The sequence below is a fragment of the Cellulomonas sp. P5_C5 genome (genome assembly GCF_054049655.1).
In genome coordinates, this window is sequence record NZ_JBFULY010000003.1 from 57,143 (window position 1) to 172,007 (window position 114,865).

At 73.2% G+C, this 114,865-nt stretch carries 100 protein-coding genes (2 of these 100 cut by a window edge); 32 read left to right on the forward strand and 68 right to left on the reverse strand.

Translation table 11 applies throughout. The features are described from left to right. The 12 genes from ACXJKF_RS03705 to mraZ all read right to left on the reverse strand — a co-directional run. Window positions 1-205: the 5' portion of a cell division protein FtsQ/DivIB gene (locus tag ACXJKF_RS03705; RefSeq protein ID WP_456786394.1), read on the reverse strand. It extends 794 nt beyond the left edge of the window; only the first 205 of its 999 coding nucleotides appear in the window; it begins with the start codon at window positions 203-205; its stop codon lies beyond the left edge, outside the window. After that, window positions 202-1,623 carry a UDP-N-acetylmuramate--L-alanine ligase gene (gene murC, locus ACXJKF_RS03710; protein ID WP_456786395.1) on the reverse strand — a complete coding sequence of 474 codons (1,422 nt, stop codon included), beginning with the start codon at window positions 1,621-1,623 and terminating at the stop codon, window positions 202-204. The genes ACXJKF_RS03705 and murC overlap by 4 nt, the downstream gene beginning before the upstream one ends. Beyond that, on the reverse strand, window positions 1,620-2,756 hold the full coding sequence (murG, locus tag ACXJKF_RS03715) for an undecaprenyldiphospho-muramoylpentapeptide beta-N-acetylglucosaminyltransferase (protein ID WP_456786396.1): 1,137 nt from the start codon (window positions 2,754-2,756) through the stop codon (window positions 1,620-1,622). The genes murC and murG overlap by 4 nt, the downstream gene beginning before the upstream one ends. Next, window positions 2,749-3,993: a putative lipid II flippase FtsW gene (gene ftsW / locus ACXJKF_RS03720; RefSeq protein WP_456786397.1), complete on the reverse strand. Its 1,245-nt coding sequence runs from the start codon at window positions 3,991-3,993 to the stop codon at window positions 2,749-2,751. Before ftsW ends, murG begins: the two co-directional genes overlap by 8 nt. Window positions 3,994-4,012: 19 nt before the next feature. Further along, window positions 4,013-5,446, reverse strand: a complete 1,434-nt coding sequence (gene murD, locus ACXJKF_RS03725; protein ID WP_456786398.1) for a UDP-N-acetylmuramoyl-L-alanine--D-glutamate ligase — start codon at window positions 5,444-5,446, stop codon at window positions 4,013-4,015. Continuing rightward, the gene (mraY, locus tag ACXJKF_RS03730) at window positions 5,447-6,529 is read right to left on the reverse strand and encodes a phospho-N-acetylmuramoyl-pentapeptide-transferase (protein ID WP_456786399.1); all 1,083 of its coding nucleotides are present in this window, start codon (window positions 6,527-6,529) and stop codon (window positions 5,447-5,449) included. Continuing rightward, entirely contained in the window at window positions 6,526-7,977 is a 1,452-nt protein-coding gene (locus ACXJKF_RS03735) for a UDP-N-acetylmuramoyl-tripeptide--D-alanyl-D-alanine ligase (protein WP_456786400.1), read from the reverse strand. Before ACXJKF_RS03735 ends, mraY begins: the two co-directional genes overlap by 4 nt. Further along, window positions 7,974-9,551, reverse strand: a complete 1,578-nt coding sequence (locus ACXJKF_RS03740; protein ID WP_456786401.1) for a UDP-N-acetylmuramoyl-L-alanyl-D-glutamate--2,6-diaminopimelate ligase — start codon at window positions 9,549-9,551, stop codon at window positions 7,974-7,976. Before ACXJKF_RS03740 ends, ACXJKF_RS03735 begins: the two co-directional genes overlap by 4 nt. 49 nt (window positions 9,552-9,600) lie before the next feature. Continuing rightward, window positions 9,601-11,499, reverse strand: a complete 1,899-nt coding sequence (locus ACXJKF_RS03745; protein WP_456786402.1) for a peptidoglycan D,D-transpeptidase FtsI family protein — start codon at window positions 11,497-11,499, stop codon at window positions 9,601-9,603. Then, window positions 11,496-11,771, reverse strand: coding sequence for a hypothetical protein (locus ACXJKF_RS03750; RefSeq protein ID WP_235520881.1), 276 nt, complete (start codon window positions 11,769-11,771; stop codon window positions 11,496-11,498). The genes ACXJKF_RS03745 and ACXJKF_RS03750 overlap by 4 nt, the downstream gene beginning before the upstream one ends. Window positions 11,772-11,917: 146 nt before the next feature. After that, entirely contained in the window at window positions 11,918-12,940 is a 1,023-nt protein-coding gene (rsmH, locus tag ACXJKF_RS03755) for a 16S rRNA (cytosine(1402)-N(4))-methyltransferase RsmH (protein WP_456786403.1), read from the reverse strand. A gap of 154 nt (window positions 12,941-13,094) precedes the next feature. Continuing rightward, window positions 13,095-13,571, reverse strand: a complete 477-nt coding sequence (gene mraZ, locus ACXJKF_RS03760) for a division/cell wall cluster transcriptional repressor MraZ (protein ID WP_055921977.1) — start codon at window positions 13,569-13,571, stop codon at window positions 13,095-13,097. A gap of 369 nt (window positions 13,572-13,940) precedes the next feature. On the opposite strand from mraZ, the gene ACXJKF_RS03765 reads away from it, so the two are divergent. The 3 genes from ACXJKF_RS03765 to ACXJKF_RS03775 are packed head-to-tail and all read left to right on the forward strand — an operon-like array spanning window position 13,941 to window position 18,471. After that, window positions 13,941-14,942, forward strand: a complete 1,002-nt coding sequence (locus ACXJKF_RS03765; protein ID WP_456786404.1) for an AAA family ATPase — start codon at window positions 13,941-13,943, stop codon at window positions 14,940-14,942. After that, on the forward strand, window positions 14,942-16,189 hold the full coding sequence (locus ACXJKF_RS03770; protein ID WP_456786405.1) for a DUF58 domain-containing protein: 1,248 nt from the start codon (window positions 14,942-14,944) through the stop codon (window positions 16,187-16,189). Before ACXJKF_RS03765 ends, ACXJKF_RS03770 begins: the two co-directional genes overlap by 1 nt. Next, a complete protein-coding gene (locus ACXJKF_RS03775) occupies window positions 16,186-18,471 on the forward strand; it encodes a transglutaminase family protein (RefSeq protein ID WP_456786406.1) in 2,286 nt (761 codons plus the stop codon). Before ACXJKF_RS03770 ends, ACXJKF_RS03775 begins: the two co-directional genes overlap by 4 nt. Here ACXJKF_RS03775 and ACXJKF_RS03780 read toward each other — a convergent pair. The 3 genes from ACXJKF_RS03780 to ACXJKF_RS03790 are packed head-to-tail and all read right to left on the reverse strand — an operon-like array spanning window position 18,416 to window position 20,649. After that, complete coding sequence (locus tag ACXJKF_RS03780; protein ID WP_456786407.1) at window positions 18,416-18,817, reverse strand: DUF3040 domain-containing protein; 402 nt, start codon at window positions 18,815-18,817, stop codon at window positions 18,416-18,418. The two genes, ACXJKF_RS03775 and ACXJKF_RS03780, sit on opposite strands and share 56 nt — an antisense overlap. Before the next feature lie 40 nt (window positions 18,818-18,857). Further along, the gene (gene dinB / locus ACXJKF_RS03785; protein ID WP_456786408.1) at window positions 18,858-20,132 is read right to left on the reverse strand and encodes a DNA polymerase IV; all 1,275 of its coding nucleotides are present in this window, start codon (window positions 20,130-20,132) and stop codon (window positions 18,858-18,860) included. 46 nt (window positions 20,133-20,178) lie between these two features. Further along, window positions 20,179-20,649 (reverse strand): SAV_6107 family HEPN domain-containing protein, encoded by a 471-nt coding sequence (locus tag ACXJKF_RS03790; protein WP_456786409.1) that lies wholly within the window; start codon window positions 20,647-20,649, stop codon window positions 20,179-20,181. Between the two features lie 195 nt (window positions 20,650-20,844). Here ACXJKF_RS03790 and ACXJKF_RS03795 point away from each other — a divergent pair, with 195 nt between their 5' ends. Beyond that, window positions 20,845-21,630, forward strand: a complete 786-nt coding sequence (locus ACXJKF_RS03795; protein WP_456786410.1) for a spermidine synthase — start codon at window positions 20,845-20,847, stop codon at window positions 21,628-21,630. Between the two features lie 45 nt (window positions 21,631-21,675). On the opposite strand, the gene ACXJKF_RS03800 is transcribed toward ACXJKF_RS03795, so the two are convergent. From ACXJKF_RS03800 to ACXJKF_RS03820, 5 genes are all read right to left on the reverse strand, one after another. Next, on the reverse strand, window positions 21,676-21,879 hold the full coding sequence (locus ACXJKF_RS03800; RefSeq protein ID WP_055921997.1) for a cold-shock protein: 204 nt from the start codon (window positions 21,877-21,879) through the stop codon (window positions 21,676-21,678). A gap of 273 nt (window positions 21,880-22,152) precedes the next feature. Further along, entirely contained in the window at window positions 22,153-23,088 is a 936-nt protein-coding gene (locus tag ACXJKF_RS03805) for a PAC2 family protein (protein WP_456786411.1), read from the reverse strand. Window positions 23,089-23,200: 112 nt separating this feature from the next. After that, window positions 23,201-23,641: a response regulator gene (locus ACXJKF_RS03810; RefSeq protein WP_456786412.1), complete on the reverse strand. Its 441-nt coding sequence runs from the start codon at window positions 23,639-23,641 to the stop codon at window positions 23,201-23,203. A gap of 13 nt (window positions 23,642-23,654) precedes the next feature. Next, window positions 23,655-25,226, reverse strand: coding sequence for a sensor histidine kinase (locus ACXJKF_RS03815; protein ID WP_456786413.1), 1,572 nt, complete (start codon window positions 25,224-25,226; stop codon window positions 23,655-23,657). Then, window positions 25,223-26,404 carry a PP2C family protein-serine/threonine phosphatase gene (locus ACXJKF_RS03820; RefSeq protein ID WP_456786414.1) on the reverse strand — a complete coding sequence of 394 codons (1,182 nt, stop codon included), beginning with the start codon at window positions 26,402-26,404 and terminating at the stop codon, window positions 25,223-25,225. The genes ACXJKF_RS03815 and ACXJKF_RS03820 overlap by 4 nt, the downstream gene beginning before the upstream one ends. A gap of 253 nt (window positions 26,405-26,657) precedes the next feature. On the opposite strand from ACXJKF_RS03820, the gene ACXJKF_RS03825 reads away from it, so the two are divergent. Both ACXJKF_RS03825 and serA read left to right on the forward strand, forming a co-directional pair. After that, a complete protein-coding gene (locus ACXJKF_RS03825; RefSeq protein ID WP_456786415.1) occupies window positions 26,658-28,886 on the forward strand; it encodes a HelD family protein in 2,229 nt (742 codons plus the stop codon). 82 nt (window positions 28,887-28,968) lie between these two features. Next, window positions 28,969-30,168 (forward strand): phosphoglycerate dehydrogenase, encoded by a 1,200-nt coding sequence (gene serA / locus ACXJKF_RS03830; protein ID WP_456786416.1) that lies wholly within the window; start codon window positions 28,969-28,971, stop codon window positions 30,166-30,168. 55 nt (window positions 30,169-30,223) lie between these two features. Here the strand turns inward: serA and ACXJKF_RS03835 are convergent, their stop codons facing one another. Then, a complete protein-coding gene (locus tag ACXJKF_RS03835) occupies window positions 30,224-30,424 on the reverse strand; it encodes a DUF5302 domain-containing protein (RefSeq protein ID WP_055922009.1) in 201 nt (66 codons plus the stop codon). Window positions 30,425-30,538: 114 nt separating this feature from the next. Between ACXJKF_RS03835 and ACXJKF_RS03840 the strand changes: the two genes are divergently transcribed. Next, the gene (locus ACXJKF_RS03840) at window positions 30,539-31,561 is read left to right on the forward strand and encodes an aldo/keto reductase (RefSeq protein ID WP_456786417.1); all 1,023 of its coding nucleotides are present in this window, start codon (window positions 30,539-30,541) and stop codon (window positions 31,559-31,561) included. Window position 31,562: 1 nt separating this feature from the next. Here ACXJKF_RS03840 and ACXJKF_RS03845 read toward each other — a convergent pair whose 3' ends face one another. The 3 genes from ACXJKF_RS03845 to ACXJKF_RS03855 all read right to left on the reverse strand — a co-directional run bounded on the left by ACXJKF_RS03845 (window position 31,563) and on the right by ACXJKF_RS03855 (window position 35,105). Beyond that, a complete protein-coding gene (locus ACXJKF_RS03845; protein ID WP_456786418.1) occupies window positions 31,563-33,557 on the reverse strand; it encodes an alpha/beta fold hydrolase in 1,995 nt (664 codons plus the stop codon). A gap of 50 nt (window positions 33,558-33,607) precedes the next feature. After that, entirely contained in the window at window positions 33,608-34,126 is a 519-nt protein-coding gene (nrdR, locus tag ACXJKF_RS03850; protein WP_456786419.1) for a transcriptional regulator NrdR, read from the reverse strand. A 436-nt stretch (window positions 34,127-34,562) separates the two neighbouring features. Beyond that, window positions 34,563-35,105: a LysM peptidoglycan-binding domain-containing protein gene (locus ACXJKF_RS03855; protein ID WP_456786420.1), complete on the reverse strand. Its 543-nt coding sequence runs from the start codon at window positions 35,103-35,105 to the stop codon at window positions 34,563-34,565. Window positions 35,106-35,317: 212 nt separating this feature from the next. Here ACXJKF_RS03855 and lexA point away from each other — a divergent pair, with 212 nt between their 5' ends. After that, window positions 35,318-36,070: a transcriptional repressor LexA gene (gene lexA, locus ACXJKF_RS03860; RefSeq protein WP_456786421.1), complete on the forward strand. Its 753-nt coding sequence runs from the start codon at window positions 35,318-35,320 to the stop codon at window positions 36,068-36,070. Window positions 36,071-36,118: 48 nt separating this feature from the next. Here the strand turns inward: lexA and ACXJKF_RS03865 are convergent, their stop codons facing one another. Genes ACXJKF_RS03865 through hflX form a run of 3 tightly spaced genes read right to left on the reverse strand, consistent with a single transcriptional unit; the run spans window position 36,119 to window position 40,755 of the window. Further along, window positions 36,119-37,120 carry an L-lactate dehydrogenase gene (locus ACXJKF_RS03865; protein WP_456786422.1) on the reverse strand — a complete coding sequence of 334 codons (1,002 nt, stop codon included), beginning with the start codon at window positions 37,118-37,120 and terminating at the stop codon, window positions 36,119-36,121. Between the two features lie 9 nt (window positions 37,121-37,129). After that, window positions 37,130-39,202, reverse strand: a complete 2,073-nt coding sequence (locus ACXJKF_RS03870) for an ATP-dependent DNA helicase (protein WP_456786423.1) — start codon at window positions 39,200-39,202, stop codon at window positions 37,130-37,132. A 29-nt stretch (window positions 39,203-39,231) separates the two neighbouring features. Next, window positions 39,232-40,755, reverse strand: coding sequence for a GTPase HflX (gene hflX, locus ACXJKF_RS03875; RefSeq protein WP_456786424.1), 1,524 nt, complete (start codon window positions 40,753-40,755; stop codon window positions 39,232-39,234). Window positions 40,756-40,862: 107 nt separating this feature from the next. Between hflX and ACXJKF_RS03880 the strand changes: the two genes are divergently transcribed. Next, window positions 40,863-41,468: a class I SAM-dependent methyltransferase gene (locus ACXJKF_RS03880; RefSeq protein WP_456786425.1), complete on the forward strand. Its 606-nt coding sequence runs from the start codon at window positions 40,863-40,865 to the stop codon at window positions 41,466-41,468. Next, window positions 41,465-42,844, forward strand: coding sequence for an MFS transporter (locus tag ACXJKF_RS03885; protein ID WP_456786426.1), 1,380 nt, complete (start codon window positions 41,465-41,467; stop codon window positions 42,842-42,844). The genes ACXJKF_RS03880 and ACXJKF_RS03885 overlap by 4 nt, the downstream gene beginning before the upstream one ends. Here the strand turns inward: ACXJKF_RS03885 and ACXJKF_RS03890 are convergent. From ACXJKF_RS03890 to ACXJKF_RS03910, 5 genes are read right to left on the reverse strand one after another with little or no spacing between them, the layout of a single operon-like run. After that, window positions 42,793-43,119: a thioredoxin family protein gene (locus tag ACXJKF_RS03890; protein WP_456786427.1), complete on the reverse strand. Its 327-nt coding sequence runs from the start codon at window positions 43,117-43,119 to the stop codon at window positions 42,793-42,795. The genes ACXJKF_RS03885 and ACXJKF_RS03890 overlap by 52 nt on opposite strands. 2 nt (window positions 43,120-43,121) lie before the next feature. Further along, entirely contained in the window at window positions 43,122-44,078 is a 957-nt protein-coding gene (dapF, locus tag ACXJKF_RS03895; protein ID WP_456786428.1) for a diaminopimelate epimerase, read from the reverse strand. Continuing rightward, window positions 44,075-45,031 (reverse strand): tRNA (adenosine(37)-N6)-dimethylallyltransferase MiaA, encoded by a 957-nt coding sequence (miaA, locus tag ACXJKF_RS03900; RefSeq protein WP_456786429.1) that lies wholly within the window; start codon window positions 45,029-45,031, stop codon window positions 44,075-44,077. The genes dapF and miaA overlap by 4 nt, the downstream gene beginning before the upstream one ends. Window positions 45,032-45,036: 5 nt before the next feature. Continuing rightward, on the reverse strand, window positions 45,037-45,555 hold the full coding sequence (locus ACXJKF_RS03905) for a YbjN domain-containing protein (protein WP_456786430.1): 519 nt from the start codon (window positions 45,553-45,555) through the stop codon (window positions 45,037-45,039). Window positions 45,556-45,593: 38 nt separating this feature from the next. Next, the gene (locus tag ACXJKF_RS03910) at window positions 45,594-46,319 is read right to left on the reverse strand and encodes a hypothetical protein (protein WP_456786431.1); all 726 of its coding nucleotides are present in this window, start codon (window positions 46,317-46,319) and stop codon (window positions 45,594-45,596) included. A gap of 77 nt (window positions 46,320-46,396) precedes the next feature. Between ACXJKF_RS03910 and ACXJKF_RS03915 the strand changes: the two genes are divergently transcribed. Together ACXJKF_RS03915 and ACXJKF_RS03920 are read left to right on the forward strand one after the other, a co-directional pair. Continuing rightward, window positions 46,397-46,993 carry a YbjN domain-containing protein gene (locus ACXJKF_RS03915; RefSeq protein ID WP_456786432.1) on the forward strand — a complete coding sequence of 199 codons (597 nt, stop codon included), beginning with the start codon at window positions 46,397-46,399 and terminating at the stop codon, window positions 46,991-46,993. A 49-nt stretch (window positions 46,994-47,042) separates the two neighbouring features. Beyond that, window positions 47,043-47,564, forward strand: coding sequence for a YbjN domain-containing protein (locus tag ACXJKF_RS03920; protein WP_456786433.1), 522 nt, complete (start codon window positions 47,043-47,045; stop codon window positions 47,562-47,564). Between the two features lie 4 nt (window positions 47,565-47,568). Here ACXJKF_RS03920 and miaB read toward each other — a convergent pair whose 3' ends face one another. After that, entirely contained in the window at window positions 47,569-49,140 is a 1,572-nt protein-coding gene (miaB, locus tag ACXJKF_RS03925; protein ID WP_456786434.1) for a tRNA (N6-isopentenyl adenosine(37)-C2)-methylthiotransferase MiaB, read from the reverse strand. Between the two features lie 123 nt (window positions 49,141-49,263). Between miaB and ACXJKF_RS03930 the strand changes: the two genes are divergently transcribed. The 4 genes from ACXJKF_RS03930 to ACXJKF_RS03945 all read left to right on the forward strand — a co-directional run bounded on the left by ACXJKF_RS03930 (window position 49,264) and on the right by ACXJKF_RS03945 (window position 52,596). Continuing rightward, window positions 49,264-50,046: an amino acid ABC transporter ATP-binding protein gene (locus ACXJKF_RS03930; RefSeq protein ID WP_456786435.1), complete on the forward strand. Its 783-nt coding sequence runs from the start codon at window positions 49,264-49,266 to the stop codon at window positions 50,044-50,046. Window positions 50,047-50,099: 53 nt separating this feature from the next. Continuing rightward, on the forward strand, window positions 50,100-50,969 hold the full coding sequence (locus tag ACXJKF_RS03935) for a glutamate ABC transporter substrate-binding protein (RefSeq protein WP_456786436.1): 870 nt from the start codon (window positions 50,100-50,102) through the stop codon (window positions 50,967-50,969). A gap of 80 nt (window positions 50,970-51,049) precedes the next feature. Beyond that, entirely contained in the window at window positions 51,050-51,739 is a 690-nt protein-coding gene (locus ACXJKF_RS03940) for an amino acid ABC transporter permease (RefSeq protein ID WP_456786437.1), read from the forward strand. Then, on the forward strand, window positions 51,736-52,596 hold the full coding sequence (locus tag ACXJKF_RS03945; protein WP_456786438.1) for an amino acid ABC transporter permease: 861 nt from the start codon (window positions 51,736-51,738) through the stop codon (window positions 52,594-52,596). The genes ACXJKF_RS03940 and ACXJKF_RS03945 overlap by 4 nt, the downstream gene beginning before the upstream one ends. Window positions 52,597-52,599: 3 nt before the next feature. On the opposite strand, the gene rny is transcribed toward ACXJKF_RS03945, so the two are convergent. The 6 genes from rny to ACXJKF_RS03975 all read right to left on the reverse strand — a co-directional run bounded on the left by rny (window position 52,600) and on the right by ACXJKF_RS03975 (window position 59,187). After that, entirely contained in the window at window positions 52,600-54,099 is a 1,500-nt protein-coding gene (rny, locus tag ACXJKF_RS03950; protein WP_456786439.1) for a ribonuclease Y, read from the reverse strand. Window positions 54,100-54,235: 136 nt separating this feature from the next. Then, on the reverse strand, window positions 54,236-54,826 hold the full coding sequence (locus ACXJKF_RS03955; protein WP_456786440.1) for a regulatory protein RecX: 591 nt from the start codon (window positions 54,824-54,826) through the stop codon (window positions 54,236-54,238). 8 nt (window positions 54,827-54,834) lie between these two features. Beyond that, window positions 54,835-55,875, reverse strand: a complete 1,041-nt coding sequence (recA, locus tag ACXJKF_RS03960) for a recombinase RecA (protein WP_456786441.1) — start codon at window positions 55,873-55,875, stop codon at window positions 54,835-54,837. Between the two features lie 214 nt (window positions 55,876-56,089). Further along, window positions 56,090-56,866: an MBL fold metallo-hydrolase gene (locus ACXJKF_RS03965; RefSeq protein ID WP_456786442.1), complete on the reverse strand. Its 777-nt coding sequence runs from the start codon at window positions 56,864-56,866 to the stop codon at window positions 56,090-56,092. Beyond that, window positions 56,863-58,905 carry an alkaline phosphatase family protein gene (locus ACXJKF_RS03970; protein ID WP_456786443.1) on the reverse strand — a complete coding sequence of 681 codons (2,043 nt, stop codon included), beginning with the start codon at window positions 58,903-58,905 and terminating at the stop codon, window positions 56,863-56,865. Before ACXJKF_RS03970 ends, ACXJKF_RS03965 begins: the two co-directional genes overlap by 4 nt. 48 nt (window positions 58,906-58,953) lie before the next feature. Then, window positions 58,954-59,187 carry a DUF3046 domain-containing protein gene (locus ACXJKF_RS03975; protein ID WP_056021080.1) on the reverse strand — a complete coding sequence of 78 codons (234 nt, stop codon included), beginning with the start codon at window positions 59,185-59,187 and terminating at the stop codon, window positions 58,954-58,956. Window positions 59,188-59,249: 62 nt separating this feature from the next. Here ACXJKF_RS03975 and ACXJKF_RS03980 point away from each other — a divergent pair, with 62 nt between their 5' ends. Both ACXJKF_RS03980 and ACXJKF_RS03985 read left to right on the forward strand, forming a co-directional pair. Beyond that, window positions 59,250-64,121, forward strand: coding sequence for an ATP-dependent helicase (locus ACXJKF_RS03980; RefSeq protein ID WP_456786444.1), 4,872 nt, complete (start codon window positions 59,250-59,252; stop codon window positions 64,119-64,121). 12 nt (window positions 64,122-64,133) lie between these two features. Further along, window positions 64,134-64,892: a DNA-formamidopyrimidine glycosylase family protein gene (locus ACXJKF_RS03985; protein WP_456786445.1), complete on the forward strand. Its 759-nt coding sequence runs from the start codon at window positions 64,134-64,136 to the stop codon at window positions 64,890-64,892. A gap of 193 nt (window positions 64,893-65,085) precedes the next feature. On the opposite strand, the gene ACXJKF_RS03990 is transcribed toward ACXJKF_RS03985, so the two are convergent. The 3 genes from ACXJKF_RS03990 to pgsA form a co-directional block, all read right to left on the reverse strand. Next, window positions 65,086-65,427 (reverse strand): helix-turn-helix domain-containing protein, encoded by a 342-nt coding sequence (locus tag ACXJKF_RS03990; protein ID WP_456786446.1) that lies wholly within the window; start codon window positions 65,425-65,427, stop codon window positions 65,086-65,088. A gap of 279 nt (window positions 65,428-65,706) precedes the next feature. After that, window positions 65,707-66,180, reverse strand: a complete 474-nt coding sequence (locus ACXJKF_RS03995) for a CinA family protein (RefSeq protein WP_456786447.1) — start codon at window positions 66,178-66,180, stop codon at window positions 65,707-65,709. A 1-nt stretch (window position 66,181) separates the two neighbouring features. Further along, on the reverse strand, window positions 66,182-66,775 hold the full coding sequence (gene pgsA / locus ACXJKF_RS04000; RefSeq protein WP_456786448.1) for a CDP-diacylglycerol--glycerol-3-phosphate 3-phosphatidyltransferase: 594 nt from the start codon (window positions 66,773-66,775) through the stop codon (window positions 66,182-66,184). 55 nt (window positions 66,776-66,830) lie between these two features. On the opposite strand from pgsA, the gene ACXJKF_RS04005 reads away from it, so the two are divergent. Further along, a complete protein-coding gene (locus tag ACXJKF_RS04005) occupies window positions 66,831-68,147 on the forward strand; it encodes a CapA family protein (protein ID WP_456786449.1) in 1,317 nt (438 codons plus the stop codon). On the opposite strand, the gene ACXJKF_RS04010 is transcribed toward ACXJKF_RS04005, so the two are convergent. The 3 genes from ACXJKF_RS04010 to ACXJKF_RS04020 all read right to left on the reverse strand — a co-directional run bounded on the left by ACXJKF_RS04010 (window position 68,137) and on the right by ACXJKF_RS04020 (window position 73,470). Further along, a complete protein-coding gene (locus ACXJKF_RS04010) occupies window positions 68,137-70,335 on the reverse strand; it encodes a putative bifunctional diguanylate cyclase/phosphodiesterase (RefSeq protein ID WP_456786450.1) in 2,199 nt (732 codons plus the stop codon). The genes ACXJKF_RS04005 and ACXJKF_RS04010 overlap by 11 nt on opposite strands. Beyond that, window positions 70,332-72,995: a DNA translocase FtsK 4TM domain-containing protein gene (locus tag ACXJKF_RS04015; protein WP_456786451.1), complete on the reverse strand. Its 2,664-nt coding sequence runs from the start codon at window positions 72,993-72,995 to the stop codon at window positions 70,332-70,334. The genes ACXJKF_RS04010 and ACXJKF_RS04015 overlap by 4 nt, the downstream gene beginning before the upstream one ends. Window positions 72,996-73,059: 64 nt before the next feature. Next, on the reverse strand, window positions 73,060-73,470 hold the full coding sequence (locus ACXJKF_RS04020) for a hypothetical protein (protein WP_456786452.1): 411 nt from the start codon (window positions 73,468-73,470) through the stop codon (window positions 73,060-73,062). A 75-nt stretch (window positions 73,471-73,545) separates the two neighbouring features. Between ACXJKF_RS04020 and ACXJKF_RS04025 the strand changes: the two genes are divergently transcribed. Together ACXJKF_RS04025 and ACXJKF_RS04030 are read left to right on the forward strand one after the other, a co-directional pair. Further along, entirely contained in the window at window positions 73,546-74,121 is a 576-nt protein-coding gene (locus tag ACXJKF_RS04025) for a TetR/AcrR family transcriptional regulator (protein WP_456786453.1), read from the forward strand. Between the two features lie 36 nt (window positions 74,122-74,157). Next, window positions 74,158-75,270 carry a DNA glycosylase AlkZ-like family protein gene (locus ACXJKF_RS04030; RefSeq protein ID WP_456786454.1) on the forward strand — a complete coding sequence of 371 codons (1,113 nt, stop codon included), beginning with the start codon at window positions 74,158-74,160 and terminating at the stop codon, window positions 75,268-75,270. A 2-nt stretch (window positions 75,271-75,272) separates the two neighbouring features. Here the strand turns inward: ACXJKF_RS04030 and ACXJKF_RS04035 are convergent, their stop codons facing one another. Continuing rightward, the gene (locus ACXJKF_RS04035) at window positions 75,273-76,025 is read right to left on the reverse strand and encodes an MBL fold metallo-hydrolase (RefSeq protein ID WP_456786455.1); all 753 of its coding nucleotides are present in this window, start codon (window positions 76,023-76,025) and stop codon (window positions 75,273-75,275) included. A 70-nt stretch (window positions 76,026-76,095) separates the two neighbouring features. Here ACXJKF_RS04035 and ACXJKF_RS04040 point away from each other — a divergent pair, with 70 nt between their 5' ends. Further along, window positions 76,096-77,046 carry a GlxA family transcriptional regulator gene (locus ACXJKF_RS04040; RefSeq protein WP_456786456.1) on the forward strand — a complete coding sequence of 317 codons (951 nt, stop codon included), beginning with the start codon at window positions 76,096-76,098 and terminating at the stop codon, window positions 77,044-77,046. A gap of 61 nt (window positions 77,047-77,107) precedes the next feature. Next, window positions 77,108-78,040: a DMT family transporter gene (locus ACXJKF_RS04045; RefSeq protein WP_456786457.1), complete on the forward strand. Its 933-nt coding sequence runs from the start codon at window positions 77,108-77,110 to the stop codon at window positions 78,038-78,040. A gap of 67 nt (window positions 78,041-78,107) precedes the next feature. On the opposite strand, the gene ACXJKF_RS04050 is transcribed toward ACXJKF_RS04045, so the two are convergent. From ACXJKF_RS04050 to ACXJKF_RS04065, 4 genes are read right to left on the reverse strand one after another with little or no spacing between them, the layout of a single operon-like run. Continuing rightward, window positions 78,108-79,793 (reverse strand): ribonuclease J, encoded by a 1,686-nt coding sequence (locus tag ACXJKF_RS04050; protein ID WP_456786458.1) that lies wholly within the window; start codon window positions 79,791-79,793, stop codon window positions 78,108-78,110. 16 nt (window positions 79,794-79,809) lie between these two features. Beyond that, window positions 79,810-80,727, reverse strand: coding sequence for a 4-hydroxy-tetrahydrodipicolinate synthase (dapA, locus tag ACXJKF_RS04055; protein WP_456786459.1), 918 nt, complete (start codon window positions 80,725-80,727; stop codon window positions 79,810-79,812). A 50-nt stretch (window positions 80,728-80,777) separates the two neighbouring features. Continuing rightward, a complete protein-coding gene (locus ACXJKF_RS04060) occupies window positions 80,778-81,278 on the reverse strand; it encodes a dihydrofolate reductase (protein WP_456786460.1) in 501 nt (166 codons plus the stop codon). Then, on the reverse strand, window positions 81,275-82,078 hold the full coding sequence (locus ACXJKF_RS04065) for a thymidylate synthase (RefSeq protein ID WP_456786461.1): 804 nt from the start codon (window positions 82,076-82,078) through the stop codon (window positions 81,275-81,277). The genes ACXJKF_RS04060 and ACXJKF_RS04065 overlap by 4 nt, the downstream gene beginning before the upstream one ends. Before the next feature lie 71 nt (window positions 82,079-82,149). Here ACXJKF_RS04065 and ACXJKF_RS04070 point away from each other — a divergent pair, with 71 nt between their 5' ends. From ACXJKF_RS04070 to ACXJKF_RS04090, 5 genes are all read left to right on the forward strand, one after another. Further along, window positions 82,150-83,622 (forward strand): NAD-dependent succinate-semialdehyde dehydrogenase, encoded by a 1,473-nt coding sequence (locus ACXJKF_RS04070; RefSeq protein ID WP_456786462.1) that lies wholly within the window; start codon window positions 82,150-82,152, stop codon window positions 83,620-83,622. Window positions 83,623-83,651: 29 nt separating this feature from the next. Next, complete coding sequence (locus tag ACXJKF_RS04075; protein ID WP_456786463.1) at window positions 83,652-84,344, forward strand: AzlC family ABC transporter permease; 693 nt, start codon at window positions 83,652-83,654, stop codon at window positions 84,342-84,344. Then, a complete protein-coding gene (locus ACXJKF_RS04080) occupies window positions 84,341-84,661 on the forward strand; it encodes an AzlD domain-containing protein (protein WP_055922133.1) in 321 nt (106 codons plus the stop codon). Before ACXJKF_RS04075 ends, ACXJKF_RS04080 begins: the two co-directional genes overlap by 4 nt. 101 nt (window positions 84,662-84,762) lie before the next feature. Next, window positions 84,763-85,389 (forward strand): TIGR00645 family protein, encoded by a 627-nt coding sequence (locus tag ACXJKF_RS04085; protein ID WP_456786464.1) that lies wholly within the window; start codon window positions 84,763-84,765, stop codon window positions 85,387-85,389. Further along, window positions 85,389-85,955 carry an N-acetyltransferase family protein gene (locus ACXJKF_RS04090; protein WP_456786465.1) on the forward strand — a complete coding sequence of 189 codons (567 nt, stop codon included), beginning with the start codon at window positions 85,389-85,391 and terminating at the stop codon, window positions 85,953-85,955. Before ACXJKF_RS04085 ends, ACXJKF_RS04090 begins: the two co-directional genes overlap by 1 nt. Here ACXJKF_RS04090 and ACXJKF_RS04095 read toward each other — a convergent pair. From ACXJKF_RS04095 to ACXJKF_RS04105, 3 genes are read right to left on the reverse strand one after another with little or no spacing between them, the layout of a single operon-like run. After that, window positions 85,952-86,422, reverse strand: coding sequence for a hypothetical protein (locus ACXJKF_RS04095; RefSeq protein WP_456786466.1), 471 nt, complete (start codon window positions 86,420-86,422; stop codon window positions 85,952-85,954). The genes ACXJKF_RS04090 and ACXJKF_RS04095 overlap by 4 nt on opposite strands. Then, window positions 86,419-87,174, reverse strand: coding sequence for a 4-hydroxy-tetrahydrodipicolinate reductase (gene dapB, locus ACXJKF_RS04100; RefSeq protein WP_456786467.1), 756 nt, complete (start codon window positions 87,172-87,174; stop codon window positions 86,419-86,421). The genes ACXJKF_RS04095 and dapB overlap by 4 nt, the downstream gene beginning before the upstream one ends. Before the next feature lie 17 nt (window positions 87,175-87,191). Beyond that, window positions 87,192-88,019 carry a hypothetical protein gene (locus tag ACXJKF_RS04105; RefSeq protein WP_456786468.1) on the reverse strand — a complete coding sequence of 276 codons (828 nt, stop codon included), beginning with the start codon at window positions 88,017-88,019 and terminating at the stop codon, window positions 87,192-87,194. Window positions 88,020-88,087: 68 nt separating this feature from the next. On the opposite strand from ACXJKF_RS04105, the gene ACXJKF_RS04110 reads away from it, so the two are divergent. After that, window positions 88,088-89,938, forward strand: coding sequence for a hypothetical protein (locus ACXJKF_RS04110; RefSeq protein ID WP_456786469.1), 1,851 nt, complete (start codon window positions 88,088-88,090; stop codon window positions 89,936-89,938). A 16-nt stretch (window positions 89,939-89,954) separates the two neighbouring features. Here ACXJKF_RS04110 and ACXJKF_RS04115 read toward each other — a convergent pair whose 3' ends face one another. The 8 genes from ACXJKF_RS04115 to ACXJKF_RS04150 all read right to left on the reverse strand — a co-directional run bounded on the left by ACXJKF_RS04115 (window position 89,955) and on the right by ACXJKF_RS04150 (window position 103,298). After that, window positions 89,955-92,771, reverse strand: a complete 2,817-nt coding sequence (locus tag ACXJKF_RS04115) for a beta-L-arabinofuranosidase domain-containing protein (RefSeq protein ID WP_456786470.1) — start codon at window positions 92,769-92,771, stop codon at window positions 89,955-89,957. Window positions 92,772-92,970: 199 nt separating this feature from the next. Then, complete coding sequence (locus ACXJKF_RS04120) at window positions 92,971-94,317, reverse strand: M16 family metallopeptidase (RefSeq protein ID WP_456786471.1); 1,347 nt, start codon at window positions 94,315-94,317, stop codon at window positions 92,971-92,973. Between the two features lie 2 nt (window positions 94,318-94,319). After that, a complete protein-coding gene (locus ACXJKF_RS04125; protein ID WP_456786472.1) occupies window positions 94,320-96,563 on the reverse strand; it encodes a polyribonucleotide nucleotidyltransferase in 2,244 nt (747 codons plus the stop codon). A gap of 214 nt (window positions 96,564-96,777) precedes the next feature. Further along, the gene (gene rpsO, locus ACXJKF_RS04130) at window positions 96,778-97,047 is read right to left on the reverse strand and encodes a 30S ribosomal protein S15 (RefSeq protein WP_055922151.1); all 270 of its coding nucleotides are present in this window, start codon (window positions 97,045-97,047) and stop codon (window positions 96,778-96,780) included. A 92-nt stretch (window positions 97,048-97,139) separates the two neighbouring features. Beyond that, window positions 97,140-98,219: a bifunctional riboflavin kinase/FAD synthetase gene (locus tag ACXJKF_RS04135; RefSeq protein ID WP_456786473.1), complete on the reverse strand. Its 1,080-nt coding sequence runs from the start codon at window positions 98,217-98,219 to the stop codon at window positions 97,140-97,142. A gap of 120 nt (window positions 98,220-98,339) precedes the next feature. After that, window positions 98,340-101,573, reverse strand: a complete 3,234-nt coding sequence (locus tag ACXJKF_RS04140; RefSeq protein ID WP_456786474.1) for a glycoside hydrolase family 9 protein — start codon at window positions 101,571-101,573, stop codon at window positions 98,340-98,342. Between the two features lie 190 nt (window positions 101,574-101,763). Further along, window positions 101,764-102,708: a tRNA pseudouridine(55) synthase TruB gene (gene truB, locus ACXJKF_RS04145; protein ID WP_456786475.1), complete on the reverse strand. Its 945-nt coding sequence runs from the start codon at window positions 102,706-102,708 to the stop codon at window positions 101,764-101,766. Next, window positions 102,705-103,298, reverse strand: coding sequence for a TetR/AcrR family transcriptional regulator (locus ACXJKF_RS04150; protein WP_456786476.1), 594 nt, complete (start codon window positions 103,296-103,298; stop codon window positions 102,705-102,707). The genes truB and ACXJKF_RS04150 overlap by 4 nt, the downstream gene beginning before the upstream one ends. Window positions 103,299-103,372: 74 nt before the next feature. Here ACXJKF_RS04150 and ACXJKF_RS04155 point away from each other — a divergent pair, with 74 nt between their 5' ends. Next, complete coding sequence (locus ACXJKF_RS04155; RefSeq protein ID WP_456786477.1) at window positions 103,373-104,809, forward strand: MFS transporter; 1,437 nt, start codon at window positions 103,373-103,375, stop codon at window positions 104,807-104,809. A 54-nt stretch (window positions 104,810-104,863) separates the two neighbouring features. Here ACXJKF_RS04155 and rbfA read toward each other — a convergent pair whose 3' ends face one another. From rbfA to ACXJKF_RS04180, 5 genes are all read right to left on the reverse strand, one after another. Next, a complete protein-coding gene (rbfA, locus tag ACXJKF_RS04160; protein WP_456786478.1) occupies window positions 104,864-105,304 on the reverse strand; it encodes a 30S ribosome-binding factor RbfA in 441 nt (146 codons plus the stop codon). Between the two features lie 83 nt (window positions 105,305-105,387). After that, window positions 105,388-108,282, reverse strand: a complete 2,895-nt coding sequence (gene infB, locus ACXJKF_RS04165; RefSeq protein ID WP_456786479.1) for a translation initiation factor IF-2 — start codon at window positions 108,280-108,282, stop codon at window positions 105,388-105,390. Between the two features lie 148 nt (window positions 108,283-108,430). Further along, the gene (locus ACXJKF_RS04170; protein ID WP_456786480.1) at window positions 108,431-108,709 is read right to left on the reverse strand and encodes a YlxR family protein; all 279 of its coding nucleotides are present in this window, start codon (window positions 108,707-108,709) and stop codon (window positions 108,431-108,433) included. Between the two features lie 116 nt (window positions 108,710-108,825). Beyond that, window positions 108,826-109,890 carry a transcription termination factor NusA gene (gene nusA / locus ACXJKF_RS04175; protein WP_456786481.1) on the reverse strand — a complete coding sequence of 355 codons (1,065 nt, stop codon included), beginning with the start codon at window positions 109,888-109,890 and terminating at the stop codon, window positions 108,826-108,828. Between the two features lies 1 nt (window position 109,891). Beyond that, the gene (locus tag ACXJKF_RS04180; RefSeq protein WP_456786482.1) at window positions 109,892-110,476 is read right to left on the reverse strand and encodes a ribosome maturation factor RimP; all 585 of its coding nucleotides are present in this window, start codon (window positions 110,474-110,476) and stop codon (window positions 109,892-109,894) included. 222 nt (window positions 110,477-110,698) lie between these two features. Between ACXJKF_RS04180 and ACXJKF_RS04185 the strand changes: the two genes are divergently transcribed. Further along, entirely contained in the window at window positions 110,699-111,667 is a 969-nt protein-coding gene (locus ACXJKF_RS04185) for a DUF4439 domain-containing protein (RefSeq protein ID WP_456786483.1), read from the forward strand. A gap of 77 nt (window positions 111,668-111,744) precedes the next feature. Here ACXJKF_RS04185 and ACXJKF_RS04190 read toward each other — a convergent pair whose 3' ends face one another. After that, a complete protein-coding gene (locus ACXJKF_RS04190) occupies window positions 111,745-113,541 on the reverse strand; it encodes a proline--tRNA ligase (protein ID WP_456786484.1) in 1,797 nt (598 codons plus the stop codon). Between the two features lie 64 nt (window positions 113,542-113,605). On the opposite strand from ACXJKF_RS04190, the gene ACXJKF_RS04195 reads away from it, so the two are divergent. Next, on the forward strand, window positions 113,606-114,496 hold the full coding sequence (locus tag ACXJKF_RS04195; protein WP_456786593.1) for an Fpg/Nei family DNA glycosylase: 891 nt from the start codon (window positions 113,606-113,608) through the stop codon (window positions 114,494-114,496). A 4-nt stretch (window positions 114,497-114,500) separates the two neighbouring features. On the opposite strand, the gene ACXJKF_RS04200 is transcribed toward ACXJKF_RS04195, so the two are convergent. Further along, on the reverse strand, window positions 114,501-114,865 hold the end of the coding sequence (locus ACXJKF_RS04200) for a GNAT family N-acetyltransferase (RefSeq protein ID WP_456786485.1). It continues 523 nt past the right edge of the window; the window shows 365 of its 888 coding nt (coding positions 524-888); its start codon lies off the right edge, out of view; its stop codon occupies window positions 114,501-114,503.

Here is a 114,865-nt window from a genome sequence, read left to right on the forward strand (position 1 = left end):
ACCTGCGCGCACCGCCCGCGCTGTACGTGGTCACCGCGCGGCTGAAGGGTGCCGGCTCGTCCTGCGGCACGGCGGCCGTCGGAGCGGTCACGGGCTTGCCGCGAGGCGCCGACGTGGGGGTCGCCGACGAGGGCGGCTTCGGGCGCGGGGTCGCCGGCCGGCCGGGTGCCGGGCTGCGCGGTCCGGCGGGACGGGACGGGCTCATGAGCCCGGGCGACCGTCGTCGGCCAGCGCGTCGAGCACGACCGCGGCCAGCAGCGTCACGTCGCCGGCCCCGACCGTCAGCACCAGGTCGCCGGGCCTCGCCGCTGCGGCGACGGCACGCGCGGCCTCGAACCGGTCGGGCACGAACGAGGCCTTGCCGGGCGTCGGGACGCGGTCCACGATCAGCGCGCCCGTGACCGACGGGTCAGGATCCTCGCGCGCCCCGTACACGTCCGTGACGACGACGACGTCCGCGAGGTCGAACGCGGCACCGAACTCGGCGGCGAACGTGCGGGTGCGCGAGTACAGGTGCGGCTGGAACAGGGCGATGACACGGCCGTCGCCGACGACCGAACGGGCACCGCGCAGCAGTGCCGCGACCTCCGTCGGGTGGTGGGAGTAGTCGTCGACCACGCGGACCCCGCGGACGGTCCCGCGGTCCTCGAAGCGCCGGCCGGTGCCGCGGAACGCCGCGAGACCGTCGGCCGCGTCAGGCACCCCGAGGCGCCGGGCGGTCGCCCACGCGGCGGCGGCGTTCAGGGCGTTGTGCGCGCCCGGGAACGCGAGGCGGACCGTCGTGGTCACGTCCCCGGCGGTGAGCTCGAACGCCCAGCGCCCGGCGTCGGCGCGCAGCTCGCCCACGACGACGTCGGCGCCCGGAGAGGTGCCGTAGGTGACCACCGTGACGTCGCGCCGCGCCAGCGAGTCGCGCACGCGCTCGACGAGCCGGGCCGCACCGGCGTCGTCCGCGCAGACGACGAGCGTGCCGCCGGGCCGGATCCGCCCGGCGAACTGGACGAACACGTCCTCGAACGCTTCGGTGGAGCCGTAGTGGTCGAGGTGGTCCGGCTCGACGTTGGTGACGACGGCGACCAGCGGTGCGTACGCGAGGAACGAGCCGTCGGACTCGTCGGCCTCCGCCACGAACGCGGCGCCGGCACCGTCGCGGCCACCGCCGAGCGGTCCGTCGGCGGAGAACACGGTGCCACCGATGGCGAAGGACGGGTCCGCGCCGGCGTGCAGCAGCGCGGTCGCGATCATCGCGGACGTCGTGGTCTTGCCGTGGGCACCGGCCACCGCGACCGCGTCCCGGTCGACCATGAGCGAGGCCAGTGCCTCGGACCGGTGCAGCACCCGCAGGCCACGCTCCCGGGCACGGGCGAGCTCCGGGTTGGACTCCCGGACGGCCGACGAGATCACCACGGTGTCGACGTCGTCGACGAGCGAGGCCTCGTGGCCGACGTGCACCGCGACCCCCGCCTCGCGCAGCGCCGGCAGGGCCGGGCCGTCGGCGGCGTCGGACCCGCTGATCGGGACCCCCCGGGCGGCGAGCAGCGCGGCGATCGCGGACATGCCTGCGCCGCCGACACCGACCAGGTGGACGCGCCCGAGGTCGGTCGGGCGCAGCTCGCCGCTCACGGCAGCTCCTTCTCGACCAGCCGGGCGACCCGTGCTGCCGCGTCGCGGACGCCCACCCCGGCAGCCGCGCGGCCCATGCGCTCCCGCGTCTCCGCGGCCGCCTCGCCGACGAGCAGCACGGGCAGGTGCGCGCGGATCCACGCGGGGTCGAGGTCGGAGTCGTCCACGAGGAGCCCGCCGCCGGCCGCGACCACGGCGGCGGCGTTCAGCCGCTGCTCACCGTTCCCGACGGGCAGCGGAACGTAGACGGCGGGGATGCCCAGCGCCGCCTGCTCGCAGACCGTGCCGGCGCCGGAGCGTCCGACCACGACGTCGGCGACGGCGAGCGCCAGCTGCATCTCCGTCAGGTACTCGCGCACGTGGTACCGCTCGGCTCCGGGTACCCCGACCAGCGCAGTGCGGACCGCGTCGGCCTTGCCGGTCCCCGTCAGGTGCAGCACCTGGACGCCCGCCGCCAGCAGGTCAGCCGCGGCCCCCGCGACGGCGGTGTTGACGCTCACGGCGCCCAGGGAGCCACCGGAGACCAGGAGCGTCGGGAGGTCGGCGTCCAGACCGAGCTCGGCGGCGGCCGCGGCGCGCGTGCCGGCGCGGTCGTCGAGGCGCTGCTCGACCAGCCGGGCGATCGGCGCGCGCAGCGGCAGGCCGGTGACCTGCGCACCGCGCAGGGTGGTACCGGGGAACGTCACGGCGACCGCACGGGCCCACCGGGCGCCCAGCCGGTTGGCCAGCCCCGGGCGCGCGTTCTGCTCGTGGATGACCACGGGGATCCCGCGGCGACGCGCGGCGAGGTAGGCGGGTGTCGCGACGTAGCCGCCGAAGCCGACGACGACCTGCGCGCCGGAGTCGTCGATCGCGGCCCCCGCGGCACGGACGGCGTCGCGCAGGCGGACCGGCAGCCGGAACCAGTCGAGCGTGGGCCGGCGCGGCAGCGGCACGCGCGGGACGACGGCCAGCGGGAGGCCGTGCTCCGGGACCAGCCTCGACTCGAGCCCTTCGGCCGTGCCGAGCACCGTGAGCCTGATCTGCGGGTGCCGCCGCACGAGCTCGTCGGCGACCGCGAGCAGCGGGTTGACGTGGCCGGCGGTTCCGCCGCCGGCCAGCAGCACCGAAGGCGTCGGGTGGGGCTCAGCCACGGGACCGCCCGATCACGGCGAGCGACCGACGGACCACGCCGGGCCGGGCGGCGAGAGCCTCCGCCGCGCCCGGTTCCGAGCGCGCGAACGAGATGAGCACGCCGAGGGCAGCCATCGTCATGATCAGCGCCGAGCCGCCCGCCGAGACCAGCGGGAGCGGGATGCCGATCACCGGTGCCAGACCGATGACCACGGCGACGTTCACCAGCGCCTGGCCGATGATCCAGCACAGGATCGCGCCGGTGGTGATCTGGACGAAGGGGTCGGGGTGGCGCCGGATCACGCGGATCATGGCGAACGCGAGCAGACCGAAGAGGCCGAGGACGAGCAGCGTGCCGATGAGTCCGAGCTCCTCACCGAGGATCGCGAAGATGAAGTCGTTGTGGGCGGCCGGCAGGTAGGACCACTTCTCCCGGCTCTCCCCCAGCCCCAGGCCGCCCCAGCCGCCGCTGGCCAGTCCCCAGCCACCGTGCAGGGTCTGGTAGCACGACGACGCGGCGTCGCACTCGTCCGAGAGCCACGAGGTGATGCGGTCGGTGCGGTTGGTGCTGGTCATCGTCAGGAGCGCCGTCAGCCCGGCGGCGAGCAGCGCGGCGAACCCGAACATGCGCATCGGGACCCCGGCGACGAACAGCGCGCCGGCGACCAGCATGATGAGCACGAGCGCGGTCCCCAGGTCGTGCCCGGCGAGGACGACGAGGATCGCGGCGCCGGCGACCGGCACCGCGGGGATCATCGCGTGCTTCCACTCGCGCAGCAGCGACAGCTTGCGGGTCAGGACGGCGCCCAGCCAGAGGGCGAGCGCGAGCTTGATGGTCTCCGACGGCTGCGCGGAGAAGCCGCCGATGCAGACCCAGTTCTGGTTGCCGCCCGCACCGCAGCCCAGCGGGGTGAAGACCGTCAGCTGGAACGCGATCGAGAAGATCAGCGCCGGCCACGCGATCGCCTGGAAGAACCGCACGGGTGCCCGGGACAGCCCGAACAGCAGAGGCAGGCCGATGAGCGCGTACTTCGCCTGGTCGAGGAACACGGCGTAGGGCGAGTGCCCGTCGTCCAGCGACTCCACGCTCGAGCTGGACAGGACCATGACCAGCCCGATGACGAGCAGCAGCGCCGTCGCGCCGATGAGCACGTAGTAGCTGGTGACCGCGCTGTTCCACTGCCCGAGCAGCGAGCTGGTGGACGGTGCGGGCTCCGCCGACCGGCGCGAGCGGGGGCGGGGGGTGGTCGTCGTCATCGCTCCCCCTCCCGGCGCGTCACTCGTCCCCACCGAGCGCACGCACGGCGGCAGCGAACGCCTCGCCCCGCGCGGCGTACGACGTGAACTGGTCCATCGACGCGCAGGCGGGCGCGAGCAGCACGGTGACCGGCTGCGACGTCGCCTCGGCGGCGAGCCGCCTGGCCTCGTGCACGGCGCGGGTCATCACCGGGCCAGTCTCACCGGCGTCGACCTCGACCACGGGGACCTCGGGTGCGTGTCGGGCGAGAGCGTCGCGCAGCGGTGCGCGGTCGACACCGATCAGCACCACGGCAGCCAGGCGGTCCCGCCGGGCCGCGACGAGCTCGTCGAACTGCGCCCCCTTGGCCAGCCCGCCCGCGACCCACACGACGCTGCCGGCGGGGAACGCCCCGAGGGCGGCGGACGCCGCGTGGGCGTTCGTCGCCTTCGAGTCGTCCACGTAGGCCGTGCCGTCGACCACCGCGACCGTCGCCAACCGGTGCTCACCCGGCCCGTAGGCGCGGAGCCCCTCGCGGACCGCCGCGGGTGCCACGCCGTGCGCGAGGGCGAGCGCGGCGGCAGCCAGCGCGTTCGCCACGACGTGCGGCGGCACCGTGCCGTCAGGCCCGGCGAGCTGCGTCAGGTCGTCGAGCGTGCCCAGCTCGGCCGCGTGCGTGTGCCGGAGCCGCGCGAAGCCACGGTCCACCAGCACGTCCTCGACCAGCCCGACCTGCCCGACCAGCGGGGTGCCGATCGTGAACCCGACGGCGACGCAGCCGTCGACGACGTCCGCCTCCCGGACCAGGTCCTCGGTCGCGGGGTCGGCGAGGTTGTACACGCACGCCACCTGGGCGCGCTCGAAGATGCGGCCCTTGTCGGCGGCGTAGGCGTCGAGGGACCCGTGCCAGTCGAGGTGGTCGGGTGCGACGTTGAGCACCGCGGCCGCCTGCGCCGACATCGACGATGTGTGGTGCAGCTGGAAGCTCGACAGCTCCACCGCGAGGACGTCGAGCGTCGGGTCGGTCGCCGCGAGCACGACGGGGGTGCCCACGTTGCCGACCGCCACGGCGTTCTCCCCGGCGGCACGCAGGATCGACTCGAGCATGCCGACGGTGGTGGTCTTGCCGTTCGTCCCGGTGACGGCGAGCCACGGAGCCGGGCCCCCGCCGGACGCGCGGTCGACGCGCACGTGCCAGGCGAGCTCGACCTCGCTCCACACGGGCACGTCGTGCTCGCGGGCGGCGGCGAGGAGCGGGTGGTGCGGCGCCAGCCCCGGCGACGCGACGACCAGGTCGGCCCGGTGCAGCACCGTGCCGTCGAGTAGCTCCGCGGTGCCGATGACGTCGTCGGCGTGGTCGTCGACCGGCACCACGCGCGCACCCCGGGATGCCAGGACCTCGGCCGCTGCACGACCGGAGACCCCGAGCCCGGCGACGACCACCAGGGCGCCCTCCAGCACGAGAGACGACACCTACCCGGCCACCCACTCGGCGTAGAAGATCCCGACGCCGAGCGCGACGAACAACCCGGCGATGATCCAGAACCGGATGACGATCGTCACCTCGCCCCACCCCGACAGCTCGAAGTGGTGGTGCAGCGGTGCCATCTTGAACACCCGTCTGCCCGTCATCTTGAAGAAGCCGATCTGGATCACGTCGGACAGGACGACGAGCACGAAGAGCCCGCCGATGATCGCGGCGAGGATCTCGGTCCGGGACAGGATCGACAGCCCGGCGAGCGCGCCACCGAGGGCGAGCGAGCCGGTGTCCCCCATGAAGATCTTGGCGGGGCTGGCGTTCCACCACAGGAAGCCGAAGCACGCGCCCGTGATGGCCGCCGCGACGACGGCGAGGTCCAGCGGGTCCCGTGTCTCGTAGCACCGCGGTCCGGCGCTGGCCAGGAGCTGGCAGCTCTGGTTGAACTGCCAGACACCGACGATGACGTAGGCGCCGAACACGATGAGGGAGACGCCGGTGGCCAGCCCGTCGAGGCCGTCGGTGAGGTTCACCGCGTTGGACCACGCCGTGATCAGGAAGTTCGCCCAGATGACGAACAGGATGGTGCCGACGGTCACGCCCCAGAACGCGAGGTCCAAGTTGGTGTCGCGGATGAAGGAGATGTGCGTGGACGCGGGCGTGCGGAACTTGTCGTTGGGGAACTGCAGCGCCGCCACCGCGAACGTGATGCCCACGATGCCCTGGCCGATGATCTTCCATCGCGCGTTGAGACCGAGGCTGCGCTGGCGGGAGATCTTGATGAAGTCGTCGAGGAACCCGACGACGCCCAGACCGGTCATCAGGAACAGCACCAGGATCGCCGACGCGCTGGGCGGGGTCCCGGTCGCGATCAGACCGCTGACCCAGCCCGCCAGCGTCGCGCCGATGATGACGACGCCGCCCATGGTCGGGGTGCCGCGCTTGGTGAAGTGCGCGGTCGGGCCGTCCTGCCGGATGAACTGGCCGTACTGCTTGTGGACCAGGAACCGGATGAACAGAGGAGTTCCGAGCAGCGCGATGAGCATCGCGAGCCCGCCGGAGATCAGGACCGCCCTCATCGGGCGCCCCCCTCGACCAGGGCGTCGCCGAGCTTCCAGAGGCCGGCGCCGTAGGACGACTTCACCAGGACGACGTCACCGGGCCGCAGCTCGCTCTCGAGGAACGCCGTCGCCACCGCCAGGTCGTCCGCGAGCACGACCTCGTCGCCCCACGACCCCTCGTGGTTGGCGCCGTCGCGGATGGCCCGCGCACCGTCGCCGACCACGATCGTCAGGCCGATGTTCAGCCGGACGCACAGCCGCCCGATGGCGTCGTGCGCCTCGCGTGCCCCAGGGCCCAGCTCGAGCATCTCCCCGAGCACCGCGATCGAGCGCCGGTCCCGCCCGGCCAGGACGGCCAGCGCCTTGAGCGCGGCACGCATCGAGTCCGGGTTGGCGTTGTAGGAGTCGTCGACGACCGTGACGCCGTCGGGCCGGTCGACCACGTGCATCCTGTGCGGGCTCAGGGCGTCCGCGGCGCTGAGCCCGGCCGCAACCTCGTCCAGGTCGAGACCGACGGCGAGCGCGGCGGCCGCTGCGCCGAGGGCGTTGTGCACGTGGTGCTCACCGACCAGCCGCAGCGACACCTCGGCGCTCTGCTCGGTCTCGCCGCGCCGCACCAGCGTGAAGGTCGCCCGCCCGGTGCGGTCGAGCCGCACGTCGCGCACACCGACCGTCGCCTCGGGGGCGGCTCCGAACGTCACGACGTCACCCGGGGCGAGCGCCGCCATCGCGGACACGCGAGGGTCGTCGGCGTTTAGCACGGCGACCCCGTCGGCGACCAGACCCTGCACGATCTCGGACTTCGCGACGGCGACCGCGTCGATGCCGCCGAAGCCGCCGAGGTGCGCGTGCCCGACGATCAGGACCACGGCGACGTCCGGCGGGGCGATGTCGGTGAGGTAGGTGAGGTGGCCCGGGCCGCTGGCACCCATCTCGAGCACGAGGAAGCGCGTCGACTCGTCGGCACGCAGCACGGTGAGCGGCAGCCCGATCTCGTTGTTGAACGAGCGGACCGGCGCGATCGTCGGCCCGACGCTCCCGCAGAGCTGGGCGAGGAGGTCCTTCGTGGTGGTCTTGCCGACCGACCCGGTGATGCCGACGACCCGCAGGTCGCTGCCGCCGGGCTCGAGCGCGGCCTCCCGCAGCCGCTCCAGCACGACGCGCGCCAGGTCGCCGAGGGCCTTCTCGACGTCGGGGACGACGACGCTCGGCAGCACGTCGCCACCCGCTCCGACCACGTCACGCGCGGCGAGCACGAGCGCGGCCCCGGCGGCGACCGCCACCGCGGCGTAGTCGTGGCCGTCCACGTGCTCACCCGGCAGCGCGACGAACAGGCCGCCGGTGACGTCGTCGCGCGAGTCGACCACGACGGGTCCGCTCACGACGAGGGCGGGCTCGGTGGACGCAGCACCGCGCAGCACACCGCCGGTTGCGGCCGCGATCTCGGCCGCCGTCAGGGCGATCACGCGTGCTGCTCCCGCCGGCTGGTGCGCGCTGCGATCAGCACGTCGCGGTCGTTGTACCGGTGGAACACGCCGGCGATCTCCTGTGTCGGCTCGTGCCCCTTGCCCGTGATGATCACGGTGTCCTGCTCGGAGGCGAGGGCGAGGGCGTCGCGGATGGCCTGCGCGCGGCCGGAGGCCTCGTGCACGTCGACCAGGTCCGGCCGCACCGACCGGACACCGTCGAGGATGGCGGATCGGATGGCCGCCGGCTCCTCGGAACGCGGATTCTCGTCGGTGACGACGATCACGTCCGCGAGCCGGGCGGCGATCTCGCCCATGATCGGGCGTTTGCCCTGGTCCCGGTCGCCGTCGGAGCCGAACACGAGCACCAGCCGGCCGGGGGTGATCGGGCGGACCGCGTCGAGCGCGAGGACCAGCGCGTCGGGGGTGTGGGCGTAGTCGACGATCGACAGGGGGAAGCCGTCGCCGCGCTCGATGACGCGCTCCATGCGCCCGGGGATCTCGTGCGCGACGGCCACCGCGCCGATGGCCACGTCGAGGTCCACGCCGGCCGCGTGCGCCAGCACGATCGCGAGGGCCGCGTTCGAGACGTTCACCCTTCCCGGCAGCGGGCTCGCGGCCTCGTGCTCGACACCGTCCGGGCCGCGCAGCGTGAACGTCGAACCGACGCCGTCGAGCCCGATGTCGGCGGCGACCACCGCCCAGTCCGCGTCCGCACCTTCGGGCTCACCCACGTGCGTCGCGACGGACTCGACGGGGATCGGCGACTCCGCCACCAGCCGGCGGCCCCACTCGTCGTCCACGACGACCACGCCGCGCCGCGCCTGACCAGCGGCGAACAGCCGGGACTTGTCCCGGAAGTAGCCCTCCATGTCGCCGTGGAAGTCGAGGTGGTCCCGCTGCAGGTTGGTGAACCCGACGACGTCGAACGCCAGCCCACCGACCCGGCCGAGCGCGAGCGCGTGCGAGGAGACCTCCATGGCCAGCGCCGTCGCGCCCCGCTCGACCGCCAACGCGAGGATCGCCTGCAGGGCGGGCGCCTCGACGGTGGTCCGCGGGCTCTCGACGGCGTCCTCACCGATGCGCAGCTCGACGGTGCCGAGCACCGTGGTGACGGGGTGCGCGGCGCGCAGCGCGGCGTCGAGGAAGTAGGCCGTGGTGGTCTTGCCGTTGGTGCCGGTGACGCCGACGGTGACCAGGCGCTCGCCCGGTGCGTCGTGCGCCCAGGCAGCGACAGGACCTGCGACGGCGCGGGGGTCGTCGGCGACCAGCACGGGCACCCGTCGGGCCAGTCCCGAGTCCTCCAGCAGCACGGCGCCGGCCTCGTCCGTGAGGACCGCGACGGCCCCGGCGTCGACCGCCTGCGGGGCGTACGCGGCGCCGTGGACGGTGAACCCCGTGACCGCGACGAACACGTCTCCGGGGACCACGTCGCCGCTGGCCAGGCTCACACCGGTCAGCACGGCGTCGGCCGGGAGCGGAGCACCCCGCGTGACCAGGCCGAACGTGGAGACGAGGTCGGCGACCAGGTGGGCCGCGGGATGCAGCGGACGCATCCGAGCGGGGGTCGTCATGGGGAGAATCTACCCCGCCGGCCGCTCCCCCACGCCCGGTGCGGGTCCCTCACCACGTCGTCGGGAAGAGCGTCCCGACCGTGCCCGACGGTGCCACACCGAGCTCGCTGAGCGTGTACCCCGCGACGTCGCTGAACACCGGCGCCGCGACGGTGCCGCCGTAGACCGAGGTCTTCGGGTTGTGCAGGATCACTGCGACCGCGATGCGCGGGTCGTCGGCGGGCGCGACGCCGATGAACGACGACGTGATGCCCTGGATCCCGCCCACCCAGTTCTGCGCCGTCCCGGTCTTCCCGGCCACCTGGTAGCCGGGGATCGCGGCGTTGGCGCCCGTCCCGTCGTCGACGACGCTCTGCATCATGGTGAGCACGGTCTTCGCGGTCTCGGGCGAGACGACCGGGGTCGTCGCCGCTGCCGGGGCCGGCGTGTAGGTGCCGTCCGGCGACGTCCAGCCCTTGATGATGTGCGGCTGCACGCGCACGCCGCCGTTCGCGATGGTCGCGAAGACCTGCGTGGCCTGCAGTGCCGTCACGGACACCGCCTGACCGAACAGGACGGCGAACTTGTCCCGTCGCTGCCACGTGTCGACCGGGTGCAGGATGCCCTTCGACTCGCCCGACATCTCGATCCCGGTCAGGGCACCGAAGCCGAACTTCGCCAGGTAGTCGTACCGCGTCTGCACGGGCAGCTGCTGACCGATCATCACGGTGCCGGTGTTCGAGGACTCCGCGAGCACACCGGTGGTGGTCAGCTGCAGGTCGCCGTGCTCGTGCGAGTCCTTGAACGTCTCCTTGCCGTCGGGCGAGTACCTGTACGGCACCACCCATTGCGAGAGCGGGTCGGCGATGTTGTTGTCGAGGATTGCCGCCATCGTGATGACCTTGCCCGTCGACCCCGGCTCGAACACGTCCGAGACGGCGCTGGACAGCGAGCCGGACCCCTCCCCCGGGTGGTTCGGGTCGACCGAGCCCGAGTCGGCGAGCGCGTAGATCTCCCCGGTCCGGGTGTCCATCACGATCAGCGAGCCGGACGACGCACCCGTGGCGGCGACCTGCGCGTCGAGCGCGGACTGGGCCTTCCACTGCACGTCGGACAGCAGCGTGAGCTGCACGGAGTCGCCCTGCGTCGCCGGGGTGTCCACGGAGTACCCGCCGGGGATCGCCTGGCCCTTGCGACCGCGCTCGTACGTCTCGCTCCCTGCCGTGCCGGTGAGGCGGTCGTCGAGCGACGCCTCGAGGCCGGCGAGCCCGACGCCGTTGGAGTTCACGAAGCCGATGACGTTCCCCGCCAGGGTGTTGTTGGGGTACACCCGCTCCGCGACCCGGTCGACGTTGACCCCGCTGAGACCGAGCTCGCGGACCTCGCGCGCCACCGCAGGCAGCACACCCTTGCGGATGTAGACGAACTGCCGCTCGCCGACGAGCGCTCCCCCGAGCTCCGCGGCGTTCATGTCGAGCAGGGGGGCGAGCTTCGCGGCGACGCCTGCGGCACCGTCGGGGACGGCCGGGTTCTGCGTGCCCTTGAAGCTCGCGACGAGTCGCTGGTTCACGGAGATGTCGTACCGCTCGACGGACGTCGCGAGCGGGGAACCGTTGGCGTCCGTGATCTCGCCGCGCCCGCCCAGCAGGGTGACCGACGTGAGGCGGGCGTCCCGCGCGTCCTCGGCGATGGCTGCGCCCCGGAAGCCCTGGACATACACGAGGCGCCCGCCGAACACGGCGAGCGCGACGATGACCAAGGCGGCGAGGAACGCCATCCGGCGCCGGGACCCTGGCAGGACAGGCGCCGCCGGCGGCCCCCCGTTGCGGGTGCGCGCCGGGACGACGACGGTCCGCGGCACGGTCGTGGTGCGCTGCCGCGGGACCGTCGTCCCGGTCGTGCGGTTGCCCGCCGCCGGACGACGGGTCTGCTCGGTGCGCGCACGCGGGCGCGCGACCGGTGTCGTCATCCCCCGGCTCCCGCCGGCTCCGGGACGCCCTGGACGCTGCCGTCCGACAGCCGCAGCCAGCCGGTGCCGTTCGTCGGGACCATGCCGAGCGCGGCCGCGGCCGCGGCGAGCTGGGTGGGCGACGCCTTGGCGTCGAGCTCCGCCGTGAGGTCCTGCTGGTCCTGGTTCAGCCGACCCAGCTCGTTGGACAGGTCGTACTTGGCGTACGCGCTGGCCGCCATGGAGGTGTTGAGGAGCAGCGCGGACAGGAGCGCTCCGGCGAGGACGGCCATGCAGGCAAGGATGAACGGCACACGAGTCCGAGCGTGCTCCGGCGCGCGGACGACGCGAAGTCGGGGTGCGGGAGCCGTGGTCGACGTCGTCGGGCGCGGGCGGGACGGTGCCGGGTAGGCAGTTGCTCGGGCAGCGGTCTGGGCGCTCATGCTGCCCTCCTTCCGGTCTGGCGTGGCTTGAGGTGGTCGGGCGTGGGACGGACGCGCTCGGCGGCGCGGAGCCGGACCGACTGCGAACGCGGGTTGTGCGCGAGCTCGGCCTCGTCGGCCTCCTCGGCACCGCGGGTCACGAGGCGAAGGAACGGGGCGTGCGTCGCGGGCTCGACGGGCAGGTCCGGCGGGGCGCTGGACGTCGCTCCGACGGCGAGCGCCCGCTTGACCGCACGGTCCTCGAGCGAGTGGTACGCCTCGACGACGATCCGGCCGCCCACGGCGAGCGCCTCGATCGACTGCGGGAGCGCACGCTCCAGCACCTCGATCTCGCCGTTCACCTCGATCCGCAGGGCCTGGAACGTGCGCTTGGCCGGGTTGCCGCCGGTCTTGCGCGTCGCGGCGGGGATGTTGGCCCGCACGATGCTCACCAGCTCGCCCGTGCGCTCCAGGGGTCGGGTCGCCCGCTGCGTGACGATCGCGCGGGCGATGCGCGGCGCGAACCGCTCCTCGCCGTACACCCGCAGGATCCGCGCGAGCTCACGCTCGTCGTAGGTGTTGAGCACGTCCGCCGCGGTCTGACCGGTCGTGGCGTCCATGCGCATGTCCAGGGGCGCGTCGGCCGAGTAGGAGAACCCGCGCTCGCGCTCGTCCAGCTGCAGCGACGAGACGCCGAGGTCCATCAGAACGCCCTGGACTCCCGTGATGCCCAGCCGGTCGAGCACGTCGTTGATCTCGTCGTAGACGGCGTGCACGCCCGTGAAGCGGTCGCCGAACGGTGCCAGCCGTCGGCCGGCGAGCTCGAGCGCCTGCGTGTCGCGGTCCAGCCCGACGACCCGGACGTGCGGGAACGCCTGCAGGACGCCCTCGGTGTGGCCGCCCATGCCGAGCGTCGAGTCCACCATCACGGGGTTCTCGACGTCGAACGCCGGGGCCAGCAGGTCGAGGCAGCGCTGCAGCAGCACCGGGGTGTGCCGGGAGGCAGCTTCCGACGGATGGCCGGTCGTGTCGTCATTCATCGCTGCTCCCCTCCCCAGGCGGCACGGATGTGTGTGGTCAGGCGGCCCCTCCGCCGTCCGACCAGATCCCCCACCGACCCTCTGACGCCGGGGAAGTGCGTCAGAGATTCGGGAGGAGGTCTTGCCGGGCGGAACCGAGCTCGGGGCCTGATCTCTAGAAGGGGCCGTTCGGGAAGACCTCCTCCGCGGTGTCGGCGTACCCGGCCTCCTGCTCGGCCAGGTACGTCTCCCACGCGGTGAGGTCCCAGATCTCTACCCGGGTACCGGTGCCGATGACGGCGACGTCGCGCTCGAGCCCCGCGTACTTGCGGAGCATCGGCGGGATGGAGATGCGTCCCTGCTTGTCGGGCAGCTCGTCGCTGGCACCGGACAGGAAGACACGGAGGTAGTCGCGAGCCTGACGGCTGGTCACCGGGGCCTGCCGGAGCTGGTCGTGCATGCGCTGGAACTCCTGCATCGGGAGCAGGAAGAGGCAGCGCTCCTGCCCGCGGGTCATGACCAGACCCGGGGCGAGCTGACCGCGGAACTTGGCCGGGAGGATGAGCCGGCCCTTCTCGTCGAGACGCGGGGTGTACGTGCCCAGGAAGGGCGCGAAGGAGCCGAAGACGCCGGCGGACGACTCATGCGTCACCCCGCCTCCCTCCGGTCCTCGCTGCTGCTGCTGGTGCGCGTTTTCCCCCGCTCACCACGTGCCTCCACGCTACTCCACTTCACTCCACCAGCAACCTGAGATACGCAGTATTCACCCGATCGAAGGGGTATAACTGCAGGTCACAGCGGTGGTGCAGAGTGGAGGGAAAGTCGCCTCCCTCGTCGCACCGGGGCGTGTCGGAGTGCAGATCAGACGCCAGATCCGGGAGGGATCGGACGATTCGCCCAGCGCGGTCAGCCGAACGCCGTCACGCCGGACGGGTGGTGGAGTGAAGTGGGGGGCCGATGGGCGATGAACTCCCGCCGCCCGACCTTTACGATCGGACCCAGATCCGCCAAAGGAGGCGTCATGCTGCAGGCCGTCCCGTCCTCGAGTGAGCTCGAGGACGTCGTCGACACCACCCAACGGATGCGTGCGGCCGTGGAGGGCGTCGTCACCGGTCGTCCCGAGCTCGTCCGGGTGACCGTCGCCGTGCTGCTCGCCGAGGGGCACCTGCTCCTCGAGGACGTCCCCGGCGTCGGCAAGACCACGCTCGCCAAGGCGCTGGCCAAGACCATCGACTGCACCGTCGGCAGGATCCAGTTCACGCCCGACCTGCTGCCCTCGGACCTCACGGGCGTCAACATCTTCCGGTCGCAGACGCACGAGTTCGAGTTCCGGCCCGGGCCCGTCTTCGCGCACGTCGTCATCGGCGACGAGATCAACCGCGCCTCGCCCAAGACGCAGTCGGCGCTGCTCGAGTGCATGCAGGAGGCGCAGGCCACCGTCGACGGCCGCACCTACCCGCTGCCGCGACCATTCCTGGTCGTCGCCACCCAGAACCCGGTCGAGATGGAGGGCACCTACCCGTTGCCCGAGGCGCAGCGGGACCGGTTCATGGCCCGCCTGACGGTCGGCTACCCGAGCATCGAGTCCGAGCTCGACATGCTCGACCTGCAGGAGACCTCCGACCCGCTCGACACCCTGCGGCCCGTGACGGACGCCGCGCAGGTGAAGGCCCTCATCGAGACGGCGCGCCGGCTCTTCGCGGCCCCGGGCATCAAGCGGTACGTGGTCGACCTGGTGACGGCGACCCGCGAGGACCAGGGCCTGCGCCTCGGCGCGTCCCCCCGAGCGGCGATCCAGCTGTTGCGCGCCGCCAAGGCGCTGGCCGCGATGGACGGCCGGGACCACGTGCTGCCCGACGACGTCCAGCAGCTCGCCGTGCCGGTCCTCGCGCACCGGCTCCTGCCCAGCACCGAGTCACGCCTGTCCGGCCGTAGCACCGCCGACATCGTCACCGACATCCTCGACCGGGTCCCGCTCCCGTCCGCGGCGGCCACCGCGCGCTCGCGTCGCGCGATCGGCTGATGCGCCTCCGGCCGACCCGCCGCGGCATCGCGCTCGGGATCGCGGGCATCGTCGCCCTGCAGCTCGGCGTGGTGCTGGGGGCGGTCGACCTGGTCCGCATCGGTACGCTCGCGCTGCTGCTCGTCGTCGGGGCGGCCGTCGCCGTCGGTGTGCTCGACCCGGGTCGGGGGCGGCACCGGCTCAACGTGCAGCGGCACGCGGTCCCGAACCCGGTGCACGCCGGCGAGGAGGCGCAGATCGAGGTCGTGATCACCGCGACCGACCCCGCGGCCCGCGTCCGGCTGGCCGGGCTGAAGTTCGCCGAGCAGGCGGCCACCGAGCTCTCCGGCGGCCGGCCCCTGCGCGCACGGGTGACCCGCGCGCCGCGGCGCGTGACGGTGACGTACTCGGTGCAGGCCGCACGGCGTGGCCGCTGGCCGCTCGGTCCGCTCGTCGTGACCCGTGGCGACCCGTTCGGCGTCGTGCGCACCTCCGCCACCCTGGGCGAGCAGGCCGAGGTGTCCGTGTGGCCGGCGGTCGTCCCCCTGCCGACGCCCAGCGACGTGCTCGTCGGCGAGCCCGACCGCGTCGCCCTGGGCGCACGCAGCCCGTCGACCGACGACGCCTCGCTGCGCGACTACCGCGAGGGCGACGACCTGCGGCGCGTGCACTGGAGCAGCAGCGCCCGCAAGGGCGCCCTGATGGTCCGGTCCGACGAGCGCGCCGGGATGCGGCCCGTCTCGGTGCTCCTGGACCTGCCGGCCCGCGCGACGAGCCTCGAGTGGTCGATCTCCCTGGCTGCGTCCATGTCGCTCGCCATGCTCGACGGGGGCCACCCCGTGCGCCTGGTCAGCGGTGGCAGGGACGTCGCCGCCGCGTCGCCGCTCGCCTTCGTGCACGATCGTTCCGGCCCCGGCGCACGCAGCGCCCTGCTCGACCGCACGATCGACCTCGAGGCGCCGCGCTCGGCGGTCCAGGGCGAGGCGGCGCTCGTGTCGGCGGCGCACCTCCTGCACACGACCGAGGCGGGGGGCGAGATCGTGCTCGCCGTGCTGGGCCCGCTCGGTGCCTCCGCACGTGCCGCGCTGGCGCACGTCGCCGACGCCGCGCTCGCCTGGGCCGTCGTCCGCGCCGACACGCCGGCGCAGGAGGCGGAGGCCGAGCACACCATCAAGGCGCTGCGCCGCGCCGGGTGGCGTGCGTGCCGGGTGACACCCGGCGAACCGGTCGTCGACTGCTGGCTGCGTCTGCTGGGGTCGGCCCAGTGACCGGCCGCGTGCAACGCATCCCGCGCGGCCCCCGGTCGGCCCTGGGCACCGCCCTGTGCGCCGCCGCGACCTGCGCCAGCATGTTCGCCCTCACGGGCCTCATCGTGCGCGGCGGCTGGCTCCTGGCGACGTGGCTGATCGTCCTCGTGGTCGCCGCCGTCGTGATGGGCGTGCGCGCCGTGACCCGGTCCTGGTGGGCCCCCACGCTCGCCGGCACGATCGTCGCGGTCGGCATCGTCCTCGTCCGGTATGGCGCGCCTCCCGGACGGCTCCAGGTCCTGCCCGACGGTGACTCGCTGGACCGGACCCTGGCCACCGCGCGCGAGGGTGTCGCCGTCATCAACGCGTCGCTCGTGCCGATGGTCGGGGTGCGACCCACCGAGCTGCTCGTCGCCGTCGGTGCCGTCGCCGTCTTCCTGCTGGCCGACCTCCTCGCGATCGGCCTCGGCGCTCCCGCGCTGTCCGGTCTCGCCTTCGCCGCGCTGTGGGCCCCCGCGATCATCCTCGGCTTCCCCGCGAGCGGCTGGTCGATCGCCTGGACCAGCCTGTTCTACCTGCTGCTGCTCGCCCTCAGCGCCGCGCCCCCCACGGCGCACAGCGACCGGGGGCGGCGGGCAGGCGTCGCGGTCCTCTGCTCGGTGTCCCTGATCGTGGCCACCCTGATCGCCGGCCCGGCGGTCGCCGCCTTCCCGGGCTGGGCGACCATGCGGATGCCCACCTTCGGCACCGGCCCGGTGGGCCCCATGTCCCTCAGCGACAACCTCGACCTGCGCGAGAGCCTGGGCACCCGGTCCGGGCAGATCGTGCTGCGGTACTCCGTGACGCCGGTGGAGGCCGACCCGGCCGACGACCCCGCACCCTCCCCGAGCCCGTCGAGCGCCTCCCCCGTCTCCGCCAACGACGTCGGGCCGCTGCGTGCCTTCACGCTGACCCAGTTCGACGGCACCACGTGGGACCGCGCCGAGTCGCTCGACCTGAGCACGTGGGACCCCGCGACGCTCCTGACGTCCGACCCGGACATCCGCGGCTCGGTCCCGGACGCCGAGCGCGGCTCGCTCGCGGACGTCCAGGTCGAGGTCGCCAACCTGCGCGAACGCCGCCTGCCCGTCAGCACCTTCCCGCGGACCGTCGCCGTGAACGGCGGCTGGGAGTACGACCCGGTCCGCGACGAGGTCGTCGGTCGACGCGGCACGTTCGACGGCATGACCTACACGATGCAGGTCGAGGTCCCCTCGCTCACGAAGGACGACCTCGCCGACGCCGAGGTGGGCGACCCCGATGACGGCGGCGCGTCGCTCGAGGTGCCGCAGACCTCCCGCACCGAGGACGTCGCCGCCCTGGCTCGCGAGATCACCGCGGACGCCACGACCCCGTACGAGCAGGCGATGGCGCTCCAGACCTACTTCCGCGCCACGACGAACTTCACCTACGACACGCGCGTGGCACCGTCGCGGTCCGACGACGCCGTGTGGGACTTCGTGCAGTCGGCCCGCGGGTACTGCGTGCAGTTCGCCACCTCGATGGCGATGATGGCCCGCTCGCTCGACATCCCCGCCCGCGTCGGCGTCGGGTTCCTGCCCGGCGAGTCGGACCGCAACGGCAGCTACGTGGTCTCCGGTCAGCGGTCGCACGCATGGCCCGAGCTGTTCTTCGAGGACTACGGGTGGGTGCGGTTCGAGCCGACACCGGCCATCCAGACCAGCACGCCGCCACGCTGGGCGGACCCCTTCGAGGGCGTCTCCGCGCCCGACAGCCAGCCCGACGAGGCCATCCCGGCGCCCGCCCCCGGGGTGACGTCGTCGAGCGCACCGGGCGGCCAGTCGTCGTCGACCGGAACGCAGGACGAGGAGCAGGCCTGGTTGCCGGTCGCGATCACCGTCGCGATCGTCCTGGCCGTCGCATCCCTCGGCCTGGTGCTCCTCCGACGCCGGAGCCTCCTGCGCGCCGACCTGACACCGGAACGCGCGTGGCTGCGCGCCCGTCGCCGGCTGGGTGCCCGTGGCGTCACCTGGACGGATGCCGACTCACCGCGCACCGTCGTCGCCTCGGTGCACGAGCAGCTGCGCCAGGCGGCGGGGGCGCCGCTGACGGGGACGTCCGCCGAGGCGTTGGACTCGCTGGCCCGGACCGTCGAGCGCGAGCGCTACGCGCCGGTCCAGCCCGAGGTCGACCCCGCCGTCCTGGCGGGGTGGGTCGACGAGATGATGAGCGGGGTCGAGACCCTGCTCAGCGACCGCTCTCGCCGCGGCGCCGTTCCCAGCGCTCCTCGAGACGAGACATGAAGCTCGACTTCTGACGGGCCGACGTCGCCGGCTTCACCTGACCGTCGCTCTGCACGACCCCGTGCGGCCCGGACCGGTGCCCGGACGAGCGGTGCGGTGCGGCGAACGCGAACGCGACGGCCGCGAACATCACCACGAAGCCGATGACGCCGAGCCACGGAAGGCTGTTCGCGGCGCCGAGCACGAGAAGCAGCAGACCGACGGACGCACCAACCCCCGCGATGACGTACCGGCCGAACGGGCGGTGTCCGCGCTGGGTCAGCGTGTTCGCGAGCCGAGGATCGTCAGAGGTCAACTGCCGTTCCATCTGCTCGAGCACGCGCTGCTCGTACTCGGAGAGAGGCATCCTGACCCCCGTTGTCAGCTATGTGGACCTGTCTTCCGGCTCAGGATAGATCCGCCGGAACGATGGTGGTAGTCGAGCGGGAGGATACTCCACCTGGCTGGGAGGCTCCGGCGCGGATCAGGCCGCCGTCGAGCGGTCCACGCACCTGGTCCACGGCGTGCTCCGCCTCCCGCCACGCCCGCACCGGGGCCTCCGACGCCTCGTCGAGGGTCGGTTGCCGGATGCTCGTCGCCGCCTGGGACAGCTGGTCGGCACGCACCCCCACGAGCCGGACGGGCAGGCCACGCAGGTCGACGCCGGCCACCAGCTCCCGAACCGCGAGGAACAGCTCCCGGCCACCGTTCGTGGGCGTGACCAGGGTGCGGGAGCGGGAGAGCGTACAGAGGTCGTTGGTGCGGATCTTCACGGTGATCGTGCGGGTGACCAGGCCGTTCGCACGCAGCCGGACCGCGCACCGGTCCGCCAGCTCACGGGCCCTCTCCTCCACCACGGTGAGGTCCGAGACGTCGGTCGGGAAGGTCTCCTCGGCACCGATCGACCTCTCCGCGCGCCCCGGGCTGACGGGCCGCGGGTCCCGTCCCCAGGCCAGGTCGACCAGGTGCGCACCCGCCACCCGGCCGACCGCGTGCTGGATGGTCGACACGTCGGCGTCGGCCAGCTGCGCGACCGTCCTGATCCCCCGGCGCGCGAGCACCGCCTCCGTCTTTTCACCCACGCGCTCGAGCGCGCTCACGGGCTGGACCCGCAGGAAGTCGACCGTGGCCGCGCGCGGGACCAGGAGCATGCCGTCCGGCTTGGCCTGACCGGACGCGAGCCGGGCGACCAGCTTGGTGGACCCGATCCCGACGGAGCACGTGATGCCGAACCGCTCCCGGACCTGCTGGCGGATCACCTGGGCGATCACCGTCGGCGCTCCGCACCGTCGCCGCGCGCCCGCCACGTCCAGGAACGCCTCGTCGAGACCCACCTGCTCGACCAGCACCGTGATGTCGCCGAGCACCCGCATGACTCCCGCGGACACCTCGGCGTACGCCTGGCGGTCCGGTGCGACGACGACCGCCTGCGGGCAGCGCTGCAGGGCCGTCGCCATCGGCATCGCGGCGTGCACGCCGAACGCCCGCGCCTCGTACGTCGCGGCCAGGACGTCGCCCCGGTCGCCTCCACCGACGATCACCGGCAGACCGCGCAGCTGCGGCCGACGAGCGAGCTCCACCGAGGCGACGAACGCGTCCAGGTCGACGTGCAGGATCGAGCAGCCGACGTCCTCGTGCTCCCCGCCCGGCGCGGCACGCGCCGACCGGGCTCCGTGGCTCATGGCGTGGCGGGGGCGCCGGACCCGGAGCCCGGCGCTCGCCGCGTGCTCACGACGCCCGGGAGACGCGCACGCTCAGCGTGCGACCCTCGACGGTCCCGACCCCGCCGAGCACGAGATCGCGCACCGCGTCGACGAAGTCCTCCGCCGCGCACACAGCCTCCTCGGCCCGTGCGGGGCCCACCAGCTCGAACCGCCCTGCGTCGACCGCCGCACGCAGAGCCGCGGCTTCCGCGAAGTACGTCGACCAGGAGCCCAGCTCCGGGGCGACCACGCCGAGCATGCTCCAGACAGTGCGAGGTGCACGCCGTCCCGACGGCGCACCACGGGCAGCGACCACGGCGGCCCCGGCGCGCAGCGCAGCGAGGTGCGCGTGGGAGAGCTGCTCCCACGGCTCGGGCGAGAACTGCGCGGCCATCAGCTCCGCGTCAGCGCGGCCGAGCAGCTCGACGACGCGCGCCGGCACCGGCGCGACGGTCGACGCACCGGGGCCCTGCTGCTGCTCGAGCTGCTGGTGCATCTCGCCGTCCCTCCTGCCTGCCCGTCGATCCCTGTTCGAACCAGTATCGAACACCTGTTCGATGGCGTCAAGCCACCGGGGAAGCGCCGTAGCGTGGGAGCCATGGCCGCCCGCGACCGCTCCGCCCGACGCAGCCCAGCCTCGCACCGAGCACCCACACGCAGCGCGGCACGGGGGCTCTGGCCGACCGGTCCCGTGCCCATCCCGACCGGCACCGTCGAGCTGATCCGCGACCTGGACGATCCCGACGGCGTGACCGTGCTGGTCAACGGCGTGCCCAGCTCCTACCTCGACCTGGTCGACCCCACCCGCCTCGTGTTCGAGTACATGCAGCAGATGGCCGCGGTCATCGACCGGGTCGGCGACGCCGGCGGACCGCTCGACGTCGTCCATCTCGGAGCCGCGGGCTGCGCGCTGGCGCGTGCCGTCGACGCGACGCGCCCCGGATCGCGGCAGCTGGCCGTCGAGCTCGACACCGTCCTGCCGGAGCTGGTGCGCGGCTGGTTCGACCTGCCGCGCTCCCCCGCGCTCCGGATCCGCGCGGGCGACGCCCGGGCCGAGCTGTCGAAGCTGCCCGACGCGTCGGCGGACGTCGTCGTGCGGGACGTCTTCGCCGGCGACACCACCCCCGACCACGTCCGCTCACGGGAGATGGTCGCCGAGGTGGCGCGGGTGCTGCGTCCGGGTGGCGTCTACCTGGCCAACTGTGCCGACCGACCGCCGCTGTCGGGGGCGAAGGCCGAGGGGGCCACGCTGCGCGACGCGTTCGCCGACCTCGCGGTCATCGCCGAGCCGGGCCTCCTGCGCGGGCGGGGCTACGGCAACGTGGTCCTGGTCGCGACCGACGACGTGGAGCTCCTGGGCTCGGCGCAGCTCGCCCGCGCGGTCCGCAGCCTCCCGGCGCCTGCACGCCTGCTGCACGGCGCCGAGGTGACCGCGTTCGTCGGGAACGCCGCTCCCCTGGCGGACCCGCCAGCATGACAGAGGGCCGCACCCGAGAACGGGTACGGCCCTCCGGACGTCAGATCAGATCGGGCGGACGCTCTCGGCCTGCGGCCCCTTGGCGCCCTGCGTGATCTCGAACTCGACCCGCTGGCCCTCGTCGAGGCTGCGGTAGCCCGAGGAGTCGATGGCGGAGTAGTGGACGAAGACGTCGGCGCCGCCGCCGTCCTGGGCGATGAACCCGAAGCCCTTCTCAGCGTTGAACCACTTGACAGCACCCTGTGCCATGTTCGTTTCCTTCTGTCCCACCGGTGACGGCGCGGACCTTCTGCCTACGCCGTGCCGCAATGCCTCACGTCCTGCACCGGGTGGCCCAGCCGAGGGCGACTGGTCGGAACCGACGCCCGGGCCGTGGGCCCGGATGACGGCGCCTGTCGAGCGAGCCGGTCAAGCGAGTACGTCACTGCAACGTGTGCATCCTTACATCGGGCTCGTGGGCGGCGCCACGCTTTCGCCCTGTCGGCTTACACGGTTTGACAACGATCTGGTAAAGGTCGGTTCTCAGGCCGGGCCGCTGTCGTCGCCCTGCTGCGCCAGGAAGCGCTCGAACTCGGCCCCCAGCTCGTCGGCCGTCGGCAGCTCGGTGGACCCGGCGAGCAGGCTCGTGCGGCCGATGTTTCGGGTGAACGAGTCGTACTGCTCCTCCAGCGCGTGCACGACGGCAGCGACGTCCTCGGAGCCCGTGACCTGCCGGTCGATCTCCTGCATGGCCTCGTCCGCGGCCGAGGTCAGGGCCGCGACCTGCAGGTCGAGCCCGGTCGCACGCTCGACGTTGGTCAGGGCCGCCTGGCTGGCCTGCGGGAAGGCCGACTGCGCGAGGTAGTGCGGCACGTGCACGGCGAAGCCGACGGCGTCGTGCCCGGACTGGCCCAGCCGCAGCTCGAGCAGGGCGCTCGCGCTGGCGGGGACCTGCACGGTGCCGAACCACGACGTGTGGTCGGCGACGAGCTCGGGCCGCGTCGCGTGCGCCGTGACCGACAGCGGGCGCGTGTGCGGGATGCCCATCGGGATGCCGTGCAGCCCGACGGTCAGGGGCACGTCGAAACGCTCGACGATCTGCCGCACGGCGGCCACGTACCGCTCCCACTGCACGTCGGGCTCGACGCCGTGCAGGAGCAGGAACGGAACTCCTGCCGCGTCCTGGACGAGGTCGACGACCAGCTCGGGCTCGGCGTACGACGCCCAGGTGGTCTGGTCGAACGTCATGACGGGCCGCCGCGACCGGTAGTCCAGCAGCTGGTCGACGTCGAACGTCGCCAGGCGTGTCGTCGGCAGCTCGTCGACCAGGTGCTCGGCGGCCAGCTGGCCGGCGTTGCCTGCGTCCACGAACCCGCGCACGGCGTGCACGAGCACGGGACCGGCGCCGTTCACCGTCCGCGCCTCGACCTGGGCGGCGACCTCGGGGTCGACGTCGTAGATCTCGCTCGGGTTCAGCATGGGTGTGCGCTCACTTCCGTCCGGGTTACCGGGACAACGCCCACCCGCCACGAGTTCTTCCCGGCGGTTCCTCCCGGGACGTCTTCCGGTCGGCGACCGGCGGGCCTTCCGGTCAGCGACCGGGCAGCCGCACGACCTCGACGAAGAACTCGTCGATCTGGCGGACGACCTCGATGAACCGGTCGAAGTCCACGGGCTTGGTGACGTAGGCGTTCGCGTGCAGCGAGTAGCTGCGCACGACGTCCTCCTCCGCCTCGGACGTGGTGAGCACGACGACCGGGATGGAACGGAGGTTGGCATCAGCCTTGAGCTCCTGGAGCACCTCGCGGCCGTCCATCTTCGGCAGGTTCAGGTCGAGCAGGATCAGGTCGGGGGTGGGCGCGTCGGCGTGCTCGCCCTCCTTGCGCAGGAACTCGATCGCGCTGACGCCGTCGGAGACGACCGACAGTCGGTTGCGGAGCTTGTTGTCCTCGAACGCCTCCCGGGTCATGAGCACGTCGCCCGGGTCGTCCTCGACCAGGAGGACGTCGATGATCTTGGTGCTGTTCTGCACGCGCTGTCTCCGTTCAGGGGGTGGGGTCGTCGGCAGCGGGGAGGGTCCAGCGGATGCTGGTCCCGACTCCCTCGGGCTGCTCGATCCAGATACGACCGCCATGGAACTCGACGATCTTCTTGCACAGCGAGAGACCGATGCCGGTGCCCTCGTAGATGTCCTTGGCGTGCAGACGCTGGAAGATGACGAACACCCGTTCCGCGTACTGCGGGTCGATCCCGATGCCGTTGTCTCGACACTCGAGCTCCCAGGAGTCTGCCACGCGCCGTGCGCTGAGGTGGACGGTAGGGGGCCGCGACGGGTCGCGGAACTTGATCGCGTTGCCGACCAGGTTCTGGAACAGCTGGGTCAGCAGGGGGTGCTCGCCGCGGACGACCGGCAGCTCGTCGTGCGTCACGACCGCGCCGGACTCCGCGACCGACTCGCTGAGGTTCTCCAGCGCGCCGGTGAGCGCCACCGCGAGGTCGACGTCGCTGACCTCGCCACCGACCCGACCCACCCGGGAGAAGCCGAGCAGGTCCTGGATGAGCTGCTGCATGCGCTTGGCCCCGTCGACGGCGAAGGCGATGTACTGATCGGCGCGCTCGTCCATCTGCCCGCCGTAGCGCTTCTGCAGGAGCTGGGTGAAGCTCGCGATCTTGCGCAGCGGCTCCTGCAGGTCGTGCGAGGCGACGTAGGCGAACTGCTCCAGGTCGCGGTTCGAGCGCCGGAGCTCCTCCGCCTGCTCGGTGAGGAGCTCGTGCGCCAGCGCGATCTCGGCCCGCGACGACTCCAGGACCTGCACCTGGTCGACGAGCGCGACCCGCATCCGCTCGACGTCGTCCGCGAGTGCGGCGATCTCGCCCGGGCCCACGGACGCGACGGGATGCCGGAGGTCACCCGAGGAGACCGCTCGGGCGTCGGTGGCGAGGGAGTCGAGCGGCTCGAGGATCCAGCGGCGCAGCGTCACCCACAGCGCGACGCCCAGCGCGACCGCCGCGAGGACCAGCAGCGCCACGGTCCCCGCTGCGACGAGGGTCCAGAACCCGAGCTCGCTGACCGCGGCCGCTCTCCGGTCACGCAGCAGGTCGATGTAGTCCTCCGCGGCGGCACGGGCCTCGTCGAAGAGCACCCGGCCCTGCTCGATCTCCTCCGTGGACACGGCCTCGACCCCGTTGGTGCGGACCTCGTCCATCACGGGGATGGCGAACTCCTCGTTCCAGCGCCGGCCCGCGTCGGCGGCCGCCTGCGCTGCCGCGGTGAGCTCCTCGTCGTCGCCCTGCGCCTCCCGCTCCGCGAGCGTGCGGAACGACAGGTCGTCGGCGGCGGACCGCTCGTACGGCTCGAGGGTGACCGGGTCCCCCGTCAGGGCGAACCCGCGCACGGCCGTCTCGGCGTCGACCAGCTGAATGAACGCGCCGTCGGCCTGGGTGATCGCGGTGAAGTACGTCTCGGTGACCGCCTCCTGGCGGTCGAACAGCCGGACCAGCACGAACACGGTGCTCAGCACGACGACGAGGAGCGCGGCGCCGGCCGCGATGATCACGGTCCGCAGCCGTCGGCGCAGCGTCGAGGAACGCCGCACAGGCGTCGAGGCAGCGCTCACGCACGCCACCCGAGGACGACCACGGCGGCGTCGTCGACGAGGTCACCGCCGTGCAGCTCCCGCACGTCGTGCAGCACCCGTTCGACGAGGTCGCCCTGGGCCGCCATCGCACCGTCCACGATGCGCAGCAGCCCGGTCTTGCCGACGCGGTCCTTGCTGCCGCGGATCGTTGCCTCGAGGACCCCGTCGGTGTAGAGCAGGATCCGCCACGAGGGAGGGAGCTCCAGCCGCACCGGCGACCAGCCACCGGGGACGGGGATGCCGAGGGCACGCCCCCGTCCGTGCGTCGGCAGGAGCGTCGACGGCTCGCCCAGGAGCAGCGGCACCGGGTGGCCGGCGAGGTAGAGGTCGACCGAGGCGCGGTCGGCGGCGACGTCCAGCATCGAGACCGTGGTGAACACCTCAGGCCGTGCACGTTCGGAGATCAGGACGCGTTCGAGCAGGCCGAGGATGTGGATCGTCGGCACCTCGGCGAGCACCAGGGTCCGCCACGCCGTCCGCAGGGTGGCCCCGAGGGCCGCCTCGTCGGGTCCGTGCCCGCAGACGTCGCCGACCAGGGCGAGGACGGAGCCGTCGGGCCGTTCGACGACGTCGTAGAAATCGCCGCCGAGCACGCCGTCGCGCCCGGCGCGGTAGCCGACGCGCACCTCGAGCCGCTGGTCGACCACGGACGGCGTGGGCAGCAGTGCCCGCTCGAGCCGGTTGACCTCCTCGGCGCGCACGAGACTGCGGTACAGGGCGCGGTCCGTGTCCTCGAGGCGGCGGCGCTGGATGGCGTAGCGCACCGAGCGGCCCAGCATCTCGCCGTCGACCTCGCCCTTGACGAGGTAGTCCTGGGCGCCCGCCGCGACGGCCTCGAGCCCGATGTCGGTGCCGGCTAGGCCGGTGAGCACGACGACCGCGGGCGCGCCGGCGGCCAGGAGCCGCTCGAGCGCGGCGATGCCCATCGCGTCAGGGAGTCCGAGGTCGAGCAGGACCAGGTCGACGTGGAGCCGGTCGATGGCTTCGTCAAGGGTGCGGACCCAGTGCAGGTCGACGTCCAGACCGGCGTCCGCCAGGTGCTCGCGGACGAGGACCGCGTCGCCCTCGTCGTCCTCCACGAGAAGCAGACGGACGGGGGCGGGTCTCGTCACCGGGCCGCGGCGGGTGTCGTCGGGGGCGGTGCGTGCGTCGCTCAACGGGCCTCTCCTCCCGACGGTTCACCTGCCTCTTCTCGACAGGACACCCGAATCGTAGGGGTCGGAAACCGGTGTCGCGCGCCATCTCACCCGGCCGCCCGCAGACCCCACCCGGTCGGCTGTGTGCGACACGGCCGCGAAGGTCGGATAATGGACGGCCGCTCCGGCGTCGCGTCGTCCCTCGACGTGCGCAGGGGCGGAGATACGCACGGCCGGTGTCCCCGGCGGAACGGAGATCGCCCAGGTGGCAGGCATGGACAACGAGCTGGCCGTCGAGCAAGGCATCGTCGACCAGCTGTACGGCCGGCTCGACGACCTGCGCGCGCAGACCCGGGCGCGCCTGGCCGACGTCCGGCGGGAGGGCCCGTCGGGCTCACCGCAGAACCGCAGCGAGCGGGACGCGTTCGCGACGCTCTACGAGGACCGCATCGGGCAGCTCGAGGCCGTCGAGGAGCGGCTCGTCTTCGGGCGGCTCGACCTGGACGACGACAGCCGCCGCTACATCGGTCGCCTCGGCCTCACGGACACCGAGCAGACGCAGCTGCTGACGGACTGGCGGGCCCCGGCTGCGCAGGCGTTCTACCGCGCCACCGCGGCGCACCCCGACGGCGTCGTCCGCCGCCGGCACGTCGTCACCCGTGGGCGGACCGTGACGAGCGTGGAGGACGAGGTGCTCGACCTCGAGCTGCTCACCGGGGACTCCGACGCGCGCCTGAGCGGCCTGTCCGGCGAAGGTGCCCTGCTGGCGGGACTGGCTGCGGGCCGCACGGGCCGGATGGGCGACATCGTCGCCACGATCCAGGGTGAGCAGGACGCGATCATCCGCTCCGAGCTGGGCGGGGCGCTCGTCGTCCAGGGCGGCCCGGGCACCGGCAAGACGGCTGTCGCCCTGCACCGCGCGGCGTTCCTGCTGTATGCGCACCGGCGCCTCCTGGAGCGCTCGGGCGTCCTGCTCGTCGGTCCGAGCCGCACGTTCCTGCGCTACATCGACCAGGTGCTGCCCTCCCTCGGTGAGACGGGTGTCGTCACGACGACCGTCGCGGAGCTCTACCCCGGGATCCAGGCGACGGCCACGGAGGACGAGGCCGTCGCCGAGCTCAAGGGCCGCGCTCTGTGGGGCAGCGTCATCGCCCGGGCGGTCCGCGACCGCGAGCGGATCCCCGCGCAGCCCGTGCACGTGCGCGTCGACGGCCACGACCTCGTCATCCGCCCCAACGACGTCGCCTCCGCCATGGCTCGCGCCCGGCGCAACCACAAGCCCCACAACCAGGCGCGCGTCTCGTTCGTGCGGGACATGCTCGGCCGCCTGGCCGAGCAGTACGTGCAGCAGCTCGGCCAGGAGGTGCCCGCCGACGAGCGCGGCGAGATCGTCGAGGAGCTGCGCACCACCCGGGAGATCCGCGTCGCGCTCAACCTGGCCTGGATGCCGATCACCCCGCAGAAGCTCGTGTCCGACCTCTGGTCCAAGCCGCACCGGCTCGCGTCCGCGGCACCGCAGCTCAGCCCGCAGCAGCGGGCGATGCTGGTGCGGGAGGCCGACGCGCCCTGGACGCCCGCCGACGTCCCGATCCTCGACGAGGCCGCCGAGCTGCTCGGCGAGGACGACCAGGCCGCCCGGGCCGAGGCGCGGGCCGCGACCGAGCGACGCGCGTCCGAGCTCGCGTACGCCCGGCAGGTCCTGGAGTCCACGGGCAGCGGCGGGATGGTGTCGGCCGAGATGCTCGCGGACCGGTTCGCGACGACCGGCCCGACCCTGACGACGGCCGAGCGGGCCGCCGCCGACCGCTCGTGGACGTACGGCCACGTCGTCGTCGACGAGGCGCAGGAGCTCTCGGCGATGGCGTGGCGGTCCTTGCTGCGACGGGTGCCGACGAGGTCGCTGACCATCGTCGGGGATGTCGCGCAGACCACCGCGACCGCCGGGGCGCGCAGCTGGGCGGCGCAGCTGGACCCGGTGCTGAGGTCGTCGTGGCGCCTCAACGAGCTGACCGTGAACTACCGGACCCCGGCCGAGGTCGCCGACACGGCCCGCCGGGTGGCCGTCGCGGCGAACCTGCCCGTGAGCCCGCTGACGTCCGCACGCGACGTCGACGACTCCTTGGTGGTCACCCGGGTGGTGGACTTCCCTGCCGCCGTCACGGAGAAGACCGAGAAGCTCGTGGCCGAGGTCACGGACGCCGAGGGTGCGGGACGGATCGCGGTGATCGCGGTGGACGCGCGGCTCGACGCGATCGGTGCCGCCCTGCGCGACGCCGGGCTGAAGCCTGCGCTGGGCACCGGGTCGAGCGCGGCGGACCTCGACGCACCGCTCGTCGTGCTCAGCCCGCGCGAGGCCAAGGGGCTGGAGTTCGACGTCGTCGTGCTGGTCGAGCCGGCCGAGGTGATCGACGCGAGCGCGGGCGATCTGTACGTCGCGATGACCCGCCCGACGCGCGCGCTGCACGTGCTCCACGACCGCCCGCTGCCCCGCGGCTGGGTCTGACCTGCCCGTCCCTCGCGTCTCACGCCTGTCCGAGGGCCGGACCGCTGTAGGCCTCGGGGGTCCTGGGGCGCACCATAGGGGCGTGCTGAAGGCCCTGCTGCTCGAGAACCTCCACCCCCAGGCTCGCTCGATCCTCGAGACGGCCGGCTTCGACGTGACGACCCGCACCGGGGCGCTCGACGAGGCCGAGCTGATCGAGGCTCTCGACGGCGTGCACCTGCTGGGCATCCGCTCCAAGACGCACGTCACCGCGGAGGTGCTCGCGGCGTCCCCGTCCCTGGTGGCGATCGGCGCCTACTGCATCGGCACCAACCAGATCGACCTCGCCGAGGCGGCTGCGCGCGGCGTCGCGACGTTCAACGCACCGTTCTCCAACACCCGCTCGGTGGTGGAGATCGCGATCGCGGACATCATCTCGCTGACGCGCCGGCAGACCGAGCTCGACCGGGCCATGCACGACGGCATCTGGAACAAGTCGGCGACGGGCGCGCACGAGATCCGCGGCCGCACGCTCGGCATCATCGGCTACGGCAACATCGGCACCCAGCTGTCCGTGCTGGCGGAGAACCTCGGCATGTCGGTCGTGTTCTACGACACCGCCGAGAAGCTGGCCCTCGGCAACGCGCGCCGCATGAGCACGCTCGACGAGCTGCTCGAGGCGGCGGACATCGTCACGCTGCACGTCGACGGCCGCAGCGGGAACGCCGGGCTGTTCGGGGCCAAGCAGTTCGCGCGGATGCGCCCGGGCGCGGTGTTCCTCAACCTCTCGCGCGGGTTCGTCGTCGACTACGCCGCCCTGCGCGACTCGATCGTCGCCGGGCACGTGGCCGGGGCCGCCGTCGACGTGTTCCCCGTCGAGCCGAAGCGCAAGGGCGACCCGTTCGAGTCGGAGCTGCGCGGGCTTGCCAACGTGATCCTCACGCCGCACACCGGCGGCTCCACCGAGGAGGCGCAGGAGGCCATCGGCCAGTTCGTGTCCAACAAGGTGCGCGACTACCTGGCCACGGGATCCACCACGCTGAGCGTCAACCTGCCGAACCTCGCCCTGGAGCAGCAGCCCGGCGTGCATCGCCTCGCCTACCTGCACCGCAACGTGCCCGGGGTGCTGGCGGCCGTCAACGCGACGCTCGCCGAGCACGGCGTGAACATCGAGGGTCAGCTGCTCGCGACCCGCGGGGACCTCGGCTACGTGGTCACCGACGCCGGTGCGCGGGTCGACCCCGCCGTGGTCGAGGCGCTGTCCACGCGCCCGGAGTCCGTGCGCCTGCGCCTGCTGTCCTGACGCAGCACTGAGGGCCCCGACCAGGTTCCTGGTCGGGGCCCTCAGTCGTGCAGGCTCAGGCGGAGCCGGACTTGCGCTGGAAGCGACGCTGCGAGGGACCCGCGGTCTCCGAGCCGTGCACCTGACCGGTGTTGGTCGAGCCGTCCGCGGTGCGGTGCTGGTTCGACTTCTTGCGCTCGAGCGCCTCGCGGAACTTCGCCTTCGTGTCGTCGCTCACCGCCGCCTCCGTGGTCGCCTTGTCGTCGTCCTGGGCCATGGGCGTCTCCTTACGATGCTGTGTGCCGTCGGACGTCTGCGCCCGCGACCTGCCCAGCCTGACCGACTCACGCGCGCGGCGCCACCTCTTCTCACGCCAGGTAGCGTCGGTCGGGTGCTCCCGGCCACCTTGCTCCCCCACCGGCGGGCCGGCGGGCTGTCCTGGCCGGTCATCTCCCTGGGCCTGTGGCAGAACTTCGGCGCGACGACACCGTTCGCGGACCAGCGCGCCCTCGTCCTGCACGCCGTCGACCGCGGAGTCGTGCACCTGGACCTCGCTAACAACTACGGCCCGCCGCCCTTCGCGGCAGAGGAGTCGGTGGGCCGCCTCCTCGCCCGTGACCTGCGCGGACATCGCGACGAGCTGCTGATCACGACGAAGGCCGGGTACCGGGCATGGCCGGGGCCGTACGGCGAGCACGGCTCCGCGAAGTACCTGAGGGCGTCGTTGGACGAGTCGCTGCGCCGTCTCGGCGTCGATGCGGTCGACGTGTTCTACAGCCATCGGTTCGACCCGAGCACGCCTCTGGAGGAGACGCTCGGCGCGCTCGACCGGGCCGTGCGTTCGGGCAAGGTGCGGCACGCCGGGATCTCGTCCTACTCGGCCGACCGCACGGTCGAGGCGCTCGCCGTCGCCCGGTCGCTCGGGCTGCGCCTCGCCGTCCACCAGCCGGCCTACTCGATGCTCAACCGGTGGGTCGAGCAGCCCGGTGCCGACGGCCGGTCGCTGCTCGACGTCGCCGGAGACGCTGCGATGGCCGTCGTCGCGTTCTCCCCGCTCGCGCAGGGCATGCTCAGCACGCGCTACCTGCACGGGGTGCCGGCCGACTCCCGGGCAGCCCGTGGCGGGCCGCTGCGGACCGAGTGGCTCACCGACGCGACCCTCCACCACGTGCGGGCGCTCGACACGATCGCCCGGGCGGGCGGGCGGACCCTCCCGCAGCTGGCCCTGGCGTGGGTGCTCCGGGACCCGCGCGTGACCTCTGTCCTGGTCGGCGCGCGCACCACGGCGCAGCTCGACGAGAACCTGGCCGCCGTCGCCCTCCCCCCACTGACGGACGACGAGCTGTCCGCGATCGAGCCGCACGCCGTCGACGCCGGCATCAACCTGTGGGGAGTCCGGTCCAGCGACCGCTGACTCAGCTCCCGACGGGCAGGTGTGTCGACCACCACCGCAGCACGTGCTCGAAGCGGACCGCACGGTGCTTCGGGTTGCCCGACCGCGTGAGCTCGTGCCCCTCGCCCGGGAACAGCAGCAGCTCCGCGTGGACCCCGCGGCGCTTCAGCTCGACGAACCAGCGCTGACCCTGCTCGACCGGGCAGCGCCAGTCCTGCTCCGAGTGGATGACCAGGGTGGGCGTCCGGACCCGGCCGACGTTCGCCATCGGCGACTGGGCTGCAAGGGCCGCGGCCCCCGCCTCGTCGTCGGCGTCGCCCAGGTACTCCAGGCCGAAGAACCAGCCGATGTCGCTGGACCCGACGAAGCTCACCGGGTCGAGGAAGCCGCGCTCGACGATCGCCGCCACGAACCGGTCCGTGCGCGTCGTCAGCCACGCGGTCAGGTAGCCGCCGTACGAGCCACCCATGACCCCGACCCGCTCGCCGTCCAGTGCCGGGTCCTCCAGGGCCGCACCGAGCAGGGCGAGGACGTCGTCGGTGTCGACCGTCCCGAAGCCCCGGTGGATCGCGAGGCCGTGCGCCCGCCCGTACCCGGAGGACCCGCGGGGGTTGCCCAGGACGACCGCGTACCCGGCCTCGGCCAGCACCTGGACCTCGTCGAAGAGCCCGTGGGTGTACTGCGCGAACGGACCGCCGTGGATCATCAGGATGGTCGGGTGCGGCCCGGAGCCGTACCGCTCCTCGTCGGGCGCCACCACCCAGCCGTGCACCTCGTAGCCGTCCGGCGCGGTGGCGACGAGCTCGACGGGGACACGCGTACGCCCGGTGGCACGCAAGGCGACCGAGAGGTCGGTGCGCGCCTCGACCGCTCCTGAGGCCGCGTCGACCCGGAAGACCTCACCGGCCGACGTCGGCGTCGCCGCGGTCACGACGACCCGCCCGGTCCCCCCAGCGACCGCTGCGCCGGACACGACGTGGGTGCCACCGACGAGCGTCGTCGCCGCGCCGTCGGCCGTGACGCGGACCAGGTGCGCGGCGCCGCGACGCTCGATGACGACCACCGCGTCCCCGTCCAGCTCCCCCACGAGGGCCGTGACCTGGTCCTCGTCGGGGTCCGTGAGGCGCTGCGGCACCGCGTCGGCGCGGTCGAGATCCAGCCGGTAGAGGCCCGTCTGGGTGGCGACGAAGTCCCGGCCCGTTCGGCCGAGGTCGCTGGCGAGGAACCAGAGGGTGCCGCCGTCGGCGGACGGCAGCACCGCGTCGACGCCGAGGGTGCTGCCCGCGTCCGCGTCGGTGACCGGGACCGGGGAGCCGGGGTCGCCGGTCGGCGACGCGACGACGCGCACCACGTCGCTGCGCAGGTCGGACTCGCGCGCGGCGTGCCGGGACGAGACCCCCACCAGGGCGGCACCCGACGGGAGCCACCGCACACCGCTCACGCCGGTGTCTCCCGTGGTCAGCCGCGACGGCTCGGGCGGCGTCGCCGGACGCTCGCCGTCCGTCGGGACGTCGACCACGAACACGTGCTGCGGGCGGTCCCGGAAGAAGCCCACGCCGTCCGACCGGTACTTCAGCTCCGTGATGTGCCGCGGGTCCTCGCTGCCGGGCTTGCCGTCGGCGGCGTACCGGCCCTCCTCGGGCACCCGGGCCACGTACGCGATGCGCGTGCCGTCCGGGGAGAACCGGGGCTCGGACGCGCCCAGGGGTGCGTCCGTCAGCCGGATCGGCTCACCGCCTGCCGTCTCGACGACGTGCACCTGCGGCTTGCCCTCGGGCTCCGCCCGCAGGAACGCGACCCACCGGCCGTCCGGGCTCACGTCCGGCGCCGTGTCCCGGTGGCCGCGGGTCAGCACGCGCGGCACCTCGCCGCCGTCGAGGTCGACGGACCAGAGATGGCCGACGTACTCGTCGACGGTCAGGTCGGGCTGGAGGACCGACACGACGGCGCGGGTGCCGTCCGCCAGGACCGCCGGCGCACCGGGGACACGCAGGAGCGCAAGGTCGCGAGGTTCCACCCGACGAACCTACGTGGTGCCGCCGACACGTGCAGGTCGCTCCGTGCCGCTCAGACCGAGCGGACGTCCTCGCCCGTCGGCGCGCTCTCGTCGTCGTCCGAAGGTTCTGTGCCCGGCTCCGAGTCCCGCTCGGCGCGCAGCACCGTGATCGCCGCCTCGAAGTCCTCGAGCGAGTCGAACGCCTGGTAGACGCTGGCGAACCGCAGGTAGGCGACCTCGTCCAGCTCCCGCAGCGGGCCGAGGATCGCGAGACCGATCTCGTAGGCGTCGATCTCCGCCGAACCCGCGCTGCGGAGCGTCTCCTCGACCTTCTGTGCGAGCAGAGCGAGGTCGTCCTCGCTGACCGGGCGCCCCTGGCACGCCTTGCGCACGCCACCGGCGATCTTCTCGCGGCTGAACGGCTCGGTGGCACCGGAGCGCTTCACGACCGACAGGCTGGCGGTCTCCACAGTGGTGAATCGACGGTTGCAGTGCGGGCACTGCCGGCGTCGCCGGATGGTGGAGCCGTCGTCCGAGGTCCGCGAGTCGACGACCCGCGAGTCCGGGTGACGGCAGAACGGACAGTGCACGGTGTCCCCCTTCGTGCTGGTGCGTCGACGCCTCGACATCGGGCAGGACGTCTGTCGACAGCGATCGCGTCGTGAACGCCTCCGTGACGCTAGGCCACGGGCCCCCGCGTCGCAAGGCGCCTCGTCGGGCGGCGCGCAGATCGTTCTCCGACGTAGAACGAGGTCGGTCGCGCGCTCGGCGAGCACAGACGCCGCGCGAGGCCGGCCGGCCGGGAACGCACGAGAGCGGCCACCCGAAGATGGCCGCTCTCGCGGGGACGCCCCCGTCCCAGGTCACGGACCGACTCGCCTCGGTGCCGCGCTGTACTGCGGTGAGCCCACGAGCTCACGCTCGTCGACCTCACACCTCCGGCAAGCCCCCCAGCTCGCCTTGTGAGGTAAGGCTAACCTAGCCGCCGCACGATCGGATGGCAACCGAGCCGCCGTCGAGGGGCGCTCAGCTCGCGGGGACGACGATCACCTGACCGGCCATCAGGCCGGCCTCGGGAAGCTCGTTCAGACGGACCAGGTCGACCACGACGTCCCGGACGTCCTCGGACGGCGCGGCCACCGACTCGGCGATCTGCCACAGGGTCTCCCCCGGCTGGACGACGTGCCGCACGACCTCCTGCGCGGAGACGGGGCCGTCGGCGGACGCCTGGCTCGCGACCAGGTTCGTCAGGACGACAGCGACGGCGGCGAGGATCCACAGCACGGCGCGGCCGCGCGCGGTGAGGCGCAGGTGCGCGGCGGACGGGGCCGAGACGTGCGCGCGCGGCGCGGCGGAGACCGCCACCCGGTTCGCCGTCCGGCTCGACACCGGGTTCGACACACGGTTCGACACCCGGTTCGGCATCGCCGGTCCCATGACCATCGCGCTCATCACGTCCCTCGTTCCTGCTCGGCCCGGCTGCCCGGGGTACCGCTCCACCAGCCGCGTCAGCGCCGACCCGAGGTCGAACGCCTGTTCGTCGAACGTCTGTACGATGTCTACCAGCATCCGAGGACACTGTCGAGACACGATCGAACAGATGTTTGATCTTCAGCCCCGACTTCCCTAGGCTGGCGATGCAGCACAAGCGCACCACGAGGCACTGACATCGCCGCCGGGATCCCCCGTCGCCGCAGGTCAGGACCTCGCGGGCGGGAGCAGGTACAGGCGGAGAAGGCCGGGCGTGCTGCGCGGCGGCCGCCGGACGGAGGAGGAGCGCAGTGACGGACTCAGGGGACACGTCCCAGCCCGAGAAGGACCTGGCGACGGTCCACACGCTCCCGGACGGGGCGCCCGGATCCGACGGCCTCACCGCGCGCCAGCGCCTCGTGCTGGACACCATCCGGTCGTCGGTGGAGTCCCGGGGCTACCCGCCGAGCATGCGGGAGATCGGGGAGGCCGTCGGTCTCACCAGCCCGTCGAGCGTCAAGCACCAGCTCATGGCGCTCGAGCGCAAGGGGTACCTGCGCCGCGACCCCAACCGCCCGCGCGCCATCGAGGTCGTGCACGCCGACGACTCGCGCGGCGTCGGCACCTGGACCGCGCCCGACGGCAGCCGCTCCGCCTTCCCGGACCAGGGGGACGGCGAGCGCCTGCCCGCTCCGTCCTACGTGCCGGTCGTCGGCCGGATCGCGGCGGGCGGGCCCATCCTGGCGGAGCAGGTCGTCGAGGACGTCTTCCCGCTCCCCCGCCAGCTGGTCGGCGACGGCGACCTCTTCCTGCTCAAGGTGGTCGGCGACTCGATGATCGACGCCGCGATCTGCGACGGCGACTGGGTCGTGGTCCGGCGTCAGCCGGTGGCCGAGAACGGCGAGATCGTGGCGGCGATGATCGACGGCGAGGCCACGGTCAAGACTCTCAAGCGCATCGACGGCCACGTCTGGCTCATGCCGCACAACCCGGCCTACTCGCCGATCCCGGGTGACGAGTCCACGATCCTGGGGCGCGTGGTGAGCGTCCTGCGCAGCCTCTGACACTCCGTCGTCGGGCCGCACCTCTGTCGGGGTGCGGCCCGACGTGCGTCAGAAGCCGAACTGACGAGCCACCGAACGCACGGCGTCCGCAGACTTCCGCAGCCCCGCCAGCTCCGCGTCCGACAGCGGTACCGGCAGTCGTTCGCCCACGCCGTGCGCTCCCACGATCGCGGGGACGGACAGGCAGACGTCGCTGATCCCGTGGAAGTCGTCCAGCAGCGAGGACACCGGCAGCACGCGTCGTTCGTCCTTGACGATGGCCTCGATGATCCGGGAGCCGGCCAGTGCGACGGCGTAGTTCGTCGCGCCCTTGCCCTCGATGATGCGGTAGGCCGAGTCGACCACCTCGTGCGCGATGCGGTCCCGCACCTCCGCGGTCAGAGGCCCGCTCCCACCGCGGCCGGTCCACTCCAGCAGCGGGACCGAGCCGATGCTCGCCGACCCCCACAGCGGCAGCTCCGTGTCCCCGTGCTCGCCGGCGATGTACGCGTGCACGTTCTGCACCGCGACCCCGGTGTGCTGCGAGATGAGGTAGCGCAGCCGGGACGAGTCGAGGACGGTGCCGGACCCGAACAGCTGCGACGGCGGAAGGCCGGAGATCTGGAGCGCGGCGTAGCTGACCACGTCGACGGGGTTGGTCACCATCACGTAGACGGCGTTCGGCGCCACCTCGACGAGGGCCGGCAGGACCTTGCGGACCAGCCCGATCGTGGCCTCGGCGAGATCGAGGCGCGACTGGCCGGGCTTCTGCTTGGCCCCGGCGGTGAACATGACGACGTCGGCGTCCGCGCACACCGCGATGTCGTCGGAGCCGACCACCTCGGCCATCGGCATGAACTGGATGCCGTGCCCGAGGTCCAGCGCCTCGGCCTCGACCTTCGCCGCGTTGATGTCGTAGAGCGCCACCGACCGGGCTGCACCGCGCAGGAGAGCCGCGTAGGCCATGGTCGACCCGACCGCCCCCGCACCCACGATCGCCAGCTTCGAGGTCCGCCTGCCGCTGCGGAACGGGGTCAGGCCGATGTCTTCCAGGTCCAGGCTCTCGGTCATCTCCCGAGGCTAACCGGGTGCGGCGAGCCGCTGCAGCGCGGAGACGGCCACGGCACGGTCCGTCGTGCGCCAGAACGCCGGCAGCGACCGGGTCAGGAAGCTGCCGTAGCCGGCCGTCGCCAGCCGGGGGTCGAGCACGGCGACCACCCCCCGGTCCTCGCTCGTGCGGATCAGCCGCCCCGCGCCCTGCGCGAGGAGCAGCGCCGCGTGCGTCGCGGAGACGGCCAGGAAGCCGTTGCCGCCCGCCTTCTCGATCGCGTCCGACCGCGCGGAGCTCACCGGGTCGTCCGGCCGCGGGAACGGGATGCGGTCGATGATGACGAGCCGGCACGTCGCGCCCGGGACGTCGACGCCCTGCCAGAGGGAGAGCGTGCCGAACAGGCACGTGGCCTCGTCGGCGATGAACTGGGAGACCAGGGTCGGCAGCTGGTCGTCGCCCTGCGCGAGGATCGGCACGTCGAGCCGCTCGCGCATGGCGGCGGCCACGGCGTTGGCGGCGCGCCGTGACGAGAACAGCCCGAGCGTCCGCCCGCCGGCGGCCGTGATGAGGTCCGCGATCTCGTCGAGCTGCGCGTCCGTCGCCGGCTCGCGACCCGGCTTGGGCAGGTGCCGAGCGACGTAGAGGATCCCCTGCCGGGGGTAGTCGAACGGGCTGCCGACGTCGAGGCCGCGCCACGGCACGCCGGCCGGCGCGGTGGGCTCCTCCCCTGCCAGCGACGTCGGACCGACGGGCTCGGCGTCGGGCCGGACCTCGAGCCCGACCGCGCGGGCGATCGGGTCGAACGAGCCACCGAGCTCGAGCGTCGCGGACGTCAGCACGCCGGAGCGCCCCGCGAGGAGGTGGGTGCGGATGAGGCCGTTGACCGCGAGCGGCGCCGCGTAGAGGCGGGTGAGCACGGAGCCGCGCCGGTCCTCGCCGCGGCTGCACCACAGGACGGTGTGCCGGTGGTCCTCGGGGTCCGCCGCCATCCGGTCGGCCACCTCGTACAGCGCGAGCATCGTGGCCTGCGCGACCTTGCGACCGCCCTCGGGGGGCACGTTCGGGCCGGTCTCCGGCTTGAGCACCGTGAGCAGGGCGCGGGTGGCGTCGCGCACGCTGGCGACAGCGTCCCGGGCCGCCGGGGGCAGCCCGTCGCGGAACCGGGCCTCGGGCAGCCCGACCAGGACGGTGGCCAGCGCCTGGCTGGCCGAGTCGAGGTCGGTGGTCGGGACGCCGCCGTGCCGACGCGCGAGCCGGGCGGCGTGCTCGATGGTGGCGACGGACAGCTCGGAGGTCGCCTGTGCCGTCACCCGGTCCGTCAGCTCGTGCGCCTCGTCGACGATGAGCACCTGGTGCTCCGGCAGCACGCCGGGTGAGCCCGAGGCGGCGATGCCGAGCATCGCGTGGTTGGTGACGACGACGTCGGCCTCCCGCGACGCGGCCTTCGCCTTCTCCGGGAAGCACTCGGCGAGCATCGGGCACTTGCCGCCCAGGCACTCCAGCGAGGTCACGGACACCTGCCGCCAGGCCCGGTCGGTGACGCCGGGCACCAGGTCGTCGCGGTCGCCGCTGTCCGTCTCGTCGGCCCACTCGCGCAGCCGCAGCACCTGCTCGCCGAGGCTCTCGGACAGCGCCGACGCCCCCGTGCGCGCGGGAGCGGGGTGCTCTGCGGCGCCGGCGTGGTCCCCCAGGTCGAAGAGCGTGCCCGTGTCGTCGTCGGGGTACCCGCCCGCGACCTTGTGCACGCACACGTAGTTGTGCCAGCCCTTGAGCAGGGCGATCGCGGGCGTGCGCGGCAGGTGGGGCTCGAGGGCCTTCGCGACGAGCGGGAGGTCGCGCGTGATGATCTGGCGCTGCAGCGCGAGGGTCGCGGTGGAGACGATGACGTGCTCGTTCTCGAGGACCGCGTGCCGCACGGCGGGGACCAGGTAGCCGAGCGACTTCCCGGTGCCCGTCCCGGCCTGGACGAGCAGGTGCTCGCCCTTGTCGATCGTCTCCGCGACGGCGACGGCCATCTCGTGCTGCCCGTCACGACGGACCCCGCCGAGCGCCCCGACCGCGACGTCGAGGAGCGTCTCGACGGAGGGGTCGGCGTCTGGCACCGCGTCAGCCTAGTGGCGGCAGAGCACGCTCAAGAACGGGCCTGTGCAGCGGCTTCCAGCTCGGCGGCGAGACCGGCGTCGACACGCGCACGCAGGGCCGTCCCGTCCGCGGTGTGCTCCTCCGACTGGATGTCGCCGTGCTCGTGCACCCGGCTCACCAGGTCCCCGCGGTCGTACGGGACGACCAGGTCGACGCTCACCCCGGGCCGCGGCAGCTGGTCGGCGACCAGCGCCTGCAGCTCGTCGATCCCCTCCCCGCTGTGCGCCGAGACGACGATCGAGTGCACCTCGCGCGAGCGCAGCCGGGCGATCGCCTCGGGCGTCGCGAGGTCGGCCTTGTTGAGCACGATGATCTCGGGCACGTCCATCGCGCCCGGGATGTCCGCGAACACGTGCCGCACGGCAGCGATCTGGCCCTCGGGATCGGGGTGGGACGCATCCACGACGTGCAGGATGAGGTCCGCGTCGGCGACCTCCTCCAGCGTGGAGCGGAACGCCTCGACCAGCTGGTGCGGCAGCGCGCGGACGAAGCCCACGGTGTCCGCGAGCGTGTAGATCCGTCCGTCGACCGTCTCCGCGCGGCGGACGGTCGGGTCGAGCGTCGCGAACAGCGCGTTCTCGACGAGGACCCCCGCGTGCGTCAGCCGGTTGAGCAGCGACGACTTGCCCGCGTTGGTGTAGCCGGCGATGGCCACCGACGGGATCGCGTGCTTCTTGCGCGACGCCCGCTTGGTGACCCGGCCCGGCTCCATGGCCGCGATCTCGCGGCGCAGCTTGGCCATGCGGTTGCGGATGCGTCGCCGGTCGAGCTCGATCTTCGTCTCACCGGGACCACGTGACCCCATGCCCGCGGCCGCACCGCCGACCTGACCACCGGCCTGCCGGGACATCGAGTCGCCCCAGCCGCGCAGGCGCGGGAGCAGGTACTCCAGCTGCGCCAGCTCGACCTGCGCCTTGCCCTCCCGGGACTTGGCGTGCTGGGCGAAGATGTCGAGGATCAGTGCGGTCCGGTCGATGACCTTGACGCGGACGATGTCCTCCAGCGCGCGGCGCTGCGACGGTGCGAGGTCGCCGTCGACGACCACGGTGTCCGCACCGACGGCTGCGACGAGCGTGGCCAGCTCGGCGGCCTTGCCCGATCCGAGGTACGTGCCCGGGTCCGGCTTCTGCCGGCGCTGGAGCAGCCCGTCGAGCACCTGCGAGCCCGCGGTCTCGGCGAGCTGCGCGAGCTCACGCAACGAGATCTCGGCGTCGGTGACGGTGCCGGAGCCCCAGACTCCGACGAGGACGACCTTCTCCAGGCGCAGCTGGCGGTACTCGACCTCGGTGACGTCCTCGAGCTCGGTGGACAGGCCCGCGACCCGGCGCAGCGACGTGCGCTCCTCGAGCTCGAGCTGGTCCCCGTCGTAGGACGAGTGCACGGTGCCGCCGGCGTGCAGCGTGGTCCCTGCCCTGGCGAGCACACGGGCCACGACGTCGTCGGCCACCTCCTGCGCGGAGCGCGTGGGCGGGGCGTCCTCGGTCTGGCTGGTGGTGTGCTGCGGGTCGGTCAAGGGGTTCCTCGTCTCGTCGGGTGCCCCCCAGGGTCCCACGGGGTGCCGACAGCGCACGAGGCATTTCGCTGCGGGCCGAGCGCGCTCGCGTGGGTATCGTCGGCGCCGTGAGCGAGCAGGACCACTACTTCACCGCACAGCCGGCCTCCCCCGACGAGCGCCGGCTGCTGCGCGTCCACCTGGCGGGCCGGGAGGTCGAGGTCGAGACGGCCGGCGGGATCTTCTCCCCCGACCACGTCGACCTGGGCACGCGGGTGCTCCTCGACCACGTCCCCGCGCCGCCGACGGGCGGGGACCTGCTCGACCTCGGCTGCGGGTGGGGACCGATCGCGCTCACGCTGGCGCTGGAGTCCCCCGCCGCGCGGGTGTGGGCGGTCGACGTCAACGAGCGGGCGCTCGACCTGACGCGCCGCAACGCCGAACGCCTGGGCGCGACGAACCTGCGTGCCGTGCGTCCCGACGAGGTCCCCGACGACGTGCGCTTCGCGGCGATCTGGTCCAACCCGCCGATCCGCGTCGGGAAGGTCGCGCTGCACGCGATGCTGACGCACTGGCTCGGTCGTCGCGCCCCCGGCGGCGAGGCGCACCTCGTCGTCGGCAAGAACCTGGGCGCCGACTCCCTGCAGCGGTGGATCGCCACCGAGCTCGGCGTCGCCGTCGACCGCACCGCGAGCGCCAAGGGGTTCCGCGTGCTCGTCGTGCACGACCGATGAGCGACTGGCGGGAGCTGCGCACCACCACCTGGAGCATGGTCGCGCTGATCTTCATGGTCGCGTTCGAGTCGCTGGCCGTGACGACCGTGATGCCGACCGTCTCGGATGCGCTCGACGGGGCCTCGCTGTACGCGTTCGCGTTCGCGGGGCCGCTGGCGACGGGGGTCGTGGGCATGGTGCTGGCCGGCCCGTGGAGCGACCGCAGCGGACCGCGGACGCCGCTGCTGGTGGCCGTCGGGCTGTTCACCGCGGGCATCCTCGTGGCCGGCGCCGCGCCGTCGATGGGCGTGCTCGTCGGGGGTCGGCTGCTCCAGGGGTTCGGCGGCGGGGCCATGACGGTCGCGCTGTACGTCGTCGTGGCCCGGCTCTACCCGGCGATGCTGCACCCGCGGGTGTTCGCGTGGTTCGCGGCGGCGTGGATCATCCCGTCGCTGGTCGGGCCGGCGGGCGCGGGAGCCGTCGCGCAGCACGCGGGGTGGCGCTGGGTGTTCCTCGGGGTCGCGCTGCTGGTGATCCCGACGACGCTGATGCTGGTCCCGGCGCTGCGCCGGATCGGGCCACCCGAGACCGCCGGTGAGGCGGCGCCGCGCGGCCGGCTCGCCTGGGCCGCTCTCGCCGCCGCGGCCGTCCTCGGGCTCAACCTCGCCGCGCAGGTGCCGCTGCCGTGGTCGGTGGTCGTCGCCGTCGGCACCGGTGTGGGCGCCCTCGTCGCGCTGCGCGCCGTGGTCCCCGCCGGCACCATGCGCGCGGCGCGCGGCCTGCCGAGCGTCATCGCGACCCGCGGTCTGGTGTCCGGCGCGTTCCTGGGGGCCGAGGTGTACCTGCCGTACCTGCTCACCGAGCGGTACGCGTTCTCGCCGACGACCGCGGGGATCGCGCTCACGTTCGCGGGTGTCGCCTGGGCCGGGACCTCGTGGCTGCAGGGACGCCTCGGGGACCGGCTGCCGTCCCGCACGGCGGTCGTCGTCGGCTCTCTCCTGGTGGTCGTCTCCGTCTCCGGGGTGCTGGTCACCGCGGCGGTCCACCTGCCGCCCACGGTCGCGATCGCTTCCTGGATGCTGGCGGGGGCCGGGATGGGTCTCGTGTACTCCCGGTTGACGGTGCTCGTGCTCGCCTACTCGGGCCCCGGGACGCAGGGCGTGAACAGCTCCGCGCTGTCGATCGCGGACTCGATCGGCGCGGCCCTCGCCCTGGCCCTCACCGCGCTCGCCTTCGCCGCGGCGGACAGCGACGCGGACGCTCCGTTCACCGCCGCGCTGGCGGTCGCCGCGGCGTTCGCCGTGGGCGCCGCGCTGGTGGGGCCGCGCGTGGGGGCCGGCCGCCCTCAGGCGGACGACTCGACCGACGACGCCGAGTCGAGCGCGCTGCGCAGCTGAGCGAGCGTCGGCACGCCCGTCGCGCGACGAACCACGTCACCGCGGGCGTCCAGCACGAGGACCGTGGGCGTGACGTCGATGGCGAGCCGCTCGCCGAGCGCCAGGTGGTCGGCGATGTCGAGGTCCGCGTACGCGACCCCGTCGGCCGTCGCGACGGCCCGCTCGACGACGTAGCGGGTCGACCGGCACGGTGCGCAGAAGGTGCTGGAGAACTGCACGACCGTGGCGCGTGCGCCGAGCGGCACGCCCAGGTCCGCCGGGGTCAGACGCACCACGATCAGTGCCCGGCGACCAGGGCGGTGAGGTCGACGTCGGCCGCGGCCACGAGGACGGCGGGTCCGGCGAGCTCGACGTGCCCGTCCGCCAGCACGCTCACGCGGACGGTCCCCCCGGGCACGTCGACCAGCCAGACGTCGGGCGCTCCCGCGCCGGCCCAGGTGCGGACCGCCAGGGCCGCCGCGCACGCACCCGTCCCGCACGACCGGGTCTCCCCGACGCCCCGCTCGTGCACGCGCATCCGCACGCGACCGACGAGCGACCCGTCCGGAGCCTCGTGCTCCCCCAGCGGCACGACGAGCTCGACGTTGGTGCCGTGCGGCGGCACCGGCGTGACCTGCGGCGCCGTGGTGAGGTCCGCTGCGGCCAGCTCGTCCTCGTCGCCGAGGGCGAGCACCACGTGCGGGTTGCCGACGTCCACGCTCAGTCCCGCGCGGGCGACGTCGAGCCCGGAGACGAGGACCTCCGCGTCGGCGCCGTCACGCACCGCCTGCGACCCGCCGGGCAGGTACCAGCGGCCCATGTCGACGGCGTACCAGACGTCGTCGCCGACGCCCGTCGGCACGGGCACCCGGCGGACGCGTCGGACTCCCGCCCGCGTCCCGAGCGCGAGCTCGCCGTCGGCCGCGTCCCACAGCCCGAGGCGCTCCAGGTAGGCGGCGAACACCCTGACCCCGTTGCCGCACATCTCCGCGACCGAGCCGTCGGCGTTGCGGTAGTCCATGAACCAGTGCGCGTCGGGGTCCTCGGCCAGCGCCGCAACGCCCTCGGGCACGTGCTCGCTGGCGACGACCCGGATGACGCCGTCCGCACCGACCCCGGCACGCCGGTCGGCGAGCCCTCGGACCAGGACCGGCGACAGCTCGACGAGCGCGTCGCGGTCGTCGAGCAGCACGAAGTCGTTCTGCGTGCCGTGACCCTTGGTCACGTGCAGCGTCGGGGCGGCCACCACGGTCATGAGCCCAGGCTACGTCGTGGCGTCGGGTCGTCGGTGGCGAGGCCCAGGTCACCGGCGTCCGCGGCGGCGACGAGCGCGAGCGCCCGCTCGACGAGGTCCGGGTCCTGGGCGTCGAGCCAGTGCACACGCGGGTCCCGGCCGAACCAGCCCATCTGCTTGCGCGCGAGGCGACGGGTCCCCGCGGCGACCGCGGCACGCGCCTCGTCCTCGGTCAGCTCGCCGTCGAGCATCGCCAGCACCTCGGCGTAGCCCACGGCCCGTGACGCCGTCCGACCCAGCCCGTGCGCGCGCAGGTGCTCGACCTCCTCGACGAGCCCGCGCGACCACATCCGATCGACGCGCTGGATGATCCGCGTGTCGAGGACCGCGCGGTCGCAGTCCAGCCCGAGCTGGACCGCCGGCACCTCGTAGACGTGCTGCGGGAGGCTCGCGGAGTACGGCCGTCCGGTGATCTCGATGACCTCCAGCGCGCGGACGATGCGACGGGCGTTGCGCGGGCCGATCCCGCCGGCCGCCACCGGGTCTGCCGCCGCGAGTTCGGCGTGCAGCGCGCGGGCGCCCTCCGCCTCGACGCGCGCCTCGAGGCGCGCCCGGACGTCGGCGTCGGTCCCGGGGAACTCCATGTGGTCGAGCAGCGCCCGGACGTACAGACCCGAGCCCCCGACCGCCATGGAGCGGTTGCCGCGGCCCTCGATCTCGCCCAGTGCCGTGCGGGCGCGTGCCTGGTAGTCGGCCACCGACGCGTCCTGGTGCACGTCCAGGACGTCCAGGAGGTGGTGCGGGACGCCCTGGCGCTCGTCGGGCGTGAGCTTGGCGGTACCGATGTCCATGCCCCGGTAGAGCTGCATGGCGTCGGCGTTCACGACCTCGCCGCCCAGGGCGTGCGAGAGCGCGAGCCCGAGGTCGGACTTGCCCGTCGCCGTCGGCCCGACGAGCGCGACCACGAGGGCCATCGGCGTCAGTCCAGGGTGGGTCGGGCGGGGTCCGTGTACGCGATCGGCACCTCGGGCGGCGCAGGGGCGACCGGGACGGTCGGGACCGCGTCGGGGTACTTCTCGTCGAGCCCCGCGAAGAACCGCAGCGCGCTGGCGATGCCGACGGTCAGGTGCAGGTCCAGCTGCTCGTCGGTGAGGCCGTGCTCGTAGTCGACCGTGTGCTCGGTGTAGACGGCGACCTGCTCGGCCTCGATCCGCACGAAGATCTTGGGCCAGACCATCGTCTCGGACCACGCGTTCGCGCCCAGGAGCACGTTGCCGAACTCGGTGCCGGGCACCTGGCGCGCCCAGCGGCCACGGACCTGCAGGTACTCCTTGGCGCGGCCCAGGGTGATGAACCAGAACGGGTGACCGTCCCAGCGGCCCACCAGGTCGCCGTCCTTGTCGGTGCCGTAGACCGACCCGCGGGCGTCGAGCCGCTCGGCCACCCGCGCGGTCGACAGGGGCGGCAGGGTGGTGGGCTCGTGCTCGGCGGATGACATCGGGACCTCGGCGTGTCGGGGACGGACAGCGAGAGACCCTACCGGGCGTCCCAGAGGAGCACCGCGTGCTGCGCCCCGAGCTCCGTCGACTCCGCGAGCACCCGCGACCGGACGGGGCGGTCGCCGGCCGCGCCCAGGAGCACCTGCCACGGCGCCCAGCCCCGGACGGCCAGCTCGGCAGCGAGGTCGGCGTCGTCGGCCGCGAGCCGCGTCCTGGCCTCGGGCCCGGCGTCGGTGAGGTCGGCCAGCACGCGCGCGTCGTGGTCGGGTGCGCGCGGGTCGTCCGCGAGGGGTGCGTCGGGGCCGTGCCGCCCGCTGCCCGAACCGACGACGACCAGCCCGGTCGGCGCGTCGCGCACGAGCTCGCGGCCGAGGGCGGCGAGCGCCTCGGGGCTCTGCCGACCGGTCACCTCCACGACCCGCAGCCGCGTGTGCCCGCGCGCCCGCGCGAGCAGGTGCAGACCGACGGCGCTCGGGACCGACGGGACGTCCTGGCCGTCCCCGCCGAGCTCGACGGGGTCGACCGGCCACCAGAGCAGGTCGTCGGGCACACCGGCGGCGCCGAGCGAGGGTCGGACCGTCCCCGTGAGCTCGCGCGGGACCGGGCCGGGCGCCACGACGACGATCGTCGCGACGTCGGCCCCGACCACCTCGGCGACCGCGTCGACGGCCGCCGTGCGGAGCCCGACGAGCGCGTCCGCCCCACCTGCGACGCCAGGAACCAGCAGCGCGGTGTCCGGGACGAGGGCAGCGGCGACGAGCATCCCCCGAACCTACGGGAGACCTCCGCCACCCGAATGACGGCACCCCGGTGTGGCCGACCGCCGGTACTGTCGTGCGCATGGGGTCGTTCGGGGATCGCGCACGGCGCTGGTGGCAAGGGCGTCCTGGGCCCGCGGCTGCCTCGGACGCGGACGCGGACCTCGAGCCCGCCGACGACGAGCTGCACGACCGCGTCGCGGAGCTGCTGGCCCGCGAGCTGGGCGTCGCCGAGCCCGCCGCGGACCTGCCGTCCGACGTGACACCGGCCCGGATCGCCGCGTGGATGACCAACAACCAGTTCAGCTACTTCGTGGACAACGACGGTGACCTGGGTGGCCTGTGGCGCGGGCGGCTCTTCTACTTCTTCCTCTTCGGGGAGAAGTCGGAGATCCTGCAGGTGCGCGGCCAGTGGCACCGGGAGGTGGCGATCGAGCGGCTCGAGGAGGTGCTCGACGTCTGCAACGAGTGGAACGCGGACCGGATCTGGCCCAAGGCGTACGTCCGCGTCCGGGACAACGGTCGCGTGCACGTCGTCTCCGAGGTGGCGACGGACCTCGAGCACGGCGCCACGGACGCCCAGCTGAGCCAGATGCTCTTCTGCGGCCTGTCCACCGGCAGCATGTTCTTCGACGCGCTCGACGAGCGGTACCCGGACCCGGCGGGGGTGGCCCCGTGAGCGGGCCGGAGGGCGTGGTCGCCCGCAGGCCCGCGAACGAGGTGGGCTCATGAGCGGGCCCGGCTGGCTGCTGCGGGTGCTCGGCGGGCTGCCGAAGCCCACCAAGCGACCCACGCCCGACGACGAGCCGCCCGGTCCCCTGACCCGGGAGCGGATCGCGGACTACCTCGTCGCGCGCGGCTACCGCTTCGTGGTCGACGACGACGGCGACCTCACGGGGACGTGGGACGGGAGCCGCTTCTGGTTCCTGCTCCTCGGCGAGCAGCAGGAGATCCTCCAGGTCCGCGGCCGGTGGCACCGGAGCCTGCAGCTCGACCAGCGCGAGGTCGCGTCGCTGGCGGTCAACGACTGGAACCGCGAGCGCATCTGGCCCAAGGCGTACCTGCGCGAGGAGGAGGGTGTGCTCGCCCTCTACAGCGAGGTGTCGGCCGACTTCGAGCCCGGGGTGACGGAGCCGCAGCTCGCGCAGCTGCTCGCGTGCGGGCTGGGCACGGGCGTGCAGATGTTCTCGTCGCTCGAGGCCGTCCTCCCGCGTGACGACGTGACGCCGCCGGACGTGCCGGACAACTGAGCGGTCAGCGCCGCGCGAACGTCGGCAGACCGAGCACGACGGGTCCGGCCGGGCCGCCGGTGCCGCAGGCCTCGCCGGCGCCACCGTGGCTGTGCTCGTCCTGGCTGCTCTGGCGCCGGTCCCACGCGTCGCCGGCGGCCGTGCGTCGCACGGCGAACGTGCCGCCCGTCAGCGCGGAGTCGGCCACGAGGTGGTACGGCGCGGCGTGCGTGACGGTCACGGACACCAGGTCGCCCGGGCGGGGGACGTCGACGTCCCCGTCGGGCAGGGCGAGGTGCACCAGCCGGTTGTCGGCAGCGCGCCCGGTGACGCGGTGCGTCGCACCGTCCTTGCGGCCCTCCGTCTCGGCGACCAGCACCTCCACGGTCCGGCCGATCTGGGCCTGGTTCTCCTCGTGCGCGATGCGGTCCTGCAGGGCGGTCAGCCGCAGGAAGCGCTCCTGGACCACCGCTTTGGGGATCTCGTCGGTCAGGTCGAACGCCGGGGTCCCCGGGCGCGGCGAGTACTGGAACGTGAACGCGGAGGAGAACCGCGAGGCCTCGACGACCCGCAGGGTCTCGGCGAAGTCCTCCTCGGTCTCCCCGGGGAAGCCGACGATGATGTCGGTGGTGATCGCCGCGTCCGGCATCGCGGCCCGCACGCGGTCGAGGATGCCCAGGAACTTCTCCGACCGGTACGAGCGGCGCATGGCCCGCAGGATGCGGTCCGAGCCTGACTGCAGCGGCATGTGCAGCTGAGGCATGACCGTCGGGGTCTGGGCCATCGCCTCGATGACGTCGTCGGTGAACGCGGCCGGGTGCGGGGACGTGAAGCGCACCCGCTCGAGGCCCTCGATCGCGCCGACGGCCCGCAGCAGCCGCGCGAACGCGCCGCGGTCACCGAACTCGACGCCGTAGGAGTTCACGTTCTGGCCCAGCAGGGTGACCTCGATGGCGCCCTGCGACACGAGCGCCTCGACCTCCGCGAGGATCTCCCCCGGCCGGCGGTCGCGCTCCTTGCCGCGCAGGTGCGGGACGATGCAGAAGGTGCACGTGTTGTTGCAGCCGACGCTGATGGACACCCAGCCGGCGTAGACCGACTCGCGCCGCGTGGGCAGCGTGCTGGGGAAGACCTTCAGCGACTCCTCGATCTCGACCTGGGCCGCCGCGTTGTGCCGCGCGCGCTCCAGCAGGACCGGCAGGACGTCGAGGTTGTGCGTGCCGAACACGACGTCGACCCACGGCGCCCGCTCGACGATGCCCGCGCGGTCCTTCTGCGCGAGGCAGCCGCCGACCGCGATCTGCATCCCGGGCCGTGCGCGCTTGGAGGCGGCGAGCCGGCCGAGGTTGCCGTAGAGCTTGTCGGCCGCGTTCTCGCGGACCGCGCACGTGTTGATGACGATGACGTCCGCGTCCTCCGCCGCAGCCTGCACCGGGCTCGCCGCGACGTACCCGGCCTGCTCCAGCATGCCGGCCATGTGCTCGGAGTCGTGCACGTTCATCTGGCACCCGAGGGTCTTGACCAGATAGGTGCGCGCAGCGCCGTCGCGCTCAGGTGTCGAGGCGTCGGGCAGCAGGGCGGGCAGGGTCGTGGACATCACCGACAAGGGTACGGCCGCTCTTCCTGAGTCCCTCACCTGGGGGCTTGCTTGACGGTGACGTTGCCGAACCGTGACCGTCATCGCTCGCCAGATCGGGCAAACCCCCCGTAGGTTCATCCAATGGTGGACACCTCAGCCGCACCGCCCGCCCCGACCGACCAGACGTCCGACGCCCTCGTGGAGCTCCGCGGCGTCGACAAGCACTTCGGTGCGCTGCACGTGCTCCAGAACATCGACCTCACCGTGAGTCGCGGCGAGGTCGTGGTGATCATCGGCCCGTCCGGAAGCGGGAAGTCGACGCTCTGCCGCACGATCAACCGGCTGGAGACCATCGACTCCGGCACCATCGTCCTCGACGGCGTGCCGCTGCCGGAGGAGGGTCGCGCGCTCGCCCGGCTCCGGGCGGACGTCGGGATGGTGTTCCAGTCGTTCAACCTCTTCGCGCACAAGACCGTCCTGGAGAACGTCACGCTGGGTCAGGTCAAGGCCAAGGGCGTCAAGCCGGCCAAGGCCAAGGAGATCGCGCTCGCCCTGCTCGACCGCGTGGGCGTGCGGAACCAGGCCGACAAGCTCCCCGCCCAGCTCTCCGGCGGTCAGCAGCAGCGCGTCGCCATCGCCCGCGCGCTCGCGATGCAGCCGAAGGTCATGCTCTTCGACGAGCCCACCTCGGCCCTCGACCCCGAGATGATCAACGAGGTGCTCGACGTCATGGTCGGCCTCGCCCGCGACGGCATGACGATGATCGTCGTCACCCACGAGATGGGCTTCGCCCGCCGGGCCGCGAACCGTGTCGTCTTCATGGACGGCGGCCAGATCGTCGAGGAAGCCGACCCGGAGACGTTCTTCACCGCTCCCAAGAGCCACCGCGCCCAGGACTTCCTCTCGAAGATCCTCACCCACTGACACGCCCCACTCAGACCGAACCGACACTGCACACCACACGAAGGGGACGAACGATGCGTAGAGGACGACTGGTACTGGCTCTCGCGGCAGCGGCCACGCTGACGCTCGCCGGCTGTTCGAGCGGCGACGGCGGAGACGACACCGACGCCGGCGCGACGAGCGAGGCGACGGAGGAGACCGGCGGCGCCGAGGGCACCATCAAGATCGGCATCAAGTTCGACCAGCCCGGACTGGGCTACCAGGACGGCAGCGAGTACACCGGGTTCGACGTCGACGTCGCGAAGTTCGTGGCCGGCGAGCTGGGCTACGGCGAGGACCAGATCGAGTGGGTCCAGGCACCCTCCGCGCAGCGCGAGACGCTGCTGCAGAACGGCCAGGTCGACATGATCTTCGCCACCTACTCGATCACCGACAAGCGCAAGGAGGTCGTCTCCTTCGGCGGCCCCTACTTCGTCGCCGGCCAGGACCTCCTGGTCGCCGCGGACGACGACTCGATCAGCGGCCCGGAGGACCTCGAGGGCAAGAACCTCTGCTCCGTCACGGGGTCCACGTCCGCGCAGCGCATCAAGGACGAGTACGCCGCCGGCACCAACCTGCTCGAGCAGCCCGGGTACGCCGAGTGCGTCACCGCCCTGACGGCAGGGACGGTCGACGCGGTCACGACGGACGACATCATCCTCGCCGGCCTCGCGGCCGTGCCCGCCAACGAGGGCAAGGTCAAGGTCGTCGGCAACCCGTTCTCCGAGGAGAACTACGGCGTCGGCATCCCGATGGACAGCGACAAGTGTGAGGCCATCAACGAGGCCATCACCAAGATGATCGACGACGGCACCTGGCAGGAGCTGCTCGACAAGAACGTCGGCGCCTCCGGGTACAAGGCGAACGAGGACCTCAACCCTCCGACGCCCGCCGCCTGCGCCTGACCCGCTGAGGGACCGGGGGCTCGCGCGTCACGCGCGGGCCCCCGGTCACCCGGAGAGCCCCCCGAGAGCAAGGAGCGTCGGTGGACGACGGCTTCCTCCAGCAGTTCACCTCACTGTTCAGCGAGTTCGACGTACTCGCCGCGTTCTGGGTCAACATCCAGCTGACGTTCTACTCAGCGATCCTCGCGCTGATCATCGGCACCCTCCTGGCGACCATGCGGATCTCCCCCGTGCCGAGCCTGCGCTGGGCCGGCTCGACCTACGTCACGCTCCTGCGCAACACCCCGCTGACGATCATCATGGTGTTCTGCGTGCTCGGGCTCTGGGGGCAGCTCGGCATCACGCTCTCCCCCGACTTCACGACGAACTTCTTCCGCCTCGCCGTGCTCGCACTGTCCGTCTACCATGCCGCGTTCGTGTGCGAGGCTCTGCGGTCCGGCGTGAACACGGTTCCCGTGGGCCAGGCCGAGGCGGCCCGCGCGATCGGGCTGTCGTTCTGGCCCGCGGCGCGGCTGATCATCCTGCCGCAGGCGTTTCGCGGCTCCGTCGCCCCGCTCGGCAACGTGCTCATCGCGCTCACCAAGAACTCGACCGTCGCGTCGGCCGCGGGCGTCGCCGAGGCGTCCGGCCTGATGAAGACCATGATCGAGTTCCGCCCCGACGTGATCCTCGCGATCTTCCTCACGTTCGCCCTCGGCTTCGTCATCATCGTCGTGCCCGTCGGCCTGGCGACCACAGCGCTCTCCCGACGACTGGCGGTGGCCCGATGAGCACCCTGTTCGACGTCCCCGGCCCGGTCGCTCGGCGCCGCATGGTGTGGGCCAACATCGGCGCGACCATCATCGTGATCGGCATCGCCGTGTGGGTGCTCGCGCGCCTCGGCGCCAAGGGCCAGCTCGACCCCGACCTGTGGACGCCGTTCCTCACGGCCAACCCGTGGACCAATTACCTCATCCCGGGCCTGATCGACACCCTGACTGCCGCCGGCATCTCGATCGTCACGGCCGCCGTCTTCGGCTTCTTCTTCGGGCTCGGTCGGCTCTCCACGTCGAAGACCGTCCGGTCGATCAGCGGCACGATCGTCGAGTTCTTCCGCGCCGTCCCCGTGCTGCTCATGATGATCTTCTTCTACCTCGGCCTCGGGCAGCTGCGCATTCTCGAGCCGTCCGACGTGCCCCTCGTCGCCGTCGTCCTGGGGCTGACGTTCTACAACGGGTCGGTGTTCGCCGAGCTCGTCCGTTCCGGCGTGCACGGCCTGCCGCGCGGGCAACGCGAGGCCGCGCTGGCCGTCGGGCTGCGGGACGGACAGTCGCTGCGGCTCGTCGAGGTCCCGCAGGCTCTCATCGCGATGCTGCCGGCGATCGCCAGCCAGCTCGTCGTCATCCTCAAGGACACCGCGCTGGGAGTCATCATCACCTACCCCGAGCTGCTGGACGCGGCGCGCCGGTTCGGCTCCGGCAACGGCAACATCCTCCAGGCGCTGGTCGTCGCGGCACTGATCTTCATCGTCATCAACTACGGGCTGACCCGGCTGGCCGACGTGCTGGCCGGACGCGTCGGCAAGCGGACCGCCGGCAAGCCTCGCGCCGAGGCACCGAGCCTGGTGGTCGCGACCGGGAACGACTGAGTCTCAGCCGGCGGTCGCGCTCGCGCGCATCTCGCGGACGACGGTCACGGTGATCTCGCCCGGGTACGCCAGGTCGGCCTCGATGTGCCGGGCGATCGCGACCGCCAGCTGCGGCAGCGCGAAGTCGTCGACCTCGGACGGCTCGACGATGACACGGACCTCGCGGCCCGCGGACATGGCCAGCGCGCGCCGCACCCCGGCGTGCGCGGCGACGAGCTGCTCGAGCTTGTCGATGCGTTCGACGTACTGGCCCAGCTCCTCACGGCGCGCCCCGGGACGGGATGCCGAGATCGCGTCCGCGACCTGCACGAGCACGGCCTCGACCGTCTCGGGTGGCACCTCGTCGTGGTGCGCGGCGATGGCGTTCACGATCGCCGCGGACTCCCCGTGCCGACGCGCCAGGTCGGCGCCGAGCTTGGCGTGCGTGCCGGGCAGCTCCGCGGTCAGGGCCTTGCCGAGGTCGTGCAGGAACGCCCCCCGGCGGGCGACCTCCACGTCCGCGCCGATCTCCGCAGCAAGGGTGGCGGCCAGCTGTGCGGTCTCCACCAGGTGCTCCAGCACGTTCTGCCCGTACGACGTGCGCAGCCGCAGCCGCCCCAGCGTGCGCACGAGCGTCGGGTGCAACCCGCTCACGCCGGCACGCTCGGCGGCGTCGTGCCCGGCGGAGTCCGTGCGCTCCTCCGCTCCGGCCAGCGCCTCGGCGTAGGCCTGCTCGATCCGCTGCGGGTGGATCCGACCGTCCGCCATGAGGGCCTCGAGCGCGACCTGGGCGACCTCACGGCGCTCGGTGTCGAAGCAGGAGAGGACCACCGCGTCGGGCTGGTCGTCGACGAGGACGTTCACGCCGGTCAGCGCCTCGAAGGACCGGATGTTGCGGCCCTCCTTGCCGATGATCCGGCCCTTCATCTCGTCGGACGGGAGCGGCAGGACAGTGAGCGGCGACTGCGTGCTCGTCGGGACGGCGAGCCGCTGGACGGCCGTGGTGACGATGCGCCGCGCCCGGGCGTCAGCGGTGCGGCGGGCCTGCGCCTCGGCACGGCGGACCTGCGCGGCGGCGTCGTTCTGCGCCTGCTCGACGAGTCGACGGGTGAGCTCGGCGCGGGCGTCGTCGGCGGTGAGCCCGGTGACCGCCTCGAGCTCGGCGAGCGCAGCCCGTTCCGCGGTCGCCGCCCGGGCTGCTGCCGCGCGCTCCGACTCCTCCAGGGCTCGCGCGCTCGCTCGGCGCGCCTCCGCGGCCGCCTCGGCGTCCGCGCGGGCGCGTCGCTCGAGCTCGTCGATCTCGATCCGTTCGGTCGCGACGGACTGCTCGCGCTCCGTCAGCCGCTTCTCGCGCCGCTCGACGTCGTCGCGCATGGCGCGCGCCGCGTCCTTGATGGAGGCGACGTCCGCCTCCGCGCGGGACCGTTGCAGACCGGCTTCCCGGCGGGCGACGAGGACGAGCACGAGGGCCACGAGGCAGGCGCCGAGCAGCCCGACGATCGTGCCGATGGCGCCTGCGTCCACATCGTCCTCCTGGTCAGACCGCACGTCGCGCAGCCGTACGGGTGCGCGGGTAGCCGCCATTGTCGCGCACACCTACCACCGTTCGGGTACGTGGCGGCCCGAGGCGCGACCGGTGTGTCCTGACCCGTCCGAAAGGTCACGGTGTCCCGTCGTCGAACCCGTCCAGGTCGGTGTCGGCCGCCGAGTCCTGCGCTGCGAGCTCCTCGCGCACGAGCCGCGCCACGAGCCCTGGCGGGTACCCGCGGCGCCCGAGCGCCGCGAACGTCCGCCGCGACCGGGTCTGCGCGTCCAGCCCGGAGGTCGAGGCGAGCTTGCGCCGTACGAGGACCCGCGCCGCCGACTCCTCGTCGTCGGCGTCGACCTGGGCGAGCGCGTCACCGGCCAGCTCGTCGTCGATCCCGCGGCGGCGCAGCTCGACGGCGATCGCGCGTCGTGACAGCCCGCGCTCCGCGTGCCGCGTCCGGACGACCATCCGGGCGTACTCGGCGTCGTCGATCAGCCCGACCTCGGTGAAGCGGTCGAGCACGCGCTCCGCGACCTCGTCGGGAACGTCCTTGCGGGCCATCGCCTCGGCGAGCTGCGACCGGCTGCGCGGCGAGGAGGTCAGGAGCCGGAGCGCGATCGCCCGCGCCACGGACTCCTGGTCAGGCTCGGCGTCCTGTGCTGCCGCGCCCGTCGAGGGCGGTTCGGTGCCGAACCGCCCCCGACGTCGGGTACTGCTGGTCATCCGACTGCTCAGAAGTCCACAGCCGGCACGGGGTCGGCCGGTGCGTCGACCCGTGCTCCGATGCCGAGCTTCTCCTTGATCTTCTTGTCCAGCTCGATGGCCAGGTCGGGGTTGTCCCGCAGGAAGCCACGGGCGTTCTCCTTGCCCTGGCCCAGCTGGTCGCCCTCGTACGTGTACCAGGCGCCGGACTTGCGCACGAAGCCGTGCTCCACGCCCATGTCGATGAGGCTGCCCTCGCGGGAGATGCCCACCCCGTAGAGGATGTCGAACTCGGCCTGCTTGAAGGGCGGGGCCATCTTGTTCTTGACGATCTTCACGCGGGTCCGGTTGCCGACGGCCTCCGTCCCCTCCTTGAGCGTCTCGATACGACGGATGTCCAGGCGCACCGACGCGTAGAACTTGAGCGCCTTGCCACCCGTCGTCGTCTCGGGCGAGCCGAACATCACGCCGATCTTCTCGCGGAGCTGGTTGATGAAGATGGCCGTGGTGCCCGACGAGTTGAGCGCACCGGTGATCTTGCGCAACGCCTGGGACATGAGCCGGGCCTGGAGACCGACGTGGCTGTCCCCCATCTCGCCCTCGATCTCCGCCTTGGGCACGAGCGCGGCGACCGAGTCGACGACGATGACGTCGATGGCGCCGGAACGGATCAGCATGTCCATGATCTCGAGCGCCTGCTCACCGGTGTCCGGCTGGGAGACGAGCAGCGCGTCGGTGTCGACGCCCAGCTTCTTGGCGTACTCCGGGTCCAGTGCGTGCTCCGCGTCGATGAAGGCGGCGATGCCGCCGGCCTTCTGCGCGTTGGCGACCGCGTGCAGCGCGAGCGTGGTCTTGCCGGAGGACTCCGGGCCGTAGATCTCCACGACCCGACCGCGCGGCAGCCCGCCGATGCCGAGCGCGACGTCCAGGGCGATGGAGCCGGTGGGGATGACCTCGACCGGGGCGCGGCCGTCGTCCCCGAGCCGCATGATCGACCCCTTGCCGAACTGGCGGTCGATCTGGCTGAGCGCGGCCTCAAGGGCCTTCTCGCGATCCTTCGGTGCGGGCATGTCGACCTCGTCTGTCTCGAGCAGCTGCTGCTGCGGTACGGGGGCTGGTCTTGTTGCGAGCGACGCTATGTCCGACCACCGACATCCCGGCCGCACCGCCCGCGTCCCCGGGACCCGGCGCGTGCCGGAGGGGCTGTGGGCGGGTCAGCCGTGCACCCGCATCCACCACCCTAGCCGAACAGGTGTTCGACGCACGCGACACGCCGAGGCGCCGTCAATGGTCCGGCATCAGCTCGATCTGCTCCCCCGGCTCCACCACGTGCACCTCCACCGACGGCGCGACGCGCGCTGCGGCGTGCGCGAAGGCGGGGCCCGCGCGGTCCATCCAGCCCGGCGGCAGCCGTCGCGACACCGGTGCGTGCAACGTCCCCCAGTGCACCGGCACCGCGGCCCGTGCCCCGACGAGGGCGCACGCGCGAGCCGCCTGGACCGCGTCCATGTGCCCGCCGGACAGCCGCGGACCCCATCCGCCGACGGGCATCAGGGCGAGGTCGATCGGGCCGCCCGCGAGCGCCGGGATGTCCGCCATCGCCGCGAACGGCGCCGTGTCCCCGGCGAACCACACCCGGAACGAGTCGGTCACGACGACGAAGCCGTGCGCCGCGTTCGGCCGGTGCGGCATCGGCCGGTGCACGTGCACGGCCGGCACCAGCCGGAGCCGCACGTCGGAACCCGGCACCTCCCACCACTGCGTGTCCGTGAGCCCGACGGCTGAGCCGACACCGCGGCCGCGCAGCCACCGGGCGTTCGCGGGGGCGCTCAGCACCGGGACGTCGGCCAGCAGGCGCAGCGAGCCGAGCTCGGCGTGGTCGTGGTGCAGGTGCGACAGGAGCACCGCGTCGGCGCCCTTCCAGTGGGCGGCACGAGGGGCGGCGCCCCGGCGGCGCAGCAGGCCGGCGTGCCGGAGCAGCAGCGGGTCGGTGAGCAGGCGGGCGCCGTCGACGTCGAGCACGGTGCTCGCATGACCCAGCCAGCGCAGCCGCAGGGTCATGGCCGCAGACCGGCGCCGTCCGCCCAGCGGACCAGCTGCTCGTGCACCATCTCGGCGCCCACCAGGATCTCGTCGTCGCCGACGAGCTCACGCAGCTCGTCGGCCATCGCCCACCGCGTCGGGTGCAGCAGGAACGCGTGGTTCTGCGCGCCCCCGATGCCGCCGTGCGACCCGACCTGCCCCTCGAACGCGTGCACGTGACCGCTGTCGGTGACGGTCGAGATCAGGAGCAGGTCGCCCGTGTGCGGGAGCCGCGCCGCACGCAGGAGGTCGGCGTGCCCGCGCGGACCGTACGGCAGGAGCGGATCCTCTCCCTCGGGCTCCGCGCCGGCCTGCTCGAGCAGGACCAGGCCGCGCGGACCGATCGCGACGAGGCCACGCTCGGCGGTGTCGACCACCACGACCCCGACACCGGGCCGTGCCGCGAGGCCGGTCACGAGCCCGGGCCAGCGCTCCTGGAAGTCCTCGAGCGTCAACCGGTGCGGCACCTGCGGGAACCAGACCAGCCCGAGGTTCCCCGAGCCGACGGTGACCACGTCGGGCAGGTCCCCCTCCGCGGCGGGCTGCTTGGGGCGGCCCTGGTCGGGGCCGAGGACCGCCGACCCGCGGGAGAGGTTCAGGGCGCTGTTGACCAGGGCGTTGAGCAGCCCCCAGTCCTCGCCGGTGTCGCTCTCGACGCCGTCGGCGGCGGGCTCGGCCATGAGCGCGCGCACCGAGTCGAGCAGCGTCTCGCCCCCGAGCTGCTCGTAGGTGGCACCGAGCGCCTGGCCGTGGTCGGAGACCACGACGATCTCGTACTCCCGGGGCGCGACGGCGATGACACGCTCGAACGTGCCGAGCACGCGGTCCAGGCCCTCGAGCGACCGCAGCGACTCGGGGCGCGTCGGCCCTGCGTGGTGTGCGATCTCGTCGTAGTCGACGAGGTCGACGTAGATCGTGGGTGAGCCGCGCAGGAGCGCCTCCGCCACGAGCGAGGTGTTCAGGTCGCGCAGGAGCACGTTGGTGATCCCGCGGAGCACCACGTACCAGCCGCCGCGGGAGATGCGCGGCTGGACGGCGCGGATCCGCTGGCGGTGCGCCTGGTAGAGCTCCTTGAACATCTCTCCCACGGACACGCTCACGGCACGGGCCAGCACGAACGGGCTCGCGAAGAAGCGCACGTACGCCGGGCCCGGACCGAGGCCCCCGTCGGGACCCTTGGTGCGCGACCTGCTCATGACCACGAAGCTCGTGGCGGCGTCCCCGGAGAACATCGTCGAGACGGCCGTCCCGCCGCCCGCGAGCAGCCCCTTGCCCGTGGTCAGGCGCTGCTCGACGAGCGCGGCGTCCTCGGGGTGGTTGGTCACGACGAGCCGGCCGAGGTCCCGGTCCCACCAGCGGAACGCGGGGATCTGGGACGAGTCGCCGTGCAGGAGGCCGGCCTGGCTGGCGGGCGTCGTCGACGGGATCCGGGCCCACCAGTCCTCGAGCGTGTGGGTGCCCGTGCTCATCCACCGCTGCACGTTGGGCGCCAGCCCTGCCTCGATGGCCTCGCGCAGCACCGGTGCGGCGACGCCGTCCAGCTGCACGACGAGCATCCCCGCGGGACGCGGCTCACCCGCCGACGGCGCGCGGACGCCCTCACGCCGTGCCTGCCGCGCCGCGCGCCGCACGAGGTCGGAGACCACGTAGTCGCTGTTGCTCGAGCCGATCACCCACCGACCGATCGCCATGACGATCGCGGTGAGCACCAGGACACCGAGGACTGACCAGAGGTTGTCCGCGCCGATGCCGGGCACGACGGACAGCGCCAGCCACAGCACCGCCACCTGGGCGAGCAGCCCGAGGCCCAGGGCGAGCGCCGCGCTCCCCCGGCGGGCGAGGAACCGCAGCGGGGCGCGCAGCAGCAGGTCACCGGCTGCCACCACCACGGCGGCGAGCACGATCGCCCACGGGGTGTCGGACCTGACGCCGTCGATGACGGCGACGGCGACCGCGAGACCCACGGTCGTGGTCAGGAGCGTCAGCACCGCCTCGCCGATGTCGCGCAGCGTGGGCATCCAGGACGGTGTGCGAGGTCCGCTCGACGACGTCATCGGTCTTCTTTCCTAGGCCCGTGGGGGCGCGGGGCGGCGGGCGTCGGCACCCCAGCGTGCGTTCTCCGGGATCTCGAGCTCGTCGCAGAGGGCGTGCCACACGGTCCGGGGCTCGACGTTGTCGTCGAGCGCCTGCATGGCGGTGCGCTGGTCGAGGCCTCGCAGCACGAGCTCACGGGTGAGCTCCCTCCCGTGCGCGCTGCCGAGGACCTCGTCCACCAGCAGCCAGAACTCTCGTAGCCTCACGGGGGACAGCCTGCCACCCTCCGGGAGGCGCGGGTGTCGGTCGTGACCTACACAATGGCCGGGTGGTGCTCGAGCGCTTCTCCGACCCGACCAGGAACTGGTTCACGGGGGCGTTCGCCGAGCCCACGACCGCGCAGCTGGGCGCGTGGACCGCGATCGCCGGCGGGGAGCACGCCCTCGTGGTCGCCCCCACGGGCTCCGGCAAGACGCTGGCCGCGTTCCTCTGGGCGCTCGACGGCCTCCTGACGGGCCAGCGGCCCGACGAGCCCGTCGAGCGCTGCCGCGTCGTGTACGTCTCGCCGCTCAAGGCGCTCGCCACGGACGTGGAGCGGAACCTGCGCTCGCCCCTCGTGGGCATCCGGCAGGCCGCGACCCGCCTGGGGCTGGACCTGCCGGACGTCACCGTCGGCATCCGCACCGGCGACACCCCGCCGAACGAGCGCAGGGCCTTCGCGACGAAGCCGCCGGACATCCTCATCACGACGCCGGAGTCGCTCTACCTGGTGCTCACCTCCGGCGCCCGGGCGGGACTGGCGGGGGTCCGCACCGTGATCGTGGACGAGATCCACGCCGTCGCCGGCACCAAGCGCGGCGCCCACCTCGCGGTCTCGCTCGAACGGCTCGACGCCCTGCTCGACCACCCGGGCGGCCCGGGTCCGGCGCAGCGGATCGGGCTGTCCGCCACGGTCCGGCCGGTCGACGCGGTCGCTGCCTTCCTGGGCGGCGCGCGGACCCCGGAGGACCGCGGACGGGCCGTCACGGTCGTCCAGCCGCCGTCGACCAAGAAGATCGTGGTCGACGTCGTCGTGCCGGTGCCGGACCTGTCGGACCTGCGCGGCACCGACGTCACGCCCGACGACCTCGACCTGTCCGGCGCCGCCGCCGGGCAGCTGCCGCGTCCCTCCATCTGGCCGCACGTCGAGGAGCGCGTCGTCGACCTCGTGGCCGAGCACCGGTCCACGCTGGTGTTCACCAACTCGCGGCGTGGCGCGGAGCGGCTGACTGCACGGATGAACGAGGTCTGGGCCGAGCGCTCGGGCGAGGACGTCCCGGACCCGGCGACCCTGCGCGCAGCGGCCGTCCCCGCTCAGTCGGGCACCGCCGTCGGCATCGACACCCGGCACGCGACGACGATCCTGGCGCGGGCGCACCACGGCTCGATGAGCCGCGCGGAGCGCACCCGGACCGAGTCGGAGCTCAAGGCCGGGCAGCTGCCCGCCGTGGTGGCCACCAGCTCCCTCGAGCTCGGCATCGACATGGGGGCCATCGACCTGGTGGTGCAGGTCGGGTCGCCGCCGTCGGTCGCCAGCGGGCTGCAGCGCGTCGGCCGCGCCGGTCACCAGGTGGGCGCCGTGTCCCGCGGGATCGTCTTCCCGACGTTCCGGGGCGAGCTGGTCCCGGCGGCGGTGACCGCGCAGCGCATGCGGGACGGCGCGCTCGAGGCCATGCGGGTCCCGCGCAACCCGCTCGACGTCCTCGCGCAGCAGATCGTGGCGATGGTCGCGGTCGAGGACTGGTCGCTCGACGAGCTCTCGGCCGTCGTCCGGCGCGCGTCCCCGTTCGCCGGGCTCGGCGAGGCGACGCTGCGCGCGGTGCTCGACATGCTGGCCGGCCGCTACCCGAGCGAGGAGTTCGCGGAGCTGCGGCCGCGGATCGTGTGGGACCGGGTACGCGACGTGCTCAGCGGGCGGCCCGGGGCCCTGCGGCTCGCGGTGACCAGCGGCGGCACCATCCCCGACCGCGGCCTCTTCGGCGTCTTCCTGGCCGGCAGCGCGACCACCAGCGACGTCCCGGTCGACGCCGAGCGCTCGGGCGGGACGGTCCGCGGCGGCAAGCGCGTCGGCGAGCTCGACGAGGAGATGGTCTACGAGTCGCGGGTCGGCGACATGTTCACGCTCGGCTCCAGCACGTGGCGCATCGACGACATCACGCCCGACCGCGTCCTGGTGACGCCCGCCCCGGGCGTGCCGGGCCGGCTGCCGTTCTGGAAGGGCGACTCGCCCGGGCGGCCCGCGGAGCTCGGTCAGGCGATGGGTGCCTGGGTGCGCGAGCTCGGCGCACTGTCCGACGACGACGCCCGCGTGCGCGTCGAGGCCGCAGGGCTGGACGCGTGGGCCGCGGACAACCTGCTCGCCTACCTGCGTGAGCAGCGCGAGGCCACCGGCGAGCTGCCCACCGACGTCGTGCTGATGGTCGAGCGGTTCCGCGACGAGCTGGGCGACTGGCGGGTGGTCGTGCACTCGCCGTACGGCGCACGCGTGCACGCCCCGTGGGCCATCGTGATCGGCGCCCGGCTGCGCGAGAAGTACGGCGTCGACGCCGCGACGATGCACTCCGACGACGGGATCGTGCTTCGGCTGCCCGACATGCTCGACGCGGGCGACGGGTCGCTCGTCGACGACCCGTGGGCCGAGTCGACGGGGCCGGGGATCGACCTGGCGGACCTGCTGCTCGACCCCGACGAGGTGCTCGACGCGGTCAAGGCCGAGCTCGGCTCGTCGGCGATGTTCGGTGCGCGGTTCCGCGAGGCGGCGAGCCGCGCCCTGCTGCTCCCCCGCCGCCGGCCGGACCGCCGTCAGCCGCTGTGGCAGCAGAGGCAGCGGTCCGCGCAGCTGTTGTCCGTGGCGTCCGAGTACCCCGACTTCCCGATCCTGCTCGAGGCCGTCCGCGAGTGCCTCCAGGACGACTTCGACACCGAGGCGCTCACCACCCTCATGCGCGACGTCGTGGCCCGCCGGGTCCGCGTCGTCGAGGTCACGACCACCCAGCCGTCCCCCTTCGCGCAGTCCCTGCTGTTCGGGTACACGGCCCAGTTCCTCTACGACGGCGACGCCCCGCTGGCCGAGCGCCGCGCCGCCGCGCTGACGCTCGACCCGACCCTGCTCGCCGAGCTGCTCGGGCAGGGCGGCGAGTCCCAGCTGGCCGACCTGCTCGACCCCGAGGCCGTGGTGCGCACCGAGGCCGAGCTGAGCGGGCGGGCGCCCGAACGGCAGGCCGGCACGCTCGAGCAGCTGGCCGACGCCGTGCGGCGGCACGGCCCGCTCACCGCGGCGGAGGTCGCCGAGCGGACGAAGCCCGAGGTGCGCGACGAGGTCCCCGGCTGGCTGGTCGAGCTCGAGGACGCGCGTCGCCTGATCCGCGTCCGGCTCGGCGGCGTGGCGCCTGAACGGGCCGAGCAGTGGGCCGCGATCGAGGATGCGGGGCGGCTGCGGGACGCGCTGGGGGTGGCGCTGCCCGTCGGCGTGCCGGAGGCCTTCACCGAGGTCGTGCCGGACCCCGTCGGCGACCTCCTGCGCCGGTACGCCCGGACGCACGGGCCGTTCACCGCTGCCCGGGCCGCCGCCCGCTACGGCTGGGGGGTCGCCGTCGTGACCGAGACGCTGCGCCGGCTCGAGGGCCGCGGCGTGCTGGTGCAGGGGCGATTGCGCCCGGACGTGCTCGGCGGCACCGGCGACGAGTTCTGCGACGCCGACGTGCTGCGGACGCTGCGCCGTCGGTCGCTCGCCGCGCTGCGCGCCGATGTGGAGCCGGTCGACCCGCAGGCGCTCGGCGTCTTCCTGCCCCGCTGGCAGGGCGTCCAGCCCGTGGGGCGGTCGGGCCGCAGCTCGGCGACGGGGACCCTGCGTGGAGTCGACGGCGTCGCGCGCGTCGTCGAGCAGCTCGCCGGGGCCGTCATGCCGGCGTCGGCCCTGGAGACCCACGTCCTGCCCGCCCGCGTCGTCGACTACACCCCCGCGATGCTCGACGAGCTGACCGCTGCGGGTGAGGTGGTCTGGGCGGGCCACGGCGCGCTCGCCGGGCACGACGGGCTGGTCTCGGTGCACCCCACCGCGGTCGCGGACCTCACGCTGCGCGCCGCGGACGCCGCTCCGGACACGCCCTTGCACGACGCCCTGCTCGAGGCGCTCGGCGGTGGGGGCGCCTGGTTCCTCGGGGCGTTGACCGACCGCGTGCGCCAGCTGCGCCCGGACGACGCCGCCCCGAGCCAGGCGGACGTGTCGGCGGCGGTGTGGGACCTCGTCTGGTCGGGGCACGTGACCAACGACGGGCTCGCCCCGCTCCGTGCGTGGCTCGGCAGCGGGAGCACCGCGCACCGGACGCGCGCCGCCGCACCGCGCGGCCGCCCGCTGCGCCCACGGCTCGGCCTGCGCGCCGCCGTCCAGCTGGCCGGGGACCCGGGCACGCGGTCGACCGCCCTCGGGCTGAACGGCGCCGCGAGCGGCGGGCGGTGGTCGTTGCTGCCCGGACGTGAGCAGGACCCGACGCTGCGCGCGCACGCCCTGGCCGCCCAGCTGCTCGACCGGCACGGGATCCTGACCCGGGCCGTCGCCCCGGCCGAGGGCATCGGCTCCCGGTTCACGGACGTGTACCGGGTGCTGTCGGCGCTGGAGCAGGGCGGCCAGGTCCGACGCGGCTACTTCGTCGAGCGCCTCGGCGGCTCGCAGTTCGCGCTCCCCGGTGCGGTCGACCGGCTGCGGGTCGACGCCCAGGTGGTCGAGCGGTCCGCCGACCAGGACGGCCCGACCGACCTCCAGGTCGTCGTCCTCGCCGCCACCGACCCGGCGAACCCCTATGGCGCGTCGCTGCCGTGGCCGGTCGCCGGTCCCGACCCGTCGGACGCCGGCGCGGGACGGCACCGGCCCGGTCGGAAGGCGGGTGCCCTGGTAGTGCTCGTCGACGGCGCGCTCGTGCTCTACCTGGAGCGCGGGGGCCGCACCGTGCTGACGTTCACGTCCGACGCGGGGGTCCTCACCGCAGCCGCGGAGGGCCTGGCGACGACCGTGCGGGTCCGGCGCAGCGGCCGGCTCACCATCGTGCGCGTCGACGGCGTGGACGTCCTCGACGGCGCACTGCGCAGCACGCTCGGCACCGCACTGGTCGCCGCGGGCTTCGCGACCACCCCACGAGGCCTGCGCCTGCGGGACCGGCCGTGACGGCGGACGCCGGTGCCTGAGGGCGACGTCCTGAAGCGCACCGCCCACCGGTTCGAGCTGGCGTTCGGCGGCAAGGTCCTCACGCGGTCCGACCTGCGCTGGCCGTCGGCAGCCACGGTCGACCTGGTGGGCCGGACCGTGCTGGAGACCGTCTCCTACGGCAAGCACCTGCTGACCCGGTTCGACCACGGCTGGACGCTGCACACCCACCTGCGGATGGACGGCTACTGGCGGATCTGGCGGACGGGGACGTCGGCGGCCGCGGGGCGTGCGACGAACGTGCGCGCGGTGCTGGCCACCGCCGACTGGACCGCGGTCGGGCACCACCTCGGCATGCTCGACGTCGTCCGCACCCGCGACGAGCGCACGCTCATCGGGCACCTCGGGCCGGACATCCTCGCGGACCCGGTCGACGCCGACGAGATCCTGCGCCGATGGGCGGCACGCGGATCGACGCCCGTCGCCGAGGTGATGCTCGACCAGACCGTCGTCGCCGGGATCGGCACCCTGTTCGCCGCCGAGTCGCTGTTCGCGGAGCAGCTGTGGCCGTGGACACCGGCCGACCAGGTCGACGCGTCCCGGCAGCTCGCCGTCGCACGTCGGCAGATGCGGCGCTCCGTGATCGACGGCCGCTCCCCCGAGCACGTGCACGCCCGGACGCGGCAGCCGTGCCACCGCTGCGGCACGCCGATCGCCGTCGGCCAGGCGCGCCGACCCCCCATGGAGCGGCCGATCTTCTACTGTCCGCGCTGCCAGGCCGCGCGCGACTGACCCCGAGGTCCTGTCGGTCGCGCTCCGGCCGGGCCGCGCCCCACAACGAGCAACGGTCCGCGGACGGGTGTCCACGGACCGTGCAGGAGGACGATCGGACGTCGCTGTCCGTCGTCACGGGCGCTGGGCAGCGACCCGTCGACCGGGACGGAGACGTCCGTCCGGTCATGCGTGGAGGACCGAAGCCCTCCGATCAGCCGATGGCGGCGAGCTCCGACCGCGACCGCGCCCACCCGAGGTCGGCGGCACCGGCCACCGACGCCGCGAGGTCCGCGGGCACCGTGTCGGGGATCAGCAGACCCTCGGCGACAGCGACGCGGTCACTGACCTCGCGCAGGACGAGCGACATCGGGACGTCGAGCGCCTCGCAGATGCTGTTGAGCAGCTCCGACGATGCTTCCTTCTGACCCCGCTCCACCTCGCTCAGGTAGCCGAGCGAGACACGGGCCGCTGACGACACCTCACGCAGGGTGCGCCCCTGGCGCTGTCGCGCGTCCCGCAGCACATCGCCGATCTCTCGACGTAGTACAACCATTCGGGCTCCCCCTCTCGTGTCACGTGCCACATCCACTCCGGGGGCCGGAGTCCGTCGCGGACCCGGAACCACGGAACTCTTCACTTCGGGACTCTTGACCACGGAACCCGCAGAGCCCGGCTGTCCCTTCGCCGGGAGGATTCCACCGTACCTTGCACCGCCGACACGCGAAGGCATGCGTCGTGCCGGAGGTCGAGTGCTCATCACGGTCGTTCCAACGACGCGACCCCTCACAGTGTTCCCGCTCGCGGGACGGTCCACCCACCCTCAGCCGCAGATTCACCCCGATCGGCCCAGGATTTCCACCCCCAGCGCCAGGACGGCGTCCACCGACCGCGCACGGACCTGCCCCCGGTCACCCGTCAGCAGCAGCGACCGCACGCTCGTGCCGTCCGGCGTGCTCACTGCGACGTGCACGGTGCCGGGCGGGTGCCCGTCCTGCGGGTCCGGTCCGGCCACCCCCGTCGTCGCGAGCCCGACGTCCGCTCCCAGCCGCGCCCGGACGCCGCGCGCCATCGCCGTGGCGACGTCGGGATCGACGGCTCCGCGCGCGTCGAGCAGGGCACGGTCCACGTCGAGCAGCGTTCCCTTGAGGTCGGTGGCGTAGGCGACGACCGCACCCCGCAGGACGCTCGACGCCCCGGGCACGTCGACCAGCCTGGCCGAGACGAGGCCGCCGGTCAGCGACTCGGCGACGGCCAGCGACCAGCCCCGGGCGCCGAGCGCCGCGAGGAGGTCCGAGGCGAGGGGCACGTCACAGCCCGGCGGCGGGCGGCCGGCTGGCGGTGCGGCGGATCTGCAGGCCCGTCCGCGCGTAGTCGACGCCGGTCACCACCGTCACCACCAGCGCGGCACCCATGAGGATCGTCGCGACGACCGAGACGACCTGCGGAAGGGTGTCGAGCGGGAGCAGGTACAGGCCGATCGCCACCGACTGCAGCACGGTCTTGAGCTTGCCGCCGCGCGAGGCGGGCAGCACCACGTACCGCAAGAGGAAGAACCGCATCGCCGTGATGCCGAGCTCCCGGACGAGGATGACCACGGTCACCCACCACGCCAGGTCCCCGAGCCAGGACAGCAGCACCAGGGCCGTGCCGATGAGGACCTTGTCCGCGATCGGGTCCAGCATCTTGCCGAGGTCGGTGACCTGCCCCGAGCGGCGGGCGAGCCAGCCGTCCAGACGGTCGGTCGCGGCGGCCACGACGAAGAGCGTGGTCGCGATCAGTCGGCCCGTCGTCGTGTGCCCGCCGTCGGCGAGGAGGGCCCAGGCGAAGAACGGCACCAGCGCGATGCGCAGCACCGTGAGCACGTTCGCCAGGTTCCAGGCGGAGGGTACGGCGTCGACCACCCGGCAAGCCTAGAGGGGCGCAGGAGATGCCCCGTCCACCCCATAGAATCCGCGCGTGACCCAGCACGCGCGCGGCGGCAGACGTTCGCCTGCGGTCATCGCCCTCGCGATCGTCCTGCTCCTCGTCGCGAGCCTTGCGGCGACTGCAGCAGCACTGCGTCCGTGGGACCGCCCGACAGCGGCCGAGCCCACCGTCCTGGGTGCGACCGCGACGGCGAGCGCGACGCCGACGCCCACCCCGACGCCCACCCCGACGGCCGACCCGGACGCGGAGTTCTCGATCGTCGCCGCCGGTGACGTCCTGCCCCACCTTCCGGTCCTCTCGAGCGCCCGCACCGCGGACGGCGGCTACGACTTCGGGCCGCTGCTCGAACCGCTGGACCCCTGGGTCCAGGGCGCCGACCTCGCGCTGTGCCACCTCGAGGTGCCCGTGGCACCCGCGGGCACACCGCCCAGCGGCTACCCCATGTTCGGCACGCCCGCAGCGATCGCGACGGGGCTGCGGGACCAGGGCTGGGACGGGTGCTCGACGGCGTCGAACCACTCCGTCGACCGCGGCTTCGCCGGGGTCACGGCGACGCTCGACGCGCTCGACGCCGCTGGGCTCGGGCACGTCGGGACGGCCCGGAGCGCCGTCGAGCAGTCACAGCCGCAGGTGTACACGCTCGACCGGGCCGGCCGGACGCTCACGGTGGCGCACGTCGCCGCGACCTACGGCACGAACGGGATGCCGATCGACGCGGACAAGCCGTGGTCGGTGGACCGCATCGACGTCCCGACGATGGTCGCGCAGGCGACCGCGGCGCGTGCAGCCGGTGCGGACCTCGTGATCGCGAGCGTCCACTGCTGCGTCGAGTACCGCACCGACCCGACGCCGGAACAGGTCGCCACCGACCAGCAGCTGGCCGACTCCGGGGTGTTCGACCTGGTCATCGGCCACCACGCGCACGTCCCGCAGCCGGTCGTGCGTCTGGAGGGCGGTCCCGACGGCACCGGCATGTGGGTGGCGTACGGGCTCGGCAACTTCCTGTCCAACCAGGACGGCGCCTGCTGTGACCCCGACACCGACTCCGGCCTCCTGCTCACCGCGCACGTGGGGGCCACCGGTGCGTTCCCCGCCGAGGGGATCGCCGCCGGACCCGCGCGGGTGACCGGGGTGGAGTGGACGCCGATCACGGTCGACCGGATCGGCGGGCACCAGGTGCACGCCCTCGTCGACATCCCGGCCGGCGCCGGCTCGCTCAGCGGCGGTCAGGTGGCGGACCGGACGGCCCGCGTGGTCGCCGCTGCCGGGACCGCGGCGCCGCAGCGCACGACCCCGCTGACGACGACCGGCCCGCCGCCCGTCGTGGTCCCCCGCGTCAGCGGGTGATGTCGCCCGGCTGGGCGCTGCCGTACAGCCAGCCCTGCCCGTAGCGCCAGCCGTTGCGGTGCAGGTACTCGGCCTGCTCCTCGTGCTCGATCCCCTCGGCGATGGTCACCATGGCGAGCTCGCGCGCCAGCGCACCCAGCGCACGGGCGACCTTGCCGGCGGTCGGGTCCTCGGGGATGCCGGACGTGAACGACATGTCGAGCTTCACGCCGGCGACGGGCAGGTCCCGCAGGTACGACAACGGCGACACCCCGGTCCCGAAGTCGTCGAGCAGGATCGGGACGCCCGCCGCGGACAGCTGCGTGAGCTCGTGGCGGATCCGGGTGCCGGACGCGACGAGCGACGACTCGGTCAGCTCCACCACGATCCGGCCCGCGGTGAGCCGGTGCCGGGAGATCTCCGAGAGCAGGGTCGTCGCGAACTCGCCGTCCCCGAGCTGGTCGGCGGACACGTTCACCGACACCCACCGGGTCCGGTCGTGGATGGAGGCGACGAACTCGACCACGCGCCGGGCGACCAGCTGACCGAGGGCGACGGACATGCCCGCCTCCTGGATCAGGCTGAGGAACGAGGCGGGCAGCAGCAGCCCGCGGTGCGGGTGCTCCCAGCGCACGAGCGCCTCGTACCCGACCACGCGGGCGTCGGCCAGGTCGACGATCGGCTGGTAGTGGACCACGAGCTGGTCCTCCGCGATCGCGGCGGCGAGCTCCCGGTGCAGGTCCGACGGCGACCCCATGGCCATCGACGCGTCGTAGACCTCGGTCCGTCCGCGACCCGCACCCTTCGCGCGGTAGAGCGCCGCGTCGGCCGCGGCGAGCAGGGCGGGCGCGCCGCCCTCGATCGAGTCCGGGTCCGCCAGGGCGATGCCGATGCTGGCCGCGACGTTGAGCCGCCGACGGCCCACCCGGACCGGCTCCTGCAGCCCGGCGTGGATGGCGGTGGCGACCTCGAACACCGCGCGCGGGCCGTCGAGGTCCTGCACGACCACCACGAACTCGTCGCCGCCGAGCCGCGCCACGGTGCCCCGGCGTGCGGTCGCCGCGCGCAGCACCCCGGCGACGTGCACGAGCACCTCGTCACCGGCGGCGTGGCCGTAGCGGTCGTTGATCTCCTTGAACCCGTCGAGGTCGCACGCCAGGACTGCCACGCGGTCGACGACGCCCGGCTGCTCCAGGACGGACTGGAGGACCTCCTGGAGCAGGGTGCGGTTGGCCAGCCCGGTCAGCGGGTCGTGCATCGCCCGGTGCGTGAGCATCTCCGCCTGGAGCCGCGACTCCGTCGAGTCGCGCACCTGGACGACGAAGTGGTCCGGCGCGCCGGACGGGGTCCGGACCAGCGCCGCGTCGAGCGCCACCCACACCTGGTGGCCGTCGGCCCGCTGGTACCGCTTCTCCAGGGAGAACCGGTGCTGGCCGCCCCCGAGCAGGTGGTCGACCTCCAGGCGTTCGGCGGGCCGGCCCTCGGGGGTGCTGAGGTCCTCCATGCGGTACCCGCGCAGGGCTCCGACGCTGGTGCCCAGCAGCTCGGCGAACGCCGCGTTGGCTTCCACGATCCGCCACTCGACGTCTACGAGCGCCATGCCGATCGGCGCGTTCTCCATCGCGACCCGGAACTGCATCTCGCTCCGGGTCAACGCGGCCTCGACCTCCCGGCGGCCCGTGACGTCGACGAGGGTCGTGAGCACCGCGGCGGCATCCCCGTCCCCGGCGGGCACCAGCTGGCTGGCCACCTGGACCATCCGGGCCTGCGTCGTGTCGGTCCCGGGGAGCGCGACCCCGACGAGCTCCGAGTGGACGGTCCAGCCCGCGCGCGCGACGCCCGAGCGGTGGCCCAGGACCGCTGCCGGGTTCATCGCCAGGCCCATCTCGTTCACGAGCACGACCGGGAGGTCGCCGACGGACCGCCCGACGGAGGCCTGCGCGTCGACGCCCAGGATCGCCGCCGCCCGCTCGGAGATGTCGAGCACCCGCCCGGACAGCGACTGGACGAGCACGCCCTCCTTGGTCACGGCCTGCAGCGCGTCGTACCGGTGGCGCAGCTCGCGGGAGAGCTCCAGCAGCTCGTTCGCCCGCCGGACCTGCGCCCGCTGCCTGCCGAGCAGGACGAGGACGGCGATGAGTGCCAGGACCGCCACGCCGGCGATCACCGTGCTGACGACCCCCCAGGGGTCGGGGAACGCGGCGCTCACCGACCCCCGCCGGACCAGCGTCCGGCGTCGTCCTCCTCAGCGCCGTCGAAGTAGTCGGTCGCTTCCGGCGGCTCGCCCGGCAGGGCACCGTCCGTCGTCGCGTACCGGTCGCCCTCGTCCTCACCCGGTGCGCCGCGGAGCATCGCGAGCGTGGCCGGCAGGTCGTCGGCCTGCACCAGCACCTCCCGGGCCTTGGACCCCTCGGACGGACCGACGATCTCGCGGGACTCGAGCAGGTCCATCAGGCGACCCGCCTTGGCGAACCCGACCCGCAGCTTGCGCTGCAGCATCGACGTCGAGCCGAACTGCGTGGTGACGACGAGCTCCGCGGCCTGCAGCAGCAGGTCGAGGTCGTCGCCGATGTCCTCGTCCACCTGCTTCTTGACCGGCGCCGCGGTCACGTCCTGGCGGTACACCGGCTTGAGCTGCTTCTTGACGTGCTCGACGACCGCGTGGATCTCCGACTCCGACACCCAGGCACCCTGGGTGCGCATCGGCTTGGCGGCGCCCATCGGCAGGAACAGCGCGTCACCCTGGCCGATGAGCTTCTCGGCGCCGGGCTGGTCGAGCACGACCCGCGAGTCCGTCAGGGAGCTGGTCGCGAACGCGAGGCGCGACGGCACGTTCGCCTTGATCAGGCCGGTGACCACGTCGACGCTCGGGCGCTGGGTGGCCAGGACCAGGTGGATGCCGGCGGCACGGGCCAGCTGCGTGATGCGCTGGATGGACGCCTCGACGTCACGTGGCGCGACCATCATGAGGTCGGCCAGCTCGTCGACGACCACCAGCAGGTACGGGTACGTCGCGATCTTGCGCTCCGAGCCCGGCAGCGGCTTGACCTTGCCCGCGCGGACCGCGGTGTTGAAGTCGTCGATGTGCTTGAACCCGAAGTTCGCCAGGTCGTCGTAGCGCGCCTCCATCTCGCGCACCACCCACTCGAGCGCCTCGGCGGCCTTCTTGGGGTTCGTGATGATCGGCGTGATGAGGTGCGGGATGCCTTCGTAGAGCGTGAGCTCGACGCGCTTGGGGTCGACGAGCACCATGCGGACCTCGTCGGGCGTCGCGCGCATGAGGATCGAGACGATCATCGAGTTGACGAAGCTCGACTTGCCCGCGCCGGTGGCGCCCGCGACGAGCAGGTGGGGCATCTTGGCCAGGTTGGCGACGACGTACCCGCCCTCGACGTCCTTGCCGACGCCGATGACCATCGGGTGCTCGGTGCGCTTGGCCGCGCTCGAGCGCAGCACGTCGCCGAGCGAGACGGTCTCGCGGTCGGTGTTGGGGATCTCGATGCCGATCGCGGACTTGCCCGGGATCGGCGACAGGATGCGGACGTCCGCGCTGGCCACCGCGTAGGCGATGTTCTTGCTCAGCGCCGTGACCCGCTCGACCTTCACCGACCGGCCCAGCTCGACCTCGTACCGCGTGACGGTCGGACCCCGCGTGAAGCCCGTGACCTGCGCGTCGATCTCGAACGCCTCGAGCACGGAGGTGAGGGACTCGACCACCCGGTCGTTGGCGGCCGACCGCACCTTGTGCGGCGCGCCCTTGGCCAGGGCGTCCTCTGCGGGGAGCGTGTAGAGGACGTCTCCGCCGAGCATCGGCTGCTCGCCGCGCGGGACGGGGGTCGGCTCGGGTGCCCGCAGCGGGGCCTTGGCGCTCACGACGGTCGTCGGCACCGTGTCCGGCGCCGCGTCACGCGCCGCCTGGGCCTCCGCCTCGGCCTCGGCCGCCGCGACGATGGCGGCACGCTCGAACGCCTCGTCGCCGTCGTACGCGTCGAGGCGCGTGTCGTCCGGCTCGTCCGTCTGGTCGGCGCGCTTGCGTCGTCGGCCGATGAGCTTGCGCTTGGGCGGCGCCTCGATCTCGGCAACGGCCGTGTGCCCGGCGTTGATGACGAGCGGTGCGTCGTCCTCGGTCTCCTCCGCAGGCGTCCGGGTGTTGCCGGTGAGCTTGTCGTAGACGCCGCGCAGGCGCGGGACGATCTGGTGCACGGGGGTCGCCGTCACGACGAGGACGCCGAAGAACGCCAGCAGGATCAGCAGCGCGACGGCCACGCCGGGCGTGAGCAGGCTGGCCAGCGGCGTCCCGATGAGGAACCCGACGATGCCGCCCGCGACGCGCAGCGCAGCGATGTCGTCCGTCCCCGGCAGCCCGGCACCGATCTGGACGAGGCCGCAGACGGCGAGGGTGATGGCGCCGAGCCCGATGACGATGCGTCCGTTGGCCTCGACGCGCTCCGGGTGCCGCATGAGCCGCACGGCGAGCCCGAGCAGGACCAGCGGCACCGCGACGCCGACCTTGCCGAACGTCCCGGCGACGACGTTGTGCACCACGGCCCCGGCCGTCCCCGACAGGTCCCACCACTCGCGCGCGGCGATGACGATCGCGAGCCCGAGGAGCGTGAACGCCAGACCGTCGCGGCGGTGCGCCGGGTCGAGGTCCCGCGCGCCGTGCCCGACGCGTCGCGCGGTCCCGCCGACGAGGTGGGCGGCACCCATGAACATGCCCTTGACGATGCGGACCGGCAAGGCCGGTCGTGCAGGCGGAGGTGGGGGTCTGCGGCCTTGCGGGCGGGAGGTGCCGGTCGACTTGCCGGACGCGCGCGACGTCGCCGGCGCACCGGAGCGGGCGCGAGGGGTGGACGTGCGAGTCGCCATGGTCCTCAAACTAGTCGGGGCCGCCCGCGACACGTCGACCGTCGGGCGCGTGTCGGGCGCTCGTTCACCCGAGCAGCAGGCCGACACCCAGGGTCGCGACGCCCGCAGCGAGCAGCACGGCGCCGACCCCGAGCAGGATCACGGCGCGGTTGGGCTCCTGGCGGCCGCGTCCCATGGCGGCGAAGAAGAACCCGGCCGACATCACGATCGCCGCGAGCAGCACCCCGGTCTGGGCGAGCCACCGCCAGAAGCCGGTCAGCGTCGTGGCCTCGCCGAGGACCAGGCAGACGAGGCCGAGGGTCACCAGGACGCCCGCGTGGGCGTGCCCGGCCCGGAAGAAGCTCTTCTGGAAGTCGGTGACCTGCTCCTTGCCGGTGACGACGCGCAGGAGGAAGGCACCGCCGGACTCGATGGCGACCACCGACAGTGCGACGATGCCGGCGGTGACCCGAGCGGCCTCGGTGAGCTCGATCACGGCAGTCCTCCTTGTTTGCGAACAGCGTTATAGAACACTGTGCGCAAACCCGCGTCAAGACCGTAGGATCACCTGATGGCCCGTCCCCGCGTGCACGACGACGCCCTACGCGCCCGCCTGCTCGAGGAGGCGTCGACGATCGTCGCGACCACGGGTGCGACCGGGCTCACGGTCCGCGACCTCGCGTCCCGCGCGGGCACGTCGCCCTCGGCCGTGTACTCCCTGTTCGGAAGCCGGGAGGATCTCGTCCGGGCCGTCGGCGACGAGGCCTTCGCGCGCTTCGCCGAGCGGCTCGCCGCCGTCCCGCACACCGCGGACCCCGCCGCGGACCTGCTCGGGCTCGGGCTCGCCTACCGGGCGAACGCGCTGGCCGACCCGCACTTCTACCGCGTCATGTTCAGCGCGACCGGCGCAGGTCTGCAGGACGGGACCCGCGGACCGGCGACGGGCAGCGCGACGTTCCTGGTCCTGCGCGACGCGGTCGCGCGCGTGCTGGGCGAGGGCGCCCCCGCCGAGGAACCTGCCCTCGGGCTGTGGGCGCTCGTGCACGGTCTCGTCGAGCTCGAGCTGGACGGGCTCCTGCCGGCGGGCGCCGAGCAGCGGTACGCCGACGTCCTGCGGGCCGCGGGACCGGGCATCCTCGGCGGCTGACCTGCCGGTGTCGGAGGCGCGTGCCACGGTGGAGGCATGGCTGTCACCCGAACGCAGGTGCTCCGCTACCGCATCCACGCCCAGGAGCTCGACCGGGCGACCAGGAAGGACCGGAGCCCCGGCTCGGCCGCGATCCTCGACATCGGCGCGCAGGACACCGGACCCGACGGCGCGCTGTGGGCGCTCGCGCTGCGCGGCGTGCCGGTGACCGCGCACCACTGGCCGCACGAGCTCGCCCTGGCGTGGACCGTCCGCGCCGCGCCCCACGCCTACCGCCGGTCCGACCTGCCGGCGGTCGAGAAGGCGCTGCGCCCCTACTCGGACGCCGATGCCGCCAAGCGCGTCATCAACGCCTCGGGCCCCTTGGCCGACGCCGGCATCCCCGTCCTCGACGCGCTCGCGACGGTGTCCCGCACGATGCGCCAGGTCGTCACCGAGCCCACGGTCAAGGGGACGCTCTCCACCCGGATGACGAAGGAGATGACCGAGCCGTACCTGCGGTGGTGCCCGGGCTGCCACGCCACCCACCTGTACGAGATGCCGTTCCGGCTCGCCGCGCTGCACGCGGGGCTCGAGCTGGAGCCGGACACCTCTCCCCCGGTCGTCCGCCGCATCCCGCGCTGGCCCGCGGGCCAGGTGGGGAACCTCGAGCGGACGGACGACTCCGACGACGGACCCGTCGACCTGCTGCGTGGGCTCCTGCGCCTGCTCGGCCCGCTGACACCGAAGCAGGCCGCGGAGTTCCTCGACTCGACCGTCCGGGACGTGAAGGCCCGGTGGCCCGAGGACGCCGTCGAGGTCGCTCGGGACGGTGCGAGCATCCTCGACGCCGACCGCGCCGCGCTCGAGGACCCGCCGCACGAGCCGCTCGTGCGGCTGCTCGGCCCGTACGACCTGTTCCTCCAGGGCCGCGACCGCGAGCTCCTGGTCCCCGACAAGGCCCACCACAAGGCGCTCTGGCCGAGCATCGGGCGGCCCGGCGCGGTCCTCGCCGACGGCGAGCTCGTCGGTACGTGGCGACCGCGCGCGAAGGGCAAGCGGCTCGCGCTGGAGCTCGACGAGTGGGTGCCGTGGTCGAGCCGGACGACGGCGGCGGTCGGGATCGAGCACGAGCGGCTCGCGGAGTTCCGCGGGGTGACGCCTGCGTAGCGTCAGAGCTCGGTCAGGCGTCCGCGTTCGAGCACCACCAGCCGGTCCCGCCGACCGCCTGACGCGAAGCGCTCCTCGACGGCGGCGAGCGGGTCGACGAAGTGCGCCCAGTCGGTGTGGTGCACGGGCACGACGCGCGCGCCCGGCAGGAGGTCCGCGGCGGCGCTCGCCCGGGCGGCGTCGAGCGTGAGCGGCTCGGCGCCGAACCGGCCGACGTTGGCGCCGCCGACGAACAGCACGGCGAGGTCGATGCCAGGGATGCGCCGGCCGATCGCGTCGACCACGTCGAGCGACGCGTTGTCCCCCGACACGTAGACCGTGGGCCACCCGTCGGCCTGCAGGACGAACCCCGTCACCACCCCGCTGAGCGGCTCCGCGCCCTCCGGGCCGTGCCGCGCCGGGACGGCGGTCACCGTGACGGCACCGACCGTCGCCCGCTCCCACGGGTCGAGGCCCCGCACCCCCGGGACCCGCGCGGCGGCGTCCGGCGTCGACAGGACCGTCGGGACCGAGGCCAGGAGTGCCCGGCCCGAGTGGTCGAGGTTGTCGGCGTGCTGGTCGTGCGAGAGCAGCACGACGTCGACCGGGCCGAGCTCTGCCAGCGGCACGGCCGGCCCGACGAGCTTGCGGAGGGTGGCCCCGGCACCCCGGTACTCCCCCGGCGGGTCGAACGTGGGGTCGGTCAGGAAGGTCTGGCCCGCGTACTGGAGGTGCACCGTGGGGCCGCCGACGTAGGTCGCTCTGATCGAGGTCATGCGCCCAGCCTCGCCGGGCGGGTGCGTGGTCACCAGTGGCCCGACGGACACCGTTCGCTAGGATCGGGCCATGCACGAGATTGCCGTCGTCGCGTTCCCCGGGATCAGCCCGTTCCACCTCTCCGTGCCGTCCACGGTGTTCGCGGCCCGCTCCCGCAGCGCACCCACCCCGCGCTACCGCGTCACCGTGTGCGCCGAGGAGCCCGGCGCGCTGGCCACCGATGCGGGCTACGACCTGCTCGTCGAGCACGGTCTCGACGCCCTGGCGGAGGCGCAGACCGTGGTGATCCCGAGCTGGCTGATCGCTCACGACCCGTCCGACGCCCTGCTCGCCGCGGTCCGCGGCGCGCACGAGCGGGGCGCCCGGGTGATCGGTCTGTGCCTGGGGTCGTTCGTGGTCGCCGCAGCCGGGCTCGTCGACGGCCGCGAGGTGGCGACGCACTGGTCGGCGGCGGCAGAGCTCGCCCGTCGGCACCCGTCGGCGACCGTCCGGTCCGACGTGCTGTGGTGCGACCTCGGCGACGTCGTCACCTCGGCCGGGGTCGCGGCCGCGCTCGACTGCTGCCTGCACGTCGTGCGCAGCGACCACGGCGCCACGTTCGCGGCCGACGTCGCCCGGGCTCTCGTGCTCGCGCCGCACCGGGACGGCAGCCAGGCGCAGTACATCCCCGCGCCGGTGTCCCCCACGCCGTCCGCGGACCCGGTCGAGGTCGCGATGGGCTGGGCGACGGCACGGCTCGACGCGCCCCTGGACCTGGACACCTGGGCGGCGAGCGTGCACCTGTCGCGGCGGACGTTCACCCGCCAGTTCCGCGCCCGCACCGGCGCGAGCCCGTCCCAGTGGCTCCTGCGGCAGCGCCTGGTGCGGGCCCGCGTGCTGCTGGAGTCGACGGACGCACCCGTCGAGCAGGTCGCCGCGACCGCAGGGTTCGGTTCGTCGGCAGCCCTGCGCCAGCACTTCGCGCGCGAGTTCCGCACCAGCCCACGCCAGCACCGGGCGGCGTTCCGCACGTCCGCGTAAAAGATGTCGGTGGTCGGTCCTACGGTGGCGTCATGCGTTCTCGTCCCTGCGCGGTGCCCACGTGAGCCGCCGCGGTTGGATCCTCCTGGTCGCCGTCGGAGTCATCTGGGGCATCCCGTACCTGCTGATCAAGATCGCCGTCACGGACGTCACGCCCGTCATGGTCGTGTTCGTGCGGACCGCGCTCGGCGCGCTGCTGCTCCTGCCCTTCGCGCTGCGCGGCGGCGGTCTGCGCACCCTGCGCGGCCACTGGCCGGCGGTGCTCGGGTTCGCGGTGCTCGAGATCGTCCTGCCGTGGATCCTGCTCTCGAACGCCGAGCGCACGCTCTCCAGCTCGACCACCGGGCTGCTGGTGGCGACCGTCCCGATCGCCGCGGTGATCCTCGGCCGGCTCGTGGGCGACCGGCGTCCCGTGGCGCTCGTGCGCTGGGTCGGCCTGCTCGTCGGCCTCGGCGGCGTCGCGCTGCTGCTCGGTCCGGGGGCGGCCGGCGGTGACCCGTGGGCCGTCGCCCAGGTGCTTCTCGCCGCCCTCGGGTACGCCGCCGCACCGATCATCGCGGACCGGGGGCTGCGCGACGTCCCCGCCATCCCGCTGACGGCCACCTGCCTCGGCCTGACGGCGCTCGTCTACGCACCCGTCGTGGTCGTCACCGGTCCCCACGCCTGGCCGCCGGTCGACGCGGTGCTGGCCCTGGCGGGGCTCGGCGCGCTCTGCACCGCGCTGGCGTTCGTGCTGTTCTTCCGGCTGATCGTCGAGGTGGGCGCGGCGCGGTCCACCCTCGTCGCCTACCTCAACCCGGTCGTCGCGGTGGCGCTCGGCGCCCTGGTGCTCGACGAGGTCATCACGATCACCGTGCTCGCAGCGACGGCCCTGATCCTCATCGGCTCGGCGGCGGCCTCGCGTCGACCCCGCGACCGCGACCCCGACGACGCGCAGGCGGTGGTGGACGACGTCCCGACCGCCGACGAGGTCACCCGGGTCACGCCGACCTGACGCGCGACGGCCCCCGGCCTGCGGACAGGACGGGGGCCGTGCGGGTCGAGCGACGGGTCAGGACCCGTCAGGCCTCCACGACCACCGGGATGATCATCGGCCGACGACGCAGCCGGTTGGACACCCAGCGGCCCACCACGCGGCGCATGACCTGCTGCAGGACGTGCGCGTCGGAGTTGCCGTTGCGTGCCGACTCCTCCAGGGCAGCGGTGAGCTCCGGGAGGATGTCGTCGAACACGGCGTCCTGCTCGGCGAACCCGCGGGCGTGGATCTGCGGGCCGGCCAGCACCTTGCCGTCGGCGGAGCTGACCACGGCGAAGATCGAGATGAAGCCCTCGTCGCCCAGGATCCGGCGGTCCTTGAGCTCGACCTCGGTGATCTCCCCGACGCTGGACCCGTCGACGTACACGTACCCGCAGGGCACGGCACCGACGATCCGCGCGCGGCCGTCGATCAGGTCGACCACCACGCCGTCCTCGGCGAGGACCACGCGGTCGGCCGGGATGCCGGTCTGCACCGCGAGCGCCGCGTTGGCCACGAGGTGCCGGATCTCGCCGTGCACGGGCATGACGTTGCGCGGCTTGAGGATGTTGTAGCAGTAGAGGAGCTCGCCGGCGCTGGCGTGCCCGGAGACGTGCACCTTGGCGTTGCCGGAGTGCACGACGCGGGCCCCGAGCCGGGTCAGGCCGTTGATCACGCGGAAGACGGCGTTCTCGTTCCCGGGGATCAGCGACGACGCCATGATCACGGTGTCACCGGGGCCGACCGAGACCTTGTGGTCGTTGTTGGCGATCCGGGACAGCGCGGCCATCGGCTCGCCCTGCGACCCGGTGCACATGAGCACGATCTCGTCGTCGCGCAGGGTGTCCACCTGCTTGAGGTCGATGAGCACGCCGTCGGGCACCTTGAGGTAGCCGAGGTCGGCGGCGATGCCCATGTTCCGGACCATCGACCGGCCGACGAGCGCGACCCGGCGCTGGTGGGCGTAGGCGGCGTCGAGCACCTGCTGGACGCGGTGCACGTGCGAGGCGAACGACGCGACGATGATCCGCTTGGTGGAGTCCGCGAACACCTGGTCCAGGACGGGCCCGATCCCCCGCTCCTGAGCGACGAACCCGGGCACCTCGGCGTTGGTGGAGTCGACCATGAACAGGTCGACCCCGCGCTCGCCGAGGCGCGCGAACGCCCGCAGGTCGGTGATCCGGCCGTCGAGCGGCAGCTGGTCCATCTTGAAGTCGCCGGTGTGCAGGACGGTGCCGGCGGCGGTGTGCACGGCCACGGCGAGCGCGTCCGGGATCGAGTGGTTCACGGCGACGAACTCGCACTCGAACCCGCCGAACGTCGCGGTCTGCCCCTCGCGCACCTCGCGCGTCACGGGCTGGATGCGGTGCTCCTTGAGCTTCGCCTCGATGAACGCGAGCGTCAGCCGGGAGCCGACCAGCGGGATGTTCTTGCGCAGGCGCAGCAGGTACGGCACGGCACCGATGTGGTCCTCGTGGCCGTGCGTGAGGATGATCGCCTCGATGTCGTCGAGCCGGTCCTTGATGTACTCGAAGTCGGGAAGGATCAGGTCGACGCCGGGCTGGTGGTCCTCGGGGAAGAGGACGCCGCAGTCGATGACGAGCAGACGTCCGGCGTGCTCGAGGACGGCCATGTTGCGGCCGACCTCTCCGAGCCCACCCAGCGCGACGACGCGCAGGGCGCCGTCGGGCAGTGCCGGCGGCAGGGTGAGCTCGGGATGCGGGTGACTCATAGGACTCCTGGTGGGATCAGCGCACGACGACGTCGAGCAGCCCGGCGGCCCGCAGGCCGTCGCGGATCAGCGCGAGCTCGTCGTCGGTCGCGGGGACGAGCGGGAGGCGCACCGAGCGCTCGGGCAGGAAGCCCAGCACCTGGAGCGCGGCCTTCGCGGCGACGGCCTGGAAGCCGGCGCCGTTGAGTGCGTCGATCGCGGGGATGATCGATCGGAAGGTCTGGAGCGCCGCGGTGTGGTCGCCGGCGTCGAACGCGGCGACGATCTGCCCCAGCTGGCGGCCGGCGACGTGGCCCGCGACGCTCACGATGCCGACGGCGCCGTGCGAGAGGAGAGCCAGCAGCGCGGTGTCGTCACCGGAGTACCAGGCGAGGCTGGTCTCGGCGATCGACTTGGCGGCCGCGTAGGCGTCGCCGCCGGCGTCCTTCATGGCGACGATGCGGTCGTGGCCCGCGAGCGCGGCGATGGTCGCCGGCGCGAACCGCACGCCGGTGCGGCTGGGCACGTCGTAGAGCATGACGGGCAGGTCGGTGGCGTCCGCGACGGCCTCGACGTGCCGGCGGACACCCTCCTGGGAGGGGCGCGAGTAGTACGGGCTGACGACGAGCAGGCCGTGCGCTCCGGCCTCGGCGGCCTGCTCCGCCATGCGCACCGCGTGCGCGGTGTCGTTGGACCCGGCTCCGGCGACCACCCAGGCGCGCTCGCCGACGGCCTCGACGACCGCCTGGACCAGCTCCGCCTTCTCGGGCGCGTGCGTGGTCGGCGCCTCGCCCGTGGTGCCGTTGAGCACGAGCCCGTCGTTGCCGTGGTCCACGAGGTGCTTCGCCAGCCGTACGGCTCCGGCGAGGTCGACCGCCCCGTCCGCCGTCATCGGCGTGACCATCGCGGTGAGCACGGTCCCGAACGGGCGGGTGGGCGTGGAGGTGCGCGGCATGGGGCCACGGTACCGCCCCGCGTGCGCCCTCCGTCGTGGGGTTTCGCTCCTCAGGCGCGCAGGTAGGACTCGAACCGGTACCGCGTGCCGCCGGCGGCCGACACGTGCCAGCCGTGGTCGGGGTCCGCGTCGGCGCGCCGCCAGGACGCCTTGTCGAGCGCGGGGGCGCGGGTGTCGCCCCCGACGTCGAGGGAGACGACCGTGACCTCGACCCGGTGCGCGAGCGGGAGGAACGACCGGTAGACCTCTCCCCCGCCGATGACCCAGGCGTCGCGGTCCCCGACGAGCCGGAGCGCCTCGTCGATCCCGTGCACGACGAGCGCGCCGGCGGCCTCGAACCCGGCCGTCCGGGTCAGCACGATGTTGTCGCGGCCGGGCAGCGGCCGGAACCGCGCGGGCAGCGACGTCCACGTGGCGCGGCCCATGATCACCGGGTGCCCGCGGGTCAGCTCGCGGAAGTGGGCCATGTCCTCGGGGACGTGCCACGGCAGGGTGCCGTCGCGACCGATGGTCCCCGTGGGGGTCTGGGCCCAGACCAGCGCCAGGCTCACACGGCCACCGGCGCCTTGATGGCGGGGTGGTACTGGTAGTCGCGCACCTGGACGTCGTCGAACGTGTAGTCGAACAGAGACGCGGCCTGGTGCAGCTCGAGGGTCGGCGCTGGGTAGGGCGTCCGGCTCAGCTGCTCGCGGACCTGGTCCACGTGGTTGTCGTAGATGTGGCAGTCCCCACCGGTCCACACGAAGTCGCCGACCTCGAGCCCGACCTGCTGGGCGACCATGTGGGTCAGCAACGCGTACGACGCGATGTTGAACGGCACCCCGAGGAACAGGTCGGCGGAGCGCTGGTAGAGCTGGCAGGAGAGCCGCCCGTCGGCGACGTAGAACTGGAAGAACGCGTGGCACGGGGCGAGCGCCATCGAGGGGATGTCGGCGACGTTCCACGCGGACACGATGTGCCGGCGCGAGTCGGGGTCGCGGCGCAGGTTGGCCAGCAGCTCGGTGATCTGGTCGATGTGGCCGCCGTCGGGCGTGGGCCAGCTGCGCCACTGCACCCCGTAGACCGGGCCGAGCTCGCCGTCGGGACCGGCCCACTCGTCCCAGATGGTCACGTTGTTCTCGTGCAGGTAGGCGACGTTCGACTCACCGCGCAGGAACCACAGCAGCTCGTGCACGATCGAGCGCAGGTGGACGCGCTTCGTGGTGACCAGCGGGAACCCCGCCGCCAGGTCGAAGCGCATCTGGTGGCCGAACACGCTGCGCGTCCCCGTCCCCGTGCGGTCGGCCTTCGGGGTGCCGGTCTCGAGCACGAGCCGGAGGAGGTCCTCGTACGGCGTGGGCGTCTCGGTCATGCGCGACATCGTAGGTCGCCGCCGGCGGCGGCTCGTCGCGCCGACGCGCCGCGGACGACATACTCATCGGTATGACACCGCCGTCGCTGCCCCCCACCGTCGCCGCCCACGTCCCCACCGGGGTCCTGATCGACGGGGCGTGGCGCCCCGCGAGCACCGGGCGGACGTTCGAGGTCTCCGACCCCGCCACCACCGAGACCCTCTTCGACGTGGCCGACGGCGGTGAGCAGGACGCGCTCGACGCCCTGACCGCGGCCGACGGTGCGTTCCCGGAGTGGCGGGCGACCGCCCCGCGGGTGCGTGCCGAGCTGCTGCGGGCAGTCTTCGAGACGCTGACCGCGCGCACGGAGGACATCGCCGCCCTGGTGACGGCCGAGGGCGGCAAGCCGCTGGCCGAGTCCCGCGCCGAGGTCGCCTACGGTGCCGACTACGTCCGGTGGTACTCCGAGCAGGCCGTGCGCTTCGAGGGTCTGGCCCGCCGCGCACCGTCGGGCGCCAACCACCAGCTCGTCCTGCGCCGACCGGTCGGTCCGGCCCTGCTCATCACGCCGTGGAACTTCCCGATCGCGATGATCGCCCGCAAGGTCGCCCCGGCACTCGCCGCGGGGTGCACCGTCGTCATCAAGCCCGCCCAGCTGACCCCGCTGACCACCGCGTACGTCGCGGAGATCATCCGCGAGGAGCTGGAGGGCCGCGGGCTGCCGACGGGCGTGATCAACGTGGTGCCGTCGGCGTCGGCGCGCACCATCTCCGGTCCCCTGCTGGCGGACCCGCGGCTGCGCAAGCTCTCGTTCACCGGCTCGACCGAGGTGGGCGCCGCGCTGCTCAAGGCGTCGGCGGACAACATCCTGCGCACGTCCATGGAGCTCGGCGGGAACGCCCCGTTCCTCGTGTTCGAGGACGCCGACGTCCCCGCAGCCGTGCAGGGCGCCGTGCAGGCCAAGATGCGCAACGCGGGCCAGACCTGCGTCGCCGCCAACCGGTTCCTCGTGCACGCGTCCGTCGCGGAGGAGTTCACCGCGGGACTCACGGAGGCGTTCGACCGGCTGGTCGTCGGGCACGGCGCCGACGAGGGCACGACGGTCGGCCCGCTCATCGAGTCGGCCGCGGTCGACCGCGTCGAGGAGGTCGTCGCGGAGGCCGTCGACGCCGGCGCCCGCGTCCGCATCGGCGGCGACCGGCCCGACCGGCCCGGGTACTTCTACGCGCCGACCGTCCTCGACCGGGTCTCCGCGGACCTGCGCGTCATCACGGAGGAGACGTTCGGCCCGGTCGCGCCCGTCGTGACGTTCGGCTCGGAGGCCGAGGGCGTCGCGCTGGCGAACTCGACCCCGTTCGGGCTGGTGGCCTACGCGTACACGCGGGACATCGCCCGGGTCATGCGGCTCGCCGAGTCCGTGGACACCGGCATGCTCGGGGTGAACCGTGGCCTGGTCTCGGACGCGAGTGCTCCGTTCGGTGGCGTGAAGTCGTCCGGACTGGGACGCGAGGGCGGCGAGGCGGGCATCGAGGAGTACCTCGACAGCGTGTACGTGGCGATCTGACGGGTCACGGTCGTGGCACAGTTGCCCGCGTGACGCAGGACGCCGAGGGACGGGCCGCCATCCGGCAGGCCGTCTCGGTCTCCCTGGCCACCGGCCTGTACGGCGTCTCGTTCGGCGCGCTCGCCGTCGCGGCCGGACTGACCGTCCCGCAGGCGATGGCGCTCAGCCTCCTGATGTTCTCGGGCGGCTCGCAGTTCGCGTTCATCGGCGTCGTCGGCGCGGGCGGGCTCGCCGGTGCGGCCATCGCGACCGCGGGGCTCCTCGGTGTGCGCAACGGGCTCTACGGCCCGCAGGTGGCCCCGCTGATCGACGCCCGCGGCTGGCGCCGGCCCCTGGCCGCGCAGCTGACCATCGACGAGTCGACCGCCGTCGCGACCGCCCACAAGGCCCCGCACGCCGCGCAGCTCGGCTTCTGGTGGACCGGCGTGGGCGTGTTCGTGCTCTGGAACGTCTTCACGCTGGTCGGCGCCGTCGCCGGGGACCGGATGGGCGACCCGGCGAAGTACGGGCTCGACGCCGCCGCTGCCGCCGCGTTCCTCGGCCTGGTGTGGCCGCGGATCACCGGACCGGGCTCCCGGCTCGCGCAGACGGTGGCCGTCGGTGCCGTCGTCGTCGCGCTCGCGCTCACCCCGGTCGTGCCCGCGGGGATCCCCGTGCTGCTCGCCGCCCTCGTCGCGATCGTCGCCGGCCTCGTCGCACGCGAACCGGAGCCGGCCGCATGAGCACCGTCGCCACGTGGATCGCGCTGGTCGTCGCCAGTGCCGTCGTCTTCGCGCTCAAGCTCGCCGGCCACCTGGTGCCCAAGCACTGGCTCGCCGAGCCGCGCGTCGCACGGACCGCCGCCCTCGTCACGGTCGCCCTGCTGTCCGCCCTCGTCGCCGTGCAGACCGCCACCCGCGGCAACGAGCTCGTGCTCGACGCCCGGCTGCCCGCCCTCGTCGTCGCCGCGATCGCGCTGGCCCTGCGCGCGCCGTTCATCGTCGTCGTCCTGCTCGCCGCCGTCACCGCGGCCGTGCTCCGCGCGCTCGGCATGCCCTGAGGTCGTGGGCACCATCGGCTGCCGTCGGCCGTTGGGTGTCCGAACCCCCCTGCCGGACGCTGCACTCGCGCGCCCGGCACCATCACTTTCCGGAGGACCCCGTGGCCACTCCCGCCCAGCGCAGCTCGCTCGGTTCGTTGATCTTCTTCTCCCGCTGGCTCCAGGTCCCCCTGTACCTCGGCCTGATCGTCGCCCAGGCGATCTACGTCTGGCAGTTCATGGTCGAGCTCGGGCACATCTTCAGCGAGGTCTTCTTCCACGGCGGGATGAGCGAGTCGGCGATCATGCTCGCCGTGCTCGGCCTGGTCGACGTCGTCATGATCGCGAACCTGCTGATCATGGTCATCATCGGCGGGTACGAGACGTTCGTGTCCCGGATCAAGCTCGACGACCACCCCGACCAGCCCGAGTGGCTCTCGCACGTCAACGCGAACGTGCTCAAGACCAAGCTGGCGATGTCGATCATCGGCATCTCGTCGATCCACCTGCTGGCCAGCTTCATCCGGGCCGAGTCGATCCTCTCGGAGCCGCACGGCAACGCCGTGCTGCTGTGGCAGACCGCGATCCACCTGGCCTTCATCCTGTCGGCGGTCGCCCTCGCCTGGATCGACAGGATCTCGGCCAAGCACCCGCCGAAGGCGGCACCCGTCGTCGCCGAGGCTCGGGGCCCGGTCACCAACCCGCCGAAGGCGTCGGACGACCAGCGCGAGACGGTTAGCGTGGTCTAGTGCCCCTGTTCAGTGAGAACGCCGACGTCTCGGTCCGCCCCGCTATCCGGGGCGACGAGCACGCCATCGCCCGGATCCAGGTCGAGGCGTGGCAGCTGTCCCACGTCGAGGTCCTGGGCCAGGGCGCCCTCGACCTGCTCGACGCCTCGGCGATCGAGGCGCAGTGGGCGTCGGCGGTCTCCTCCCCGCCCGGGGCGGGCTACCGCGTGCTGGTCGCCTGCGACGGTCCGACGGTCGTCGGCGTGGTGTCCGTCGCGCCGGTCCCGACCCCGGAGGACCGGCCGTTCGACGCCCCGGGGGGCGCGATCCTCGCGCTCGAGGTCGAGCCCGCGCACCAGCGCGTGGGCCACGGCTCGCGGCTGCTCGCGGCCGCGGTCGACACGCTGCGCGAGGACGGCGCCGACCAGGTGCACACGTGGGTGCTCGACGGCGACGACGCGCGGGCGCAGTTCCTCTCGTCCGCGGGTCTCGGCCCCGACGACGTGGTCCGCGAGCTGGTCTCGGGCCGGATGCCCGACGGCTCGACGCGGACCGTCACCGAGCACCGCTGGTCGGCCTCGATCTAGGCCCGGTGCAGCCGGCTGGCCGTGCGCAGCGACTCGCGGGCGCGCCGCCGGTCCCCCGCCGCGTCGTACGCGAACGCGAGGTGGTACCAGGAGCGCCAGTCGTCGGGCTGCGCCTCCGCCCGCTCGCGCGCCGGCTCGAAGGCCTCGCGTGCGGCGGCCCGGTCGATCCGCCCGGCGGGCGACCGTGGCAGGTCGTCGACGGGCAGCTCGTCGGCGTCGGCCAGCTCGTCGGCCATCCGCTGCACGTCGATCGCGAGCCGCCACTCGCGCGCGACCAGCCAGATCACCAGGGGCGGCAGGATCCAGAACGCGATGCCCAGCCCGATCCCGACGGGCTCGCCGGTGCGGATCAGGGCGGTCGCGCGGGCGGCGACGAGCCACACGTACAGGCCGAGCAGCCCGGTCAGCGCCACGGCAGCGGCGACGGAGGTCCAGCGCAGTCGCTTCGAGCGGGCGGCCACGGTCACGCCAGGTCGAGCAGCTGCTCGAGCCCGACCGTCAGCCCGGGCCGCGAGCCCACCTGACGCACCGCCAGCAGGACGCCGGGCATGAAGCTGACGCGGTCGAATGAGTCGTGCCGGATGGTCAGCTGCTCACCGGCGTTGCCCAGCAGGATCTCCTCGTGCGCGACGAGCCCGCGCAGCCGCACCGAGTGCACCCGCACCCCGTCGACGTCGGCTCCGCGCGCCCCGTCGAGAGCCTGCGTGGTCGCGTCCGGCAGCGGACCGAGCGCGGCGGCGGCGCGTGCGGCCGCGATCGCTGCGGCCGTGTGCCGCGCGGTCCCCGACGGCGCGTCGACCTTGTCGGGGTGGTGCAGCTCGATGACCTCGACGGACTCGAACCAGCGGGCCGCCCGCGCCGCGAACGCCATGGCCAGCACGGCACCGAGCGCGAAGTTCGGGGCGACCAGGACGCCGACGCCCGGCCGGTCGGCCAGGTGGTCCCGCACGCGGGCCAGCGAGTCGTCGTCCCAGCCGGTGGTGCCGACGACCAGGTGGACCCCGGCGTCGACGAGCGCGTGCACGTTGCCCTCGGTGGCCGACGGGACGGTGAAGTCGACCGCGACCTGCGCACCCGCGTCGACGACCTCCGACAGGTCCGCGTCGGCGTCGACCGCGGCGACCAGCTCCAGGTCCGGAGCGTCCTGCACGGCACGGACGACCGTCTGTCCCATGCGTCCCGCAGCACCCAGCACGGCCACCCTGATGCGTTCGCTCACGAGGAGAAACCCTAACGTCAGGCGGCGACCCCGAGCGCCGCCGCGATGCCCGACTCCAGGCGTCGCAGCTCCACGTGGCCGAGCCCGGTGAACCGCTCCACCTCCCGGGGCGGGTAGCCCGCGCGCAGGTACCACCGCAGGACCGCCAGTGCGTCCTCCGGCCGGACCGGACCGGGCCCCACGGCGTCGCGGACGAACGCGGAGAACCGCACGGCCGCCAGGAACGCCTCCGGGGTGATCCCCAGCGTCTCGACGACCTCGCGGTGCAGCACACCCACGGCGAGGTCGGCGTGCCGAGCCAGGTCGGACGCCCGCACCAGGCCGCGCTGCTCGACGATGCTGCGCAGCACCGGGGTGAGCGCCTCCAGCGGCGAGCCGACCGGCGCCGGCACGGCGTGCGCTGCGAGGGCCGCGCCGAGGGTCGCCGCCGCGTCCGCGTCGCGGCCCTGGCCCAGTGCCGTCGCGCACTCGTCCTCGATCCCCGCGCCGAGCACGGTGGACACCGCGACGGGCTCGTGCGCGGCCGCGTGCACGCCCATGCGCGCGAGCGCCACCGGGTCGAGCTGGGCGCCGAGGCGCACCGACGGACCGTGCTGCTCACGGACGAAGGCCCGGTCGGCGAGGCCGCGCACCCCGCTGCCGTCGGCGGTCCGCACGAGGGTCAGCGGGTCGATGTGCACCCCGGGGCTCCCGACCGCCACGGTGACGAGCCCGTGCCCGTCGGGGAGCAGCACCTCGCGCTCCACCGCACCGTCGGGCAGGCGCACCACCCAGAGGTGCTCGACGATCCCGTGCGCGCTCGGTGGGGGCGCGTAGCGCCGGTAGACGACCTGGTCGAGGGCCATGCCCCATCATCGCGCGCGGCGCCGGTCGACGGGTCAAGATCAGCCCGACTCGTCCCGATGACTCCCCCATGGACCCGGCTCACGCGCTCGTCGACCTGCCGCGCCGGCCGGCGGCGGTCATCGGCGCAGTCGGTGTGGTCGTTCTCGTCGTCACCTACGCACTGCTGGCCTGGAACAACGTCCTCGAGGGCCTGATGTCCGCCGGCTACGGCTGGCCGGTCGACCAGGCGACCCTCGTCGACCTCACGGTCCGCTGGACGCTGACCGTCGTGCTGTGGTGCTCCGTGGTCTGGGTCGCGTCCCAGCGCCAGGCTCGGCTGGGGCACCCGTGGCGGGTGCCGGCGGTCGCGGTCGGCGTCGTGGCCGTCTGGGTCGCCACCTCGTGGAAGTCGGACTACCAGAGCGGTCTGCTCGCGGTCGCCGTCCCCTGGCCCGGCCCGGTGCCCGCCGTCGTCAGCCTCCTCGACCCCGCGAACGACCTCCGGTCCTTCTGGGCCCTCCGACCCGGCATCGCGACCCCGGTCCTGCTCGCCGCGGCCGTCACCCTCGTCGCCCGCGTGGCGGCCCGGCGCGCGACCGCGGACGGCGGACCGCCCCCGGTGCAGCCCACGGCGTCGGCGCGGTACACCGCACTCGTCGTCCTCGGCCCGCCCGCCATCGCGGCCGTCGCCGCGGCCGTCGCCGCGGCGGCGTTCCTCCTGTGGCCCTCCTCGCGCTACGGAGCGACGACGGACGTCGTCCTCACGGTGCTCGCCGACCCCGGCGCACGGCTCGCCGTGGCGATCGCAGCCGTGCTCCTGCTCGGCGGGACCGGACGCGCCGGCTGGGTGCTGACGGGCCTCGTCGCGGCCGTCACGGTCGGCCCGAACGCGCTGATCTGGTGGGCAGGGGCACCGGACGAGCAGCTGGCGGCCGCGGCGCTCGGCGCGCTCGCCCTCGCGCTCGCGGCGGCCGTCCATCCCGTGGCGATGGCCCTGTCCGGGCTGGGCGATGCCGAGCCGCGGGCGCAGGCGGCGGAGGTGCAGGGCCGGAAGACTGCCCGTCCCGACCTCGTGCAGCCCCTCGTCGGTCTGGTCCTCGCACTCGTGGTCGCGGCCTTCGCGGTGCGTGCCGCGGTGCCGGTCTCCCGGGCGGTCGCCGGCGGTCACCTCGGCCTCGTGACGCTGGGCGTGCTGTGGGAAGCGGGTTCGGACTGGGCCTGGTTCGTCGGGGCGTGCCTGCTCCTCACGTGGTCCGCGACACGCGGGCTCACCCGTCGGGGCTCCCGGTTCACGGCCGTGCCCCTCGTCGTGGCCCTGACGGTGGTTGTCAGCGACGCCCTCGCCTGGCACGCGTACGAGCGCGACTACCGGGAGCTGCTGCCCTACACGGTCATCGACCCCGGCCGGTTGTACGGGTCACCGGCGTGGGCCTTCACCGCGGCGGCGCCGTTCGTCGTGGGCGCCGTGCTCGTCGTCGCGTGGTGGCTCGGACGTCGCGTCGTGCCGGTCCCGGCGCCGCCACGCTCCGCGCTCGTCCCCGCGACCCTCGTCGTCGCTCTCCCCGCCCTGGCGTTCCTCGGGTTCGGCGTCGCCGTCATGGTCGTGGCCGGTCAGGGCGAGCTCTGGACCGGGCAGGTCGTCGCTCAGCTCCTGGGGCTCGCGGTGCTCGCCGTCCTGGTGCTCGGGTTCCCCCTCATGGCGTCGGGCGGAGGACGGCCCGGCGTGGTGGCGACGTTCGCCGGCGTCCTGGCGCTCCCGCTCGTGCTGACCAGCCCGCTCTCGGCCGGGACCGTCGTCGTGCTGGCCGCCACGGGGTGCTCGCTCTCGCTGGTGCCCCTGGCTCGCCGGATCGAGCGGGCGCGGTCGCCCCGTGCGCCGCGACCGGAGCTCGGCCCGGTCCACGACGGGGTCCACGCGCACGACCGAGCGCCGGCGTGACGCCGGGTCCTGCACGTCAGACGAACCTCCACAGGTGGTCGGCCGTCCCGCTGTCGTCCCACACGAGCGCCTGCGCGCCCTGCGTGGTGGACATGGAGTCCACGCCCAGCACGCGGCCCGTCGCGTTCTGCAGGCGGAAGTAGCCGCCTCCCCCGTACCGCAGCCGCCACCGCTGGGTGGCGGCACCCGTGTCCGTGATGGAGACCGCGCGGCCGCCGTTGCCCGTGCCGTCGACGCCGAGCACCTTGCCGGTGTGCTGGTTGCGCAGGCGCAGCAGCCCGTCGCTGCCGAGCGTCGCCGTCCACAGGTGGTCCGCCGTGCCGGTGTCGACCCACTGCACCGCCAGCGCACCGTCAGCGGTGGACATGCCCGACACGCCGAGCACGAGCCCGCTGTTGCGGTTCTGCAGGCGTCGCGCCCCCGTGGGCACGACGCGCCAGCGGTTGTCGGCGCTGCCGTCGTCGCCCGCCATGACGGCCTGCGCACCCTGCGAGGTCGCATTGCCCTGGAGGCCCAGGACCCGCGACGTGTGCACGTTGCGGACGCGGTGGGTCCCGTCACCGCCGTCCACCAGCACCCAGCGGTGGTCAGCGGTGCCCGTGTCACCCCACTGCAGGACGCGCGCGCCGTCCGCGGTCGACATGTTCTCGACGCCGAGCACCTTGCTGCTGTGCACGTTCCGGAGCTTGAGCGCGTCACCATCGGCCACGAACAGCCAGTCGTGGTCCGCGGACCCGTTGTCTCCCCACTGCAGCGCCAGGCCGCCATCGGCGGTGGACATGCCCGAGACGCCGAGCACGAGGCCGCTGGCGACGTTCACCAGGCGGTACGGGCCCGACGAGCCCGTGGCCCCACCGCCCTGGCCGCCCGTGCGCCAGTAGACGGTGTAGTTGTGACCGTGGGCGTCGTAGAACGGGCCGAGCCCGACGTTCTGCCCGTCGGCCTGCGCGGTGAACGCCAGCGAGGTGGTGCTGGTGCGGGTGACGGACGCGACGTCCAGCGACGGCGGGCCGGACAGCGTGCGGTCGCCGTAGTTGCCGGACAGCAGGGTGGGACCGTAGAAGACCGCCCCCGTGCCGGCGTTGTCGTTGGTCGGCTCCACCCGCACACTCATCGGCAGCCGGAGGGCGAGCGCGTCGCCCGCGGCCCAGGTGCGGGTGACCGACGCGTACGACCCCGGGGCGGCCGCGACGTCCAGCGCAGCTCCGTTCAGGGTCAGCGAGGCGCCCGTGGCCCAGGCCGGGATACGCACCCGGACCGTCCAGGACCCCGACGGGCTCCCGCCGATCGTCAGGGTCGTCGTGTCCCCGACGGGGTATGACGTGGCCTGGGTGACCGTCACGTTGCGGGCGGCCCACGTCAGGGTGGACGGCATGAACAGGTTGACCGTCAGCGTGGTGCCCTCGGAGAAGTAGATCGAGTCCATGAGCTTGGTGTTGGTCTCGATCCCGGTGCCCTGGCAGCACCAGAACGTCGTATAGGGCGTGGAGAACGTGCCGCCGCCCCAGGCCGGGCCCGAGGAGGGCGTGCCGCGCCGGCCGCCGGGACGCAGCGGCGTGAAGTAGGAGAACCCGCCCATCGAGTCGGACGGGTCCTGCGCGCCGAGCAGGTGGTTGAGCAGCGCCCGCTCGTAGTAGTCGAAGTAGCCCGCGTTGTCGGGGTCGAGCGTCCACAGCTCGCGCGTGAGCTTGAGCATGTTGTAGGTGTTGCACTGCTCGGCCGTGTCGTTGTCCAGGTACGTCGAGATCGCGTTCGGGGGACGGAAGTGCTCGGCCTCGCTGTTGCCGCCGATCGCGTACGTGTGCGCGCCCACCGTGATGGCCCAGGCGTTGCGGGCGATGTCCCGGTACCGCGTCGCGCCCGTGGACTTGTACTCGCGCGCGGCACCGACCCACTTGGGTACCTGCGTGTTGGCGTGCAGGCCGTTCAGCTGGTCACGGTTGGAGGCGAGCGGGTCGAACACCGACGCGTGATCGAAGCGCTGCGCCACGGTGAGCCAGCGCTGGTCGTTGGTCATGAGGTAGAGGTCGGCGAACACCGCGTTCATGCCGCCGAACTCGACCCGCAGGGCGACCTGCATCTGCGACTGCGACAGCCGGCCGGTGCGAGCGTCCACCCAGCCCGCGAACCGCAGCAGGACGTCGCGCGCCTGCGTGCTGCCCAGCAGCCGCCAGACGTCCAGCAGACCGGCGAGCGTCTTGTGGATCGCGTAGTACGAGACGTTGCCGGACCCGGTCTCGACGGCGTTGAAGTCGGACTCCGGGAAGCCGGACAGGTACCCCGTCGTGAACCCGGCGGCGCCGTTGTTGGCCTGGCACGTGGCGAGCTCCGCCACCATCGTCGTCGCCTTGTCACGGCACGTCGTGTCGCCCAGCACCGCCCACGCCTGCGCCCAGGCCGTGAGGAAGTGGCCCTGGCTGTGGGTGCGGAACGGGAAGTTCGGAGCCTCCCATCCGCCGAGCGCCTGGGCGCCCTGCGTCGACAGCCGGTGGTTGGCACGGAAGTTGTACAGCAGACGGTTGACGTCGACACTGCGCAGGTACGCGAGCGTGCGGTCCTGGTTCTGCGTCCACCGGCTCGCCGCCAGGCGCACCTGGCCGAGCTCGAAGGGCCGGGCGCGGGTGCCGATCTCGGCACGGGCCTGGGCCAGCTCGGCGGCGTACGAGCGGGTGATCGGTCCCAGCTGCGGACCGGCCGCGGCGGCGAGGCCCGCCACGCCCGCCAGCTGCAGCAGCCGGCGGCGGGAGAGCGCCGTGCTCGGTCGGGCGGACTCGGGTCGTCCGGGCTCCTGGTGCATGCCGAACCTCTCCGTCGAGGTGATGTTAGCGCTCACAATTGGTACCGGAGCGACGCTAGGCGCTCTGCGGCCGCGCGTACACGGCGGAGACGAAACCGAAACGCTTCGGATCCTCGAACGGGGGCGCAGCACCCGAGCGGGCGCCGACGCCCTGCCGCGGAAGCGCGCTTCGACAGGACCCGCCGACCGGCGTCCAGCGAGATCGAGAACGCCGCTGGGCCGGGGTGGTGGTCGGTCAGTCCCCGAACGGGCCGACGCGGACGACCGAACGCGGGCGTGACGCCAGGTCGGCGGCCAGGTCCTGCACGTCCTGCACGGTGACCGAGCGGATCAGGTCGAGCGACTCGTCGATGCTCAGGAGCGACCCGTGCACCAGCTCGGACTTGCCGAGCCGGCTCATCCGCGAGCCGGAGTCCTCCATGCCGAGCACCAGGCCACCGGCGAGCTGGCCCATCGACCGGTCGAGCTCGGCCTGCGTGATCGGCGCGTCGGCCATCCGCTCCCACTCGGCGACCATGAGCGCGACGACCTCGTCGACCTTGCCCGGCGTGCAGCCCGCGTAGAGGCCGAAGACGCCGGTGTCGGCGTGGCCGGACGCGAACGAGTACGTGGAGTAGGCCAGGCCGCGGCGCTCGCGGATCTCCTGGAACAGGCGCGACGACATGCCGCCGCCGAGCACGGCGTTCAGGACCGAGAGAGTGAACCGCTTCGGGTCCGTCGCGGTCAGCGACGTGCCACCGATGATGACGTTGGCCTGCTCGGTGTGCCGGCGGATCGTCAGCTCGACACCGGCGGCGGGGATCCCCCCGCGCCCGGCCTGCACCGAGACGTTGGTGGGCACCCGACGGCTGCGCGGCTCCGCACCGGCGTCCAACGGCCAGCCGCCCACGGCGAGCGCCTCGCTGACCTGCGCGCACAGCACGTCGTGGTCGACGCCCCCGGCAGCGGTGACGACGAGCGTCGACGGCCGGTAGTGCTCGCGGTAGTGCTCCCACACCGCGTCGCGCGGGACCGCGCGGATGGTGTCGGGCGTGCCGCCGATGGGTCGGCCCAGCGCGTGGGCCCCCAGCACGGCGGCGGCGAACTGCTCGTGGACGACGTCACTCGGGTCGTCGTCGTTCATCGCGAGCTCTTCGAGGATCACGCCGCGCTCGGTCTCGAGCTCGTCGGTGTCCAGGCGCGCGGAGGTGACCATGTCCGCGATGACGTCGACCGCCATCGGGAGGTCCGTGTCGAGCACCCGTGCGTAGTAGCAGGTGTGCTCCTTGCCGGTGGCGGCGTTGGCCTCACCACCGACGGCGTCGAACGCCTCCGCGATGTCCATCGCGGTGCGGCGCGCGGTGCCCTTGAACAGCAGGTGCTCGAGGAAGTGCGTCGAGCCGTGGTGGCCGTCGGACTCGTCGCGCGAGCCGACCCCCACCCACGCACCCACGGTCGCCGAGCGCAGGCCCGGCATGTGCTCCGTGAGCACGCGGACCCCGCCGGGCAGGACGGAACGACGCACGATGGCGTCGCCGTCCTGCCCGACGGACTGCTCGGCCCCGGGCTGACCCGGGCGGACGAGCGGGAGGTCCAGTGGCATCGTCAGGCGTCGACCGGCTCGGACGCGCCCTCGACCGATGGCGCCTGAGCGTCGCCCTCGGTGCCCTCTTCGATCACAGCGTGCAGCGACAGCTTGCCGCGGGGGTCGATCTCGCCGATCTCGACCTGGACCTTCTGGCCCACGGCCAGGACGTCCTCGACGTTCTCGACACGACGCCCACCGACGAGCTTGCGGATCTGCGAGATGTGCAGCAGACCGTCCTTGCCCGGCGACAGGGAGATGAACGCACCGAACGTCGTGGTCTTGACGACCGTGCCGACGAAGCGCTCCCCGATCTCGGGCATGTGCGGGTTGGCGATCGCGTTGATCGCCGCACGCGCGGCCTCCGCCGACGGACCGTCGGTGGCGCCGATGTAGACCGTGCCGTCGTCCTCGATCGAGATGTCGGCGCCGGTCTCCTCCTGGATCTGGTTGATCATCTTGCCCTTCGGCCCGATGACCTCGCCGATCTTGTCGACCGGCACCTTCACGGAGATGACGCGAGGAGCGAACGGGCTCATCTCGTCGGGCACGTCGATCGCCTCGGCGATGACGTCGAGGATCGCCAGGCGAGCCTCCTTGGCCTGGGTCAGCGCGCCGGCCAGCACCGAGGCGGGGATGCCCTCGAGCTTGGTGTCGAGCTGGATGGCCGTGACGAACTCGCGGGTACCGGCGACCTTGAAGTCCATGTCACCGAACGCGTCCTCGGCGCCCAGGATGTCGGTGAGCGCCGCGTAGCGGGTCTCCCCGTTCACCGTGTCGGACACGAGGCCCATCGCGATGCCGGCGACCGGCGCGCGCAGCGGCACACCGGCGTTGAGCAGCGACAGGGTGGACGCGCAGACCGAGCCCATGGACGTCGAGCCGTTCGAGCTCAGCGCCTCGGAGACCTGGCGGATGGCGTACGGGAACTCCTCGCGGCTGGGCAGGACCGGCATGAGCGCGCGCTCGGCGAGCGCCCCGTGGCCGATCTCGCGACGCTTCGGCGAACCGACGCGACCCGTCTCGCCCGTGGAGTAGGGCGGGAAGTTGTAGTTGTGCATGTAGCGCTTGCGCGTCTCCGGGGAGAGCGTGTCGAGCTGCTGCTCCATGCGGAGCATGTTCAGCGTGGTGACACCCAGGATCTGGGTCTCGCCGCGCTCGAAGATCGCCGAGCCGTGCACGCGGGGCAGGACCTCGACCTCGGCCGAGAGCGTGCGGATGTCCCGCAGGCCACGGCCGTCGATGCGGAAGCCGTCCGTGAGGATGCGCTGGCGGATGAGCTTCTTCTGCACCGCGCGGTACGCGGCCGACAGCTCCTTCTCACGACCCTCGAACTGGGCGGAGAGCTGGGCGACGACCTCGGACTTGATCTCGTCCAGGCGGTTCTCGCGGGTCTGCTTGTCGCCGATGCTCAGGGCGTCGTTCAGGGACGCGTTCGACGCACCGTCGACGGCCGCGTACGCGTCGTCCTGGTAGTCGGGGAACGTCGGGAAGGCCTGCGTCTCCTTGGCCGCCTTCGACGCCAGCTCCTGCTGGGCCTGGACGAGCACCTTGATGAACGGCTTGGCCGCCTCGATGCCCTGGGAGACGATCTCCTCCGTGGGGGCGGTGCCACCCTCGAACTTGATGATGTTCCAGGACTTCTCGGGCGCCTCGGCCTCGATCATCGCGATCGCGACGTCGTCGCCCACGACCCGGCCGGCGACGACCATGTCGAAGGTGGCGCGCTCGCGCTCGGAGTAGCGCGGGAACGCGACCCACTGGCCCTCGACGAGCGCGACGCGCACACCGGCGACGGGGCCGGAGAACGGCAGGCCGGACAGCTGCGTCGAGATCGACGCGGCGTTGATGGCGAGCGTGTCGTACGAGTCGTCCGGGTGGATCGACAGCACGGTGATGACGACCTGGACCTCGTTGCGCAGGCCCTTGACGAACAGGGGTCGCAGGGGGCGGTCGATCAGGCGGCACGCGAGGATGGCCTCGGTGCTGGGGCGACCCTCACGGCGGAAGAACGAGCCGGGGATCTTGCCGGCCGCGTACGACCGCTCCTCGACGTCGATCGTCAGCGGGAAGAAGTCGAACTGCTCCTTCGGGTGCTTGCCTGCCGTCGTGGCGGCGAGCAGCGTCGTCTCACCGTCGAGATAGGCGACGGCGGCACCGGCCGCCTGCTTGGCGATGCGGCCGGTCTCGAAGCGGACGGTGCGGGTGCCGAAGCGACCGTTGTCGATCACTGCCTCGGCGAACTGGATCTCGGGACCCTCCATGGGTGCCCTCCTCTTTCTAGAAGGCGCCGGCCGTCCGCGAGCGATCTTCGATCGAGGCCACCGGACTCCCCTCGCGGAGGTTCCGGAAGCCACTACCGAGGACCGGACCGAGCGGACCGACGCGGTGTGGTGGTGCTGGTACTGCTGGGTGGCCCCGAAGGGCCCGACGCGACACCAGCCCGGACCCTGAGCGGGTCCGGGCTGGTGCGAGGCGTTATCGGCGCAGACCGAGCTTCTCGATGAGGCTGCGGTAGCGGTTGATGTCGACCTTCTGGAGGTACCCGAGCAGGCGACGACGCTTCCCGACGAGCAGCAGCAGGCCGCGGCGGCTGTGGTGGTCGTGCTTGTGGGTCTTGAGGTGCTCCGTGAGGTCCTTGATGCGCTGCGTCAGCATCGCGATCTGGACCTCGGGGGAACCGGTGTCACCCTCGTGGGTGGCGTGTTCGGTCATGATGGACTGCTTGACGGCACTTTCGAGCGGCACGGTTCTCCAGGTTGTCTCGTTGCGCGGTGCGCCGGGGCATGTCCACCCGGGCTCTCTCGGTCCGCGGCCGTTCGTACGGCGCCCATAGACTATCAGGCTGCGGGCGCGCCCCCCGCACCGGCGTCCGGACCGGACGCGTCTGACTCAGGGCCCGGCGCCGTGCCGAGGATCTCCCGCACCCGGTCGACGTCCTCGTGCATCCGCACCAGCAGCTCGTCGACCGAGTCGAACCTGAGCGTCGGCCGCAGCCGCTCCACCAGCTCGAGCACGACGACCTCGCCGTAGAGGTCGAGGTCCGTGCGGTCCAGCACGTACGCCTCGACCCGGCGCTGCACGCCGTCGAAGGTCGGGTTGGTGCCGATGGAGACCGCGGCGGGCAGGACCCGGTCGGCGTCCGCGTCGGCGACGTCGCTGCCGTCGGCGTGCAGGGCCCGGCGCAGCCAACCGGCGTAGACGCCGTCGGCAGGAACCATGCCATCGGCCTCCTGGCTCAGGTTGGCCGTCGGGTATCCGAGGTCGCGACCGCGCGCGTCGCCGTGCACGACGACCCCGCGGACGCGGTGCGGCCGGCCCAGCACCCGTGCCGCCTGGACGACGTCGCCGGCGTCCAGCAGCTCGCGCACCCACGTCGACGACCAGCGTCTGCGCAGCGGGTCCGCCACCCGGTCCTCCGCGCTGCCCGGGTCGGCGGACGCGGCCGGTGTCACGTCGTCGATGACCTCGACGTCGAACCCGTGCTCGCGGCCGAGCTCGACCATCGTCGACAGGTCACCGGAGTTGTTCCAGCCGAACCGCACGTCCCGCCCGACGACGACCGTGCGCGCGCGCAGCACGTCCACCAGGTAGCGCCGGACGAACTCCTCGGGCGACTGGCGGGCGAACTCGAGCGTGTACTCCAGCAGCAGCACGGCGTCGAGGCCCGTCTGCTCCAGGAGCTCGAGGCGGTCGGCGTCACCGGTGAGCAGCGGCGGCGCGGTGTCCGGCCGGTGCACCTGCTGCGGGTGCGGGCTGAATGTCACGGCGACCGACTGCGCACCCGCGGCCGCAGCGTCCGCGCACATCCGGCGCAGGACGCTGACGTGACCGCGGTGGACGCCGTCGAAGTTGCCGATCGTCACCACCGACGGACCGAAGTCCGCGGGCACGTCGGACAGCTCCCTCCAGACCTGCACACCTGCTCCTCGTCGTCCGTGCCCCACGTGCGATCGAGGGCTCGACGGACAAGCCTGCCACCCCGGCCACCCGGCGCACGCCATCGAGGCGCGCGCCGGGCGACCGTCACGGTGCGGCGACTAGCTCCGAGGGTGTCCCGGCAGCGTGAGCGTGAGCCGGGCGGGGTTCGTCGCGGTGGTCCCGGCGGCGTTCTTGAAGACCGCCCGGTACTCCGTGCCGAGGCTCAGCACCGTGGCCTTGAAGCTGAGCGTCGTGCTCTTCGCACCGGGCACCGTCACCCACGGGCCACCGAACCAGCGCACCTGCCACGTGACCGTCGGCGTCGGGTAGCCGGTGGCGGCCGCGGTGAAGCTCGCCGTCCTGCCGAGCGCCACGCGGACCGGCGCCGGGTGCGTGGTGATGACCGGAGCGGTCTTCGCCACGGTCAGCGTCGCCACCTGCGTCGTCACCGAGCCGGCCGCGTTGGTGAACACCGCGCGGTACCGGGCGTTGGCGCTGACGACGACGTCCAGCGTGGTCGACGTCGCACCGACCACGTCCTGCCACGGCCCGCTCTGCTGGACCTGCCACTGGACGCTCGGCGTGGGGGTGCCGGACGCCGCCGCGGTGAACGACGTCGTCGACCCGAACGCCGCCGTCACCGACGCGGGCTGCTGCGTGACGACGGGAGCCACCTGGACCGGGGCACCGTCGCCCTGGTCGGCGACGAACGACGCCACCCAGGACAGCGCCGAGTTCCAGTTGACCGTGATCTCGTTGGACGCCCACGACGAGATGACGTCGAGGTAGCACATCGAGGGGGCGCAGCCCTGGGTGAACGTCGCCTGCATCGTCGGGTCCCACGTCCCGGTGAACGAGTTGGGACCTCCGGCGAGCGACCCCGCGGGCGGTTCCGGCAGCGCCGGGTCCAGCGAGTGCGCGAACCAGCGGCTGTGCTGCTGGTGGGAGGCCACCTCGCCCCAGCCGGTCACGTAGGACTGGTTGAGGCCGTTGCGGCCCAGCAGGTAGTCCATGCCCTCGAGCACCGACCGGCTGTACTTCAGGTCGCTCGTGAGGTCGTACGCGACACCGACGACCACGAGGTTGTTGGCCACCGACGAGCTCGACCCCCACGCGTACTGACCGCTGGCGGGCGAGTACACCGAGCCGAACGCGTGCGCCGCCTGGCTGGCGACGTACCCGTCAGCGCCGGCGACGACCGACGCCTTGACCGCGTCGAGCCCCGGCAGGTCGCTCGGCACGGTGGCCAGGTCGATCCGGCCGAGCGCCGCGACGCTCCCCCAGTTGAACCCGTCCGGCGTGAAGATGTCCGCCGTGTGCTGCGGGCTGGTGAGGACGAACTGCTCGAACGCGTCCTCACCCGTGGTCAGGAACAGCTCGGCGGCCGCCCAGTAGAACTCGTCGGTCACCACGCTGTCGTCGTACGCCCCGCCGCCGTCGGCACCGGCCGCCGCCGGCGCGTACACGGCCGGGTGGGCGAGCGCTGCGGCCCAGGTCGAGCGGGCGGTGGCGAGCAGCGAGTCGGCGAAGGCCGGGTCGTACTCGCGGAACAGGCGGGCACCCTGAGCGGCCACGGCGGCGACGTTGAGGGTCGCTGCCGTCGACGGTCGGGCCAGCGAGCGCACCTGCGGGTCGTTCGCCGGCAGGAGCGGCAGACCGGTCCAGCCCTCGTCGTGGATCTTGTGGTGCACCATGCCCTCGTACTCACCCGAGGGCGCGATCATCTTCTGCATCCACTCGAGCTCCCAGCGCGCCTCGTCCAGCACGTCGGGCACGTCGTTGCCGTGCTCCGGCAGGTCGAGGGTGTTGTCCCCCAGCGCTCCGGCCGCGGCCGACGACGCCGTCAGGGTCCGCTCGTAGGTGCCGAGCAGCTGCGCCACCGAGATGCCGCCGTTGACCACGTACTTGCCGTGGTCGCCGGCGTCGTACCAGCCGCCCGAGACGTCGAGCGTGTAGTCGCAGGTCCAGCCGTCGTAGTAGTCGCGCGGGCCGATGCACGGCACCTCGGTGTCGCCCTGGTTGGGTGCGACCCCGACGTGCCCGGCCACGCGGGCGTACTCGTCGCCGACGATCGCGCCGTCGATCGGCGTCCCGGAGCGTGCCAGGTAGAAGTAGTCGAGCGTGTCCTGGCGGAGCTGCTGGTAGAGGTCGGCGTCGATGTCGAACGGCCGGCTCGTCTCCCCGTCGGCGACCAGCGTGTAGCCGGCACCCTCGGTGGTCACGTCCGAGAAGTCGATGACCTGGACGTTGAGGTCGGTCGACCCGTCGGTGCCCGCGGGCGTGGCGGTGCCGGACGTGACGACGGCGTCGGCCGCGTCGTGCAGCTCCCACGGCAGCGCCTCGGTCGACTCGGTCACCAAGGTCGCGCGCTTCGGGCCCTCGGGCACGTAGCCGACCTGGTTGACGCGCACGCGCGGCCCGGTCTCCGGCTGGTAGGGCGGCGGCGGGCTCGCGGTGGTCCGCAGCGAGACGTCCGTGATGCAGAACTCGTACCCGGTCGTCTTGCCCAGGTGGAAGGCCAGCTGGCCGGGCGCTGCGCCGTCGGCGGGGAACGTGAGGTTCGCCGTGAACGGGTACGTGTAGGTGGTCAGCTCGCTGGTCAGCGGCACGGAGGCCTGCTCGAACGTGGTCCGGTAGGCACCACCGCCCTCGCCGACGATGACGCGCACCGGGGTCTCCGGGGTCGCTCGGGCGGTGAAGGTCAGGACGTAGTTCTGCCCCTCCTCGACCGGGATCCCCGTGAACGCAAGGCCGGCGTCCCAGGGGTTGCTCTGCCCACCGGGCAGGGTGGTGCAGACGCCGCCGTCGGTGAACACGGGGTCCGACCCGCCGTACAGGCCCCAGGGCCCCAGCGACTCCGCGAACGAGGTGTGCGGCAGGAGCTCGACGTCGGAGGACAGCGACACGTCGTCCAGGCAGAAGGTCCAGGCGTCGGGGCTGAAGCCGCCGAGCTGGAACGCGATCTGGCCCTCGGGCTCGTCCGCGGTGGCGGTCGCGGGGTAGCTGTCGGTCGCCGTGAACTCGTAGGAGAAGTCCGTGAGCTCCGAGGTCAGCGCGGGGCTCTTGTCCACCACAGTGCCGTAGGGAGCGCCGTTCTGGCCGACGAGCGCGCGGACGGTGACGTCCGTCGTCGCGGACGCCGAGAACGCGAGCGTGTACGTCGTGCCCTGCTCGACCGCGACGCCGTTGAGCAGCACGCCGACCCCGTACTGCGCGGAACCGGCGGGCACGTCGACGCAGAAGGCCCCGCCGCTGGTGTCGATCGCCCCCTCGTGCCCGTACGCGACCCAGGCCCCCGGCCCGTCGTCGAACGACTCGGTCGGGACGGCTGCACCCGCGGGTGCGATGCCCATCAGCACGAGTGCGGCTGTAGCGGTCAAGGCGGCGCCTGCGCGCCAGGTGTGACGAGAAACCACGGTGTCTCCCTAGATAGGAGCGCTCCCACGACCCTGTGGGGCGCCGATGACGCTCCGCGCAGAGTAGCCCCCGATCCGGACAAATCGGAAGAGTCTCGAAACGATTCGTCCGGACGAGGGACAGTCGTCAGGCGGGTGCGAACACGAGGGCGGGGCGGATCGCGCCGCCGCGCTCCTCCAGCAGCGCGACGAGCGCACCGTCGGGGTCGATCCCGGCGACCGTCGTCCCCGGCGCGTCCTCGACGACGGCGATCGCCTGCCCGTAGGACAGGGCACGCGCCTCGGCGGCCGTGAGCTCCCGCACCGGGAACGTGGCGCGCGCGGAGTCGGCCAGCGACACCACGTCGATCGGCTCGTCCATGGGCAGGGCCCCGAGGTCGTCGAGCGACCGGGCGACGTCGAGCCCGTAGCCACCGACCCGCGTGCGGCGCAGGGCCGTCAGGTGGCCGCCGACGCCGAGGCCGGCGCCGAGGTCGCGGGCGAGGGCACGGACGTAGGTTCCCGACGACACCACGACGGTCACGTCGACGTCGAGCACGGGCGACCCGTCGTCGGTCCGCGCCGGGCGAACGTCGTGCACGTCGAACCGGCTGACCGTGACGGGGCGTGCGGCCAGCTCGACGTCCTCCCCTGCGCGCACCCGGGCGTACGCCCGCTGGCCGTCGACCTTGATGGCCGAGACGGCGCTGGGCACCTGCTGGATCGCGCCCGTGAGCGCGCCCGCTCCCCCGACGACGTCCGCGGACGTCACGCCCGAGGCGTCGACGGTCGCGAGCACCTCCCCCTCGGCGTCGTCGGTGGTCGTCGTGACGCCGAGCCGGATGGTCGCGGTGTACTCCTTGTCGGCCCCGACGATGTAGGTCAGCAGCCGCGTCGCGCGCCCGATGCCCACCACGAGGACTCCGGTCGCCATCGGGTCGAGCGTGCCCGCGTGCCCGACCTTCCGGGTGCTCGCCAGGCGGCGCATGCGCGCCACGACGTCGTGGCTGGTCCACCCGGCGGGCTTGTCGACGACGACGACCCCGTCTGCGGCCGTGGGGCGCCGGGGGCCCTGACTGGTCGGTCTGGTCACGCCGTGCGCCGCTCGGAGATGCCGTCCTCGACGCACTGCACCAGCGCGTCCATCCCGCCGTCCTCGCCGCGGTGCGCCGGCGCGTCGACCGCGAGGAGCACGTTGATCAGCATGCCCTGCGCGACGAACGCGCGGGCGGTCTCGTCGTCGGCCCCCGACCTCTCCCGGAACAGGCGGAAGGCCTCCCCCAGCGTGTGCCGCGCGACGCGCCCCACCTCCTCGTCGGCACCGGCGATGAACCCGTGCATGACCAGGCGCAGCAGGTCGCGGTCCGCCAGCAGGCTGACGTACGCGTCGCCCATCGCGTGCCCCGCCTCGGGCCCGGCGGGCACCGCGCCGAGCGTCGCGAGGATCTGCGCGCTGGCCTCGGAGTAGGCCGCGAGGAAGAGCTCGCGCTTGGTGCCGAACAGGCGCACCACGTAGGGCTGCGACACGCCTGCGGCGCGGGCCACCTCGTCCGTGCTGGCTGCGTACCCGCGCTCCGCGAACACCTTGCGGGCGGCGACCAGGATCTCGGCGCGCCGCTGGGTGCCGGACATGCGGGGGGCCGGCTTCTTCGCCGTCCAGTCGACGGGCTGTTCCTGAGACATGGTTGACATGTTATCAGCCGATGCCTACGGTCGGCTCTTGTTAGTAATCAATCAATGCCAACAAGGAGATTCTCGTGACCGTCACGATGCCGGCACCAGCCGAGCTGCCCGTCGCGCCACCTCCCGTGCGCCGGCGCCGGGGCACCGCCGTCGCGCTCATCGCCGCGTCCGTCCCGATGTTCATGGCCACCCTCGACAACCTCGTCATGACCACCGCGCTCCCCGTCCTGCGCACCGAGCTGTCCGCCACGCTCGAGCAGCTGCAGTGGATGGTGAACGCCTACACCCTGAGCTTCGCCACCCTGATGATCGCCGCCGCGACCCTGGGCGACCGCTGGGGGCGCCGCCGGGTGTTCGTCGCAGGCATCGTCGTGTTCGCGCTCGCCTCCATCGCGTCCGCCCTGGCCACGAGCGCCGAGCTGCTCATCGCCGCCCGAGCGGTCCAGGGCGCCGGCGCCGCGGCGATCATGCCGCTGTCGCTCACCCTGCTCGCAGGGGCGGTCCCCGCGGCTCGGCGGGCGATGGCGATCGGGATCTGGGGCGGCGTCTCCGGGCTCGGCGTCGCACTCGGCCCGGTCATCGGCGGCGCCGTGGTCGACGGCATCTCCTGGGAGGCGATCTTCTGGATCAACGTCCCGGTCGCGGTCGTCGCCATCCCGCTGGTGTTCTGGGCGCTGCCCGAGTCCCACGGCCGGCGTCAGGCGCTCGACCTGGCCGGCCTGGTCCTGGCGGGTGCCGGCATCTTCTCGCTCGTCTGGGCGATCATCCGGGGCAACGACGACGGCTGGGGCTCCGTCACCGTCATCGGCGGGATCCTCCTCGGCGTCCTCCTGCTCGCCGCGTTCCTGCTCCGCGAGTCGCGCACCGACCACCCGCTGATCCCCCTGCGACTGTTCCGGGTGCGTTCGTTCACGGTCGCCAACGCGAGCGCCCTGGCGTTCTCCTTCGGTGTCTTCGGCCTCGTGTTCCTGCTGGCGCAGTACCTGCAGATCGGGATGGGCTACACCCCGCTGGAGGCCGGCATCCGCACGCTCCCGTGGACCGCCGCTCCGATGATCTTCGCGCCGATCGCCGGGATGCTCGCCCCCCGGATCGGCGTGCGCCCCCTGCTCGCCGCGGGGCTCGCCCTGCAGGCCGCCGGCCTGGCGTGGATGGGCCTGGTCGTCACCAGCGACGGGCTCGTCTACGCCGACCTGGTCCCCGGGCTCGCGTTCGCCGGGATCGGCATGGGCCTCACGTTCGCACCGAGCGCCACGGCCGTCCTGTTCGACATGGCGCCCGACGACCACGGCACCGCCAGCTCGGTGAACTCGACCATCCGGGAGATCGGTGGGGCGCTCGGTGTCGCAGCGCTGGTCGCGGTGTTCACCGCCTCGGACGGCACGCTCACGCCCGACGGGTACGTCGCGGGACTGCAGCCGGCGGCACTGGTCGCCGCCGCCGTGGTGGCCGTCGGGGCCCTCACGGTGCTGCTGTGGATGCCCCGCGAGACGGGACGGCAGCACGCCTGACGGACAGCACGACGGCGCCCTCCGGTTCTCCGGAGGGCGCCGTCGTATGCGTGGTCAGTCGTCGTCGACCGCGTCGTCGTCGGCTTTCTTGTACGGGTCCGCGTCGCCCGCGAAGCTCGCCTGGGCAGCCAGCGCCGCGACCTCGCGGTCCCGGCGGGCCGCCTCGAGCAGCGCGGCGTCCAGCTGTGCCGAGGTGTCGGGGAGGGCGTCGAGGTGGAAGTCCAGCGACGGCGTCAGCCGGATACCGGTCTGCTTGCCAACCTCGGAGCGGATGATGCCCTTCGCGCTCTCCAGCGCGGCGGCGGTGTCGGTGCGCGCGGCGTCGTCACCGAGGACCGTGTAGAAGACGTCGGCGTGCTGCAGGTCGCCGGTCACGCGGACGTCGGTGACCGTGACGAAGCCCAGGCGCGGGTCCTTGATCCGGGTGTCGAGCATCTGCGCGACGACCTGCTGGATGCGCTCGCTGAGCTTGCGGGCGCGGGCGGTGTCCGCCATCGGATCACTCCTTGTCTAGTTGAGAGACCGCAGGGCGGGCGAGGAGAGTTCCTCGCCCGCCCTGCGGACGTTGATCACCGGGGTCAGGCGCGAGGCTTCTCGCGCATCTCCCAGGTCTCGATGGTGTCGCCGATCTCGACGTCGTTGAACGAGCCGAGGCCGATACCGCACTCGAAGCCCTCGCGGACCTCCGTGGCGTCGTCCTTGAACCGCTTGAGCGACTCGATCGTCAGGTTGTCGCCGACGACCTTGCCGCCACGCGTGACGCGCGCCTTCGTGTTCCGTCGGATGAGGCCCGACCGGACGATGGAGCCGGCGATGTTGCCGAACTTTGACGACCGGAAGACCTCGCGCACCTCGGCGGAACCGAGCTGCACCTCCTCGTACTCCGGCTTGAGCATGCCCTTGAGGGCCGCCTCGACGTCGTCGATCGCCTGGTAGATGACCGAGTAGAAGCGCACGTCGACGCCCTCGCGGTCCGCCAGCTCCTCGACGCGCTCCGCGTACTTGACGTTGAAGCCGATGATGATCGCCGAGTCGACGGTGGCCAGGTTGACGTCGTTCTGCGTGATGGCACCCACCCCACGGTGGATGACGCGCAGCTCGACCTCCTCGCCCACGTCGATCTTGAGCAGTGCGTCCTCGAGCGCCTCGACGGCACCGGAGACGTCGCCCTTGAGGACCAGGTTGAGGGTCTCGACCTTGCCCTGCTGGAGCGCCTGCGTGAAGTCCTCGAGGCTGATGCGCTTGCGACGCTTGGCCAGGAGGGCGGCACGCTCGGCCGCCTCGCGCTTCTCACCGATCTGACGCGCGGTGCGGTCGTCCGGAGCCACGATGAACGTGTCACCGGCGCGGGGCACCGAGGTCAGGCCGAGCACCTGGACGGGGCGCGACGGACCGGCCACGAGGACCGGCTCGCCGTGCTCGTCGAACATCGCGCGGACGCGGCCGTACGCCGTGCCGGCGACGATCGAGTCGCCGACGTTCAGCGTGCCGGACTGCACGAGCACCGTCGCGACGGCACCGCGGCCCTTGTCGAGGTTCGCCTCGATGGCGACGCCACGAGCGTCCTTGTCGGCGTTGGCCCGCAGGTCGAGGGCCGCGTCCGCCGTGAGGAGGACCGCCTCGAGCAGCTGGTCGATGCCGACGTTCTGCTTCGCGGAGACGTTGACGAACATGGTGTCGCCGCCGTACTCCTCGGCCACCAGGTTGTACTCGGTGAGCTGCTGGCGGATCTTGTCGGGGTTGGCCCCCTCCTTGTCCACCTTGTTGACCGCGACCACGATCGGGACGCCGGCCGCCTGGGCGTGGTTGAGCGCCTCGATGGTCTGCGGCATCACGCCGTCGTCGGCAGCGACCACGAGGATCGCGATGTCGGTCACCTGCGCACCACGGGCACGCATGGCGGTGAACGCCTCGTGGCCCGGGGTGTCGATGAACGTGACGGCACGGTCGGTGCCCTCGTGCACGGTGTGCACCTGGTAGGCACCGATGTGCTGGGTGATCCCGCCGGCCTCGCCCGCGACGACGTCCGTCTGACGGATGGCGTCGAGGAGCTTGGTCTTTCCGTGGTCGACGTGGCCCATGACGGTGACGACCGGCGGACGCGCCGTCAGGTCGTCGTCGCCCTCGGCCTCGAGCTCGGCATCCAGGTCGATGTCGAAGGCCCCGAGCAGCTCGCGGTCCTCCTCCTCGGCCGACACCATCTCGATGATGTAGCCGAGCTCCTCGGCCAGCGTGCCGAACGTGTCCTCGTCGAGCGACTGCGTCGCCGTCGCCATCTCACCGAGGTGGAACAGCACGGTGACCAGCGCGGCCGGGTTGGCGTCGATCTTGTCCGCGAAGTCGTTCAGCGACGAGCCGTGGCGCAGGCGGACGACGGTCTTGCCGTTGCCGCGAGGAACCTGCACGCCACCCAGCGAGGGGGCCTGCATCTGCTCGAACTCTTGACGCTTCGCGCGCTTCGACTTGCGGCCACGGACGGGACGACCGCCCGCACGACCGAAGGCACCCTGCGTGCTGCCGCGACCGGCACCGCCGGGACGACCGCCACCGCCACCGGGACGACCGGCGAAACCGCCACCGCCACCGGGAGCGCCACCGGGCGCACCCCCGCCGCCACCGGGTCGACCGGCGTAGCCGCCGCGCGCACCGCCACCGGCACCGCCGGGGCCGCCACGGCCACCGGGACCGGCCGGACGCTCGCCAGGACGACCGACGCCGCTGGACGTCTTGCCCGGCATCATGCCCGGGTTGGGACGCGGGCCACCGGGGCGGGGACCGCCGGGACGGGGACCGCCCGGACGCTCGCCGGCCGAGGCGGCCGGAGCACCCTCGGCAGGGGCGGGACGCCGGTCACGGTCACCCGGACGCGGCATGCCCTGCGAGGGCGCGAACGGGTTGTTGCCCGGACGCGGCGGGCGGGGACCGCCGCCGGGACGCTCGCCCTGGCGGGGCATGCCCTGGGACGGCGCGAACGGGTTGTTGCCCGGACGAGCGGCAGGCGGGGCCTGACGCGGACCGGGCCGGACTGCAGGGCCGGCGGGAGCGGCTGCGGCAGGTGCCGAGGCAGCAGGAGCCTGCGCGGCGGCCGGGGCCGGGCGCGCGGGAGCCGGACGTGCCGGGGCGGGGGTTGCTGCCGGAGCCGGGGCTGCGGGGGCAGCAGCCGGCGCGGCGGGCGCAGCTGCCGCAGGCGCGGGGCGGGGTGCCTCGACCGGTGCGGCAGGTGCGGGTGCTGTGGGGGCAGCGGCGGCCGGGGCGGGCGCCGGACGTGCCGATGCCTTCGGGGCGGGTGCTGCTGCGGGGGCGGAACCTCCGCCACCGACCGGGTAGGTGTCGCGCAGCTTGCGGACGACCGGCGGTTCGATGGTCGAGGATGCCGAGCGGACGAATTCACCGAACTCGTTCAGCTTGGTCATGATGGTCTTGCTGTCGACCCCGAGCTCTTTGGCGAGCTCGTAGACGCGGACCTTGGCCACATCTCTCCTGTCTCGGTCCGCCCGGACAGGGTCGGACCGTCGTTAGTGCTGGGTACTCATCGCTGGGTACTCATCGGTGCGTGCTCATCGGGCAGCCATCGGCTTCCAACCCGCTTTCCGTATCGACGATCGGCCTCGCCACCGGGAACTACCCGACGACGTCCTGCTCCTGCTGCTCCTCGAGGTGGCGGTGCACCGCGTCCGTGCCGGGCTGCCCCGCAACTCGCAGGGCACGCCCGAACGCTCGCCTGCGTTCGGCCTTCTCGAGACATCCAGGATCGGGGTGCAGCCATGCCCCCCTGCCCGGCATCGTGCGGTTGACGTCCACGACGAGCACGACTGCGCTCTCGGTAACGGCGACCACCCTCAGCAGGGCTGACCTCGGGCCGGTGGCTCGGCACCCCACGCACGTGCGCAGCGGACCCATGCCAGAGACACGTTCGGGTGTCTGTGGGGTCCGCCGGCTCGACGGGAGGAGCCGGACATCCGGCCCAGCCGCGGCAAGTCTACCGCGCCGCGGCTCCGGCGGCGTCACTCGTGACGTCACTCACTGCCGTCCGCGCCACCATGGGCACCGCGGGCGCCTTCCGACACGCTCTCCCCCGGCACCTCGGCGTCGGACCGGATGTCGATGCGCCAGCCCGTGAGCTTCGCGGCCAGGCGGGCGTTCTGCCCTTCCTTGCCGATGGCGAGCGACAGCTGGTAGTCCGGCACGATCACGCGCGCCGCACGTGCCACGGGGTCGACGACCGTCACGGACAGCACGCGGGCGGGCGACAGGGCGTGGGCGATCATCTCCGCGGGGTCGTCGGCGTGGTCGACGATGTCGATCTTCTCGCCGTGCAGCTCCGCCATCACGGCCCGCACCCGGCCGCCCATCGGGCCGATGCAGGCACCCTTGGCGTTGACGCCGGGGACCGTCGCGCGGACGGACATCTTGGTGCGGTGACCGGCCTCGCGCGCCATCGCGGTGATCTCGACCGTGCCGTCCGCGACCTCGGGGACCTCGAGCTCGAACAGCTTGCGCACGAGGTTCGGGTGCGTCCGGGACAGGGTCACCTGCGGCCCACGCTGCCCGCGGGCGACCTCGAGGACGTACCCGCGGATCCGGTCGCCGTGCACGTACTCCTCCCCCGGCACCTGCTCGTGCGCGGGGAGCACCGCCTCGGTCCCGCCGACGTCGATGAGCACGGTCCGCGGGTCGCGGCCCTGCTGGATGACGCCGCCGAGGACCTCGCCCTCCTTGCCGCGGAACGCGCCGAGCACCTGGTCGTCCTCGGCGTCGCGCAGGCGCTGCACGATGACCTGGCGGGCCGTCGCGGTCGCGATGCGCCCGAAGCCGTCGGGGGTGTCGTCGAACTCGGGGCCGTCGGGACCGGGCGGCGGCAGGATGCCCTCGTCGTCGGGCTCGCCCACGGGCGCGGCCTCCCGCGCCCACACGGTCACGTGCCCGGTCTTGCGGTCCACCTCGACCCGTGCCCGCGTCTGCGCGCCCGGCGTGCGGTGGTACGCGGACAGCAGCGCCTGCTCGATCGCGGAGACCAGCACGTCGAGGCTGATCTCCCGCTCGCGCTCGAGCAGCCGCAGCGTCTGCATGTCGATGTCCATCTCAGCTCTCCTTGCCGGCAGCGGCGTCGTGGCCGGCCGTCTCGTCTGGGTCCACGTCGTCCACAGGGCCGATGCCCGACAGGTCCACCACGACGTGCGCGTGGCGCACGTCGGACAGGGACACGCGGACGGGCTCGCCCACCACCGGCTTGCGACCCTTGAGCCCGGGCGTCACGGGCACGACAACGATCGCGTCGTCGGAACGGTCGACCTCCGTCAGTCGCCCGGCCAGCGTCCCGCCGTCCGCCAGGGACACGGTGACCATGTGCCCGACCGCGTGCGTGAAGTGGCGGCGCTCCGTCAGGGGGCGGTCCACACCGGGGCTCATCACGTCGAGCGTGTACTCCCCGACGATGATGTCGGCGGCGTCCAGGGCGTCGGAGACCGCTCGGGTGGCCTCCGCCACGCGGTCCAGGTCCAGGCCGCCGGCGTCGTCCTCCGTGACGTCGAGGACCACCTCGACCACGGATCGCGAGCCTGCCTTGCGCACGGTGACGTCCTCGAGCAGGAGACCTGCTGCGTCGACGGCGGGCTCCACGACGTCCCGGACCCGATCAGCGTGTGTCGGGTGTGCTGGCGCGACCATGTCAGCCTCCTGTCGGTCCAGCGGGTCGTCGGCGAGCGACGTTGCGACCCTGTGATGTTGTGGGACCACAGTAACGAGTCCGGGCGAGCCCGACGGCCGCGACCCTGCGGCATGGCAGGATCACCGGCGATGAGCGTGGAGCAGAGGCGTGCCGGCCGCAGGGATCATGCGCGCGATCACGCGCGCCCGGGACGCGTCGTCGCTCGCGCGATCGCCGCGGCAGTGACGGTTCTCACGCTCGCGGCGTGCGGTCTGCGGGTGGAGACGCCGCCGCCCGTCGAACCCAGCCCGGACGCCGTCGAGCAGGTCCGGGCACGGACGGTGGCGGACTCGCTCGCCCTGTCGGCCGCCGCGACCGCGGCCGCGCTGCTCCCCGACGGCGCCGTCGAGCCGGTCGCACCCGTGCTCGCCGACGTCACCGGCTTCTCCGACCAGCACGCCGACCAGCTCGGCGGGGTGTACGTGTCCGGGCTGCCCGCACCCACGGGCTCCCCCACCACGAGCGCGCCGCCGACGGCCTCGGTGGCCGACGTCCTGGCGGAGCTCGCGGCGGCGACACGCACCGCGCTGACCGACGCCGACACCGTGACCGACGGGCCCCTCGCCAGGCTCGTCGCATCCGTCGCGACGTCCCGCGGGGAGCTGGCGACCCGGCTCGCGCTGGCCACCGGCGCCGAGATGCCGTCCCTCGTCCCGGACGAGCCCACCGCGTCGACCGAGCCGGAACCGAGCCCGGACAGCTCGGCACCGGAGGGCGACGCGTTGTCCGCCGCCGAGGCCGCGGCGCTCGCGCTCGCGCACGACGAGGCGGGCTACGGGTTCGAGGTCATCGCCGCCAAGCTCTCCGCCGAGCAGCGCGCGGCAGCCGAGTCGTCGGCCGCCGCCCACCGCGTCCGCAGCGAGGACTGGGCTGCGGCCGCCGGGATCGACGGGACGGCGCAGGACCCCCGCCGGGCGTCGTACACGCTGCCCGCAGGGCTCGACGACCCGACCGTCTCGATCGCCCTCGGGCGCACGCTGGAGACCGCGGTCGCCGACGCCTACGCGAACGCCGTCGCCCAGGCAGGGCCGGGCACCCGGTCCACGCTGATCGACGGTCTGCACCGGGCGACCGTCGACGCCGCCGCCTGGGGCGCCACCCCGGTCCCGTTCCCGGGCCTGCCGGAACGCGCACAGCAGCCCACGGGCTGACCGCCTCGAGCAGCCGACACCGGGACGTCCGAGCTTCCGGTCGTCAGGGCGACCGAAAGCTCGGACGTTGCGGTGTGTCAGGCCGTGAGGAGCGTCGTGACCAGGGCCTCGACGCGGTCCGCCACCTCGGCGACCGGGACCTGCTCGGTGGTGCCGCCGACGCGCGGACGCACCTCGACGACCCCCTCGGCCAGCCCGCGGCCGACGACGACCACCAGCGGGACACCCAGGAGCTCGGCGTCGGCGAACTTCACGCCGGGCGACACCTTGCCCGGGCGGTCGTCGTAGAGGACCTCGACGCGGCGCGACGACAGCTCGGTGGCGATCGCCTCGGCCGCCTCGAACACCGCCGGGTCCTTGCCCGTCGCGACGACGTGCACGTGCGCCGGGGCCACGTGCGCCGGCCAGGCCAGCCCGCGCTCGTCGTTGTTGGCCTCCGCGAGCGCGGCGAGCACCCGGGTGACCCCGACGCCGTAAGAGCCCATCGTCACCACCTGCGCCTTGCCGTTCTGGTCCAGCACGGTCAGGCCGAGCGCCTGGGCGTACTTGCGCCCGAGCGCGAAGATGTGGCCGATCTCGATGCCGCGCGCGAGCTCGAGCGGACCGGAGCCGTCGGGGGCGGCGTCACCCGCGCGCACCTCGGCCGCCTCGACCGTGCCGTCGGCGGTGAAGTCCCGGCCGGCGACGAGGTCGAACACGTGCTTGCCGTGCTCGTTGGCGCCGGTGATCCAGCGGGTGCCCGCGACGACCCTCGGGTCGAGCAGGTACCGGATGGCCGTGCGCTCCTCCCCGTCCGCCACGGGGACGTTCGGGCCGAGGACGTCGGGTCCGAGGTACCCGCGGACGAGCTCCGGGTGGGGTGCGAAGTCGGCGTCGCCGGCGGCCTCGACCTCGGCCGGCGCGACGGCCGCCTCGAGGCGCTTGAGGTCCACCTCGCGGTCGCCGGGCAGGCCGACGACGAGCAGCTCGCGCTCGCCGCTCGGGTGCACCAGGGCGAGGACGACGTTCTTGAGCGTGTCGGCGGCGGTCCAGGGCCGGTCGGGGCGCGCGAACCGCTCGTTGGCGACGGCGACGAGCGTGTCGATCGTGGGCGTGTCCGGCGTGTCCTCGACGTGGGCCGCCGGGGCGTCGTCGAACGGGATCGCGTCGGGGACGACCGTGGTGACGGCCTCGACGTTCGCGGCGTAGCCGCCCGGCGAGCGCACGAAGGTGTCCTCGCCGATCGGGGTCGGCGTGAGGAACTCCTCGGAGCGCGAGCCGCCCATGGCACCCGACGTCGCGGCCACGATGACGTACTCGAGGCCGAGCCGGTCGAAGATGCGCCGGTACGCGGCGCGCTGCGCCTGGTACGACGCCTCCAGCCCGGCGTCGTCGACGTCGAACGAGTAGGCGTCCTTCATGATGAACTCGCGCCCGCGGATGAGGCCGGCACGCGGGCGGGCCTCGTCGCGGTACTTCGTCTGGATCTGGAAGAGCGTCAGCGGCAGGTCCTTGTACGACGAGTACAGGTCCTTGACCAGCAGCGTGAACATCTCCTCGTGCGTCGGCGCGAGCAGGTAGTCACCGCCCTTGCGGTCCTTGAGCCGGAAGATGTTCGGCCCGTACTCGGTCCAGCGGCCCGTCGCCTCGTACGGCTCCTTGGGCAGCAGCGCCGGGAAGTGCACCTCCTGGGCGCCGGCCGCGGTCATCTCCTCGCGGACGACCTGCTCGACCTTGGCCAGGACCCTCAGCCCCAGCGGGAGCCAGGTGTAGATGCCGGGGGCGGCGCGGCGGATGTAGCCCGCACGCACGAGCAGACGGTGACTGGCGACCTCGGCGTCGACCGGGTCCTCCCGCAGCGTGCGGAAGAAGAGCTGGGAGAGGCGGATGAGCATGGGAGGAGCGTAGTTGCCCGTGCTCCCGGAGCCGTACGCGATTCCGTGCGGTTGGATGGTGCTCGTGCCGGAGCTGCCCGAGGTCGAGGCGCTCGCGCAGTTCCTGCGCGGGCGGACGGTCGACCACGTCGTGACCGAGGTGTCGATCGGCGCGATCAGCGCGCTGAAGACGTTCCGGCCACCGCCCGACGCGCTCGTCGGTGGCACGGTGGTGGATGCCCAGCGGCACGGCAAGTGGCTGGACCTCATGGTCGTGCAGCCGACCGGCGAGCCGCTGCACCTGATCTGGCACCTGTCGCGCGCCGGCTGGGTGCGCTGGTCCGAGCAGCTGTCGACCAACCCCGTGCGGCCCGGCAAGTCGCCGCTCGCGCTGCGGGTGCGCCTCGATGACGGCTCCGGGTTCGACCTCACCGAGGCAGGCACGCGCAAGCGGCTCGCGGTGCACGTCGTCGAGGACCCGGCCGACGTCCCGCAGATCGCGACGCTGGGCGTGGAGCCGCTGTCCGACGAGTTCACGGAGGACCGCCTGGCCGAGCTGCTCGCGTCGCGCAACCAGCAGGTCAAGGGCCTGCTGCGCGACCAGGGGACGATCGCGGGCATCGGCAACGCGTACTCGGACGAGATCCTGCTCGCGGCACGGATGAGCCCGTTCGCGATGACGAAGTCGTTCGACGCCGACCGCACCCGCGTCCTGTGGGAGGCGATCCGCGAGGTCCTCACGGGTGCCGTCGGGTCGGCGTCGGGGAAGCCCGCGATCGAGCTCAAGGACGCGAAGCGCCGCGGGATGAAGGTGCACGGGCGGACCGGCCAGCCCTGCCCGGGGTGGGACGACGTGCCGTGCGGGGACACCGTGCACGAGGTCTCGTTCGCGGACTCGTCGCTGCAGTACTGCCCGACGTGCCAGACCGGCGGCAAGCCGCTCGCCGACCGGCGGATGTCCCGGCTGCTGCGCTGAGCCCTCAGAACAGGACGGTCGCGTACGTACCGACCTGCCGGAAGCCCACCGCGCGGTACGCCGCCAGCGCCCGCTCGTTGTAGCTGTTCACGTACAGCGACACCAGCGGCGCCACCTCGCCGCGGGCGATCTGCACCACGGCCGCCATCCCGGCCTCCGACAGCCGCTCGCCACGGCGATCGGGCGCCACCCAGACGCCCTGGACCTGCGCCACTCCCCCGGCGACGGCACCGAGCTCGGCCTTGAACACGACGTCACCGGGGTGGTCGACGCGGACGAAGGAGCGCCCCTGGGCGATCAGGCCGTGCACCCGGGTCTCGTACGGCCCGCCGGGCCCGCTGACCGGCGAGTAGCCGACTTCCTCGGTGA

What these genes read in the sequence shown, in the direction of transcription:
- ACXJKF_RS04080 (WP_055922133.1), top strand. Translation starts at nt 84,341, where the DNA reads ATGAGCACCGTCGCCACGTGGATCGCGCTGGTCGTCGCCAGTGCCGTC.
- ACXJKF_RS03855 (WP_456786420.1), bottom strand. Translation starts at nt 35,105, where the DNA reads ATGCTGGTAGACATCGTACAGACGTTCGACGAACAGGCGTTCGACCTC.
- ACXJKF_RS03800 (WP_055921997.1), bottom strand. Translation starts at nt 21,879, where the DNA reads ATGGCACAGGGTGCTGTCAAGTGGTTCAACGCTGAGAAGGGCTTCGGG.
- ACXJKF_RS03945 (WP_456786438.1), top strand. Translation starts at nt 51,736, where the DNA reads ATGAGCACCCTGTTCGACGTCCCCGGCCCGGTCGCTCGGCGCCGCATG.
- dapF (WP_456786428.1), bottom strand. Translation starts at nt 44,078, where the DNA reads ATGACCGTGGTGGCCGCCCCGACGCTGCACGTGACCAAGGGTCACGGC.
- ACXJKF_RS04190 (WP_456786484.1), bottom strand. Translation starts at nt 113,541, where the DNA reads ATGCTCATCCGCCTCTCCCAGCTCTTCTTCCGCACGCTGCGGGAGGAC.
- ACXJKF_RS03930 (WP_456786435.1), top strand. Translation starts at nt 49,264, where the DNA reads ATGGTGGACACCTCAGCCGCACCGCCCGCCCCGACCGACCAGACGTCC.
- recA (WP_456786441.1), bottom strand. Translation starts at nt 55,875, where the DNA reads ATGCCCGCACCGAAGGATCGCGAGAAGGCCCTTGAGGCCGCGCTCAGC.
- ACXJKF_RS03955 (WP_456786440.1), bottom strand. Translation starts at nt 54,826, where the DNA reads ATGACCAGCAGTACCCGACGTCGGGGGCGGTTCGGCACCGAACCGCCC.
- ACXJKF_RS03905 (WP_456786430.1), bottom strand. Translation starts at nt 45,555, where the DNA reads ATGTCATCCGCCGAGCACGAGCCCACCACCCTGCCGCCCCTGTCGACC.
- ACXJKF_RS04050 (WP_456786458.1), bottom strand. Translation starts at nt 79,793, where the DNA reads ATGAGTCACCCGCATCCCGAGCTCACCCTGCCGCCGGCACTGCCCGAC.
- ACXJKF_RS03790 (WP_456786409.1), bottom strand. Translation starts at nt 20,649, where the DNA reads ATGCACCAGCAGCTCGAGCAGCAGCAGGGCCCCGGTGCGTCGACCGTC.
- ACXJKF_RS03910 (WP_456786431.1), bottom strand. Translation starts at nt 46,319, where the DNA reads ATGCTCGTCGCCGCTGCCCTCGTCCCGGACACCGCGCTGCTGGTTCCT.
- miaA (WP_456786429.1), bottom strand. Translation starts at nt 45,031, where the DNA reads ATGGCCCTCGTGGTCGCGCTCGTCGGGCCGACGGCGACGGGCAAGTCC.
- ACXJKF_RS03745 (WP_456786402.1), bottom strand. Translation starts at nt 11,499, where the DNA reads ATGACGACACCGGTCGCGCGCCCGCGTGCGCGCACCGAGCAGACCCGT.
- ACXJKF_RS03825 (WP_456786415.1), top strand. Translation starts at nt 26,658, where the DNA reads ATGGACAACGAGCTGGCCGTCGAGCAAGGCATCGTCGACCAGCTGTAC.
- ACXJKF_RS04120 (WP_456786471.1), bottom strand. Translation starts at nt 94,317, where the DNA reads ATGCCACTGGACCTCCCGCTCGTCCGCCCGGGTCAGCCCGGGGCCGAG.
- ACXJKF_RS04140 (WP_456786474.1), bottom strand. Translation starts at nt 101,573, where the DNA reads ATGGGCATCGCACCCGCGGGTGCAGCCGTCCCGACCGAGTCGTTCGAC.
- ACXJKF_RS04015 (WP_456786451.1), bottom strand. Translation starts at nt 72,995, where the DNA reads ATGGCGACTCGCACGTCCACCCCTCGCGCCCGCTCCGGTGCGCCGGCG.
- dinB (WP_456786408.1), bottom strand. Translation starts at nt 20,132, where the DNA reads ATGAGCCACGGAGCCCGGTCGGCGCGTGCCGCGCCGGGCGGGGAGCAC.
- ACXJKF_RS03970 (WP_456786443.1), bottom strand. Translation starts at nt 58,905, where the DNA reads ATGCCCACGCTGCGCGACATCGGCGAGGCGGTGCTGACGCTCCTGACC.
- ACXJKF_RS03935 (WP_456786436.1), top strand. Translation starts at nt 50,100, where the DNA reads ATGCGTAGAGGACGACTGGTACTGGCTCTCGCGGCAGCGGCCACGCTG.
- ACXJKF_RS03865 (WP_456786422.1), bottom strand. Translation starts at nt 37,120, where the DNA reads ATGACCGAGAGCCTGGACCTGGAAGACATCGGCCTGACCCCGTTCCGC.
- miaB (WP_456786434.1), bottom strand. Translation starts at nt 49,140, where the DNA reads ATGTCCACGACCCTGCCCGCCCTGCTGCCCGACGCCTCGACACCTGAG.
- ftsW (WP_456786397.1), bottom strand. Translation starts at nt 3,993, where the DNA reads ATGACGACGACCACCCCCCGCCCCCGCTCGCGCCGGTCGGCGGAGCCC.
- ACXJKF_RS03835 (WP_055922009.1), bottom strand. Translation starts at nt 30,424, where the DNA reads ATGGCCCAGGACGACGACAAGGCGACCACGGAGGCGGCGGTGAGCGAC.
- ACXJKF_RS04065 (WP_456786461.1), bottom strand. Translation starts at nt 82,078, where the DNA reads ATGACCGAGACGCCCACGCCGTACGAGGACCTCCTCCGGCTCGTGCTC.
- ACXJKF_RS04105 (WP_456786468.1), bottom strand. Translation starts at nt 88,019, where the DNA reads ATGGCCCTCGACCAGGTCGTCTACCGGCGCTACGCGCCCCCACCGAGC.
- ACXJKF_RS04150 (WP_456786476.1), bottom strand. Translation starts at nt 103,298, where the DNA reads ATGTCTCAGGAACAGCCCGTCGACTGGACGGCGAAGAAGCCGGCCCCC.
- rsmH (WP_456786403.1), bottom strand. Translation starts at nt 12,940, where the DNA reads ATGAATGACGACACGACCGGCCATCCGTCGGAAGCTGCCTCCCGGCAC.
- ACXJKF_RS04125 (WP_456786472.1), bottom strand. Translation starts at nt 96,563, where the DNA reads ATGGAGGGTCCCGAGATCCAGTTCGCCGAGGCAGTGATCGACAACGGT.
- ACXJKF_RS03765 (WP_456786404.1), top strand. Translation starts at nt 13,941, where the DNA reads ATGCTGCAGGCCGTCCCGTCCTCGAGTGAGCTCGAGGACGTCGTCGAC.
- ACXJKF_RS03885 (WP_456786426.1), top strand. Translation starts at nt 41,465, where the DNA reads ATGAGCGACTGGCGGGAGCTGCGCACCACCACCTGGAGCATGGTCGCG.
- ACXJKF_RS04070 (WP_456786462.1), top strand. Translation starts at nt 82,150, where the DNA reads ATGACACCGCCGTCGCTGCCCCCCACCGTCGCCGCCCACGTCCCCACC.
- ACXJKF_RS04170 (WP_456786480.1), bottom strand. Translation starts at nt 108,709, where the DNA reads ATGGGTCCGCTGCGCACGTGCGTGGGGTGCCGAGCCACCGGCCCGAGG.
- ACXJKF_RS03805 (WP_456786411.1), bottom strand. Translation starts at nt 23,088, where the DNA reads ATGCTGAACCCGAGCGAGATCTACGACGTCGACCCCGAGGTCGCCGCC.
- ACXJKF_RS03770 (WP_456786405.1), top strand. Translation starts at nt 14,942, where the DNA reads ATGCGCCTCCGGCCGACCCGCCGCGGCATCGCGCTCGGGATCGCGGGC.
- ACXJKF_RS03965 (WP_456786442.1), bottom strand. Translation starts at nt 56,866, where the DNA reads ATGACCCTGCGGCTGCGCTGGCTGGGTCATGCGAGCACCGTGCTCGAC.
- ACXJKF_RS03740 (WP_456786401.1), bottom strand. Translation starts at nt 9,551, where the DNA reads ATGACGACCCCCGCTCGGATGCGTCCGCTGCATCCCGCGGCCCACCTG.
- ACXJKF_RS03915 (WP_456786432.1), top strand. Translation starts at nt 46,397, where the DNA reads ATGGGGTCGTTCGGGGATCGCGCACGGCGCTGGTGGCAAGGGCGTCCT.
- ACXJKF_RS03990 (WP_456786446.1), bottom strand. Translation starts at nt 65,427, where the DNA reads ATGGTTGTACTACGTCGAGAGATCGGCGATGTGCTGCGGGACGCGCGA.
- ACXJKF_RS04180 (WP_456786482.1), bottom strand. Translation starts at nt 110,476, where the DNA reads ATGGTCGCGCCAGCACACCCGACACACGCTGATCGGGTCCGGGACGTC.
- ACXJKF_RS04110 (WP_456786469.1), top strand. Translation starts at nt 88,088, where the DNA reads ATGGACCCGGCTCACGCGCTCGTCGACCTGCCGCGCCGGCCGGCGGCG.
- ACXJKF_RS04035 (WP_456786455.1), bottom strand. Translation starts at nt 76,025, where the DNA reads ATGACCTCGATCAGAGCGACCTACGTCGGCGGCCCCACGGTGCACCTC.
- dapA (WP_456786459.1), bottom strand. Translation starts at nt 80,727, where the DNA reads ATGCCGCGCACCTCCACGCCCACCCGCCCGTTCGGGACCGTGCTCACC.
- ACXJKF_RS03750 (WP_235520881.1), bottom strand. Translation starts at nt 11,771, where the DNA reads ATGGCCGTCCTCGCCGGAGCGCTCCTGTCCGCGCTGCTCCTCAACACC.
- ACXJKF_RS03780 (WP_456786407.1), bottom strand. Translation starts at nt 18,817, where the DNA reads ATGCCTCTCTCCGAGTACGAGCAGCGCGTGCTCGAGCAGATGGAACGG.
- rbfA (WP_456786478.1), bottom strand. Translation starts at nt 105,304, where the DNA reads ATGGCGGACACCGCCCGCGCCCGCAAGCTCAGCGAGCGCATCCAGCAG.
- ACXJKF_RS04030 (WP_456786454.1), top strand. Translation starts at nt 74,158, where the DNA reads ATGGCTGTCACCCGAACGCAGGTGCTCCGCTACCGCATCCACGCCCAG.
- nusA (WP_456786481.1), bottom strand. Translation starts at nt 109,890, where the DNA reads ATGGACATCGACATGCAGACGCTGCGGCTGCTCGAGCGCGAGCGGGAG.
- ACXJKF_RS04025 (WP_456786453.1), top strand. Translation starts at nt 73,546, where the DNA reads ATGGCCCGTCCCCGCGTGCACGACGACGCCCTACGCGCCCGCCTGCTC.
- ACXJKF_RS03920 (WP_456786433.1), top strand. Translation starts at nt 47,043, where the DNA reads ATGAGCGGGCCCGGCTGGCTGCTGCGGGTGCTCGGCGGGCTGCCGAAG.
- ACXJKF_RS04040 (WP_456786456.1), top strand. Translation starts at nt 76,096, where the DNA reads ATGCACGAGATTGCCGTCGTCGCGTTCCCCGGGATCAGCCCGTTCCAC.
- mraY (WP_456786399.1), bottom strand. Translation starts at nt 6,529, where the DNA reads ATGAGGGCGGTCCTGATCTCCGGCGGGCTCGCGATGCTCATCGCGCTG.